This is a genomic window from Cellulosimicrobium sp. JZ28, from assembly GCF_015327065.1.
Lineage (GTDB): Bacteria > Actinomycetota > Actinomycetes > Actinomycetales > Cellulomonadaceae > Cellulosimicrobium > Cellulosimicrobium funkei.
The window spans coordinates 2,509,763-2,625,105 of sequence record NZ_CP017660.1; the positions used below are offsets into that span (position 1 = coordinate 2,509,763).

Here is a 115,343-nt window from a genome sequence, read left to right on the forward strand (position 1 = left end):
GCGCCCGGGGGCGCTGCCTCCGCTTCGGCTCGACGGTGGCACACTCCCCGCCCTGCGACCCGCCGGGCGGACGCCGGCGGCAGCACCGACGCCGACGAGGGGGCAGCCACGACGGGTTCGTCCGTCGCGTGGTGTGGGGGTATGCGGATATGCCGAAGGCCCACCCCGTGTGGGGTGGGCCTTCGGTGAAGGGTTGTCCGGCGGCGTCCTACTCTCCCACCCCGTCTCCAGGGCAGTACCATCGGCGCTGAAGGGCTTAGCTTCCGGGTTCGGTATGGGACCGGGCGTTTCCCCTTCGCTGTGACCGCCGTAACTCTGTTGAACCGTGTCAACACCTGGGGCACCCCGTGCGGGGGTGTGGTGTTGGTGGTTCGGGAACCGCACAGTGGACGCGTAGCAAAGTGTTTGGTGTTGAAGTTGTCGGCTGATTAGTACCGGTCAGCTGCACGGGTCTTTCGTCCCCGCTTCCACGTCCGGCCTATCGACCCAGTGTTCTGCTGGGTGCCTCTCACCCCGTAGGGTATGGAAACCTCATCTTGAAGCAGGCTTCCCGCTTAGATGCTTTCAGCGGTTATCCCTTCCGAACGTAGCCAACCAGCGGTGCTCCTGGCGGAACAACTGGCACACCAGAGGTTCGTCCGTCCCGGTCCTCTCGTACTAGGGACAGCCCTTCTCAAGTTTCCTGCGCGCGCAGCGGATAGGGACCGAACTGTCTCACGACGTTCTAAACCCAGCTCGCGTACCGCTTTAATGGGCGAACAGCCCAACCCTTGGGACCTACTCCAGCCCCAGGATGCGACGAGCCGACATCGAGGTGCCAAACCATGCCGTCGATATGGACTCTTGGGCAAGATCAGCCTGTTATCCCCGGGGTACCTTTTATCCGTTGAGCGACGGCGCTTCCACAAGCCACCGCCGGATCACTAGTTCCGACTTTCGTCCCTGCTCGACCTGTCAGTCTCACAGTCAAGCTCCCTTGTGCACTTGCACTCGACACCTGATTGCCAACCAGGCTGAGGGAACCTTTGAGCGCCTCCGTTACATTTTAGGAGGCAACCGCCCCAGTTAAACTACCCACCAGGCACTGTCCCTGGTCCGGATCACGGACCGAGGTTAGACATCCGAAGCGGCCAGAGTGGTATTTCAACGTTGACTCCACCCGCACTGGCGTACGGGCTTCACGGTCTCCCACCTATCCTACACAAGCCGCACCGAACACCAATACCAAGCTATAGTAAAGGTCCCGGGGTCTTTCCGTCCTGCTGCGCGTAACGAGCATCTTTACTCGTAGTGCAATTTCGCCGAGTTCGCGGTTGAGACAGCGGAGAAGTCGTTACGCCATTCGTGCAGGTCGGAACTTACCCGACAAGGAATTTCGCTACCTTAGGATGGTTATAGTTACCACCGCCGTTTACTGGGGCTTAAATTCTGAGCTTCACCCCGAAGGGTTGACCCGTCCTCTTAACCTTCCAGCACCGGGCAGGCGTCAGTCCGTATACATCGTCTTGCGACTTCGCACGGACCTGTGTTTTTAGTAAACAGTCGCTTCTCCCTGGTCTCTGCGGCCGTCCACGCTCCCACCGCGAGGGTGTTCACGCTTCGGGCCCCCCTTCTCCCGAAGTTACGGGGGCATTTTGCCGAGTTCCTTAACCACGATTCTCTCGATCGCCTTAGTATTCTCTACCTGACCACCTGAGTCGGTTTGGGGTACGGGCGGCTAGAACCTCGCGCCGAGGCTTTTCTTGGCAGCATAGGATCACCCAGTTCGCGCTTGTGCGCTCACCGTCAGCTCTCAACCTGTGTGTCGGGCGGATTTGCCTACCCGACGGCCTACAGCCTTGGACGTGGTCTACCATCGCCACGCCGGGCTACCTTCCTGCGTCACCCCTGTTAATACGCTTACCTACTACCGGATTGGGTCCCGCGCGCCCCTGCCCGGTGACCCCGAAGGGTCGATGGGCAGGTTTGGGCGGTCAGCATCACCGGGCTCGGTATGGGCGGTTCTTCGCCGGTAGGAGAATATCAACTCCTTGTCCATCGACTACGCCTGTCGGCCTCGCCTTAGGTCCCGACTTACCCAGGGCGGATTAACCTGGCCCTGGAACCCTTGGTCATTCGGCGGACGGGTTTCTCACCCGTCTTTCGCTACTCATGCCTGCATTCTCACTCGTGTGGGCTCCACCGCTGGGTTCCCCCGCGGCTTCACCGCCCACACGACGCTCCCCTACCCACCTGCGCCTCTGGACCACGAAGGCCTGAGTTGAGCGCAGATGCCACGGCTTCGGCGGTGTACTTGAGCCCCGCTACATTGTCGGCGCGGAATCACTTGACCAGTGAGCTATTACGCACTCTTTCAAGGGTGGCTGCTTCTAAGCCAACCTCCTGGTTGTCTGTGCAACTCCACATCCTTTCCCACTTAGCACACGCTTAGGGGCCTTAGCCGGTGGTCTGGGCTGTTTCCCTCTCGACTACGGAGCTTATCCCCCGCAGTCTCACTGCCACGCTTTCACTTACCGGCATTCGGAGTTTGGCTGACGTCAGTAACCTTGTAGGGCCCATCGGCCATCCAGTAGCTCTACCTCCGGCAAGAAACACGTGACGCTGCACCTAAATGCATTTCGGGGAGAACCAGCTATCACGAAGTTTGATTGGCCTTTCACCCCTAACCACAGGTCATCCCCCAGGTTTTCAACCCTGGTGGGTTCGGTCCTCCACGCGGTCTTACCCGCGCTTCAACCTGCCCATGGCTAGATCACTTCGCTTCGGGTCTAGACCCAGCGACTATGGGCGCCCTGTTCGGACTCGCTTTCGCTACGGCTTCCCCACACGGGTTAACCTCGCCACTGAGCACTAACTCGCAGGCTCATTCTTCAAAAGGCACGCTGTCACCCCAGCCAAGGAGGCTCCAACGGATTGTAGGCACACGGTTTCAGGTACTATTTCACTCCCCTCCCGGGGTACTTTTCACCTTTCCCTCACGGTACTGGTCCGCTATCGGTCACTAGGTAGTATTTAGGCTTAGCAAGTGGTCTTGCCAGATTCACACGAGATTTCTCGGGCCCCGTGCTACTTGGGATCCCCTTCGGGAGGCCGCACCATTTCGTCTACCGGACTCGCACCGTCTGTGGTCCGCCTTTCAATGCGGTTCGACTATGACACGGCTTTCTTACTCCCCGGTGGACTGTCAGATCCACCAGAAGGGTCCCACAACCCCGAACACGCAACGCCTGACAGCTTGAACACGCGCCCGGTTTGGCCTCATCCGCTTTCGCTCGCCACTACTCACGGAATATCTCTTCCTGTCGGTACTGAGATGTTTCACTTCCCGACGTTCCCTCCACACACCCTATATATTCAGGTGCGGGTCACACGACATGACTCGTGCGGGGTTCCCCCATTCGGAAACCCTCGGATCACAGCTCGTTTGCCAGCTCCCCGAGGCTTATCGCAGGCTACCACGTCCTTCTTCGGCTCCTAGTGCCAAGGCATCCACCCTGTGCCCTTAAAAACTTCAACAAAAACAACAAAACTGCAGAGAACCAAGAACCACACCCCAAAGGGTGCGTCTTGATCTTTACAAAGATGCTCGCGTCCACTGTGCAGTTCTCAAACAACCAACGACCCCGACCCCACCAGACCCGCCTACCCCACCCACACCCTCAGACAAGAGCGCAGACGAAGCGGTTCGTGGTCCAAGGACCGGCCCGTACCAGGCACCCCACCAACCGGTGGCCGGTGACCTGAGGACCCAACAGTGTGCTCGACAAGCCCCCCAGGTCCCACCCGCGATGTTCCACCACCACCCACACCAACCCCCGAAGAGGCACGTGCGAGCCGGCAGGTACTGACACCAGCAAGACCAAGAAAGCTCTTTCGTCAATGTTCCACCCATGAGCAACCACCCACCACACGGACGGCGATGGCGTGGCACCTGAACCACCCACCCACCAGCAAACACCAGCGGACGAGGGTTGGTAGCTCCTTAGAAAGGAGGTGATCCAGCCGCACCTTCCGGTACGGCTACCTTGTTACGACTTAGTCCCAATCGCCAGTCCCACCTTCGACCACTCCCCCGCGAACGGTTGGGCCATGGGCTTCGGGTGTTACCGACTTTCGTGACTTGACGGGCGGTGTGTACAAGGCCCGGGAACGTATTCACCGCAGCGTTGCTGATCTGCGATTACTAGCGACTCCGACTTCATGGGGTCGAGTTGCAGACCCCAATCCGAACTGAGACCGGCTTTTTGGGATTCGCTCCACCTTACGGTATCGCAGCCCTTTGTACCGGCCATTGTAGCATGCGTGAAGCCCAAGACATAAGGGGCATGATGATTTGACGTCATCCCCACCTTCCTCCGAGTTGACCCCGGCAGTCTCCCATGAGTCCCCGGCATAACCCGCTGGCAACATGGGACGAGGGTTGCGCTCGTTGCGGGACTTAACCCAACATCTCACGACACGAGCTGACGACAACCATGCACCACCTGTGCACGAGTGTCCAAAGAGACCACCATCTCTGGTGGCTTCTCGTGCATGTCAAGCCTTGGTAAGGTTCTTCGCGTTGCATCGAATTAATCCGCATGCTCCGCCGCTTGTGCGGGCCCCCGTCAATTCCTTTGAGTTTTAGCCTTGCGGCCGTACTCCCCAGGCGGGGCACTTAATGCGTTTGCTGCGGCACGGAACTCGTGGAATGAGCCCCACACCTAGTGCCCAACGTTTACGGCATGGACTACCAGGGTATCTAATCCTGTTCGCTCCCCATGCTTTCGCTCCTCAGCGTCAGTTGCGGCCCAGAGACCTGCCTTCGCCATCGGTGTTCCTCCTGATATCTGCGCATTCCACCGCTACACCAGGAATTCCAGTCTCCCCTACCGCACTCTAGTCTGCCCGTACCCGATGCAAGCTCGAGGTTGAGCCTCGAGTTTTCACACCAGACGCGACAAACCGCCTACGAGCTCTTTACGCCCAATAATTCCGGACAACGCTTGCGCCCTACGTATTACCGCGGCTGCTGGCACGTAGTTAGCCGGCGCTTCTTCTGCAGGTACCGTCACTTGCGCTTCTTCCCTGCTGAAAGAGGTTTACAACCCGAAGGCCTTCATCCCTCACGCGGCGTCGCTGCATCAGGCTTTCGCCCATTGTGCAATATTCCCCACTGCTGCCTCCCGTAGGAGTCTGGGCCGTGTCTCAGTCCCAGTGTGGCCGGTCGCCCTCTCAGGCCGGCTACCCGTCGTCGCCTTGGTAGGCCATCACCCCACCAACAAGCTGATAGGCCGCGAGCCCATCCCTGACCGAAAAACTTTCCAACCACCCCCATGCGAAGGCGGCTCATATCCGGTATTAGCCCCGGTTTCCCGGAGTTATCCCGAAGTCAAGGGCAGGTTACTCACGTGTTACTCACCCGTTCGCCACTAATCCGCCCAGCAAGCTGGGCATCATCGTTCGACTTGCATGTGTTAAGCACGCCGCCAGCGTTCGTCCTGAGCCAGGATCAAACTCTCCGTAAATGAACAACGCCCACCACCAGGACAAACCCGGCAGTGAACAATCCATACGAAGCGAACCCCAACAGGGTTCACAAAACTGGCATCAACACGAAAGATGACATCATCTTCCGAAATCAACCAAAGGAATCCCAGACACAACCAACCCAACCACCCGACGGGCAACCAGGCCAGCCATGCCACAGGGACAAAAAATTTGGCATTGACTAACAAGCACACTGTTGAGTTCTCAAACAACCGGCACACACCAACTCAGCACCACCCGACCGGGTAGAACCTCGCTTGGGGCAACCCTTCAACCTTACCAGGTCTTCCCCGGCTCCTCAACCCCGGCTGTTCGCCGTGGTCCAGTCACCGTGGTCTTCCTCGTCGCGGGCAGAGAACACTCTACGCCATGCGGTGGAAGGGTTTCGACCCCGGGACCAGCCACCCTCGATCGTTCGAGGCGGTGTCTGTTCCTCCCTGTCGGGCCGACATCCAGAACATTACGCGGCCTCGCGCGACATGGTCAAGCCGCTCCCCGGTGACCCGGCCCACAGGGACGCTGCCGCTCCCCGCCCGGTACGACGTGCGGCCGTCGGCCCCGCTCTCCCGCGCTCCCCCGGCGCCGCGCTCAGACCGTCGTCGCGAGCCGCAGGATCACGCGGTCCCCCGGTCGGAGCTGGGCCGCGCGGTCGACGTCCCGCTCGCGGAGCACCCCGATGACGGGGTATCCCCCGGTGACCGGGCGGTCCGCGAGGAAGACGACGGGACGCCCGTCGGGCGGGACCTGGACCGCGCCGCGGACGAGCCCCTCGGACGCCAGCTCCCCGGGCCTGCGGGGCACCGCCTGGCCGTCGAGCCGCAGGGCGACGCGGTCGCTGTCCGGCGTCACGGTCCGCAGCGCCCGCAGCGCGCGCCCCGCGCCGGGGAGGAACCACTCGGACCGCGGCCCGGGCAGCACCTCGAGCACCGCGCCCGTCGGCTCACCAGGACGCGGCTCGCCGGGCGGGAACCGCACGGGGACGACGTCGGGCCACGGCCACGTGCCCGACGGCGCGGCCCCCACCGCGACGACGTCGCCCGGCTGCAGGGGTCCCGGGCCGAGCCCGGCGAGCACGTCCCGCGAGCGCGACCCGAGGACCGCGGGCGGCCGGAGCCCGCCACGCACCGCGACGTAGGTCCGCAGACCGCGCGCCGCCACGCCGAGGCGGAGGGTCCCGCCGTCGGGCACCCGGACGGCCGCGTGCATGCCGACCGGGCTCCCGTCCACGCTGGCGGGGACCGCCGCCCCGGCCAGCGCGACGACCGCCCCGCCGGCGAACCGCACGGCGAGACCGCCGAGGGTGACCTCGATCGCCGCCGCACCGTCCGGGTTGCCCACGAGCCGGTTCGCGAGCGCGTACGACGCGCGGTCGGCCGCTCCCGACGGCCCGACGCCGACAGCGGCGAGCCCCGGACGTCCCGCGTCCTCGACGAGCGCGAGGGGACCTGTCGCGAGCACCTCCAGGGCGCGCGCGGCAGGCGGCGAGGGGCTGGTGGTCCGGTCCTGGACGGCCTGGACGCGCGCGGCCCCCGCACTCCCGTGCTGCCGCTCCCTCCCCGGCGGCACGAGCGGGCCGCCGCCCGCGGCCACGGCCGCGCGGAGCGGCACGAACCGCACGCGCGCGCCCGGCGCGACGAGCGCGGGCGGGTCGCGGTCGACGTCGAACATCTGCACGTCCGTGCTGCCGAGGAGGCGCCACCCGCCCGGGGACTCCCCCGGGTAGACGGCGGTGAGCCCGCCCGCGAGCGCCACCGAGCCGGCGGGGACGCGGGTGCGCGGGGTGGCGAGGCGCGGGGCGGCGATCGCGGGATCGACCCCGGAGAGGTACGTGAAGCCCGGCGCGAACCCGCCGAACGCGGCCTCGTACTCGCGGCCGTGGTGCCGCGCGACGACCTCCTCGACGCTCAGGCCCGCCCAGCGGGCGACGTCGTCCAGGTCGGGGCCGTCGTAGCGCACGGGGATCTCGACGAGCTCCCCGGCGCGGGCGGCGGGGCCGGTCGTCGACGCGCGCCGCACCGCCGCGCGCAGCCACGCCCGGGCGGCGGGGACGTCCCCCGGCGTCGCGCAGCGCACGAGCACCGTGCGGGCGGCCGGGACGACGTCGACCACGCCGGGCGGCGCGTCGCCCAGGGCCCGGTGCAGCGCGCGCACGGCGGCGAGGTCCGGCAGGTCGACGAGCAGCGCGTTCTCGCCGAACGCGTGCACCGCCACCTTGCCGTCGAGGCCGTCGGCCGCGTCGCGGACCGGCGACCCGGGAGCGGGCGACCCTCCGGTCGTCACGGCACGGCGTCCGCGCCCGCCGACCCGCCGTGCGGGGCGTCGACGAAGGGCTGCACGACGACCCCGGCCTCCTGGAGCGCGGTCCGCAGCGCCCCGAGCAGCCCGACTGCCCCGGGGGTGTCCGAGTGGACGCACACCGAGTCCGCCTCGACGCGCAGCGACGTGCCGTCCGCGGCCTCGACCGTGCCGGTCGTCACGAGCCGGACGACGCGCCGGGCGACCTCGTCGCCGTCGTGCACGACGGCGCCCGGCCGCCCGCGCGGGACCAGCTCGCCCGACGGCAGGTAGCCGCGGTCCGCGAAGGCCTCGCGGACGGTGGGCTGGCCCGCCGCGTCCGCGAGCCGCAGCACGGCCGAGCCGGGCAGCCCGACGACGGGCAGCGTGGGGTCGTAGGCGCGCACCGCGTCGACGACGGCCCGGGCCTGCGCCTCGTGGTGGACGATCGCGTTGTAGAGCGCGCCGTGCGGCTTGACGTACCGCACGCGGTCCCCCGCGAGCCGGGCGAACCCGTCGAGGGCGGCGAGCTGGTAGAGCACCTCGTCGGCGAGCTCGCCGGGGTCCACGTCCATGAACCGCCGTCCGAAGCCCGCCCGGTCCCGGTAGCTCACGTGCGCGCCCACCCGCACCCCGCGCGCAGCGGCGTCCCGCGTCACGGTCCGCATGGTCGTCGCGTCGCCCGCGTGGAACCCGCACGCGACGTTCGCGCTGGTCACGAGGCCGAGCAAGGCCTGGTCGTCGCCGAGGGTCCAGCGGCCGAAGCCCTCGCCGAGGTCGGCATTGAGGTCGATGCGCGTCACGCGTCCATCATGCCCGGGACGCGCGCTCGGCGGGCCCCACCGCTGCGCCACCGCGGGGCCCACACGGGGCCCACGGGGGCCGCGGGCGGGGACCACGGGCGTAGATTTCCTGGCATGCCGGACCACACCACCACCGCCACGACGGCCGTGCGCCGCGCGACGACCGCCGACGCCGTCGCGCTCGCGGACCTGGCCGCGCTCACGTTCCCGCTCGCGTGCCCGCCCGGCACGTCGCCGGACGCGATCGCGGAGCACGTCGCGACGCAGCTCTCGCCCGACCGGTTCCGCGCGTGGGCCGCGAGCGCCGCGCACGCGCTGCTGCTCGTCGAGGCGGCGTCGCCCGGCGCCTCAGCAGGAACGTCGGCGGGCGCGTCGGGAGACACGTCGCCAAGCACGTCGGCAGGCACCGTGGAGACGGACGCCGGGTCGCCCGAGGCCGCGAGCGGCCCGCTCGGGTACGCACTGCTGGCGAGAGGCGTCCCCGACGACCCGGACGTGGCGGCCGCCGTCGGGCCGGGCGAGGCGGTGGAGCTGTCGAAGATCTACGTGCACCCCGCCGCGCAGGGCACCGGCGTCGCGAGCGTGCTCATGACCGCGACGACGGGCGCCGCGGCGCTGCTCGGCCCCGGGCTCCCGCTCTGGCTCGGCACGAACGGGCACAACGCGCGCGCCCAGGCCTTCTACCGCAAGCACGGGTTCGCCGTGGTCGGGGGCCGGACGTACGTCGTCGGCGGGGAGACCCATGCGGACGTCGTCATGGCCCTGCCCCGCCGCTGACGGACGGGAGGTCCCGGTCGGGCTCGGCCTGCACCCCGGAGGGCGCCCGACCGGGAGGTCGGTGGGCGGCCCGTGCGGGCCGCGGTCGTCCGGTGGACGGTGGTCGGTCGGCTCAGTGGTCGTGCGCGTCGTCGCCGTCGGCGCCCTCGTGGCCGCCCTCGTCACCGCCCGTGTGGCCGAGGCCGAGGCCCCCGTCGAGCGAGTCGTCGGGGTGGACGGGCAGGAAGACGTGGACGTGGCCCTGGCCGCCGGCGGTCGAGCGCAGGTCGAGCTGGACGGCGGCGAGGCCCCACGTCTCGACGGCGCGCGTGCGCAGGTCGCCCGCGAGGGCGTACAGGTCGGGGGCTGCGGCGGGGTCGGCGCTCGCGGCGAGCCCGACGGCGTCGAGCGCGTCCCCGACGAGCTCGAGCGACGTGAGCATCCCGTTGCGGACGATGTTGTGCTCGGAGGAACCGCTCGCGAGCGCCTCCGTCTCGGCGACGAGGCCGTCGACGGTCGCGCGCCACGCGGCGACGTCCGCCGGGTCCGCGGGGACGGCGCTCGACCCGTCGACGGGGAGCACCGCGTGGAGGCCGTGCAGGACGGGGACGAGCTCGGTCTGCAGGTACCGGGCGTGGTCGATCGAGGCGACGAGGTTCTCGGCGTCGCGCGCCTCCTCGGCCGCTTCCAGCTCCGCGACGCGCGCCGGGTCGACGGTGAAGCCCTCCTCGTCAGGTGCTGCGCCGCCGCGCGTGAGCGCGACCACCGCCGCGACCACGACGGCCACGAGCGCGAGCGCGCCGACGACGAGCAGGACGCGGCGCCACGGGTCGAGGCCCACGAACCACCGGCGCGCGCGGACGCGCGCCGGTGGCCGGGGTTCGGGGCGGCCGGCACCGCCCCGGTCGGCAGGGCGGGAGCGTGCGGGCGTCGTCGGGCCGCCGGTGCGGCCGGAGCCCGCCCGCGCTCCTCCCGCCGGGGTCCGGGTCGTCGGCGTCCGTGCCGAGGTGCGCTGTGCCACCTGTCGCTCCTGTCCTGTGGTCGTCCCGCCGGGCGCGCCGGCCCGGCCCGCGGGCCGGGCCGGCGCAGGTGGTGGCCGGTGACGGGAGCGGGTCGCCCGTCACCGGCCTGCCGTCAGCCGCAGCTCACGGCGTCGTACGGCACCTCGATCTCGGTCGTGACGTCGCCGAGCGTCGCCGTGACCGTCGCCGTGCCCGCCTCGAACGCCGTCGCGCGCGACGCGAACGACTGGTAGGCGTTGGCGCCCACCTCGACCGCGCCGAACTCCTTGGAGCCGAACGGCGTGGTGAGGGTGACCGCGACGGGTGCCTCGTCGGCGTTCGTCGCGCGGAGGGCGAGGTACGCCTTGCCCGCGAGGCAGCGGGCCGAGGCGGTGACCTCGACGTCGACCGTGGGCTCGGGCTCGGAGTCCGTCGTGAGACGGAACCAGTCGAAGGCCACCGTGACCGGCGTCTCCTGCTCCGGGCCGATCGCCATGAGACCGACCTTCGTCAGCGCCGCGTCGTTGGTCACCGGGTCGCCCAGCGGCGTCCAGGTCACCCCGCCGTCGCTGACCCAGCCCTGGTACGTGCTGCCCACCTTCTCGAGCCGCAGGTACCAGTAGCCCGACTCGGTCGAGTCGGCGAGCTCGAGCTGGCGGTTGCCGCCGTTGCCGAACTGGCCGCCCTTCTCCGAGACGAGCTCGGCGCCGAGGTTCAGCGCTGCGCCCGGGGCGTTCTTCGCGAGCACGTCGGCCTTGACGTAGTTGTCGTCGTCGCCGTACGCGATGAGGCCCGCGAGCTGCCACCGGTGCACGAGCGGCGCCTTGAACCGCGTCTCGACGACCCAGTCGCCCTCCGGTGCCGTCTGGAGGACGAAGTTGCGCGGGTCGTCGTTGTTGCCGGCGTTGATGTCGCCCGGCTGGGTCGTGATGCGCAGCTCGCCGTCGGCGACGGCGACCTTCGACCCGTCGTAGCGCACGACCGCGTCCCAGCGGCAGCCGTCGAGGGCGTCGCCCTCGAACTCGTCGCTCGGCTCGCGCTCGCCGTCGTCCGACCCGTCGCCCGTGACGCGCACGTGGTCGACCCTGGCGACCGAGTCGGCGGCCGCGGTGTCGCCGCCGGCCATCACACCGAACGTCGCGCCCGGCTTCACGGGCGCCGAGCCCGCGAGCGCCGTCCACGTCTGGCCGTCCGCCGAGTACGCGGCCGTGATGGCGGAGCCGTCCGAGACGAGGCGCAGGTGGATCGCCGTCGGGAAGTCCCCGGCGACGTTCGTCTGGCCGTGCCACGTGCGGGCGCCGCCGGTCTCAGTCTGGAACTCGAGGAACCGGTTGCCGTTCTGGTTCTTCGTGAACGCGAGCTTGGTGTACTCGTCGTCGGTCACGTGGACCAGGAGGCCGGCGTGCTGCCAGTGCCGGGCGAGCGGGACGTCGAGCCTCGTCTCGAGCGTCCACGCGCCGGCGGGTGCGGGCTGACCGAGGTAGCTGATCGGCCCGGTCTGCGCCTCGTTGATGTCGCCCTGCACGACCGGCAGGACGGCGTGGCCGTCGGCGACGGTGATCGGCTTGCCGTCGGCCTGGCGGACGACCGTCCACCGCGGGTCGAGGGTGTCGCCGTCGAACTCGTCGGACGAGTCCGCGAGGCACTGCGGCGGGGTCTCCTCACCGGGTCCCCCGGTCTGCGGGTCGTCGTCGAACGCGAAGTCCTGGAACTCGACGGCGCTCGTGGCCGACGTGCTGTGCGCGGTGACGAAGAGCCCCACGTCCTGCACGGACGCCGCACCCGGGAGGGCCTGGGGCTCCCCGATCTGCGTGAAGTTCTCGCCGTCCTTGCTCCAGGAGGCCGTGTACAGGTCGCCGTCGCGCACGATCCGCACCCACGCGGGGTAGCTCGTCGAGCTCGCGGCGGACGACGTGACGAGCTGACCGGCCGCGTTGCCGCGCAGCCACTCGAAGCCGCCGCTCGGGCGCATGCCCAGTGCGGCGTAGCCCGGCGAGTTCGCCGTCTGCGTCACGTCGTTGCGGACGATGATCCCGGCCTTGGCGGAACCGTTCGAGTTGCCCTGGCTGGTGATCTTCACCGTCGCCGACCAGTTCTCGTCGGCGCCCTGCTCGCGGTAGATGGTCGAGTACTCGTTGGTGCCCTGCCACATGTTCGCGCCGCCCGACGTGATGAGGTACTTGCCCTCGGCGAGCTGCTCGAACGTCCCGTTCGTGTTGGTGAAGGTCTTCATGCCCCCGAAGAGGTCGCCGACCTGCGCCACGACGACGCGGGACCGCGTGTAGAGGCCCTTGTCGTTGGTCGCGACCGCGGTCAGCTCGTAGTTGTTGTCCGCCGTCACCTCCCACGTGGCCTCGTACGGCGCCTCGGTGTCGGTCCCGATCGACTCGCCGTCGACGAAGAACTCGACCTCGGTGACCGTGTTCTCCGTGTCGTCGGCCTCGGCCGTGACCGTGATCTCGCCCTGCTCCAGGCGCACGCCAGCCTCGGGCGCGGTGATGCGCACCTTCGGCCGCGTGGTGGCGGAGACGCCCTTGCCGTCGGCCTCGACGAAGTTCAGGCGACGCTCGCCCGCGCCGGGGAAGACGACGTAGAGCGTGAACGGCTCCCGGGGGTCGGTGACGTCCACGGTCACGTCGGTGAACGTGCCGAGACCCGTCTGCGGGACCTCCGCCGTACCGAGGAGCTCGCCGTCCGCGGCGTCGCGCCGCAGCTCGATCGTGCCCTCGGCCGCCGCGGCGACGCGCAACGTGAGCGCCTGCACGCCGTACAGGCTCACCGGGTCGTACGACGCCCAGGCCCCGTTCGACCCGGTGATGACCGAGCCGCCGCCCTCGACGTCCCGGCTCGGGATCGTCGTGGTCCCGTCGGAGTCGGCGTGGAACTCCGCCTCGCGCTTCTTCGGGAAGATGAGCGTGGTGTCCGAGCCGGTGAGGGCCGGGACGCCGTCCACGCCGCCGCGGTCGGTGTAGCGCGCGTCGATCACGTAGAAGACGTTCATGTCCTCGCCGTGGCCGCCGCCGAGGCTCGTCGCGACGGTTCCCGTCCGGCCGTGCAGCGGCTCGGAGGGGTGCGCGTGCGCGTCGTGGCCGAGCGCGGGCTGGATGATGACCTGCTCGTCGTCGATGGTCTCGCCGTCCGGCGAGTCCTCGGCGTCCGTCACGGCCACGTCCCACGTGATGTCGTCACCGAAGGTGAAGAACGAGCCGGTGGGCGGCAGGCCGAAGTCGACCTCGGGCCGCGTGTTGCCGACCGTGATCGGCACGGTCGCCGTGCCCACCTTCCCGGCCGGGTCGGTCACCGTGAGGCGGGCGTCGTAGACGCCGTTCTCCGTGTAGGTGTGGCTCGGGGCGGCGGACGTCGAGTCCGTCGTGCCGTCACCGTCGAAGTCCCACGCGTACGTGAGCGCCTCGCCCTCGGGGTCGGTGCTCCCGGTCCCGTCGAACGACACCTCGAGCGGCGCGATGCCGGAGTCGGGCGTCGCGACCGGCTTCGACACCGGCGAGCGAGAGCCCGACAGGTAGTCGATGCGGTGCAGGCCCGAGTTGGGGTTGTCGCGACCGAAGCCGCCGCCCCAGTCGAGCACGTACATCGCGCCGTCGGGGCCGAACTTCGAGTCGATAGGCGCCAGGAACTGCTCCTGCGGGAGGAACGGGTTGACCTTCTCGACGTCGGTCACGCCGGGAGCGGCCTCGGGGTCCTTGAGGTCGATCGTGTACATCTTGTTCCGGGCCCACTCGTAGAAGAAGGCCTTGCCGTCGTAGGACGACGGGAACTTCGTGTCGGAGTCGAGCTCCGGGTCGTACTCGTAGAACGGGCCGCCCATGGGCGCGAGGCCGCCGCCGGCGTTGATGACGCCGGGCACCGACGAGCGCTGGTAGCCGTACCAGAGGTCCGCCGGCTGCGCGGCGGGGAGCTCGGTGAGGCCGGTGTTCTTCACCGAGTCGTTGACCGGGGCGTCGCAGTCGAAGAAGTCACCGACCGTGACCGGGCTCGTGCGGTAGTCGACGTCGCGGAACGGCTCGTTGTTCCCCATGCACAGGGGCCAGCCGAAGAAGCCGGGCTCCTTGATGAGGTTCCACTCGGCGATGCCGGCCGGGCCGCGGTTCGCCGGGTTGTCCGACCCGTTGTCGGGCGAGTAGTCGGCGACGCCGAGGTTGCCCGTCTTCGGGTCGATGGTGAACCGGAACGGGTTGCGGAAGCCCATCGCGTAGATCTCGGGCAGCGTCTTCTCGGTGCCCGGCGCGAAGAGGTTGCCCTCGGGGATCGAGTACGTGCCGTCGTCCTCGGGGTGGACCCGCAGCACCTTGCCGCGCAGGTCGTTCGTGTTCGCCGACGTCGCGCGCGCGTCGTGGAACGTGCCGTCGCGCTCGGAGATCGGCGCGTAGCCGCCCGACGGCTCGGAGTGCGGGTTCACGTCGTCGCCCACGCCGATGTACAGGTCACCGGTCTCGTGGTCGACGAGCAGGCCGCCGCCCGTGTGGCCCGGCTCGTCGGGCAGGCGCCCGGCCGGGATCTCCAGGAGGACCTTCTCCGACGCCGGGTCGATCACGGTCGCGCCCGGGCCGTCCGACGACACCGTGAACCGCGAGACGCGGTTGAAGAAGTTCGCCGGGTCGGAGTCGTTCGCGCTCGCGGGCGAGTAGTACTGGTACAGGTACCCGTTCTCCGCGAAGTCCTTGTCGAGCGCGATCCCGAGCAGGCCGTCCTCGCCGCCCGAGTACACGGGGAGCGTGAGCGCCGTCGTCGTGTTCTGCGTCCGCGGGTCGTAGACGCGGACCTGGCCGCGCACGAGCTCGGTGTAGAACACGCGGCCGTCGGGCGCGACGTCCATGCCGAAGGGGGCGCTCGTGTTCGAGTCGAGCGCGACCTTCTCGAACGAGCCCCAGTCGGTGCCGCCGCAGTCGCCCTCGACGAGGCCCGCCGCCCACTGCACGCCGCCGACGACGTGCTGCACGAAGTCGGGCTCCTGCGTGTAGTGCGCCCCGAAGTGGCCCATGCCCGTCATCCAGGCACGACCGCCGTCGTACGGCTTGCACCAGGAGATCGGGTGGTCGTAGCCCATCTTGTTGCCGCCGGCGTCGTACGTCGTCTCGTCCATCGTGGCGAGGACGTGCGCGCTGCCGCGGACGTTGGCCGAGAAGTTGTACCACTCGTCCGCGCGCGTCCAGCGCTGGGACAGGTGCTCGGTCGACGGGTGCGTGCGGTCCTCGACGCGGACCGTGCCGGGCAGGCCGGGGCTGTTGCCCGTGGCGGCGTGACCGGGCATGAGCGCGCCGATCATGTCGTCCCACCACTGGTAGCTGCCGCGCATGTCGGTCGCGTTGTGGATGGCGACGATGCCGCCGCCCGCCTGCTGGTAGCGCTCGAGCGCGGCCTTCTCGTCCGCGTTCCACGGGTCGCCCGACGTCTGGAACATGACGAGGGCGTCGTACTGCGCGAGGTTCTCGTCGGTGAACACCGAGGAGTCCTCGGTGTGGTCGGACTCGATGCCGACCTCGGCGAACGCGGCCTCGAGCACGGGCGTGCCCTGCGTGATCGCCTCGGTGTGCCGGAACTGGGTCGTCTTGGTGAAGATGAGCACCTTGTGCTCGTCCTCCGCGGGGACGGGGTCGTCCGCGGCAACGGCCGTCGTGACGGGCGCAAGCGTGAACGCGAGCGCCCCGACGGTCAGTGCGGCGGCGACCGATCTCGCCCTGCGTGGGCGTCGTGCAGTCATCGTGGTGCCTCCAGGGGCATGACGTGCGGGCCCGGACGTCGTCGTCCGGGCAGGGTGGTCGTCATCCCGCGGCGTGCCGGCGCCGGCGGTCGTCTGCGACTACGGCTACGTGCTCTCCGGCTCGGGCATCAGTCCCTTCAGGTAGGCGAGGCCATCGACGGCGATGGCGTCCTGGGTCGGCGCCAGCGGGCGCCAGATCGAGGCGGCCGTGGCGATCGTCGCGTTCTCGGCGGTGAAGGACTCGATGACGAGCGGTCCGTCGTAGCCGGTCGCGTCGAGCGCGGCGAGCAGGCCGCGCCAGTCGAGGTGGTCGGTGCCCGGTGCGCCGCGGTCGTTGCCGCACACCTGGACGTGCGCGATGCGCTCGCCCGCGCGCGTCACCGCGGCGGGCAGGTCCGTCTCCTCGATGTTCATGTGGTAGACGTCGAGCATGAGGCCGATGCCGGCCGCGGGCAGGCGCCGCACGACCTCCAGCCCCTGGTCGACGGTGTTGACGAGGCTCGTCTCGTAGCGGTTGAGCGGCTCGAGCCCGACGACGACGCCCGCCGCCATGGCGTGCTCGACGACCGGGGCGAGGTGCTCGGCGAGCTCCTCGTAGGCAGCCTCGCGCTCGGCCGGGCCGAGCCGCCACGTGCGCCCGACCGACGCGTACGCCGGGCCGCCGATCACCGGGGCGCCGACGGTCCGCGCGACGTCGACGACGTGGCGCAGGTAGTCCTGCGTGGCGCGCACCGTCGCGGCGTCCGTGGCGACGAGCTCGCGCCCCTCGCCCATGACGAGCGAGACGCTCGCGGCGAGGCCGTGGTCGGCGAGGACGGCGGCCGCCGTCGCCGGGTCCCAGTCCCCCGGGTTCTCGGCGGGCAGCTCGAGCACGTCGAAGCCCCACCCCGCGACACGCGGGGCGATGTCACGCAGCGCGCCGTCGGTCAGGGGCGACGTCCACACCCACGTGTTGACGCCGAGCGCGCGCCGGCGCACCGGGACGGGCGCGCCGTCGGGCGCGAGCAGGTCGGTCGCGCGGTGCGCGGGGGTCGGGCCGGGAAGAGCCACGTCGCTCTCTCTCGTCGGGTCCGAGCACTCGGCCGTCCCGCCCGCGTGCCCGACGCCGCGGCGCACCCCCGTGCGGGAGGTACGCCGCGCCGTCGGGCGGGCGGGCGGGGCGCCCGGCCGGTCGGACGGCGACCGGGCGGCCCCAGGTGGTCCGGCCGCGCGGCCGGACCGGGGTGGTGCTGGCGTCAGCGGTCGGTCCAGGCCTCCGGGAACCCGGGCAGGTCCTCGCCGCCGAACTTCGCGTAGTGCAGGGACGGCATGTCCTTGTTCGCCTCGAGGTAGGCGTCGAGGTCCTCGGCGACGACCGGCGACTGCGGCAGGACCCACTCGGACGGCACCTGCTCGCCGGCCCAGATCATCTGCGCCGCGAGGATCGGCGTGCGCCACTGGAAGTTGGAGTACACGGCGCCGATGGCGGTCATGTCCGTGTCCTTCCACTTGCGCAGGAAGCTCATCTCGTCCTCGCCCATGAAGACGGGGTACGGCTTGCCCGCGTCCTCGAACGCCTCGACGGCCGCGACGGCGCCGTCGCCGGCGTCCATCCAGATGCCGTCCACGTCCCCGCGCTGGAGGTACTGCGTAACGATGTCCTTGATCTTCGCCCCGTCGCCGCCGGTGAACTCGGCGCCCACGACCTCGAGCTCCGACTCGGAGAAGATCTTGTCGGCCGCGGCCCAGCGGTTCTCGAGCACGTCGACGCCGGGCAGGATGCGCAGCGCGAGGACCTTCGAGCCGGGCTCGAGGTTCTCGACGAGGAACTCGGCGCCGTCGGCGCCGTACGCGTAGCCGCCGATCGGGTGGATGAACGTCACCATGCAGTCGGTGTTGACGCCGCGGTCGAACACGATGACGGGCTTGCCCGACTCGCACGCCGCCTCGACGGCGGGCGTGAGGGTCGCGGTGGTCGACGGCGAGATGATGATCGCGTCGCAGTCGCCCGCCGCGACGAACGCCTGGATGTCGGAGATCTGCTTGTTGTCGTCGTCGGCGGCGTCGGAGACGCGGAACTCGCCGATCACGCCCTCCTCGGTGAGGACGTCGACCTGCTGCTGCATGGTGATGAACCCGGTGACGCGCCACGGGTTGGACACCGACGCGTTCGAGAAGCACAGCGTGTTGCCGCCCTCGGCGCTTGCGAACTCGGCCGTGTCCACGTACTCGGGCTCGATGGCCTGGAGCCACGGCTGGTCGGCCGGGCCCTCGGGCACGACCTCGCGCTGGGCGAGCTGGCGGTCGTAGTCCGCCTGGACGAACCACTCGGAGTCGGCGCCGCCGGACTCCTCGCCCGCGGGGCTCTCCTCGGCCGAGGTCTCCCCGCCCGTGTCGGTGGGGGTGTCGGTCGTGCAGGCGGCCGCGAGGAACAGCGTGGCCACCGCCGTGCCGGCCAGGAGTGCTCGTGTACGTCGCATGTCCTTCTTCTCCTTGGTGAGACGTCGTCGTCCCGCAACGTGCGGGGAAGGGGGTACAGCTCGGGTGCTGCCGCACGGCCGTGCGCGGGGGTCCGGCAGGGGTCGTGCGCGGGGAGGGGCGCGGGCGTCGTCGCCGGGCGCGCGGGGCTCAGGCGTTCGCGGGGGCGGGCTCCTTCGGTGCGGGGGTCGGGCCCGCCGCCGGCGGGGCGTCGGGGGTGGACGCGCGGCGCCGCGACCGGCGCGGCAGCGCGGCGTAGGCGACGGCCGCGATGATGATCACGCCCTGCACGGCGGGGCGGATCGTCGACGGCAGGCTCAGCTGGTTGAAGAGGGTGAACAGCGCCTCGAGCGTGAGCGCGCCCGCCATCGCGGCGATCACGGTCCCCCGCCCGCCGCCGAGGACGACGCCCCCGAGCACGACGGCGGTGATCGCCATGAACTCCAGGCCCTGCCCGACCTGGGCGGTGACGCCGGCGTACCCGCCGATGAGGATCGCCGCGACGGTCGCCAGGAAGCCCGAGAGGAGGAAGGCGCGCGTGCGCACCCACCACACCGAGCCGCCCGCGTAGCCCGCCGCGACGTCGTTGTCGCCCGTGGCGACGAGCGTGCGGCCGAACGGGCGGCGCATGAGCAGGGCCGCGGCCACGCCGAGCACGACGACGACGAGCAGCGCGTACGGCACCTGGAACTGGCCCGGGGTGTCGGGGATGCCCCCGCGTCCCCACTGCCGGAACCCGTCGGTGAGGGCGCCCGTGGGGGCGCCGCCCGTCCAGAGCCGGATCGCGCCGTAGAGCACGAGCATCATGCCGAGCGTCGTGATGAACGACGGCACCTTGAGCAGCGTGGTCACGAGGCCGTTGACGAGCCCGACCGCGAGGCCGAAGACGATCATGAGGGCCATGACGGGCCAGGTCATGGAGTCCTCGCCGTCCATGAGCTTCGCGGCGATGACGACCTGGGCGCCCACGAGCGACCCGACCGACAGGTCGAACTCGCCCGAGACGATGACGAAGTACTGCCCGATCGCGAGGATGACCAGCGGCGCGGCCTTCTTGACGAACGCCATGAGCGACATGGGCTCGCCGAACGACGGGTTCATCACGAGGATGACCGCGAAGACGAGCACGAGCAGAGCGAACACGGTCCAGCTGCCGCCCGCGGTGAGGCGCTCGAGCCAGCCGGCCCGCGGCGCGCGCGCCGGGATGGTCCGGCGCGTGGTGTCGGTGGTCATGCGGACGCACCTCCGGTGCGGGTCGGGCGGAAGCGGGCCCGGCTGCTCGCCGGGTCGATCTGGCGCCGGGCGTACAGGGCGACGGCGGCGATGATGATGACGCCGCGCAGCACGTCCTTGAAGAACGGGTCGACGTCGAGCACGTTGAACACCGTGTCGAGCACGGCGAGGATGAGCACGCCGCCCACCGTCCCGACGACCGAGCCGCGCCCGCCCATGAGGAGCGTCCCGCCGAGCACGACGGCGGCGATCGAGTCGAGGTCGAGACCGTAGGAGTAGACGAGCGCGTTGCCGGTGCCGAAGCGCGCGGCGATGAGCAGACCGGCGACGCCCGCGCAGACCGAGCACAGCACGTGCGCGAGGACCAGCGTCCGGTCCGTCCGGATGCCCGAGAGCCGCGCGACGTCGGTGTTCCCCCCGACGGCGAACATGTGGTACCCGGGGCGGGTGCGCGTCAGGAGCACGACGCCCACGGCCGCGACGAGCAGCATGACGACCGTCGAGACCGGCACCGGGCCGACGCGCGTGTACCCGAACATCTGGAACGAGGCGGGCACCTCCCCCGCCGGGCCCTTGAACTGCGTGTCGAGGTAGCCCTTGATGATGAGCCCGACGCCGAGCGTCGCGATGAACGCGTTGACCCGCAGCTTCGCGATGACGAGCCCGTTGACGAGGCCGACGACCGCCGCGACGCCCACCGCCGCGAGGACGCCGAGCCAGACGCGTGACGGGTCGCCCGCCATGGTCGTCGCGCCGACGATCGAGCTGAGCGCGACCACGTAGCCGACGGACAGGTCGAGCGACTTGCACAGGACGGCGAACGTCTGCCCGATCGCGACGAAGCCGAGGAGGCTCGTCTGCGTGAGCATGTACGCCGTGTTCGCCGTGCTGAACAGGTTGCCGCCGCCCACGGCCACGAGGACGCCGGCGATCACGAGGATCCCGACGAGGGCGAGGTAGACGATCTCCGTCGAGCCCAGCCGGCGGCGGCGCGCGGGGGCGCGGCTCGCGGTGGGGGCGGCGGTCGCGACCGCGGTGCTCATCGGTGCTCCTTCGGGCCGTCGGGGGCGTGCGGGGCGCTGCGGGGCGTGGTGCCGGGGTCGGCGCCCGGGAGGTCGTCGGCGTCGGCGAGGGCGCCGAGGTCGACCTGGACGTGCTCGCCGGAGGTGTCCTCGCCCGCGCCCGTGGCGAGCGCCATGACGGTCTCCTCGTCGCTGCCCGCGGGGAGCTCGCCCGCGAGGCGGCCGTCCCGCATGACGAGCACGCGGTCGGCCATGGCGACCACCTCGGGGAGCTCGGACGAGATGAACAGGACGGCGACGCCGTTCGCGGTGAGCTCGCGCATGAGGTCGTAGACCGCGCGCTTGGCGCCCACGTCGATGCCGCGCGTCGGCTCGTCGAGCACGATGACCTGCGGGTCCGTGACGAGCCACTTCGCGAGGACGACCTTCTGCTGGTTGCCGCCCGACAGGTACTGGACCTCGGCCTCCTGCGAGCTCGCGACGAGCTCGAGCGAGGACAGGATGCCCGGGATGCGCTTCGCGCGCCGGTCGGCCTGGCCGGGCACGACGGCGTCGAGCACGAGGCGCGCGTTGGCGAGGATCGACTGGCCCAGCGCGAGCCCTTCGGCCTTGCGGTCCTCGGTGACGAGCGCGAGGCCGGCGCGGACCGCCTGGCGCGGCGAGCGCACGTCGACCGCCTTCCCGCCGACGAGGACGCGGCCGCGCGTGAAGCCCGCGATGCCGAAGACGCCGTGCGCGATCTCCGTGCGCCCCGAGCCCTGGAGCCCGGCGAGCGCGACGATCTCGCCCGCGCGGACCTCGAACGACACGTCGTCGACCTGCGTGTTGCCGACGCCCTCGAGCGCGAGCCGCACCTCGCCCGGGACGATCGCGGGGTCCTTGTCCGGGAAGTACCCCGCGAAGTCGCGGCCGACCATCGTGCGCACGAGCCGGTCCGCGTCGATGTCCGCCGTCGGCGTCGTCAGCACGTGGTTGCCGTCCTTGAGCACCGTGATGGTGTCGCAGAGGTCGAAGATCTCCTTGAGGCGGTGCGAGACGTAGAGGATCGCGACGCCGCGCTCCTTGAGCCGGTGCACGAGCTCGTAGAGGAGCTCGACCTCCTGGTCGGCGAGCGCCGCCGTCGGCTCGTCCATGGAGATGATCCGCGCGTCGTAGGAGACGGCCTTGACGATCTCGACGATCTGCTGCTGCGCCACGGACAGCGAGCCGACGCGCGTCCACGACGCGAGCCCCGTCAGGCCGAGCTCGGTGAGCAGGGCGGTCGTGTCCGCGTGCATGCGCCGCCGGTCGACGAGGCCCGCGCGGCGCGGCTCGCGGCCGAGGTAGACGTTCTCGGCGACGGACCGCTCGGGCAGGAGGTTGAACTCCTGGAACACCGTCGACACGCCCGCGTGCTGCGCGGCGAGCGGCGAGGCGAACGTCGTCGTCACGCCGTCGAGCTCGAGCGTGCCCGCGTCGGGGCGGTGCACGCCGGCGATGATCTTCATGAGCGTCGACTTGCCGGCGCCGTTCTCGCCGACGAGCGCGTGGACCTCGCCGGGCCGCACGTCCAGGTCGATCCCGCGCAGCACGGAGTTCCCGAAGAACTCCTTGCCGATGCCGCGCAGGCGCAGGAGCGGCCGGTCGTCGCCCTCCCCCGCGGCGGGACGCGGCTCGCGCGTCGTCGTCGCGGTCACGACGCGACCTCGACCCAGCCGCCCGTGCGCACCGACGTGGCCACGGCGTCGGCGAGCCGCGCTGCGCGCAGGCCGTCGTCGAACGTGGGCAGGCCGTCCGGGACGACGCCCCCGATGGCCGCGGCGGTGTCGGCGACGAGCGCGTCGAAGCAGTCCTGGTAGCCCTGCGCGTGCCCGGCGGGGAGGCGCGAGTACCGGGCCGCCGCCGGGGAGAGCGTCTCGGGGTCGCGCACGAGGAGGCGCGACGTCGTGCGCCGGCCCTCCCAGAGCGTCTCGGGCTGCTCCTGGTCGAACGCGAGGGTGGACTCCGAGCCGGAGATCTCGAGGTAGAGCCGGTTCTTGCGGCCGGCCGACACCTGCGAGATCACGGCCGAGCCGAGCGCGCCGCCGTCCGTCGCGTACTGGAGCGTCACGGCGTCCTCGGTCGCGACCTCGTGCACGACACCGTCGGCGCCCCGGCGGTGCGGGTTCACCGTGGCCGACTGCGCGACGAGGCGCACGATGCGCTGGCCCGTCGTGAACTCCAGCAGGTCGCAGAAGTGGGAGCCGATGTCGCCGAACGCGCGGCTCGCGCCGCCCAGCGCGGGGTCGACGCGCCAGTTGTCGTCGGAGTCGCGCAGGAGCCAGTCCTGCAGGTACGAGCCGTGCACGAGCGAGACGGTGCCCACCTCGCCGCGGCGCACGCGCTCGCGCGCCTCGCGGACCATGGCGTGGAAGCGGTAGGTGAACGGCACGACGGCGACGCGCCCGTCCCGCTCGCGCGCCGCGGCCGCGAGGCCGGCGAGCTCGACCGCGCCCGCGACGTCGGTCGCGAGCGGCTTCTCGCACACCACGTGCTTGCCGGCGGCGAGCGCCGCGCGCGCCAGGGGGACGTGCAGGTGGTTGGGCGTGCACACGTGCACCACGTCGACCTCGGGGTCGGTGAGCAGCTCCTCGACCGTCGCGACGGCGCGCTCGGCGCCGAGGCCCGGCGCGGCGGCACGCGCGATGTCGAGGTCGGCGGCGGCGACGCTCACGACGCGGCCTCCGCCCGTGCGCACGGCCCGGGCGTGGACCCCGCCCATGAACCCGGTGCCGAGGATCCCGGCGCGGTACCCGGCGGCGGGCAGCCCGAGCTCGTCGGGGCTGCTGGCGGGGAAGGTGCTTCGGGCGGTCGAGGCCCCTGGCGTGGTCGCTCCCGGGAGGGGCGTCTCCGGCTCCAGCACCGGGGTACGCACGTCCTGCGCGACGTCGTCGGCTCGCATGGATGACAACGTAGGGGCACTTATGTCGAGCGTCAAGCAAAAGCCGAACATCGATCGTCACGTTTAGATAACCCTGTCCGCAAAACAAATGTGAAGGATCACATCGGCGTCGCCGGACGCGGGCACGCCACCGCCCCCGGCCGTCGGGACGGCCGGGGGCGGTGGCGTGTCGGACTGCCCCCACCCGCCGGCCGGCGACGCCGACCGACGGGGAGACTGCGGTGCTGCGTGGTGCTACTTGGTCGAGAACGCGGCGTCGAAGGCCGCGTCGGGCGCGTCGAACGCGTACTTCTTGACGAACTCCAGGGCCTCGGGGGCACCGACGAGACGGTCCATGCCGGCGTCCTCCCACTCGACCGAGATCGGGCCCTCGTAGCCGATCGTGTTGAGCATCCGGAACGCGTCCTCCCACGGCACGTCGCCGTGGCCTGTGGAGATGAAGTCCCAGCCGCGGCGCGGGTCCGCCCAGGCCAGGTGCGAGCCCATGCGGCCGTTGCGGCCGTTGTGCATCCGCTTCTTCGTGTCCTTGCAGTCCACGTGGTAGATGCGGTCCTTGAAGTCCCACAGGAAGCTCACCGGGTCGAGGTCCTGCCACACCATGTGGCTCGGGTCCCAGTTGAGCCCGAACGCCTCGCGGTGCCCGATCGCCTCGAGCGTGCGGACCGTCGTCCAGTAGTCGTACGCGATCTCGCTCGGGTGCACCTCGTGCGCGAACCGGACGCCGACCTCGTCGAACACGTCGAGGATCGGGTTCCAGCGGTCCGCGAAGTCCTGGTACCCGGCGTCGATCGCCTCCTGGGAGACCGGCGGGAACATCGCGACGTACTTCCAGATCGCCGAGCCCGTGAAGCCCACGACGGTCTTCACGCCCAGCTTCGCCGCGAGGCGCGCGGTGTGCTTCATCTCCTCCGCGGCGCGCTGGCGCACGCCCTCGGGGTCGCCGTCGCCCCACACGACGTCCGGCAGGATGTCGCGGTGGCGCTGGTCGATCGGGTCGTCGCACACCGCCTGGCCCTTGAGGTGGTTCGAGATCGCGTAGACCTTGAGGTCGTACTTGGCCAGCAGGTCGAGCTTGCCCTGGACGTACTCGTCGTCGTCCCAGCGCCAGGGGTCGAGGTGGTCGCCCCAGCACGCGATCTCCAGGCCGTCGTAGCCCCAGCCGGACGCGAGGCGTGCCACCTCCTCGAACGGCAGGTCGGCCCACTGCCCGGTGAAGAGGGTGATCGGTCGTGCCATGGTCGTGTCTCCTTCGGTCGTTCTCGGTTCGTGCCCGGGGTCACCGGGCGGACGTCTTGGTCAGGGGGCGAGGCGAGTCCCCCGCGGCCTCGTCGGTGCCCGACGCGCGCGAGCGGCGCCGCACGACGACGTAGCCCCCGGCGAGCAGCAGCGCGGCGACCACGGCGACGGCGACCCACACGAGCGCGCTCGTCGAGCCCTCGTCCGTGGCGGTGCCGTCGGCCGCGGCGCCCTCTCCGGCGGCGTCGTCGCCCGCGGCGGCGTCGTCGCCGGCCGCGTCGGCGCCTGCTGCGTCATCCTCCGCACCGGCGGCGTCGCCGCCCTCCTGCGCCGCCGCGTCGTCGCCCTCGCGCGGGGCGGGCTCCGGCAGCGGCACGACGTCGACCTGCGCCGACGCGGTGGCCTCGGCGGGGTGGGTGATCGTGGCGGTGAGCGTCCAGTTGCCGTCGGCGAGGACGCCGGGGTCGGACGTGTACCAGCCGACGCCCTCGGACGCCGACCGCAGCGTGAGGGGGCCGACGGTCTCGCCGGCCGCGGACTCCCCCGTCACCGAGACGTCGGCCGCCTCCTCGACGGGGTGGCCGTCGACCTTCCAGGTGAGGTTCGCGGACACGCCGCCCTGGCCGTCCGTGCCGAGCGAGATGACGACGTCGCCGCCGTGGGCGCCGGCCGGGGCCGCGCCGACGAGCGCGAGCACGCCGCCGAGCAGGAGGCCCAGCGCCGCGGTGAGGAGCGCGCGGGCGCGGTGCCGCACGGGGGCGGCCGTCCGGCGGAGCGGCAGGAGCCGCGTGCCGCCCGGAGGCCGGGGGCTGGTGCGCTGGCGGGGCGTACGGGACATCGGGTCATCACCTCGTCGTGGGTCCGTGTGCGGTGGGGGCGGCGGTCGTCGCCGGTCCCCCGGGGTGCCCCGGCGCCGGGCCGGAGCGCCCGTTCCCGGGCGCCGGGGCCGGAGACCCGGAGGTCCCCGTCGTGCTCGTCGTGCGGGCAGCGTACGGTCGGCCCGGCCGATGGGCCGCCCGGACGCCCGAGCGCCCGCGCGCCGAGCGCGGTGCCCGGCGGGCCGGTGCTCAGCGCACCGACCCGCCGGAGCTCGTCAGGAGCAGGACCGGGCCGCGTAGTCCGCCGTCCCGGAGAACGTCCTCCCCTCGGCGTCCGTGGCGGTCACGGTCACGGTGCCCGCGTCGACCGCGACGGCGCGCGACGCGAACGACTGGTACGCGTTCGCACCGGGCGCGACGTCCGCGACCTGCTTCGACCCGTACGGGGTCTCGAGCGTGATCGCGAGCGGGACCGTGTCGTCGTTCGCCGCGCGGACCGCGACGAACACCTTGCCGGCCATGCAGCGCGTCTCCGCGGTGATGGTGACGGCGATCGGCTCGGCCTCGTCCTCGACCACCCGGAAGTGGCCGAAGGACGCCGGAGCGCCCGTGTCGGCCGACGCCCCGAGGGCGAAGAGACCGACCTTGGCGTCCGCGGCGGGCGCGTTGGTCACGCTCTCGTCGAACGTGGTCCACGTCTCGCCGTCCGCGCTGTACGCGCCGGTGAAGGTGTCACCGGAGCGCGTGAGGCGCAGGTGCCACACCGACTCGGCGAGGCTCCCCGTCTGCGGCTGCGGGTTCTGCACCACGCCGCCGACCTCGCTGCGCAGCTCGATCCGGGCGTTGCGCGCCTGGCCGGCCTGGTTGTCGACCACGTAGTCGAGCTTCACGTAGTCGTCGTCGCCGCCGTAGACGATCAGACCGCCCTGCTGGTACTGACGGTCGAACGCGGAGCCGTCGACGACGGTCTCGATCGTCCACTCGTCACCCGGCTGGTCCTGCAGCACGATGTTCGGCACCGGGCGGTTGTCCGTCCCGTAGATGTCCGTGGGCGTCGTGTCGATCTGCAGGGAGCCGTCCGCCACGCGGTAGCCGGTCGGGTCCTCGCGGACGATCGACCAGCGGCACGTGTCGAGGGCGTCGCCGTCGAACTCGTCGTCCGGCCCGGGGGCCGCCGCCGTGTCGTCGGGCGTGATGTGGAACCAGTCGAACTCGGCGTCGACGACCGGGGTGGTCGTGTTGTTGCCCTTGAGGGCCACGAGCCCGATCTTCGCGTTCTCCAGGTCGGCGATCGACTTGGTCTGCGGCATCGTCGTGAAGTCGATGCCGTCGGCCGAGTACGCCGCCTGCAGGCTCGCGCCGTCGCTGACGAACCGCACGTAGACCGTGTCGGGGTAGTCGGCACCGAGCGCGGCCGAGTTGGACTCGTTGACCTCGTTCGGCTGGGCGTTCTCCTCACGGATGAACTGGAAGATCCGCGTCGCCGGGTCCGCCGTGGCCGACCGGCCCTGGAGCACCATCTTCGCGTAGTTGTCCTGGTCCTCCCAGATCAGCAGACCGGCCTGCTGGTACTGCTGGCGGGCCGGCAGGGTCACCTTCGCGGTGGCCGTGAACGGTCCGTCCGGGAGGTCCTGGAGCACCAGGTTCGGCACGACGGTGTTGTCCGTGCCGTAGAAGTCCCGCGTCGCCGTGGGGACCACCAGGCGCCCGTCGCGCACGACGAGGTTCTGGTCGCGGTTCGTCACGGTCCAGCGGTCCTCGTCGAGGTCGGTGCCGAGGAAGTCGTCCGAGCGGCCGGAGAAGCAGAGCCCCGGACCGGTCTCGGGCGCCTTGACGGTCACCGTCGTGTACTCGACCGAGTACGCGCCGCGCTCGTCGGTGGCCCGCACCTGGAGCCGGTAGGTGCCCGGCTGGTCGTACGTGACCGCGAACGAGTCGGTGCCGTCGACGAACCCGTCGCCGAGGCCCGCGTCCCACGCGAACGTGACGGCCTCGTCCTCGGGGTCGGTCGCCGTGACCGACGCCGTGACCTCCAGCGGAGCGGTGCCCTCCGTCGGCGTGACCTCGAACGTGTCGATGGTCGGGCGCACGTTGTCCGTGACGCCGCGGCCGTCGAACTCGAGCCAGTTGACGTTCATCTGGCCGGCCACGTTGACGAAGTAGAGCGTCCCCGTGCCCTCGGGCACGTCGGTGATCTCCGTCGTCGCCATCGTGTACGCCTGCCAGTCACCGGTGTTCGGCACGGTCACCCGGCCGATCTCCGGACCGTCGGGCGCGTCCCAGCGCACGGACACCGTGCCGCCCGAGGGCGACGCGACGCGCATGCCGAGACCCTCGACGTTGTAGAGCGACATGGGCTCGTAGGCCCACCAGTCGTCCACCTCGATGTAGCCGAGGTTCTGGCCGCCGCCCGCGGTGTCGCTGGTCTGCTCCGTCTGGACACCCGGGTCACCGGTGCTCGCCGAGCCGGGGAGCCGGCCCGTCGAGGTGTAGTACTCGGCCTGGAGCAGCTTCGGCTGCAGGATCTGGAGCGAGTTCGTCGTGAGCGGGACGCCCACCTCGCCACCGTCGTCGGTGTAGAACGCCTCGAGCACCCAGAAGATGTTGGCCTCGAGCCCGTGGCCCTCGTCGCGGGCCGTCTGCATGACGCCCTCGCAGCCGGTCAGCTCCTCCATCGGGTGCGCGTGGGCGTCGTGCCCGAGCGCGGTCATCATCTGGAGGTTGGAGCAGTCCACCTCGCCGTCGGGGTCCTCGACCTCGACGACGTAGCGCACCTGGTCGCCCCACTCGAACACGCCGCCGTTGTCCGGGAACGTGATCGTCACGCTCGGCGCCTGGTTCCCGACGACGATGCTGACGTTCGCGAAGCCCGTCTGGCCGTTCGCGTCGGTCGCCACGAGCTGCGCGGTGTAGCTGCCGTTCTCGGTGTAGGTGTGCACCGGGTTCGCCTCGGTCGACGGGTCGGACCCGTCGCCGAACGTCCACCGCAGCGAGATCGGGTCGCCCGCCGGGTGACGGGTGCCCTCCGAGGAGAACTGCACCGTGAGGGGCGCGGCGCCGCTGGTCACGTCCGCGCTGGCACGGGCGATCGGCGTCGGGTCACCCTGCACGTAGTTGACCTTGTAGATGCCCGACGTCGTGTTGTTGCCGCCGAAGCCCTGGCCCCAGTCGATGACGTAGAGCGAGCCGTCCGGACCGAAGTCGAAGTCCATCGCGCGGTAGAAGCCCGCCGCGGGGTCGAAGTGCTTCGGCAGGATCCGGTTGATGTCGACGAGCTCGTCGCGGTTCTCCCCGTCGAGCTGGAACGAGTACATCTTGCCCTGGTTCCACTCGCCGAAGATCGCCTTGCCGTCCCAGTACTCGGGCCACTTGACGTCCGAGTCGAGCTCCGGGTCGTAGTCGTAGACGGGGCCGCCCATGGGCGCACCGCCGCCGCCGATCTCCGGGAAGAGCGGGTTGCCGGCGTAGTTGTACCAGACGTCGGCCGCGACGGCCGGCGGGAGCTGGGTCAGGCCGGTGTTGTTCGGCGAGTCGTTCACGGGCCCGTTGGCGCAGTCGAACGCCTGGCCCGACTGGCCGGTCGCGAAGTTGTAGTCGATGTACGCCGCGTTGTCACCGGTGCAGTACGGCCACCCGTAGAAGCCCGGCTCCGCGACGATGTTCCACTCGACCGTGTTCCCCGGGCCGCGGCTCGGGTTGGCGTTCTGCGCGTCGGGGCCGTAGTCGCCGACGAGCACGTTGCCCGTCTTCTGGTCCACGCCGATGCGGAAGGGGTTGCGGAAGCCCATCGCGAAGATCTCGGGCTTCGTCTTGTCCGTCCCCGGGGCGAACATGTTCCCCTCGGGGATCGTGTACGTGCCGTCGTCCTCCGGGTGGATGCGCAGCACCTTGCCACGGAGGTCGTTGGTGTTCGCCGACGTGCGCTGCGCGTCGTACGACGTGCGGCCCGCGCGCTCGTCGAGCGGCGCGTAGCCGGCCGACTCGAACGGGTTCGTGTTGTCGCCCGTGACGATCACGAGGTTGTCGTCGCCGTCGAAGACCATGTCACCGCCAGCGTGGCAGCACGTCTCGCGCTGCGTCGGGATGACGAGGACCTTCTCCTCGCTCGCGGCCGAGATCGTCCGGGTCGCCTCGTCGTACGTGAAGCGCGAGACGCGGTTGTGCGGCCCGTCCGTCCCGACGTCCTGCGGCGACCAGAAGAGGTAGACCCAGCCGTTCTCCCCGAAGTCCGGGTCCAGGACGACGCCCGTGAGCCCGTCCTCGTTGGCCTGCGTGACCGCGAGGGTCATCGCCGTCGTGGTCTGGTTGCTCTCCGGGTCGATGAGGCGGACGCGCCCGTCGCGCTCGACGTAGAAGACCGTCCCGTCGGGGGCGACGTCGAGCATCATCGGGTTGGACGTCTCCTCGTCGAGCGAGACGACCTCGTAGCTGTCCGACTGCGACGCGGCGCAGTCCGACGGCACGACGCCCGCGGCGGTCTGGATGCCGCCGAGCAGGTGCTGGAGGAACTCCGGCTCCGCGTAGGACTCGTTCGTGTGGCCGCCACCGGTGTACCACGAGCGGCCGCCGTCGTACGCCTGGCACCAGGCGATCGGGTGGTCGGCGCCCATCGCGCCCGAGCCCGCCGTGTAGGACGTCTCGTCCAGGCTCGCGAGCACGTGCACGGTGTCGCGCGGGTTGGTGCGGTAGTTGTACCACTCGTCGTAGCGGTCCCAGCGCGACGGCAGGTGCGCCGTCGACTCGTGGGCGTGGTCCTCGACCTTGACGGTCGCGTCCTGGTTCTGCGGGTGGCTGCTGAAGTACGCGCCGACCAGCTCGCCGTACCACGGCCAGTCGTACTCGGTGTCGGACGCCGCGTGGATGCCCGCGTACCCGCCGCCGTTCTGGATGTAGCGCTCGAACGCGGCCTGCTGGTCGTCGTTGAGGACGTCACCCGTCGTGGACAGCCACACGACGGCGTCGTACTGCGCCAGATTCTCGTCCGTGAACGCTCCCGCGTCCTCGGTCGTGGTCACGTCGAAGTCGTTCTCCGCGCCGAGCTGCTGGATCGCCGCGATGCCCGCGGGGATCGACCCGTGCCGGAACCCGGCGGTCTTGCTGAAGACGAGCACGTCGAACGGTGCGGTGTCGGCGGCGGCTGCGACCGGAGCCGCCGGGGCGACGCTCCCGGCGGCGGGGGCCGCCGTGGCCGACACCGCCGTCGCGATGGTCAGGGGGAGAGCGATCGCCGCCGCGGCTGCTGCCGCGACCGTGCGCCTCATGGCGAGCGATCCTCCAAGCACGTTTCTCACAAGGTCTCCTCGTCGAGATGGGGAACTGTGCTGCGCTCCGCCGGGTCGGCGCCATCGGCCTGCCGTCCGTCCCGGGCTCGTCGGCGGACTGTCTCGGTGCTCCGCCGGGCACCTTCCTCGCCGCCAGCGCGGCGGTCGTACCTCCTCTCGTCGTCCCGGTCGTCGGCCGTGCACCTGCGCGCGGCCGACGACCGGTCTGCCGTCCGTGCGGCGGGTCGAGACCTAGGGCTCGACCCAGCCGCCCGACGCCGCGCTGCGCTCGACCGCGTCGAGCACGCGCTGGACCACCAGACCGTCCGCGAAGGTCGGCGCCGGGTGCGTCCCCGCGGCGATACCCTCGACCAGGTCGACGACCTGGTGCGTGAAGGCGTGCTCGTAGCCGAGGCCGTGGCCCGCGGGCCACCAGTGCCCGACGTACGCGTGCTGCGGCTCCGTCACGACGATGCGGCGGAAGCCCGCGACGGCCGGGTCGTCGGCGGCGTCGAAGTAGTGCAGGACGTTCATGTCCTCGAAGTCGAACGCGACCGAGCCCTTCGACCCGTTGATCTCCAGCCGGATCGCGTTCTTGCGGCCGTAAGCGAACCGGGTCGCCTCGAACGTGCCGATCGCGCCGCCGGACATCCGGGCGAGGAAGATCGCGGCGTCGTCCACGGTGACGGGGCCGCGCTCGGTGCCGCCCTGCCCCGAGAGACCGGCGAACTCCGTCGCGACGGGACGCTCCTTGACGAACGTCTCGAGCAGGCCGGAGACGCTCGTGATCCGCTCACCGGTGATGAACTGGGCGAGGTCGATCACGTGCGCGCCGATGTCGCCGAGCGCGCCGCTGCCGGCCTTGGTCTTGTCCAGACGCCACGACAGGGGCGCGTCCTCGTCCGCGATCCAGTCCTGGAGGTACTGCGCGCGCACGTGCCGCACCGTGCCGATGCGGCCGTCGGCCACGAGCTGGCGCGCGAGCTGGATCGCCGGCACGCGGCGGTAGGTGAAGCCCACCATCGCGACCTGCCCGCGCCGCGCGGCGGCCTCGGCGGCCGCGACCATCTTCTCGGCCTCGGCGACCGTGTTCGCGAGCGGCTTCTCGCAGAGCACGTGCTTGCCGGCCTCGAGCGCGGCGATCGCGATCTCGGCGTGGGTGTCGCCGGGCGTGCACACGTCGACGAGGTCGACGTCGTCCCGGCCGACGAGCGCCTGCCAGCTCGTCTCCGTGGACTCCCAGCCGAGCCGCTGCGCGGCGGCGGCGACCGCCTCCGGGTTGCGGCCGCCGAGGACCCGCATCCGCGGGTCGAGGGGGAGGTCGAAGAACCGGGGGGCGGTCCGCCAGGCCTGCGAGTGCGCTGCCCCCATGAACGAGTACCCGACCATGCCGACGCCGAGCTGCGCGCCGTCGTTTCCTGCCATGACGTTCCTTCCGTGCTTCTCACGGCGCACGCCCACGGTCCGGCCGGGCGGTACCCGGGCGGACCGTGGGCGTGGTCCGCGTGCTTCCTGCTGCGTGCTGACGGGTGCCAGCGGGTCCGTCAGGACTGGAACGCGGTGGGCAGGTACTGGTCGACGTTGTCCTTCGTCACGACGGGCGCGAAGAGCTGGACCGTGCGCGGCACGTCGGACGACGCGAGGTCGCTGAGGTTCTTCTCGTGCGCCACGAGGCGGGCGAGCTTGATGCCGTCCGCGGCCTGCGTCGACGGGTAGACGACCGTCGCCTGGAGGACGGAGTCACCGGCCTGGATGTGCTCCATGACCTGCTTCGAGCCGGCGCCGCCGACCATGAAGAACTCGTCGCGGCCCGCGTTCTCGATCGCGGAGAGCACGCCGACGCCCTGGTCGTCGTCGTGGTTCCAGATGGCGTCGATCTGCGGCGCGGCCTGGAGGAGGTTGGCCGTCGCGGCCTCGCCACCCTGGACCGTGAAGTCCGCGGCGACGCGGTTGTCGACGTCGAGGCCGCAGTCGGACAGCGCGTCCTCGAAGCCCTGGCTGCGGTCCTGCGTGAGCGGCAGCGAGTCGATGCCGGCGATCTCGGCGACCACGGCGTCCGGGTTGTCGCCCAGCTGCTCGCAGATGTACTGGCCGGCGCTCACGCCCATGCCGTAGTTGTCGCCGAGCACCGTCGTCCGGGCGGCGAACGGGCTGGAGAACTCGCGGTCGACGTTGATGACGGGGATCCCGGCGTCCATCGCCTTGGTCGCGACCTCGGTGAGCGCGGCGCCGTCGAACGGCAGCAGCACGATCGCGTCGACGCCGTCGTTGATGAAGCCCTCGATCTGGCTGATCTGGACGTTCACGTCGTTCGTGCCGTCGGCGACACGGAGCTCGACGTCCTCGTACTCCGCGGCCTCCGCCTCGGCGGCGGTCGTGATGGCGCCCATCCAGCCGTGGTCGGCGGCGGGGGCCGAGAAGCCGATGACGATCGGGTCGCCCGGGGCGTCGTTGTCGGAGACGGCCTGGTTGGCGCTGCCCCCGCCGTCGCCCTCGGCCGTGCCCTCGTCCTGCGGCGTGTTGGAGGTGCACGCCGTCGCGATCAGCGCGATCGAGGCGGCCGAGACCGTCGCGAGCGTGATGCGGCGGCGGAGGGTGGTGCGTGCGGACATGGGATCTCCTTCGATGCTGTCCTGCGGGTGGAACCTCAGGGGAACTGGCGGGGTGTGGGTGGTGCGGGGCTCGTCCGGCTGCGGCGTGGTGCGGGGGCGCCGCGGGGCTCGGGGTCGCTAGGTGGTGCGCCGGGAGAGGCGCTGCTGGAGCAGGACCGCGCCGACGATGATCGCGCCCTTGGCGATCTGCTGCACCGAGCTGTCGATGTTGTTGATGATGAAGACGTTCGTGAGCGTCGTGAAGATCAGGACACCGAGGACGGTGCCGACGATCGTGCCCCGGCCGCCCGCGAGGAGCGTGCCGCCGACGACGACCGCCGCGATGGTGTCGAGCTCCATGAGCAGGCCGTTGGTCGAGGAGCCGGCGCTCGTGCGGGCGAGGATCATGACGCCGGCGATGCCCGCGGTCAGGCCGGACAGCGCGTACACGTACAGCAGGTGGCGCTTGACCTTGATGCCTGCGAGCCGAGCGGCCTCGGCGTTGCCGCCGACGGCGACCGTCCGGCGGCCGAACGTCGTGCGGTTGAAGAGGAACCAGCCGAGCACGGCGACGACCGCGAAGATCCACACGATCTTCGGCACCCCGAGGAGGTTGCCGCGGAAGACGTCGTTGAACGCGTCGACCTGGACGATCTGCGTGCGCTTCTGCGCAATGAGCTCGGCGAGACCGCGGGCGGCGACGAGCATCGCGAGCGTCGCGATGAACGCCACGACCTTCCCGTAGGCGACGATCAGGCCGTTGAGGAGGCCGGCGCCGATGCCCACCGCGAGCGCGCAGATCACCATGACGACCCAGCCGTACGACTGCGTCGCGAGCGTCGTCGCCCAGACGGACGCGAGACCGAGCACCGAGCCGACGGAGAGGTCGATGCCGCCCGTCGTGATGACGAAGGTCATCCCGATGGCCACGACGCCCACGACCGACCCGAGGCTGAGGATGGTCATGAGGTTGCTGACGCTCAGGAACCGCTCGCCGCCCGTCGCGAAGCCCACGACGCACAGGAGGAGCAGCGCGACGACGAGGCCGATGTTCCGCCCCGCGGCGCCGGACATGAACCCGCTCTTGCGGCGTTCGCCCGCGGCCTTCTCGACCCGGGCCGACTCGTCGGCCTCCGGCTTCTTCGTCGGCATCGACGCCGACACCTGCTGCTCGCTCACGCGACACTTCCTTCCATGACCATGTCGAGCACCTGGTGCTCGTCGATGGAGCTCGAGGGCCCCTCGTGGACGACGCGACCCTCGGAGACGACGAGGACGCGGTCGGCGAGGCCGAGGACTTCGGGGATCTCGCTGGACACGACGACGACGGCGGCACCCTCGTCGGCGAGCCTGCGGATGAGGGCGTAGATCTCGGCGCGCGCGCCGACGTCGACGCCGCGCGTGGGCTCGTCGAGGAGCAGCACGCGGCAGCCGTGGACGAGCCAGCGGGCGAGCATCGCCTTCTGCTGGTTGCCGCCCGACAGCGTGCGGATGGCCCGGTCGACGCCGGTGGGGCGCAGCTCGAGCGAGTCGGCCTGCTCCTTGGCCGCCTTGCGCTCGGCGCTCTCGTCGAGCAGACCGAAGCGCGCGAAGCGCGAGAACGTCGAGAGCGTGACGTTGCGGTAGACGGGTTCGTCGAGGAGCAGGCCCTGGCTCTTGCGCTCCTCGGGCGCGAGCCCGATCCCGGCACCGACGGCGGAGGCCACGGACCCGGACCGCAGCCGCGTGGAGTCGACGGTCACGGTGCCCGCGGTCGCCTTGCGCGCCCCGTAGACCGTCTCGATGATCTCCGAGCGGCCCGCGCCCACGAGCCCGGCGAGGCCGACGATCTCCCCGGCGCGCACCTGGAACGACACGTCCGCGAACACGCCGCGCAGGCTCAGCCCCGCGACGTCGAGCACCACGGGAGCGGCGTCCACCGGGCCGTCGGAGTCCGGGAAGACGTACTCGACCGAGCGCCCGGTCATGAGCGTGATGAGCTTCGCCGTCGGGGTCTCGGACACCGGGAGGTTCTGCGCGACGGTCCGGCCGTCCTTGAGGACGGTGATGCGGTCGCCGATCTCGCGGATCTCCTCGAGCCGGTGGGAGATGTAGACGACGGCGACCCCCGCCTTGGTCAGCTCCTTGACGACACGGAAGAGGTTGCCCACCTCCTCGGAGTCGAGCACCGCCGAGGGCTCGTCCATGATGATGACGCGCGCGTCGTGGGACAGCGCCCGGGCCATGGAGACGATCTGCTTGCCGGCGGCCGACAGCCGTCCGACCTCCGTGCTCGGCGAGACCTCCGAGTGCCCGAGCCGCTGGAGCAGCTCGCGCGTCTTGCGCACCGCCTCGCGGCGCTGGGAGAACCCCATGGTGGCGAGCTCGTGCCCGAGGTAGACGTTCTCCGCGACGGTCAGGCCGTCGACGACGTCGAGCTCCTGGTACATCGTCGCGACGCCGTGCTTCAGCGCTGCCACGGGGTCGGAGATGGTGATGGGCTCGCCGTCGAGGAGGATCCTGCCCTCGGTGGGCTGGTGGGCACCGGCGAGCACCTTGATGAGCGTGGACTTGCCGGCCCCGTTCTGGCCGAGGAGACAGTGGACCTCGCCCGGGAGGATCTCGAGATCGACGCCGTCGAGCGCACGAGCCCCGGGGAAGACCTTGACGATGCCCTGCATCTGCAGGAGCGGCTGGGGAGGGTCTGCGGTGACCATGCGGTGAACCTAGCGAACCTTTTGACGAGCGTCAATCATAAGGTTGTCGTCTTTTGCCACTGTTACCACTCCGTGACCGACAAAAGTGTGCGCGCCCTGATCGCCGGATGGGAACGCTCCCGCCGCTCCCGCGGTGCCCCGGGGTGCTGCGGAGGCGATAGTGTCCGGCAAGCCCTGTACGAGCAGGGATGCCGACGATGCGACGTGCGATCGGGGACCAGGGGGAGCTCGTGGGGCGGTCGTCGCCCGGACCGGAGGCCCGCCGTCGGACCTCCACACCTTTCGACGACGTCCATGTCGCCTTGGGAGGGGACAGTAGGGTACCTTTTGGCGATCGTCAAGCAAAAGCCGATGACTCGTCCGCCTGGTACGGACGACCGACGAGAGGCTCCGTGATTCACTGTGCCCATGGAGGAACTGCTGAAGTTCGCGCCGCGCCCGACCGGTGCCGGCGACATGTTCCAGCTGCTCCGGGACGGTCAGCCGCGCACCCGTGCGGACCTCGCAGCGATCACGGGGCAGGCGCGGTCGACCATCGCCGCCCGGATCGACCTCCTCATGACGGCCGGCCTCATCGCCCCCGCGGGCGAGGCCAGCTCGACCGGCGGGCGCCCGCCCGTGACCTTCGCCTTCAGCCCTGAGGCGCGCATCGTGCTCGCCGTGGACCTCGGCGCGACCCACGCCCGCCTCGCCGTCACGGACCTCGCGTCCAACGTGCTCGCCGAGACCGACGCGGCCCTCGCGATCGCGGACGGTCCCGACGTCGTCCTGTCGTGGGTCGCGGACACCGGCGAGAAGCTCGTCGCGACCACGGGGCGCAGCATCGACGACCTGGTCAGCGTCGGCGTCGGCCTCCCCGGCCCCGTCGAGCACTCCTCCGGGCGGCCCATCAACCCGCCGATCATGCCCGCGTGGGACGACGTCGACGTCCCCGGGATCCTGCAGAAGCGGTTCGACGCCTCCGTGCTCGTCGACAACGACGTGAACATCATGGCGCTGGGCGAGCACCGCACCGCGTGGCCCGCGGTCACCGACATGCTCTTCGTCAAGGTCGCGACGGGCATCGGCTCGGGCATCATCGCCGACGGCGAGCTCCGGCGCGGCGCGCAGGGCGCCGCGGGCGACATCGGGCACGTCGCCGTCCCGAGCGCCGCCGACGTCCCGTGCCGCTGCGGGAACGTGGGCTGCCTCGAGGCCGTCGCGAGCGGCCAGGCCGTCGCCGCGGCCCTCGCCGCCGCGGGCCTCGACGCGACCACCAGCTCCGACGTCGTCGCGCTCGTGCGCGGCGGCGACCTCGCCGCGAGCCAGGCCGTGCGCCAGGCCGGGCGCGACATCGGCTCCGTGCTCGCGGCGTGCGTCAGCCTGCTCAACCCCTCGCTCATCGTCATCGGCGGCATCGTCGCCGAGGCGGGCGAGCACCTCATCGCGGGCATCCGCGAGATCGTCTACCAGCGCTCGCTGCCCCTCGCGACGCAGCACCTGCGCATCGTCACCTCGCAGGCACGAGGTCAGGCCGGCGTGCTCGGTGCGAGCGCCATGGCCGTCGATCACGTACTCTCGCCCGCAGCGATCGACGCGCTCATCGCCTGAGCGCGGTCGACGGGGGCCGCTGCCCGCGCGCGCGGGCGCGACGAGTGTGACGAAGCACGAGGAGGAGTCATGACCGAGCGGAACCGTCGAGCGCTCGTGGTCCGGGGCGGGTGGCCCGGGCACGCACCCGAGGAGGCCGCCGAGCTGTTCATCCCGTTCCTCGAGGCGTCCGGCTACGACGTGACGCTCGAGGGATCGCTCGAGGCGTACGCCGACGAGGAGTTCATGACGAGCCTCGACCTCGTCGTGCAGTGCTGGACGATGGGCGAGATCCTCCCGGACGAGATGCGCGGCCTGCGCACGGCCATCGCGAACGGCACCGGGTTCGCGGGCTGGCACGGCGGCATCGTCGACTCGTTCCGGCTCGCCACCGACTACCTGCAGATGGTGGGCGGGCAGTTCGCCGCCCACGCGCACGACCTCGTGGACCACACGATCGAGATCGTGCCCGAGCGCGGGGACCACCCGATCGTCGCGGGGATCGACTCGATCGCGCTGCACTCGGAGCAGTACTGGGTGCTCGCCGACTCGTACAACGACGTCCTCGCGACCACGACGATCCTCCCGCGCGACGGCGACCCGTGGCACGAGCCCGTCGTCTCCCCCGCCGTGTGGACGCGACGCTGGGGCGCCGGACGCATCTTCGTGTGTGCGGCGGGGCACCAGCTCGCCGACCTCGAGGTGCCTCCGATCCGCACGATCGTCGAGCGCGGCATCCTCTGGGCGAGCCGCTGAGCGCGCGCGCATGACCGCCTTCCGCGGCCTGCTCGCCTACCCGATCACCCCCCTCACCGACGACGACGCCCCCGACCTCGACGCTCTCGGCCGCCTGGTCCGGGACGCCGCGGGGGCCGGGGTCGACGGCGTCGTGGTGCTCGCGTCGTCGGGCGCCGGGGTCACGTTCGACCCGGACGAGCGCGACGCCGTCGTGCGGGCGGCCGTGGTCGCGGGGTCGACGGGCGCCATGGCCGTGCCCGTCCACGTCGCCGTGAGCGGCGCGTCGACGCGCGAGGTCCTCGCACGGGCCCGTGCCGCGCGCGACGCGGGCGCAGACGGGCTCGTGCTCGCGCCGTTCTCCTACCTCCCGCTCGACGAGCCGGAGGTCGTGGCGCTGTTCGAGGCGGTCGCGGCGGACGTCGACCTGCCGGTGTGCTTCTACAACCGCAGCGTCCAGACCGCGTACGACCTCACGCCGGGCGCCCTCGCCCACCTCGCCCGCACGACGACCGTCGTCGCGGTCAAGGACGCGGCGTCGACGCCCGCGCGACCCGGGGGGCGGGTCGCCGAGCTGCGGGCCGCGACCGACAGCCTCGGCGTGAGCGTCGGGCTGAGCGGCGACGTCCCCCTCGTGCGCGGCGCCGAGCCGGCCGACGCCTGGCACACCGGGCTCGCCGCGCTCGTCCCCGCGGAGTACGTCGCGCTCCGCCGCGCCCGCACCGCGGGCACGATGCCGGACGCGCGGGTCGCCCGCTGGCTGCACGACCTGACCGCCGTGCTCGCCGACCTGCGCCCGGTGAGCGGGTTCCACGCCCTCGCCACCCTGCTCGGCGTGCCGACCGCTCCCCCGGGCGGGCCGTCGCTCCCCGTCCCGCCCGACGGCGTCGCGCGGGTGCGCGAGGTCGTCGCCCGGCGGCCCCGGGGCTGAGCCGTCAGACCGCCGCGAGCACCGCGGCGTGCAGGTCGAGCAGGCCGGTGGTGCGCTCGCTCGGGCCGCGGCCGAAGCCGCACTCCGTCGCGACGCCGACCGGGCGGTCGCCGAGCACCGACGCCGCCGCGGCGAGCCGGCGGCGTGCGCCCTCGACACCGTCCTCGTGGTGCAGGAGCCCGAGGTAGAGCTCGGTCGCCGGGTCCAGGCGCAGGTCCGCCAGCGGCGCGACGTACGCGACGTCGTCGCGCGCGATCGGGACGGGCAGGTGGACCCACTGGACCGGCCGGTCGAGGTGCTCCACGAGGGCGTTCGCGACGCGGACGAGGTTCGCGGTGTCCTCCGGCTCGACGAAGTGCTTCTCCGCGACGTCGCCGTAGCAGAGGTGGAACCCCAGCTCGGCCCCGGCGGGCACGTGCCGCGCGAACGCCGCGGCCCGGCGCGCGCATCCCACGACGACGTCCTCGTCTCCCCCGGCCTCGGCGTCGAACCAGGCGCGCGCGGCCCCGCCGCCGAGGTTCGCGCCCTCGACGAACGCGAACTCGGTCGCGAGGTCGACCTGGACCGCGAGGTCCTCCGCCGGGACCGCGGCGGTGATCGCCGCGAGCTCGCGGACGAGAGCGGCCTCGTACGCCGGGTGCACCGCCGCGCGGTCCTGGGGCGCGACGAACGCCGTCACCGGCGCGAGCGGCGAGGGCAGGCACACCTGGAAGCGGGCCCCGGCCGGGAGGGCGCCCTCCTCGCGCAGCGCGACGAAGTCGGCGTACGAGGCGAGGGCCGCGTCGGCGTAGCCGAGCGGGCCGAACCGCAGGTCCGCCGCGTCGACGGAGCCGTCGAGGACGTGCGGGCGCACGTCGAACCCCGCGACGACGACCGGGTCCACCGGGACGCGCGCGAGGCCGTCGACGGCGGAGAACCGCTCGCCCTGGAAGAGGATCCAGTGGAACCGCTCGCCGACCTCCCCGTCGGGGACGCGGCGCACGTGGTCGCCGAGGTGCTCCCCCACCGCGCGGAAGGTCTCGCGCGCGGTCGGCAGGTTCACGGAGCCCACGAGGTGGGCGCCGCGCAGGGTCGGGAGGGTGCGGGTCGGGGCGGTGGTGGCGTCGAGCACCGGAGCATCGTAGGCGCCCGGCCCGACGCGCGGCTCAGCCGTCCGCGCCGGGCTCTCCCCCGCCTTCCGTGGCCGGGGCGTCGCCCGCGTCGTCCGACGCCGGGCCCGCACCGAGGCGGTCGGCCACCGCGTCGGGCCCTCCGGCGAGGAGCGCGACGAAGCCCTCCTCGTCGAGGATCGGCAGCCCGAGGTCGCGCGCCTTCGTCTCCTTGGAGCCGGCGCTCGCCCCGACGACGACGTAGTCCGTCTTCTTCGAGACCGACCCGGACGCCTTGCCGCCCGCTGCGATGACGGCCTCCTTGGCGCCGTCGCGGCTGAACCCCTCGAGCGACCCCGTCACGACGACCGTGAGCCCGGCGAGCGGACCGGTCGGCTCCTGGCGCGCGCCGGGGCCGGGGTGGTCGGGGATCTCGAAGCGCACCCCGGCCGCCCGCCAGCGGTCGACGATCTCGACGTGCCAGCCGACGGTGAACCACTCCACGACCTGGTCGGCGATGACGGGCCCGACGCCCTCGACCGCGGCGAGCTCGTCGCGCGTCGCCGCCCGGATCGCGTCGAGCGAGCCGAACCAGTCCGCGAGGGCACGCGCCGCGACCGGGCCCACGTGCCGGATGTTCAGGCTGACGAGGATGCGCCAGAGGTCCTTCGTCTTCGCGAGCTCGAGCTCCTCCACGAGCTTCGTCGCGTTGGTCGACGCTTCGAAGAGCGGCTCCCCCGCCTCGATCGCCTCGCGCTCCGCGGCCTTCGACAGCTTGCGCTTCTTCCGGAACGGCCACACGGACTTCACGGTGGCGGTCGAGCCGTCGGGCATCGTGATCTCGGCCGGCTCGCCCGTGCCGTCGTACTCGCGCGGCAGCCCGGTCTCGGAGTCGCGCACGACGACCCGGATCGGGACGAGCTGCTCGACGCTCAGCTCGAACAGCCCGGCCTCCGTGCGCAGCGGCGGCTCGGCGGGCTCGAGCGGCTGCGTGAGCGCGGCCGCCGTCACCTCGCCGAGCACCTCGACGTCGAGGCCCCCGCGCGAACCGATGTGCTCGACGCGGCCGCGCACCTGGGCGGGGCACGACTCGGCGTTGGGGCAGCGCAGGTCGACGTCGCCCTCCTTCATGGGGCGCAGCGGCGTGCCGCACTCCGGGCAGTCCGCGGGCATGACGAAGTCCTCGCGCGGGTAGCCGTCGTCCGCGAGCGCCGCGACCGGGCCCAGGATCTCGGGGATGACGTCGCCCGCCTTGCGCAGCACGACCATGTCGCCGATGCGCACGCCCTTCGCCCGGACGACGTCCTGGTTGTGCAGGGTCGCCTGGCGCACCGTGCTGCCCGCGACCTTGACCGGCTCCATGACGGCGTACGGGGTCGCGCGGCCCGTGCGGCCGACCCCGACCTGGATCGCGAGGAGGCGAGTGTTGACCTCCTCGGGCGGGTACTTGTAGGCGATGGCCCACCGGGGCGCGCGGCTCGTGGCGCCGAGCCGCCGCTGGAGCGCGAGCTCGTCGACCTTGACGACGATCCCGTCGAGCTCGTGCTCGATGTCGTGCCGGTGCTCACCGAAGTAGGCGATGCGCTCCATGACCTCGTCGAGCCCGTGCACGACCCGGTTGTGCGGCGACACCGGCACGCCCCACTGCTCGAACAGGGCGTAGGCGTCGGACTGCCGCGCGAGCTCGGCGTGCTCGCCGGCCTCCCACTGGAGCGCGCCGACGCCGTGCGCGTACATGCGCAGGTTGCGGCTCGCGGTGACGGCCGGGTCCTTCTGGCGCAGCGACCCGGCCGCGGTGTTGCGCGGGTTCGCGTACGGCGCCTGGCCCGCGGCGACGAGCTTCTCGTTGAGCGCGGCGAAGTCCGCGACGCCCATGAACACCTCGCCGCGGACCTCGATGACGTCGGGGTGCGTCGCGGGGTCGCCGGCGAGGCGCTGCGGGATGCTCGGGATCGTCCGCACGTTGGCGGACACGTCCTCGCCCGTGCGCCCGTCGCCGCGCGTGGCGGCCCGCACCAGACGGCCCTTCTCGTAGAGCAGCGCGATGGCGAGGCCGTCGATCTTGACCTCGCACAGGTAGTCCACCTCGGCGTCCGCGGCCACGCCCAGGTCGCGGTGCACGCGCGCCGCCCACGCGGCGAGGTCCTCGGCGCTGAAGGCGTTGTCGAGCGAGAGCATGGGCTCGAGGTGCTGGACGGTCGCGAAGCCGGCCGCGGCCCGGCCGCCCACGCGCTGCGTGGGCGACTCGGGCGTCTGGAGGGCGGGGTGCGCGGCCTCGAGCGCCTGCAGCTCGTGCATCCGCGCGTCGTACTCAGCGTCGGACGAGACCGGCTGGTCCTCCTCGTAGTAGGCCCGCTGGTCGGCCTCGACCTGGGCGACGAGCTCGGCCCAGCGCCGCTGCGCCGCGGCCTCGTCCAGCTCGGCGGCGGACGACGCCGCGGGGACGTCCTCGTCCGTCGGGGTCGGGGGGGTCGGCGCTGACGTCGCGGGGGTGCTCTCGCTCACCCGCACATCATCGCGCGGACCGCCCACATCCGCCGTCCCCGGACCGCAGCCCGGCGGGCCCTCACCCCCAGCCGTGCGAGGCGTCCTCGTGCATCGGCGGGCACGTCCCGCCCGGCTCCGTCGCGGCCTCGAAGTGCCACATCTCGTTCGCGTACGTGCGGCACAGGCCGAACCGGGGGCCGTGCTCGCCGAGCCACAGCGCGCCGTCCGTCGGCCCGACGTCGATCGCGAGGCCCGCGACGTGCTCGGAGGTCTCGGGCGGGAGCACCCACCGGTGGGCCTCCTCGGGCGACCCGTAGCGCTCGAGCGCCGCCTCGACGAGCTGCTCCTGCTCCGCCGCGGTGCGCCACCCCGAGGTGAGCGTCAGCTCGACCCCCTCGGCGTCGGCGGCGGCCCGCGCCTCGTCGAAGCGCCGCTCGAGCTCGGGGTCCAGCCCGGTCGCGGTCTGGGGGCGCAGGGTGGGCGACGGGTCGGCGACGGCGTCGCCGTCGTGCGTCGTCACGGTGAGGTACGTGAGCGCGCCCGCCGCGCCGAGCGCGCCGACGGCGAGGACGCCGAGCACGGTGCGGGCGACGCGCCGCGGGCCGCGAGAGCCCGGGACGTGGCGGGCGGGCGGGGTGGGGCGCAGGGGGGTCGTGGTCATGGGACGAGGCTCGCCCGCGGCGACCTCGCGCCACATCGACCCGACGGCGACTCCTCGGCCCCGCCGTGCGGTGCAGCCGGTCGGGGAGCGTCCGCCCCCGGCCCGACGTCGTTCCGCCCTGGGGCGGAGGCGGCACGGGCCGGGTTCCCTCCCGGGGCGGTGCCGCGCACGACCCGCCCCGGCTACCGTGGACGCGTGCCCCAGCCGACCCGCCTGCCCGTGTGGGCGCAGGACCTCGCGACCGCGCTCGTCGCGGGCGCCGTGTGGTTCACCGTGGTCATGGTCATGGAGCGCGGCGACTACTGGTACCCGCGCTTCCCCGACTCGTACCGGGTCGCCGGGCTGGGGATCGTGCTCGCGCTCGCGCTGCGGCGCGTCGCGCCCGGCCCGCTGTTCTGGGGCACCGTCACGCTGTACCCGCTCGCGATCCCCTGGATCATGCAGACCCCGTTCGAGCTCGTGCCGCTCATGATCGCGTCCTTCGCGGCGACGCGGTCCGGGGCGGTGCCGCCGGTCCTGGCGACGGTCGGCGCCGGCCTCGCGGCGTTCGCGATGCAGCTCGCGGGGCGCCCGGGCCTCGTCCTGCCGCCCCGGCCCTTCTTCGTCGAGGAGCTCTGGGTCGCGAACTCCCCCTCCGACGTCGTCCTCGCGCTCGCCCTCGTGCTGGTCGCGGTAGCCGCCGGGTACTTCTTCCGCCGCCTCGCCCTCACGTCCGAGAGCCTGCGCGAGCGCAACGCGGAGCTCCAGGCGCTCCAGGCCGAGCTCGCGGAGCGCGCCGTGCTCGCCGAGCGCACGCGGATCGCGCGCGAGCTGCACGACGTCGTCGCGCACCACATGTCGGCGATCGTCGTGCGCGCCCAGGCGGCGGACCGCGTCGCGGCGAACCGCCCGGACGCGCCGGCCGAGGCCGTGCGGTGGATCGCCGACGAGGGCAAGCAGGCGCTCACCGCGATGCGGTCCGTCGTGCAGGTGCTGCGCCGCGGCACCGAGGCCGACGGCGGCACCGCGGCCCTCGCCCCGACGCCCGACGGCGACCGGGCCGCGGACGAGCTGCGCGCGGCCGCCCGCCGCCTGCGCGACGCCGGGCGCGCCGTCGACCTCACGCTCCCCGACCCGTGGCCCGCGACGAGCGCCGAGTCCGGCCTCGCCGTCGTCCGCATCGCCCAGGAGGCCCTGACCAACGTGCTGCTGCACTCCCTCGCCCACGACGTGACCGTGACGCTGACCGACCGTGCGGGCGACCTGCGCCTGCGCGTCCACGACGCCGGACCGCCGCTGCCGAGCACCGACGGGCGGCAGGGCCACGGCCTGACCTCCATGCGCGAGCGGGCGCTCGCGGCCGGGGGCGCGCTGTCCGCCGGGCCGGACGGGCGCGGCGGCTGGACGGTCGAGGCGCGAGTCCCCCGGGCGGCGGCGTGAGCGCCCCCGGCACGGGCACGACGCCGGTCCGCGTCGTCGTCGTGGACGACCAGGCGACCATCCGGCTGGGCCTGCGCATGATCCTCGACAACGAGCCGGACGTCGCGGTCGTCGGCGAGGCCGGGGACGGGGAGACGGCGGTCGCCATGGCGCGCGCCCTGCGCCCCGACGTCCTGCTCATGGACGTGCGCATGCCCCGGCTGGACGGCATCGAGGCGACCGCGCGCATCGTGGCCGACCCCGAGCTCGCGGCGGTGCGGACGCTCGTCCTCACGACGTTCGACGACGACGAGTACGTCTACGGCGCGCTGCGCGCGGGCGCCGCCGGGTTCCTCCTCAAGGACGCGGACCCGCAGTCGCTCGTCGACGCCGTGCACCGCGTCCACGCCGGCGACTCCCTGCTCGACCCGGCGGTCACGGGCCGCATCATCTCGACCTACGTCGAGCTCGCCCGGCAGGCGCCGCTCGCGGCCTCCGACGCCGTCGAGACCGGGTCCGCGGTCACCGGGCTCGACGCGGCGACCCCGCGCGAGCGCGAGGTGCTCCTCGCGGTCGCGCGCGGCCTGTCGAACCGCGAGATCGGGGCGGAGCTGCACCTCACCGAGGCGACCGTGAAGAGCCACGTGCGGTCGCTGCTCACCAAGGTCGGGCTGACGAACCGGGTGCAGCTCGTGATCCTCGCGTACGAGGCCGGGTTCGTGCGGCCGGGCGGCACGGCCTGAGCCCGGCTCACGCCTCCGGGGGCAGGCCCTCGACCGCGTGCCCGAACGCCTCGACGATGCGCCACATGTCGCCGAGCAGCACCTCGACGCGCTGCTCGAACCCGTCGCCCACGTAGACCCACGTGTCGTGCGACCCGTCCCTGCGGTGGAGCGACACCACGAGCTCCGACGCCGACCGCTCGTCCCGGTGCACGCCGTCCGGCGACGCGTGCGCCGCGAGGGTCGTGGCGGGCACCGTGAGCTCCGGGCCGAGGTGCTTGCGGTCGTGCGGGTGGTCGCCCTCCTCGTGGACGGCCACGCACCACGGCGGGCAGTCGTCCACCTGCCAGGACGGCCTCCCGAGCGGCGAAGCCCACACTGCTGATCCCCCTGTCGTGCTGTCGAGCACGTCGGTCATGCCGATCACCTCCCCGGCGACGGGACCATGATGCCGGGGGCGTCCGACACGCCGGACCGCGCCGTTACGAAGGCGGTGGACGGAGGAGCGAGACGGGGTCGACGTCGAGCCGCTCGGCGAGCTTCTCGACCGAGCGGAGGGTCAGGTTGCGCTCCCCGCGCTCGACCCCGCCCATGTAGGTCCGGTGGACGCCGAGGAACTCGGCGAAGTCCTCCTGGCTCATCCCGCGGCCGACCCGGAGGGTCCGCAGGTTCTCACCCAGCGCGCGCTGCAGATCTCCTTGCACGCGTGCAACCGTCACCCAGCGCTACTCCTCGGTCTACAGACTTATCAGTATCACCCCGTTCCCGAACGACCCCTCCCCCCGCTCCGCGAGGGGCGCCCGCGCGACGCGTGCTACTCATAGATAGCACACTGCGGGCCCTCCCGTCACACGACGGAGCCCGACGGCGGAAGGGGACTCGCGCCGTCGGGCTCCGGGTTTCGTGGGGCCGGGAAGGGTCAGCCGGCCGCCACGCTCCCGGCAGGCGGGGTCGCCGCCTGCCCGTCCTCGGTGCTCGCGCCCTCGTGGGCCGCGAGACGCTCTGCCCGCACGACCTCGCGGCTGCTGCCGCGGTAGGCCGCGACGAGGATGTCGCGCATGTCCTCCAGGACCGGCATCCGCGGGTTCGCCGGGGCGCACTGGTCCTCGAACGACCGGAGCGCGAGGTCGTCCAGGCGGCTCATGAACGCGCGCTCGTCGACCCCCTGCGCGGCGAACGTCGCCTCGATGCCCACCTTGGCGCGCAGCTCCTCGACCGCCTTCGCGTACGACTCGACGCCCTCCTCCGGGGTGGAGGCCGGCAGCCCGAGGTGCTTCGCGATCTCCTGGAACCGCTCCGGGGCCACGTAGCGCTCGTACTTGGGCCAGCTCGTGAGCTTCGTGGGCACCTGGCCGTTGTAGCGGATCACGTGCGGCAGGAGCACCGCGTTGGTGCGCCCGTGCACGAGGTGGAAGGTCGAGCCCACGGTGTGCGCCATGGCGTGCACGATGCCGAGCATCGCCGAGCCGAACGCCATGCCCGCGATGGTCGCCGCGTTGTGCATCTTCTCGCGGGCCTTCGGGGCCGCCGCGCCCTGCGTGACCGAGTCCTCGATGTGCTCGAAGACCATCTTGATCGCCTGCAGGCACAGCCCGTCGGTGAAGTCGTTCGCGTAGACGGAGACGAACGCCTCGGTCGCGTGCGTGAGGGCGTCGAAGCCCGAGTCGGCCGCAAGCTTCGCCGGCATGGTGTCCGTGAGCACGGGGTCGACGATGGCGACGGTCGGCGTGAGCGCGTAGTCCGCGAGCGGGTACTTGAAGCCCGTCTCCGGGTCGGTGATGACCGCGAACGGCGTCACCTCCGCGCCGGTCCCCGACGACGTCGGGATGCACACGAGCTTCGCCCTCCCCCCGAGCTCCGGGAACTTGTAGGCGCGCTTGCGCACGTCGAAGAACTTCTCCCGCATGTCGGAGAACTCGATCTCCGGGTGCTCGTACCGCAGCCACATGACCTTGGCGGCGTCCATCGGCGACCCGCCGCCGATCGCGATGATCGTGTCGGGCTCGAAGTCGCGCATCGACTCGGCGCCGCGGTTCACGGTGCCGACGCTCGGCTCCGGCTCGACCGCGTCGATGATCTGGATCGCGACCTTCTCCTCGCGGCGGGCGAGGACGTCGAGCACGCGGTCGACGACGCCGATGCGGCTCATGACCTTGTCGGTGACGATCGTGACGCGGTGCACGTCGCGCATCTGCGCGAGGTACTGGATCGAGTTCGGCTCGAAGTACGTCTTGGCGGGCACCTTGAACCACTGCATGTTGTTGTTGCGCCGCCCGATCCGCTTGACGTTGATGAGGTTGACCGCCGACACGTTGTTCGACACCGAGTTCGCGCCGTAGCTGCCGCAGCCGAGCGTGAGCGACGGGAGCAGCGCGTTGTAGATGTCGCCGATGCCGCCGAGCGACGTCGGGCTGTTCCACAGCACGCGCACGGCCTTCACGCGCGACCCGTACCGCTCGACGAGCGCCTCGTCGGACGTGTGGATCGCGGCCGAGTGGCCCAGGCCGTCGAGCTCGACCATGCGCTCCGCGAGGCGGACGCCGTGCTCGGTGTCGCGCGCCCGCAGGACGGCCAGGACGGGCGTGAGCTTCTCGCGGCTCAGCGGCTCGTCCGGGCCGACGTCGTCGATCTCGGCGAGGATGATCGACGTGTCGTCGGGGACCTCGAACCCGGCCTCGCGCGCGATCCACACCGGCGACTTGCCCACGACCTTCGGGTTGAGCTTCGCCCCGGCGCAGTTCGTGCCGTTCGCCTCGACCCCGAAGATCAGGCGCTCGAGCATCGCCTTCTCGGCGGGCGTCACGCGGTAGGCGTGCAGGCGGGCGAGCTCGCGCATCGCGTCGTCGTAGATGACGTCGTCGAGGATGAGCGCCTGCTCCGAGGCGCACACCATGCCGTTGTCGAACGCCTTCGACATGACCACGTCGTTGATCGCACGGCCGAGGTCGGCGCTCTTCTCGACGTAGGCGGGGACGTTCCCCGCGCCGACGCCGAGCGCCGGCTTGCCGGCCGAGTAGGCCGCGCGGACCATGCCGTTGCCGCCCGTGGCGAGGATGAGCGCGACGCCCGGGTGGTGCATGAGCGTGTTGGTCGCCTCGATCGACGGGTGCTCGACCCACTGGATGCAGTCGTCGGGCGCGCCGGCCGCGACCGCGGCGTCGCGCACGATGCGGGCCGCCTCGACCGACGAGCGCTGCGCGCTCGGGTGGAACGCGAACACCACGGGGTTGCGCGTCTTGAGCGCGATGAGCGACTTGAAGATCGTGGTCGACGTCGGGTTCGTCACCGGCGTCACGGCGCACACGACGCCGACGGGCTCGGCGATCTCGACGACGCCCGTGAGCTCGTCGCGGCCGATGATGCCGACCGTCTTGAGGTTCGCCATCGAGTTGGGCACGTGCTCGCACGCGAAGATGTTCTTCGTCGCCTTGTCCTCGAAGACGCCGCGCCCGGTCTCGGCGACGGCCATCTGCGCGAGGTGGCCGTGCTGGTGCAGGCCGGCGACGGACGCCTTGAGGACGATCCGGTCGACGTCCTCCTGCGTGAGGCTCATGTACTGGTCGAGCGCCTTGCGGGCCCGCTCGACGAGGACGTCGATCTCGTGCGTCGTGCGGGTGTCCTCGGTGCGGTTCTCGACCTTCGTGCTGGCGCTCTTCGCGCTCATGCGTCCCCTCCGGTGCCCGACCTCGCCGGGCGTCGGCCGCGGGTGTGCCGGGGCCGGGATGCCCCGGCTCCTTCGGCGGTCTCTCTACTTGTGAAGGTTTTCACAAGCCGTGCGTCCCCACAAGGGTCCGGCCCCGATGCGGGCCGAAGGTCCCCGCCTCCTCGTGACCTCCGCACCACGGCCCGCGCGCCGTAGGGTGGGTGACCATGACCGCCGAGCAGACGACGAGCCCCTCGCCCGCGACCGAGAGCCGCGCCGCGACCGACCGACCGGACGGCACCCCCCACGACCCGTACCTCTGGCTCGAGGACGTCGAGGGCGACGAGGCGCTGGCCTGGGTCCGCGCCCGCAACGCCGAGGTCGCCGACACGCTCGAGACCGCCGGCGAGTTCGCCGCCACCGAGCGCGCGATCCGCGAGGTGCTCGACTCCGACGCGAAGATCCCCGAGGTGTCGAAGATCGGCGACCGGTACTACAACTTCTGGCGCGACGCGCAGCACGAGCGCGGCGTCTGGCGGCGCACGACGCTCGAGTCCTACCGCACCGACGACCCGGAGTGGGAGACCGTCCTCGACCTCGACGCGCTCGCCGCGGCCGAGGGCGAGTCGTGGGTCTGGCACGGCGCGAGCGTCCTGCGCCCGACGCCGGAGCAGCTCGCCGCGGGCGAGCCCTGGCGGCACGCGCTCGTCGAGCTCTCCCCCGGCGGCTCCGACGCCGACGTCACGCGCGAGTTCGACCTCGTGGAGAAGCGGTTCGTCGCGCCGGAGGACGGCGGCTTCCACCGCGCCGAGGCCAAGGGCTCGCTCGGCTGGATCGACGCCGACACCGTCTACGTCTTCACCGACTTCGGCGAGGGCACGCTCACGCCGTCCGGGTACCCGCGCGTGGTCAAGCGCTGGACGCGCGGCACCCTGCTCGACGCCGCGGTGACCGTCTACGAGGGCACCGACGAGGACATGTACATCTCCGCCTGGCGCTCGCACACGCCCGGGTTCGAGCGCGACTTCGTGCACCGCTCCAAGGCGTTCTACTCCGACGAGCTCTACCTCGCCGAGCGCGCCGGCACGCCCGAGCAGCGCCTGACGAAGATCGACGTCCCCGACTCCGCCGAGGTCGGCGTGCGGCGCGAGTGGCTGCTCGTCGAGCTGCGCGACGACTGGACCGTCGGCGGCACGACGTACCGCGCCGGGTCGCTCCTCGCGGCCCGGTTCGACGACTTCCTCGCGGGCGACCGCGGCTTCACCGTGCTCTTCGAGCCGACGGCGACGACCTCCCTCGCCGGCGCCACGTGGACGCGCCACCACCTCGTCGTCAACGTGCTCGACGACGTGAAGAACCGGCTGCACGTGCTGACGCCGCCGGACGCCGGTGGCGCCGTCGGGCAGGAGGCCGCGGACGCGCCGTGGGTGCGCTCGGAGATCCCGGGCCTGCCCGCGCTGGGCACGGTCGCCGTCGGGGCCGTCGACCCCGTCGACACCGACGACCTCTGGCTCGTCACGACCGACTACCTCACGCCGACGACCCTCTCGCTGCTGTCGCTCGGCGAGCACCCGGGCGACGCGTGCGCGCCCGAGGTCGTCAAGTCCAACCCCGCCTTCTTCGACGCCGACGGCATGACGGTCGCGCAGCACTTCGCCACGTCCGACGACGGCACGCGCGTGCCGTACTTCGTCGTGGGCCGCGCGGACCTCGTCGCGGGGGCGGGCGACGGCGGCAGCGGAACCGGTACCGCGCCCACGCTCCTGTACGGGTACGGCGGCTTCGAGATCTCGCTCACGCCCGCGTACTCCGGCGCGCTCGGCCGCGCGTGGCTGTCGCAGGGCGGCGTCTACGTCGTCGCGAACATCCGTGGCGGCGGCGAGTACGGGCCCGCCTGGCACCAGGCCGCGCTCAAGGCGAACCGGCACCGCGCCTACGAGGACTTCGCCGCCGTCGCGCGCGGCCTCGTGGCCCGCGGGATCACCACGCCCGAGCACCTCGGGATGGAGGGCCGCTCCAACGGCGGCCTGCTCGCCGGCAACATGCTGACGCAGTACCCCGAGCTCTTCGGCGCCGTGATCGTCGGCGTGCCCCTGCTCGACATGCGTCGCTACACGAAGCTCCTCGCGGGGGCGTCGTGGGCCGCGGAGTACGGCGACCCGGACGACCCCGAGCAGTGGGAGTTCATCCGCACGTTCTCGCCGTACCACCTGTTCGACGCCGAGCGCGAGTACCCGCCCGTGCTGTTCACGACGTCGACCAAGGACGACCGCGTCCACCCGGGCCACGCGCGCAAGCTCGCCGCGAAGATGCTCGGCGAGGGCAAGGACGTCACGTACTACGAGAACATCGAGGGCGGCCACGGCGGCGCCGCGAACAACGCCCAGGCCGCGCACATGGCCGCGGTGCACTACCGCTTCCTCGCCGAGCGCCTCGGCTGACCGGGCGCTCCCCCCGGGCCGAGCAGGTGGTCCTGGTGCGTCCGCGAGACCGGACGCGCCAGGACCACCTGGTCGGCGAGGTGCGGGCGGGCCTCAGGAGTGCGGCACCGTCGCGGTGATGAGGGTGCCGTCCTCGCGGCGGTTGCCGGAGAGGGCGCGCAGGCTCGGGCGGCCCGGCCTGACCGGGCCCTGGCCGTCGAGCGCGACGCGCGCGACCTCGCCCGGGACGACCTTCACCTGCTCGCCCCGCACGACGACCTGCGCGCCGTCGCCGGTCTCGGCGTCGAGCTCGATCGCGTCGGGCAGCACGGTGACGCGCAGCCGCGAGCCGCGCCACTGCACGCGGAACGTGAGCGACTCCCACTCCTGGGGCAGGCGCGGGTCGAACGTGAGGTCGCCCTCGGAGTCGCGCATGCCGCCGAACCCGTACGCGAGCGCGGACCACGTGCCGCCCGCGGACGCGACGTGCACGCCGTCGGACGCGTTGGCGTGCAGGTTCGCGAGGTCGACGAAGATCGACGACACGAAGTACTCGAGCGCGAGCTCGTGGTAGCCCACCTCGGCCGCGACGATGGACTGCACGACGCCCGAGAGCGTCGAGTCGCCCGTGGTCAACGGGTCGTAGTACTCGAAGTCGGCGAGCTTCTCCTCGGCGCTGAAGTGCTGCCCCTGGAGGAACAGCGCGAGCACGACGTCGGCCTGCTTGAGCACCTGGTAGCGGTAGATGACGAGCGGGTGGTAGTGCAGCAGGAGGGGCCGCTTGTCCTCGGGCGTGTGCGCGAGGTCCCAGATCTCGCGCTCGAGGAAGTGCGAGTCCTGCGGGTGGATGCCGATGCTCTCGGCGTACGGGATCGACATGTGGTCGGCCGCGCGGACCCACTCCGCGGCCTCGTACGCGCCGAGCGAGAGCCGGTCCACGAGACGCGCGTAGTCCTCGGGGTGGTCGGCCTTCATGCGCTCGACGACGTATGCCGCGGCGCGAAGGTTGAAGCGCGCCATGACGTTCGTGAAGAGGTTGTCGTTGACGACGGTCGTGTACTCGTCCGGCCCGGTGACGCCGTGGATGTGGAAGTTGTCGTCGCCGTTGGCGCGCCAGAAGCCGAGGTCCTCCCACATGCGCGCGGTCTCGACGAGGATGTCGGCGGCCTCGCGGCGCAGGAAGTCCTCGTCGCCCGTCGCGCGCACGTACTGCACGAGCGCGTAGCTCACGTCGGCGTCGATGTGGTACTGCGCCGTCCCGGCCGCGTAGTAGGCGGACGCCTCCTCGCCGTTGATCGTGCGCCAGGGGAAGAGCGCGCCCTTCTGCGACAGCTCCGCGGCGCGGCGCCGGGCGGCGTCGAGCATCTGGTAGCGGAAGCGCAGCGCGTTGCGCGCGTACCGCGGGCTCGTGTACGTGAGGAACGGCAGGACGTAGATCTCGGTGTCCCAGAAGTAGTGCCCGCTGTACCCGGAGCCGGTGAGGCCCTTCGCGGGGACGCCGTTGCCCTCGGCGCGCGCCGTGGCCTGCGCGAGCTGGAACAGGTTCCAGCGCACGGCCTGCTGGACGCCCGGCTGGCCGGGGATCTCGACGTCGGAGCGGGCCCAGAAGTCGTCGAGCCACTCGCGCTGGAGCGCGAGCTGGGCCTCGACGCCGGTCTCGCGCGCCCGGTCGAGCGTGCGCCGGCAGCGGTCGACGAGCTCGCGCGACGGCACGCCGCGCGACGTGTGGTACGCGACGAGCTTGGTGAGCCGGATGGGCCGCCCGGGCTCGGCGTGCACGCGGAACACGTGCTTCGCGAGGTCGTCCTCGGCGAGCGTGCGCACGTCCCACTCGTTCTCGGTCTCGAGCAGGTCGTCGGCCGCGACGGCGAGCGTCATGCCGGAGTTGGTGCAGCGGTAGGACAGCACGAGGCGCTCGTCGTCGCCGAACTGCGTCTGCGGCTGCAGCACCCGGCCGGTGAACTGGTTCGTCTTGCGCGGGTCGAAACCCTCCCCCAGCGACGCGGACCGGACGTGGTACTCGTCCTGGCCGTCCTGGCGGTTGAGGATCTGGGACGAGATCGCGACGGGCGCGGCCGCGTCGAGCAGCGTGACCTCGAACGTCATGACGGCGAGGTGGCGCTCGACGAACGACACCATGCGCTGCGAGCGGATCTGCACACGCTTGCCCGACGGCGTGCGCCACAGCAGCTCGCGGCGCAGGACGCCGTCCTGGAGGTCGAGCGAGCGCTCGTAGTCGATGAGGTCCGCGACGGGCAGCAGGAGGGGCTCGTCGTCCACGTAGAGGCGGATGACCTTGGCGTCCGGGACGTTGACGATCGTCTGCCCGACGCGCGCGAAGCCGTACGCCTCCTCCGCGTGCCGGATGGGCCACGTCTCGTGGAAGCCGTTGACGAACGTGCCGTGCGAGTGGGACTCGCGGCCCTCCTCGACGTTGCCGCGCATGCCGAGGTAGCCGTTCGCGACGGCGAACAGCGTCTCGGTGACCCCCAGGTCCTCCGCGGAGAACTGCGACTCGACGAGCCGCCACGGGTCGGCCGGGAAGCGCAGGCGGTCGACGGTGCCGCGCTCGTCGGCGGTCCGGCGGATCACGCGCCCGCCTCCTCGTCGGCGGGGGCGGTCACGGCGGGACGGACGGCGTCGGCGGTCGCCTCGCGAGGACGGTCGAGGACCGTCGCGTCGAGCTCGCCGAGGTCGGCCACGACGACGTCGGCCCCGTGCGCGAGCAGCGCGTCCGCGCCCACCCCGCGGTCGACGCCGAGCACGAGCCCGAACCCGCCGGCCGCACCGGCCTGCACGCCCGAGAGCGCGTCCTCCACGACGACGGCCTCCGCGGCGGGGACGTCGAGCAGCTGCGCCGCGTACAGGTACGTGTCCGGTGCGGGCTTGCCGGCGACGTGCTCGCGCGCCGCGACGTTCCCGTCCACGACGACCGCGAACCGGTGCGTGAGCCCGGCCGCCGCGAGGACGGCGGGCGTGTTGCGCGACGACGACACGACGGCGACCGCCGCGCCCGCCGCGGTCACGGCGTCGAGGAACCGGACCGAGCCCGGGTACGGCGCGATGCCCTCCTCGGCGAACATGCGGTTGACGATCTCGTCCTTGCGGTTGCCGAGCGCGCACACGGTGGACTCCCCCGGCGCGTCCGTGACCTCGCCGCGCGGCAGCGTGACGCCCCGCGACGCGAGGAACGTCGCGACGCCGTCGTACCGCGGCTTCCCGTCGATCGACGCGAAGTAGTCCGCGGCGGTGTACGGGGCGAGGCCGTGCGCGGCGCAGTAGGGCGCGAACAGCCGTTCCCAGGCGCGCATGTGGAGCTCGGCGGTCGGCGTGAGGACGCCGTCGAGGTCGAACAGCACGGCTCGCAGGACGGGCATGGAGATCCTTCGCGGTGGGGGGACGAGGGTCTGCGCCCGGCCGTTCCCGCGCCGTCCGGAGGCCGCGGGACGGCCGTCCGCACGTCGCCGTCGTGACCGTCGCGCGAGGTCAAGCGTACGCACCCGGAGCCGTGCGCGGAAAGCGCTCCGGGCGTGTCCGGGCGACGCTCAGGCGTGGGCGCGCTCGGCCAGGACGTCGGCGACGCGGCCGAGGTTCGCGAGCAGCGCGCGGTGCTCGTCGGGCGTGCCGGCGACCCCGCCACCGAGGTCACCCCCGACGCCGGACCGCGGCGCGCCGAGGAGCGTCACGTCGTCGAGCGCGGGCAGCCCGAGCCCGATGCGGCGCCACGGCACGCTGACGAGGTCGGCGAGCTCGCCCAGCGCCGGCCCCGCGCACTGCGAGACCTTCGCGGGCGGCAGCGCGGCCCAGAGGCGCACGCCGCGCTCGACCGCGCGCGCGACCGTCTCCCAGGACCGCTCGTCCCACGCGCCGAGCGTCAGACCGACCGCGTCGGCGCCCGCGAGGACGACCGGCGCGACGCCCACCCAGGCGGGGCCCACGTGGACGACCGTCGACGCGGACGCGGCGCGCGCGGCGTCGAGCACCGGGCGCAGCCCGTCCACGAGGTCCGGGCCGGGGACGGCGCGCAGGCGCGAGTAGCCCGAGAACGTGGGCAGCACGCCCGCGCCCACCTGCGCGAGCAGCGGCTCGTCCACCTGCACGACGACGTCCGCCCCCGGGACCTGACGGCGCACCTGCGCGACATGCTCGGCCACGCCCGCGGCGAGCGCCTCGACGACCTCGCGCACCGCGCCACGGTCGGACAGCACGCGGTCGCCGCGCGCGAGGTACACCTCGGCGGCGAGCGTCCACGGCCCGATGACCGTGACGGCGAGCGGCCCCGCGTACCCGGCGCCCGCGATGGTGAGCGCCTCCACGTCCTCGCGCAGGTACGCCTCCGCGCGGCGCAGGTCCGCGCCGCCGTGGTCCGCGAGCTTCCAGCCGTGGGGGCCGAGCTCGACGGGCAGCCCGGGCAGCAGCGCCGCCGTCCGCCCCGTCGCGTCGGCGCCGGGCCCGCGGCCCGGGAGCTGGACGAGGAACGGCACCCCCCGCACGCCCGTCGGCACGGCGGCGAGGTCGCCGAGCACCGTGAGCTGTGCTTCCAGGACGTCCGCGCCCTCGCCCCCGGGCCACGGCCCGAGGCCGCTCACCGCCGTCACGCCACGCCCTCGCGTGCACACGTGCCACGCACCTCGTCACGAACCACGAGCCGTCCACCTCTCTCCAGGAGCACACCGGAACACCGAGCCGTGCCGTGACCCCGCCGGGGTCCGGGGGCCGCACGGCCGTCCCGCGGAAGGACCCCGCCATGGGCACGCACGAGAACAAGGCCGCCGCCGTCGCCGTGCACACGCACGCGATCCCGGGCAACCACGCCGACGCCGTCGCGGCGCTGCTCGCGCCGGGCTTCCGCAACCACGACGCGGCACCGGGCGGCGACGGCGGCGACGAGGGCCTCGTCGCGACCATGCACTGGTACGCGGACGCGTTCGAGGACCAGCACGTCGAGGTGCTGCACGCGGTCGCGGAGGGCGACCTCGTGGCGCTGCACGTCGAGCTCAGCGCACGGCACACCGGCTACTTCCGCGGCGTCGCGCCGACGGGCCGCCGCTTCCGCGTGCGCGAGATGCACGTGCTGCGCTTCACCGAGGGGCGCGCGGCCGAGCACTGGTGCGTGCGCGACGAGTCGGCGCTCGTGCGGGCGCTCGCTCACCCGACGGCCGTCGGCGTCGGCTGAGCCCCCGGCTCGCGCGGGGCGCCGGAGCCTCGGCCGGCCCGGTACGCCCGGTCGACCGTGCCCTGCCCGAGCACGCGCGGGCCGGCGTAGACGACGAGCGACTGACCGGCCGCGACGCCCCGGAGCGGCGTGCCCGTGAGCTCGACCTCGATCGACCCGCCCGGGACGGCGCGCACGCGCGCGGGGACGGGCGCACCGTGCGCACGCACCTGCACCTCGACGTCGGCCGCCTCGCCCGCGGGCGGGCATGCGTCGTCGAACCACACGGCGGCACCCGCCTCGATCCGGTCGACGCTCAGCAGCTCGGCCGGGCCGACGACCACCCGGTTGCTCGCGGGCTGGACGTCGAGCACGTAGCGCGGGCGGCCGTCGGGCGCGGGGCGGTCGATCCCGAGCCCCTTGCGCTGCCCGACCGTGTACGCGTAGGCGCCGTCGTGCTCGCCGAGCACCGTGCCCTCCGCGTCGACGATCTCCCCCGGCCGTGCGCCGAGGCGCGCGCGCAGGAAGCCCTGGGTGTCGCCGTCGGCGACGAAGCAGATGTCGTAGGAGTCGGGCTTCGCGGAGACCGACAGACCCCGCCGCGCCGCCTCGGCGCGCACCTCGTCCTTGGACGCGAAGCCGCCGAGCGGGAAGATCGCCCGCGCGAGCCGCTCGGGACCCATGACCGCGAGGACGTACGACTGGTCCTTCGCCGTGTTCGGGGAGCGGTGCAGCTCGCGCACCGTGCGCACCCCGTCCGGCGCTGACACGTCGGGGACCTCCCGCGTCTCGACGCGCGCGTAGTGGCCCGTCGCGACGGCGTCGAACCCGAGCGCGGTCGCCTTGTCGAGCAGCGCCTCGAACTTGATGTGCTCGTTGCAGCGCACGCACGGGTTGGGGGTGCGCCCGGCCTCGTACTCCGCGAGGAAGTCGGCGACCACCGTGTCCTCGAACCGCTCGGAGAGGTCCCACACGTAGTACGGGATGCCGAGCACGTCGGCCGCGCGCCGCGCGTCCCCCGCGTCCTCGATCGAGCAGCACCCGCGCGAGCCGGTGCGGAACTGGTCGCGATCGCGCGAGAGCGCCATGTGCACGCCGACCACCTCGTGCCCGGCCTCGACCGCGAGCGCCGCGGCGACGGCCGAGTCGACGCCGCCCGACATGGCGGCCAGGACCCTCACGCGGCACCTCCCGTGGGGCTCGTGACGCGCGTGCGCGCCGGGCTCGACGCGAGGCCCGCGGCCCGGGCGCGCTCGACGGCTCGGGGCAGGGCGTCGAGGAGGCGCGCGACGTCGTCGCGCGTCGACGTCACGCCGAGCGAGAAGCGGAGCGCACCCCGCGCGTCCGCCTCGGGGACGCCCATGGCGAGCAGGACGTGCGACGGCTGCGGCACGCCGGCCTGGCACGCCGAGCCGGTCGAGGCCTGCACGCCCGCGGAGTCGAGCAGGTAGAGCAGGGAGTCGCCCTCGGCCCCGGGGAAGGTGAAGTGCGCGTTGCCGGGAAGGCGGTCGACGTCGTCGTGCGCGCCGGGCTCGGGTCCGCTGAGCACGGCGTCCGGGACGCGCTCGCGCACGCCCGCGACGAGCTCGTCGCGCAGCGCGGCGAGGTGCGCGGCCCGCTCGGCCCGGTGCGCGACCGCCTCGGTGACCGCGACGCCGAACGCGCGGATCGCGGGGGCGTCGAGCGTCCCCGAGCGCACGCCGCGCTCCTGGCCGCCGCCGTGCAGCACGGGCGTGAGCGGGGCGTCGCGCCGGGCGACGAGCGCGCCGACGCCGACCGGGCCGCCGAGCTTGTGCCCGGAGACGGTCATCGCGTCGAGACCGCTCGCGGCGAAGTCGACCGGCACCTGCCCGACGGCCTGCACGGCGTCGGAGTGCACCGGGATGCCGTGCGGGCGCGCGAGCTGCACGACCTCCGGCACGGGCTGCAACGTCCCCACCTCGTTGTTGGCCCACATGACGGAGATCAGGGCGATCTCGTCCGCGTGCTCCGCGATCTCGGCGCGCAGGGCGGCGAGGTCCACGCGCCCCTCGGCGTCCACGGGCAGCAGGACGATCTCGGCGCCCGCGTGCTCCGCCATCCAGAACGCGGGGTCGAGCACCGCGTGGTGCTCGACGGCGGACACGACGATGCGCCGCCGGCCCGGGTCGGTCGTGCGGCGGCCCCAGAACAGGCCCTTGACCGCGAGGTTGTCGGCCTCCGTGCCGCCCGCCGTGAAGACGACCTCGCTCGGTCGCGCGCCGAGCGCGGCGGCGACCGACTCGCGCGCCTCCTCGACCGTGCGCCGCGCGGCGCGCCCCGCGGCGTGCAGCGACGACGGGTTGCCCGTGCGGGTCAGCTCGTCGACGAACGCGTCGCGCGCCGCCGGGGACAGCGGCGTCGTGGCGGCGTGGTCGAGGTACGCCGTCACGGGGACGGGGGTCGGCCCACCGTGCGCGCCGGGGCGGGCGCCGGTCACGGGGCCGGGAGCAGGGGTCACGGTCACCCAGTCTACGAACCGCGGGGCGACACTCGCGGTCCGAGGGGTGGGCGGCGCTGGACATCCCGGCGGAAACCGCTAGGTTGTGGGCATCTACGCCCGGCCGTCGCCGGGTGCTCGCCCTGGTCGCAGGACCGCCGTCGCGCGCCACACGTCGCCGCGGGACGGGAACGTGCCGCGGGCGGGACCGTCCAGCCACCGACAGGGGAAGTGGCCTCTCGATGCCCGACGACGTCGCGCCGCCCGCCGTCGAGGCCGCCGGGGACGTCCCGGTCGCCTCGGGCGGCCGACGCCTGCGCTGGGCCGACCTGCCGCTCGCGCTGCGCGACGAGCTGGAGGCGGTCGCCGGGGGCAGGGTCGTGCACGAGCGGTCGGTCCCGGCGGGGTTCAGCCCGGGGCTCGCGTCCGTCCTCACGCTCGACGACGGCAGCCGCCTCTTCGTCAAGGCCGCTCGGACCGCCGACGAGCCCGTGGCCGCCGACCTGCACCGCGCCGAGGCGAAGGTCGCGACGCGACTGCCCCGCGCGGTCCCGGCGCCGCGCTTCGCGTGGGGCCACGGCGACGGCGACTGGGTCGCCCTCGCGTACGAGGCGGTCGACGGGCGCTCGCCCGGCACGCCGTGGGACCCGGACGAGCTCGACCGCGTGCTCGCGGCGCTCGTCCACGTCGCGTCCGTGCCCGGCGCCCGGGCGATGCGCCTGCCGCCGACCGGCCCCGACTTCGCCGACATGGCGACCGGCTGGCGGGCCCTGCGCGCGCACCCCGACCCCGGCCTCGCCACGCTCGCGCCCTGGGCCGCGACGCACCTCGACGCGCTCGCCGAGGCCGAGCGCGGGGCGCTCGTCGCGTGCGAGGGCGAGTCGTTCGTGCACGGCGACCTGCGCGCCGACAACGTGCTGCTGACCCCGGAGAAGGTGTACCTCGTCGACTGGCCGTACGCGTCGCGCGGCGCCGCGTGGCTCGACCTCGCGATGCTCCTGCCGAGCGTCGTCATGCAGGGCGTCCGGGACGTGTGCGAGCCCGTCACCGTGAGCGCCGACCCGGCGCGACGCGCACGCGGGGGCGCCTGGGCGGCTGCGACGTTCGCCGCGCACCCGCTCGGCCAGGACGTGCACCCCACGGACCTGCGCGCCGTCGTCGCGGGGATCGCCGGGTACTTTCTGCACTCCGCGCGGCAGCCCGCGATCCCGACCATCCCTCGCCTGCGACCGTTCCAGCGTGCCCAGGGCGTCGCGGCCGTCGCGTGGCTGGAGCAGCTCGGGCTCTGAGCGCGTGACGGCCCCGGCGCCGTCGTGGCGCCGGGGCCGTCGTGGCGTGGGGCCCGGGCGTCAGTCCTGCCAGACCTGCACGACCGCGGGCCGCGGCCCGGCGAAGGCTCCCGGCGGCACCGGGGCGCCCGGCGTGAGGTAGTCCGGGAAGTGCGAAACCTGCGCGTCGAACGTCCCGTCCTCGCCGGGGTGCTGCACCGCGACGTAGACCATGCGGTCCGCCGAGTCCACGACGGGCCCGCACGTCTCGGCGCCGCGCGGCACCGAGAGGAACTGCTCGACCCGCCCGCGCTCGCGGCCGTCGAGCGTGACCTTGAACAGCCCGTCGCACTTCTGGATCGTGCTCGGCTGGCCGTCGGTCGAGATCCACAGGTTGCCCTCGGCGTCGAACGCGAGGTTGTCCGGGCAGGAGATCGGGGAGACCTTCTCCTTCGGGTAGCCCGAGAAGTAGGTGGAGGTGTTCGTCGCGGGGTCGCCCGCGACGAGCAGCAGGTTCCAGCGGAACGTCAGCGACGCGGCGTCGTCGCGGTCCTCGACGATCTCCACGACGTGCCCGTCGCGGTTGGTGTTGCGCGGGTTCGGCTCGGTCGCGGCCTCGGCCGCCGCCGGCCCGCGCGCGGTGTTGTTGGTGCACGCGACGTAGACGCGACCCGTGACCGGGTTGGGCTCGACGTCCTCGGGGCGGTCCATCTTCGTCGCCCCGACCTTGTCGGCCGCGACGCGCGTGTAGACGAGCACCTCCTCGACGGTCATGCCCTCGACCTCGCTGCGCCCGTCGACGACGAGCGGGACCCACTCGCCCCGGCCGTCGAACGCGCCGTCGGACGGCACCGCGCCCGAGCCGTCGATCTCGGACGCCGGCGAGTCGCCGCGGAACCGCGCGACGTACAGCGAGCCCTCGGTGAGCAGCGTCTTGTTGTGGCGGCGCGCGCCCTCGCTGTTCCCCGGGCGCATCGTGCGCGACGAGACGAACTTGTACACGTAGTCGAAGCGCTCGTCGTCGCCCATGTACGCGACCGCGTTCCCCCGGCGCGAGAGGATCACGTTGGCGCCCTCGTGCTTGAACCGGCCGAGCGCGGTGTGCTTCACCGGCGGCTCGTCGGGCGCGTACGGGTCGATCTCGACGATCCAGCCGAACCGGTTCGGCTCGTTCTCGTACCCGGGGTTGCGGGCGTCGAACCGCGGGTCGTCGAGCTCCCACCCGTACCCGGTCGCGGCGTCGCGCAGGCCGTAGCGCGCGTCGTGGCCCGTGCCCGACGTGCGGAAGTACCCGTTGTAGTTCTCCTCGCCCGAGAGCACGGTGCCCCACGGGGTCGTGCCGCCCGCGCAGTTGTTGAGCGTGCCGAGCACGCGCGTCCCCGACGGGTCGGCGACCGTCCTGACGAGGTCCGACCCCGCGACGGGCCCGGTGAGGCGGAACTCGGTCCCGAGGTGCACCCGGCGGTTGTACCGGCTGTCGGCCACGTAGTCCCACGGCGTCCCGGTCCGACGACGGCGCACCTCGACGACGGACATGCCGTGCGCCGCGCGCTCGATCGCGCGGCGGGTCGGGGCGTCGTACGAGGCGTCGAACATGATCGCCGGGTTCGTGTACTCGTGGTTCGCGACGAGCAGCCCGCGCGTCCCCCGGCCCGGCCCCTTGCCCGCGCCACGGCCGCCGGCGAGGGCGTGCTGGCGCTCGAACGGCAGGATGTCGAGGTAGTCGTTGTTGTAGCCGAACTGCCGCGCCTGCTGCTCCGGGGTCTGGCGCGAGACGTCGAACGGCGCACCGCCGCGCAGGATCGGGTCGCCCCAGCGGATCACCGGGCGCCACCGGTAGCCCTCGGGGACGACGAGCGCGTCGCGCGTCGCGGGCTGGGGCGAGATCGCGCCGAACGCGAGACCCTTCTGCGGGCGGCCACCACCGTGGCCGCCGTGCGCCACGACGCCCTGGGCGGCGGCGGGCGGCGCGGCGACGGTCTGCGCGCCGAGCACGACGGCCGCGGCTCCCACCGCGAGCCCGCCGAGCAGCGCGCGGCGCGACAGCGCGCCCGCGACCACGTCGCGGAACGTCTCGTTCGCGCTCTCGTTGGGGACCGGGTGCGAGCACGCGTCCGCGCACTTCAGCCGGCAGGTGACGGGGCTGCGCTTGCCGCGCGCGTGCGGCGCGACGGAGAGCAGGGGGCGATGCTCAGGGGCAGGCGTGATCGTCATCGGTCGTCTCCACGGGTCGGGGGGCCTCCCCGTCACCGGGGAGTCGGCCCGACGCTAGGAACGATCGATGACCGGCCGGCCACCGCCCGGAGGACACCGGGTGAACTCTCGGCGCCGGCCGGGTGCTCAGCCCTGCGACGCCCGGTGCTCGCGCAGCACCTCGGCCGCCTGCGGCAGCACGTCCGCGAGGTCGCCGACGACCGCGAAGTCCGAGATCTCGAACAGCGGGCACTCCGGGTCGTTGTTCACCGCGACGATCACCTGCGAGGCCTGCATGCCGCCGCGGTGGTGCGGAGCGCCCGAGATGCCCGCGCCGATGTACAGGCGCGGCGCCACGGTGACGCCCGTCTGCCCGACGAACTGGTCGTGCCAGCCCTCGTACACGGCGTCGCGCGTCGCGCCCACGGCGGCGCCGAGCGCGTCGGCGAGCTCGACGACGGGGCCGAAGTCGCCGTTCGTGCCGCGGCCCCCGGCCACGACGATCGCGGCCTCCCCGAGCGCGGGGCGCCCCGCGCCCGCGGACGCGTCGACCGTGCGGGACACGACGCGCGCCGCGGTCGCCGCCGGGGTCAGCTCGACGCGCAGCGCCTCGACCTCGGTCGCGACGGCGGCGTCCGCCGGCTGCGGCACGACCGAGTTCGCGCGGAGCGTCAGCACCGCCGGGTCGGTGAGGATCTCGCTGCGCACGTCCCACGAGCCCGCGAAGACGCGCTTGTCGGCCACGAGGTGGGTGCCGTCGTCGTGCAGCGCGGAGGCGTCGACGACGAGGCCGGCGCCCGCGAGGAACGCGAGGCGCGCCGCGGCCTCCTTGTTCGGGAACGACGACGTCAGCAGGACGGCGTCGGCGTGCGACGCGCGCGTGGCGGCGGCGAGGACCTCGGCGACGACGGGCGTCAGGTGCAGCGCGTCGCCGGTGACGACCTCCCCGCCCGACGACGGCTCGGCCTGGCGCACGAGCGCGACGCCGTGCGCGCCGAGCTGGGCGAGGACGCCGACGCTCGGCGCCTCGAGCGCGACGGCCTCCACGCGCCCGAGCGCGCGGCCGAGGGTGATCAGCTCCAGCACGGGCGTCCGCAGCTCGGTGGCCGCGGAGTCGAGGAGGACGAGGACGGTACGGGCCCCGGGGGTGCTCATGTGCGGACGCCTCTCAGACCAGGTCGTTGCGGATGAGGAACTCGGCGAGGGCGCGGCCGCCCTCGCCCTTGTCGACGACGATCTCGGCGTCGGGGCGCGGCGGCCGCGGCGACGCGTCGAGCACGCGCGTGCGGGCTCCGGCGTCGCCGACGAGCGCGGCGTCGACGCCGAGGTCGGCGAGGCTCCACGCCTCCACGGGGCGCGTGCGCGCCGCCATGATGAGCTTGAAGTTGGGCATGCGCGGGTCGTTCGCGTGGTCGGTGACCGACACGACGGCGGGCAGCGGCGCCTCGAGGACCTCCTCGACGCCGTCGAGCTCGCGCGTGACGCGCGCGGTGCGCGCGCCCGGCTCGCCCTCGACCTCGAGCTTCCCGGCCAGCGTGAGCTGCGGCAGGCCGAGCTCGGCCGACAGGAGCGCCGGGACGACGGAGCCCAGGCCGTCGAGCGCGGCCATGCCCGTCACGACGACGTCCACCGGGGCCTCGTCCGCGAGGCGGCGCACGGCGGCGGCGAGCACCCGCGCGGTGCCGAAGTAGTCGGAGCCCGCGATCGCGTCGTCGCTCACGCGCACGCCGCGGTCCGCGCCGAGCTGGAAGGAGCGGCGCACGGCGCCGTCGGCGTCCGGCCCCGCGACGGTGAGCACGACCACCTCGCTGGTCTCGCGCTCCGCCTCCGGCAGCGCCTCCTTGAGGCGCAGCGCGGCCTCGACCGCGTTCTCGTCGAGCTCGTTGAGCGTGCCCTCGTCGGCCCGGCGCACCACGCGGCCGTCCTCGAAGCCCCGGTCGGCGTGGATGTCCGGGACGTACTTCACGGCGACGACGATCCGCATCGGCTGCTCTCCCTGTGCGCTGGGCGGTCGGCCGGAGAGGTACCCGGCCCGCTCCGCCGAAGCCTACCGGCGGGCGACCGGAGGAGCCGGTGACACCCGCCACAATGGACGGGTGCACGAGCCGTCGCCCGACCCGAGACCCGCCCCGCCGACCGCGCCGAGGAGCGTCGACCGGCACGCCCTCGTCCCGCCGCTCGGGGTGCGCCCCGCCGGGGACGGCGTCGACGTCGCCGTGCTCGCGTCGCATGCGACCGCCGTCGAGCTGTGCCTCGTGGACGTCGTCGACCCGGCGCTGCCCGCGCACGACCCGGCGCGCTACCGCGAGCGCCGGGTCCCGCTCGCCGGGCCGGCCTACGGCGTCTGGCACGCGCACGTCCCGGGCGTCCGCCCCGGCCAGCGCTACGGCTTCCGCGTCCACGGCCCGTGGGAGCCCGCGGCCGGGCTGCGCCACAACCCGGCGAAGCTGCTCGTCGACCCGTACGCGCGGGGCCTCGTGGGCGAGCTCGTCGCCGACCCGGCGATCCGCGGCCAGGTCGGCGACGACCCGTACGGCGCGCCCGACCCGCGCGACTCGCTGCCGTTCGTCCCGCACGCGGTCGTGGTCGCCGAGCCGGCCGGGACGCTCGCTCCCCGCCCCCGCGTCCCGTGGCGCGACACGGTGGTCTACGAGGCGCACGTGCGCGGCCTCACGCAGCGCCTGGAGGCGCTGCCCGAGCACCTGCGCGGGACGTACGCGGGCGTCGCGCACCCGGTGACGATCGAGCACCTGCGGAGCCTCGGCGTGACCACCGTCGAGCTGCTCCCCGTGCACGCGAACGTGCCGGAGCCGCACCTGCTCGCGAGCGGCCGCACGAACTACTGGGGCTACTCGACGCTCGGGTTCTTCGCGCCCCACGCCGCGTACGCGACGCGCGCCGCGCAGGACGCCGGGCCGGCCGCCGTGCTCGACGAGGTGCGCGGCATGGTGCACCTGCTGCACGAGGCGGGGATCGAGGTCCTGCTCGACGTCGTGCACAACCACACGTGCGAGGGCGGGGCTGACGGGTACCACCTGTCGTGGCGCGGCCTCGACAACGCCGGGTACTACCTGCACGACGGCGGCACGCCCGCGCGCCTCGCGGACGTCACCGGGACGGGCAACTCGCTCGACTTCCGCCGCCCCGCGGTCGTGCGGGCCGCGCTCGACTCGCTGCGGTACTGGGCCGAGGTCGTCGGGGTCGACGGCTTCCGGTTCGACCTCGCCGTGACGCTGGGCCGCGGCGCGACCGGGTTCGACCCGGACCACCCGTTCCTCGTCGCGCTCCAGACCGACCCGGTGCTGTGCGGGCTCAAGCTCGTCGCCGAGCCGTGGGACGTGGGCCCCGGCGGCTGGCGCACCGGCCAGTTCCCGCCGCCGCTCGCCGAGTGGAACGACCGGTTCCGCGACGCGGCCCGCCAGTTCTGGCTCGCGGACGCGCGCGAGGCGTCGCACGGGCGCCCGGGGCACGGCGTGCGCGACCTCGCGACGCGCCTCGCGGGGTCGGCCGACCTGTTCGGCCACTCGGACCCGCCGCTCGTGCGCGGGCCGGTCGCGTCGGTGAGCTACGTGACCGCGCACGACGGCTTCACGCTCGCCGACCTCGTGGCCTACGACCACAAGCACAACCTCGCGAACGGCGAGAACAACCGCGACGGCACGGACGACAACCGGTCCTGGAACCACGGGCTCGAGGGCCCCGTCACCCCGGACGCCACCGCGGGCGGCGTGCTCGACGGGCTCGGCGTCGAGATCGCCCCGCTGCGGCGCCGCTCGATCCGCAACCTCCTCGCGACGCTCGTGCTCGCCGCGGGCACCCCGATGATCACCGCGGGCGACGAGATGGGCCGCACCCAGCGCGGCAACAACAACGCCTACGTGCAGGACGACGAGACGTCGTGGGTGTCGTGGGACCTGTCCCCGTGGCGCAAGGACCTGCTCGCCACCGCGCGCCACCTCCTCGCGCTGCGGCGCGAGCACCCCGCGCTGCGCCCCGACGCGTTCTTCACCGGCCGCCCGCGCCCGGCGGCGCCGGACGGCCCCGGCGGTGCGGTGTCCGGTGCGGGGGCGGGTGCGGCAGCCGGCACGGGGGCCGGTGGGGAAGGCGGCACCGGGGCGGGTGCGGCAGCCGGCACGGCGGCCGGTGGAGAGGGCGGCACCGGGGCGGGCACGGCGGCCGGCAGCGGCCAGGGCCCCCGCCCGACGGCGGTGCCCGACCTGGCGTGGTTCGACGCCGACGGCGAACCGCTCGACCACGGGGCGTGGCACGACCCGGGCGTCCGGACGCTCCAGATGCTGCGCACCGCCCCGGAACCGGGCGACGCCGACGTGCTCGTCGTGCTCACCGGGGCGCTCGACCCGGTCGACGTGACGCTCCCGGGTCTGCGGGCCGCCGCGGGCGGCGAGCCCGAGCGCTGGGAGCTCGTGTGGGATTCCGACTGGGAGCACCCGGACGACCCGGACCGCTCCCCGGGCGAGAGCGCCGCCCGCCCGGGCGACGTCGTCGGGCTCGAGGCGCTGAGCCTGCGCGTGTACGTCTCCCCCACCCCGCCGAGGTAGAGCCGAGGTCACGCGAGGTAGAGGCGTGGTCGCCCGGGGTAGAGCCGTGGTCACGCGAGGTAGAGCCGAGGTCCCCGAGGTAGAGCCGTGGTCGCCCGCGCCCGCCGGGGTCTGGACACGTGCTCTACTCTTCCCGCATGAGTGACAGCGCGGTCGACTCCTCCCCCACCCCGCCCACGATCGAGGACCCCGAGGTCGTCCTCGTGGGGGCCGGGCTCTCCGGTCTCGTCGCGGCGACCGAGCTCACGGCCGCGGGTCGCCGGGTGGTCCTGCTCGACCAGGAACCGGCGGCGAGCCTGGGCGGTCAGGCGTGGTGGTCGTTCGGCGGGCTCTTCCTCGTGGGCTCGCCCGAGCAGCGGCGCATGGGCGTCACGGACTCCGCCGAGCTCGCGTTCGACGACTGGCTCGGGTCCGCGCAGTTCGCGCCCGGCGCGGACCGCGGCGAGGGCCCCGACCGCCACGGCTACGCGTGGGCGCAGGGCTTCGTCGACTTCGCCGCCGGGGAGATGCGCGGCTGGCTGCACGACAAGGGCGTGCGGTGGTTCCCGCTCGTGCAGTGGGCGGAGCGCGGCGGGTACCCGGTGCGCTCCGGCGCCGACGGGTCCGCCGCCGGCGCGCACGGCAACTCCGTGCCCCGCTTCCACGTCACGTGGGGCACCGGCCCGGGCATCCTCGAGCCGTTCGTCCGCGCCGCCCTGGACGCGCGCGCCGCGGGCCTGCTCGACGTCCGGTTCCGGCACCGGGTCACGTCGCTCGTCGTGACCGACGGCGCGGTGACGGGCGTGCGCGCGCAGGTGCTCGCGCCGTCGGACGCCGGGCGCGGGGTGCCGTCCTCGCGCGACGTCGTCGGGGAGGTCGAGATCGCGGCGAGCGCCGTCGTCGTGACCTCGGGCGGCATCGGCGCGAACCACGAGCTCGTGCGCTCCCGCTGGCCGCAGACGGCGGGCCGGCTCCCCGCCCGCATGCTGTCCGGCGTCCCCGACTCGACCGACGGGCTCATGATCGGCGTCGCCGCCGACGCGGGCGCGGCCCTCGTGCACGAGGACCGCATGTGGCACTACCCGGAGGGGATCGCGAACCACTCGCCGGTGTGGACGGACCACGGGATCCGCATCCTGCCGGGACCGAGCTCGCTGTGGCTCGACGCCGACGGCAACCGGCTGCCCGCCCCGCTGTTCCCCGGCTTCGACGCCCTCGGCGCGCTCCAGCACGTCACCGAGCGCGGCGACGACCACTCCTGGTTCGTGCTCAACAAGGCGATCATGGAGTCGGAGTTCGCGCTGTCCGGCTCGGAGCAGAACCCCGACCTCACGGGCAAGGACGTGCGGCTCCTCGCCCAGCGGGTGCTGCCCGGCGCCGTCGGGCCGGTCGCACGGTTCGCCGAGCAGTCGCCGGAGTTCGTGTGGGCCGACACCCCCGAGGAGCTCGCCGCCCGGATGAACGCGCTCGTCGAGGCGACGCCGGGCTCGCGCGGGCACGTCGACCCGGCGGCCCTGGCGCGCGTCGTCCGCCTGCGCGACGAGCAGGTCCGCACGGGGCTGGGCAAGGACCCGCAGGTCGTCGCGACGGCGATGGCGCGCCGCTACCGCGTCGACCGGCTCATCCGCGTGTCGCCGCCACGGCCCCTGACGACGCCGAAGGACGGGCCGCTGCTCGCCGTCCGCCTCTCCTTGCTGACGCGCAAGACGCTCGGCGGCCTGTGGACGGACACCTCCGCGCGGGTCCTGCGCGCGGACGGGTCCGTGCTGCCCGGGCTCTGGGCCGCGGGCGAGGCGGCCGGGTTCGGCGGGGGCGGCGTGCACGGCCACCGCGCGCTCGAGGGGACGTTCCTCGGCGGGTGCCTCTACTCCGGCCGTGTCGCGGGCCGCGCGGTCGCCGCCGACCTGGGCTGACCCGGGTAGGGTCGGCGACCATGACCGTGCCCGACGACGCGTCCCCGGCCCCCGCGCCCGGCGCCCCCGCGGCGGTCGACCACCTCGACGCCCCCGCGTGCGAGCGCCTGTTCCGCCGCAACGGTCTCCCGCTGCTCGTCGAGGGGCACTCGCTCGACCGCGACGTGTTCGGGCGGTCGGCGCCGTTCCTGCTCGTCGTGCTGCTCGCCGAGCTCTCCGGCGCGGTGCGCTCGGTCTGGCCCGCGTGGGCGAACGCGCTCGCGCTCCTCGGCGCAGCGGCCCTCGTCGCGGCCGCGTACGCGGGGCTCAACGTGGTGCGCGGCCGGCCGTGGTCCACGCTCCCTCAGTCGGTCGGCGTCCCCGAGCTCGCGTTCTTCGTGCTCGTGCCTGCCCTCCTGCCGGTCGTGTTCGGCGGGCAGTGGGGCGACGCCCTGCTCACCGTCGTCGGCAACCTCGTGCTGCTCGGGGTCGTGCGGGTCGTCGTCGGGTACGGCGTGCTGTCGTCGCTGTGGTGGGGGCTCGCGCGCGTCACCGACGAGCTCGGCGCCGCCCTGCTGCGGCTCGTGCGCCTGCTGCCGCTGCTGCTCGTGTTCTCCCTCGTGCTCTTCTACAACGCCGAGGTGTGGCAGGTGTTCGACCGCACGCACGGCGTCGCCGACCTCGTGCTCGGCGCGTTCTTCGCGCTGCTCGTCGTGCTGTTCGTCGGGCTGCGCTCGCCCGCGGAGGCGCGCGAGGCGCTCGCGGAGACCGCCGCCCGCCACCCCGGGCACGAGCGCGCGGCGCGCTTCAGCCGCGGCCAGACGGCGAACCTCGCGACGATGATCGCGACGAGCCAGCTCCTCCAGGTCCTCGTCGTGAGCCTCGGCATGGGCGTGTTCTTCATGGCGCTCGGCACGCTCACGGTGACCCCCGAGGTCATGGCGCTGTGGGACGTCGACGGCGGCACCTGGCAGCGCACGCTCTCGCTCGTCGGCGGGGGTGGCGTCGGCGGCGCGGACCTCGTCGTGACGCAGACGCTGCTGCGCGTCTCCGTCGCGATCGCGACCTTCACCGGCCTCTACTACGCGATCTCCGTGCAGGTCGACGCCGTGTACCGGGAGGAGTTCGTGGACGGCATCGAGACCCAGCTCGCCGACGTGCTGCGCGCGCGCTCGCGCTACCTCGACCTCCTCGCTCCACCCCCACCCGCGAGATAGAGGCCAGGTAGGCCGAGATAGAGGCAAGGTACGCCGGAGTAGAGGCCAGGTTCACGACCACTCCTCTACCACGACGGACCAGGGCTCTACCTCGGCGAGGAAGGTCGCGAGCTGTCTGCGCGGCGTCGGAGCGCGAGGCGACGCGACTCCGCGAGACGACAGCCGACCGCCACCGGGTCGCCCAGGTCCTCCCAGGTGAAGCGCACGACCGTCCATCCCGCCGCCACGAGTGCCGCCTCGCGGGCTTCCTGCGCGCGCCGGACGTCTGCCGGGTCCCCGTACGCCCCGCCGGAGTACTTCACCGCCCCGTCGAACTCGATCACCAGCCGGGCGTCGAGCCAGGCCAGGTCGACGACGTACCTCCCACGTGACGTCACCACCGGTACCTGCGGGCGAGGCACGGGCAGACCGCCGAGCACGGCCGCGAGCCGCACGAGCGTCTCCCCCGGGGACTCCGACCTCGGGTCCGCGAGCTCGAGAGCACGCCGCGCCCGCACGACGCCGCGCTTGCCGCGCGACTCCTCGACGATCGAGTCGACCACGTCCCGGTCCGCACCCAGGCGCAACGCGGAGTCCACCACGACGAGGCTGCGCTCGAGCGGCAGCGACCGCGCACAGTCGACCAAGGTGCGCTCGAGGCTGGTGACAGGGACGCCGTCGAGGACCGCGCGGTCACGGACCGGTAGATCGGTCCAGTGCCGACGTACGGCCGCGTCCCGTTCTCTCGTCACGTTCGGATGGCCGAGCTGAGTCAGGTGCGCGAACGGCGGGAGCCGCCAGGTCCAGCAGCCCCAGAGCAGAGCCGCGGTGTCGTGGCTCACCCAGAACGGCGTCACGAGCCGGTCGACCAGTCCGCGCACCTCGCCGAGCAGCCACTCCTCGCGCTCCGACGGCGCGGAGTGCGCCGAGGGGAGGTAGACGCCGCGCCGTACCCGCACGAGCTCACCGGCGCGTGCTCGCGCTGCCAGCTCCGCGCGGCGTCGACGCACATAGGGCACAGCAGGCGGAACCCTCCGAGGCCCGTTGCTGTCCGCGGTGTAGCGACCGGAGGGGCGGGTCGGGACCAGACCGGCCCCGAGCCTGCGCCGTGCTGCTGGGTCGTGGCTGGTCGGAAAGCTGCCCGTCGTCTCGTCCATCGGCCCAGCGTGCCGGTCGTCACCCCGTCGCGGGGCGCGTACGGCAGATCTGTGGATGACGAAGGCTCCGCCCCTGCACGACGGTCCGCCGCCGTCGACCTCCGTCCATGGACGGACGAGCCGAGAGGGCCTGGCCGACGCCGGCCAGGCCCTCTCGCCATCGCATGACGCATCCGCCTCACGCGACCACGCCTCTACCTCGCGTGACCGCACCTCTACCTCACGCGACCAGGGCGCTACCTCGTGCGACCTCGGCTCTACCTCACGCGACCATGCCTCTACTTCGCGTGACCTCGGCTCTACCTCGCGCGACCAGGGCTCTACCTCGCAGCCGGAGGTTGTATCTCGGCGGCGGGGGTCAGGCGTTGGTGACGAGGCCCAGCTCGGCGACGCTCGGGAGGCCGTCGTGGGTCGGGACGACGCGGACGGTGTAGCCGAACGGTCCGGACGCGTCGAGCACGACCTCGCCCGCGAACGCGTAGCGGCCGGCCTCGTACGTCTCGGCCAGCGCGAGCGGCTCGGCCGTGAACTCCTCGATGACGTCGGCCTCGCTGACGCGACCGTGCACGACCTGCACCTGGACGTCCTCGGGGCGCAGGTCGCCGAGCGACACGTACGCGCGGACCGTGAGGCGGTCGCCGACCTGCGGCACCTCGCCGATGCCGGCCGAGTCGACGTGGTCGACGCGCACGCGTGACCAGCCGTCGCGCACGGCGTGCTTCCACTGCGCGAGCTCCCGGGCGGGCGCGAGCCCGTCGGCGGCCAGCGCGCGCCCCGCCGCGGCGGCCGGGGCGTACAGGCGCGTGACGTACTCGCCGACCATGCGCGTCGCCTGGACCTTGGGGCCGAGCGTCGCGAGCGTGTGCCGCACCATCTCGAGCCACCGGCCGGGCACGCCGTCGGCGTCGCGGTCGTAGAAGCGGGGCGCGACCTGCTGCTCGACGAGGTCGTAGAGCGCGGCCGCCTCGAGGTCGTCGCGACGGTCCGCATCCTCGACGCCGTCGGCGGTCGGGATGGCCCAGCCGTTCTCGCCGTCGTACCACTCGTCCCACCACCCGTCGAGGATCGACAGGTTGAGGCCGCCGTTGAGGGCCGACTTCATGCCCGACGTCCCGGACGCCTCGAGCGGGCGCAGCGGGTTGTTGAGCCAGACGTCGCAGCCCGGGTAGAGCGACTGCGCCATGGCGATGTCGTAGTTGGGCAGGAAGACGATGCGGTGCCGCACCTCGGGGTCGTCCGTGAAGCGCACGAGCTGCTGGATGAGCCGCTTGCCCTGGTCGTCCGCGGGGTGCGACTTGCCCGCGACGACGAGCTGGACCGGGCGCTCGGGGTGCAGCAGCAGCGCCTTGAGCCGCTCCGGGTCGCGGAGCATGAGCGTGAGCCGCTTGTACGTGGGGACGCGGCGCGCGAACCCGATGGTGAGGACGTCGGGCGAGAGGACGTCGTCGACCCAGCCGAGCTCCGCCGGGGTCGCGCCGCGCTCGCGCCAGGACTTCCGCACGCGGCGGCGCGCCTCGTCGACGAGCCGGCCGCGCATCTCGCGGCGGATAGCCCAGAGCTCGCCGTCGCCGACGGCGCCCTCCCCGTCGCCGCGCAGCCAGCGCGACGACGCGTGCTCGGCCGTGAGCTCGTCGAGCCCGAGCCGCTCGGCCTCGAGGGCCGCGAGCGCCGGGTCGACCCACGTGGGCGAGTGGACGCCGTTCGTCACCGAGGTGATCGGGACCTCGCGGGCGTCGAAGCCCGGCCACAGGCCCTCGAACATGCCGCGCGACACCTCGCCGTGCAGGAGGGAGACGCCGTTCGCCCGCCCGCCGAGGCGCAGGCCCATGACGGCCATGTTGAACACGGTCGGGTCGCCGCCGTCGTAGTCCTCGGCCCCGAGGGCGAGGACGCGCTCGACGGGCAGGCCGTCGACGGCCATGTCGCCGCCGAAGTACTGCGTGACGAGGTCGCGGCCGAACCGGTCGATGCCGGCGGGCACGGGCGTGTGCGTCGTGAAGACCGTCGCGGCGCGGACGGCCTCGAGCGCCGCGTCGAACGTGAGGCCCTGCTCGACGAGCTCGCGGATGCGCTCGACGCCGAGGAACCCCGCGTGGCCCTCGTTGGTGTGGTAGACCTCCGGCTCGGGCGCGCCGGTGAGGCGCGACCACAGGCGCAGCGCGCGCACGCCGCCCACGCCGAGCAGCAGCTCCTGCTGGAGGCGGTGCTCGCCGCCGCCGCCGTAGAGGCGGTCGGTCACCTTGCGCGCGGCCTCGTCGTTGCCGGGCACGTTCGAGTCGAGCAGGAGCAGCGGCACGCGGCCGACGGCCGCGACCCACACGTGCGCGTGGAGCGTGCGACCCCCGGGCAGGGCGAGCGAGACGCGCGCGGGCGTGCCGTCGTCGTCGCGCAGGAGGGTGAGCGGCAGGCCGTCCGGGTCGAGGAGCGGGTACGTCTCGACCTGCCAGCCGTCGCGCGTGAGCGACTGCTTGAAGTAGCCGGCGCCGTAGAGGAGCCCGACGCCGACGATCGGCACGCCGAGGTCGCTCGCGCTCTTCAGGTGGTCGCCCGCGAGGATGCCGAGGCCGCCGGAGTACTGGGGCAGCACCGACGTGATGCCGAACTCGGGCGAGAAGTACGCGATCGCGGCCGGCAGGGAGCCACCGCTCTTCGACGCCTCCGCGGCACGCTGCTGGTACCACAGCGCGTCGTCGAGGTAGTGGCGCAGGTCGGCCGCCGCGGCCCGCACGCGCTCGACGAACGCGCCGTCGGCGGCGAGCTCCGCCAGGCGCTCGGGACCGAGCGCACCGAGCAGCGCGACGGGGTCGCCGTGGACCGCCGCCCACGTCTCGGGGTCGATACCGGCGAACAGGTCGCGCGTGGGCGCGTGCCAGGACCAGCGCAGGTTGTGCGCGAGCTCGTCCAGGTCGCGCAGCTCGGCGGGCAGCAGGGTGCGGACGGTGAACCGTCGGATGGCTCTCACGGGGACGAGACTACGCAGCCTGGCGCCGGTGCACACCCCCGCGCCGCAACCTGTGTGTAACGCTTGCATGAAATTTCACCCGGGTATCGTGCGCGACCCGTGCGCGACGCGCCGACCCCTCCCCCAGGTGCCTGGCCCCCGTGCCCCTCGATACGTTGTGCGTGTGACGTCGACCCCTCCGGCCCTCGCGCCGCACCGCCCCCGCGCCACCGGTGCCCCTCGCCCCCGAGGCGGCGCCCCCGCCCCCGCCCCCGCCGCACCCGTCGGACGCATCCCCGTGCTCGAGGTGTCGCCCGTCGTCGAGGGCGGCCGGTGGCCCGCCAAGGCCGTCGTCGGCGAGATGGTACCGATCGAGGCGACCGTCTTCCGGGAGGGCCACGACGCCGTCGCCGCGACCGCCGTCCTCGTCGCGCCCGACGGCTCCGAGCGCACGGCGCCCATGGTCGACGTCGCCCCCGGCCTGGACCGGTTCCGCGCCACGCTCCACCCGGACGCGGTCGGCGACTGGTCGCTGCGCGTCGAGGCGTGGAGCGACCCGTACGGCACGTGGGCGCACGACGCGACGGTCAAGGTCGCGGCGGGCGTCGACGTCGAGCTCATGCTCGCCGAGGGCGTGCGGCTCTTCGAGCGCGTCCTCGCCGACGCCGTCCCCCTCCCCGGGCGCGACGGCACGCCCGGCCGCCGGACCCCCGCGGACGAGCGCACGCTCGCCGACGCGCTCGCCGCGCTCGCCGACGCGACCCGCCCCGCCGAGGCCCGGCTCGTCGCCGCGACGTCGCCCGAGGTGCGCGACGTCCTGGAGCGCGCCCCGCTGCGCGACCACGTCACGGCGTCGGCCACGCACCCGCTGCGCGTCGAGCGCCCGCTCGCGCTCGCGGGCGCGTGGTACGAGATGTTCCCGCGCTCCGAGGGCGCCCGACGGCTCAAGGACGGGCGCTGGCGCTCGGGCACGTTCACCGCGGCCGCGCGCCGTCTGCCCGCGATCGCGGAGATGGGCTTCGACGTCGTCTACCTGACCCCCGTCCACCCCATCGGCACGACGCACCGCAAGGGCCGCAACAACTCCCTCACCGCGCTCCCCGGCGACCCGGGCAGCCCGTACGCCATCGGGTCGAAGGACGGCGGCCACGACGCGATCCACCCCGAGCTCGGCAGCGAGCGCACGTTCCGCGCGTTCGTCAAGGAGGCCCGGCGGCACGGGCTGGAGGTCGCGATCGACCTCGCGCTGCAGTGCTCGCCCGACCACCCGTGGGTCACCGAGCACCCCGAGTGGTTCACGACGCGCGCCGACGGCTCCATCGCCTACGCGGAGAACCCGCCGAAGAAGTACCAGGACATCTACCCGCTCAACTTCGACAACGACCCCGAGGGCATCTACGCCGAGGTGCTGCGCGTCGTGCGCGTGTGGATCGACCGCGGCGTCACCGCGTTCCGCGTCGACAACCCCCACACCAAGCCGCTCGACTTCTGGGAGTGGCTGCTCGCCGAGGTGCGCGCGACGAACCCCGAGGTCGTGTTCCTCTCCGAGGCGTTCACCAAGCCCGCGATGATGCACACCCTCGCGCGCATCGGGTTCCACCAGTCGTACACGTACTTCACGTGGCGCAACACGCGCGACGAGCTCGCGGAGTACCTCACCGAGGTCTCGGGCGAGGCCGGCGCCTACATGCGCCCGAGCTTCTGGCCAACGACCCACGACATCCTCCCGCCGTACCTCCAGCACGGCGGCGTGGCGGGCTTCGCCGTGCGCGCGGTGCTCGCCGCCCTCGGTGCCCCCACCTGGGGGATCTACTCCGGGTACGAGCTCGTCGAGAACGTGCCGCGCCCGGGCGTCGAGGAGCAGATCGACAACGAGAAGTACGAGTACAAGCCGCGCGACTGGGCGCTCGCCGACGAGATCGGGATCTCGACGCTGCTCGCGCGGCTCAACGAGATCCGCCGCGACCACCCCGCGCTGCGCCAGCTCCGCAACCTCACGGTGCACCCGACGACGAACGACCAGGTGCTCGCGTTCTCGCGCCACCTGCCGGCCGAGCACTCGCCGACCGGCGAGGCGGACACGGTCGTCGTCGTGGTGAACCTCGACCCCCACTCCCCGCAGGAGTCGAACGTGCACCTGGACCTCGCGGCCCTCGGCCTCCCCCCGCTCGCGGACGGCCAGGACCCCTGGGCGCCGTCGTTCGTCGCGCACGACGAGCTGACCGGCGAGAGCTACGGCTGGGGGCAGGACGTGTACGTGCGGCTCGAGCCGCTGCGCCAGGTCGCGCACGTCATCCACGTGAGGGCCTCGTGACGCTCCCCCGGGACGCGGCCCCGGTCCCCGTGCGGGGACCCGCCGCCGGTCCCGCTCCCGTGCCCCCGCTCACCGCGCCCGTCCCCGTCGCGGCCCTCCCTCCGCGCCGCCAGCCGGCACCGCCCGTCGAGACGCGCCCCGGGCTGTCCGACGACCCGGACTGGTACCGCACGGCGGTGTTCTACGAGGTGATCGTCCGCGCGTTCTCCGACTCCGACGGCAGCGGGACGGGCGACCTGCGCGGGCTCATCGACCGCCTCGACTACCTCCAGTGGCTCGGCATCGACGCGCTGTGGCTGCCGCCGTTCTACCCGTCGCCCCTGCGCGACGGCGGCTACGACGTGTCCGACTACACCGCGATCGCGCCGCAGTACGGCTCGACGTCGGACTTCGCCGAGCTCGTGAGCGAGGCGCACGCGCGCGGGATGCGCGTCGTCATCGACCTCGTCATGAACCACACGAGCGACCAGCACCCGTGGTTCCAGGCGTCGCGCGCCGACCCGGAGGGCCCGTACGGCGACTTCTACGTGTGGAGCGACGACGACACGCGCTACCAGGACGCGCGCATCATCTTCGTCGACACGGAGACGTCCAACTGGACGTTCGACCCGGTGCGGCGCCAGTTCTTCTGGCACCGCTTCTTCTCCCACCAGCCCGACCTCAACTTCGAGAACCCGCGCGTCGCCGACGCGATGCTCGACGTCGCGCGGTTCTGGCTGCAGATGGGGGTCGACGGGTTCCGCCTCGACGCGGTGCCGTACCTCTACGAGGCCGAGGGCACCAACTGCGAGAACCTCCCGCAGACGCACGAGTTCCTGCGCCGCGTGCGGCGCATGGTGGACACCGAGTTCCCGGGTCGCATCCTCCTCGCCGAGGCGAACCAGTGGCCGCGCGACGTCGTGGACTACTTCGGCACCGAGGAGGAGCCGGAGTGCCACATGTGCTTCCACTTCCCCGTCATGCCGCGCATCTTCTACGCGATCCGCGACCAGCGCGCGAACCAGGTCCTGGAGATCCTCGCCGACACGCCCGACATCCCCGCGGGCGCGCAGTGGAGCACGTTCCTGCGCAACCACGACGAGCTCACGCTCGAGATGGTCTCGACGGAGGAGCGCGCGTCCATGTACGGGTGGTACGCGCCCGACCCGCGCATGCGCGCCAACGTCGGGATCCGCCGCCGGCTGGCGCCCCTGCTCGACAACTCGCGCAAGGAGGTCGAGCTCGCGCACGCGCTCCTGCTCTCGCTCCCGGGCAGCCCGTGCCTGTACTACGGCGACGAGATCGGCATGGGCGACAACATCTGGCTGCCCGACCGCGACGCCGTGCGCACCCCCATGCAGTGGACGCCCGACCGCAACGCCGGGTTCTCCACCGCGGACCCGGGCAAGGTGTACCTGCCGCTCGTGCAGTCGCTCGTGCACCACTACGGCTACGTCAACGTCGAGGCGCAGCTCGAGCAGTCGACGTCGCTGCTGCACTGGGTGCACGGCATGCTCAAGGTCCGGCGCCGCCACAAGGCGTTCGGCACGGGCGACTTCGTGGCGCTCGAGTGCGACAACGAGTCGATCCTCGCGTTCCTGCGGCGCACGCCCACGGAGACGATCCTGTGCGTGGCGAACCTCTCCGCGACCGCCCGGTCCGCGGCGGTGCACCTGCCGGGGCACGCGGGCGCGACGCTCACCGACGTGTTCGGCGGCGCGCACTTCCCGGCGGTCGGGGACGACGGGCGCGTCGTCATGACGTGGGGGTCGCGCGACTTCTACTGGCTCGTCGTCGGGGGTCCCGAGGGCACGACCCCCTGACGCCCGGCGAGATCGGGCGCGTCGTGGTCGGATGGAGCCTGCCGCCGTCGTGACCCGACGGCGGGCCCCGGGCACCCCCGGGGCCACGACCTGCCGACGACCCGACGACCCAGCCACAGGGAGGCGCGCATGACGCTCCGACGGACGGACCTTCCCTCCTCGGAGCTCATGACGCTCCTCGACGCGTGGCTGCCGGAGCGCCGGTGGTACCCCGTCAAGGGCGTCGCGGTGCGGCACGTGCCGTGGCTGTCGTTCGCGCTCGACGTCCCGGCGACGGCCGGGCAGGACCCGGCGCGGGCCCCGCGCGTCGTCCTCCACCTGCTGCGGCTGCTCGGGGACGGCGTCGACCTCGTCGTGCAGGTGCCGCTCGTCCTCGAGCCGGTCGACGCGGCGCCCGCGGCCCCGGGCGACGTGCACACCCCTGGTGGCGCCGCCCCGTCCGCCGGTCCGGGGCGCGCGCCCGCCGCGCCGCTCGGGACGGTGCACGACGCGGGGGGCGGCGCGACCACCGGGACGGCGTGGCTCGTGCACGACGGCGCCGCGCACCCCGCGTGCTGGGCGGCGCTCCTGGCGGTCGCCCACTGGGAGACGACCCCCGCGGCCGGGGGCGCGGGCACCGACCCGCTCGACCTCGCGGGCGGGCGCGCCCTGAGCGTCGAGCAGTCGAACAGCTCGGTGCTGCTGCCCGGCGTCGCCGGCGGCACGATGCTCAAGGTCCTGCGGGCCATCGCGATCGGCCCCAACCCGGACGTGACGATCCCGCGCGCGCTCGCGGCCCAGGGGTGGGCGGGCGTCCCGCGACCGCTCGCCTGGCTCGAGGTGGGGTGGGACGCGACCGACGACCCGGCCGCTCCCGGGCACGCGCCCGACCCGGCGTCGCCCCGGTCGGCGCACCTCGCGATCCTCAGCGAGTTCGTCGACGGCGCGCGCGACGGCTTCGACCTCGCGTGCGCCTACGCCGGGCAGGGGTCGTCGTTCGCCGACCTCGCCGCCGACCTCGGCCGGGTCCTCGCCGACCTGCACGCCGCGCTCCGACGCGCGTTCGACGTGGGCTCCCCCGTCGACGCGCGCTGGCTCGTCGCCGACCTGCGGCGCCGCTCGGACGACGCTGTCGCGTCCTCGAGCGCGCTCGGCCGGCGCGCGACCGAGATCGCCGCGTTCTGGGACCGCACGGCGGCGCGCCTCGCGTCCGTCACGCGCGTCCCCGACGTCCTCCCGCGGCTCCAGACCGTCCACGGCGACCTGCATCTCGGGCAGGTGCTGCACGCCCGCCGGTTCGGCTGGAAGGTGCTCGACTTCGAGGGCGAGCCGCTGCGGCCGGTCGCGGAGCGCACCCGCCCCGACCTCGCCCTGCGCGACGTCGCCGGGATCGTGCGCTCGTTCGACTACGCGGCCGCCGTCGGGCGCGCTCCCGACGCCGCGTGGGCCGTCCAGGCGCGCGCCGCGTTCCTCGACGCGTACGAGCGCGCGGACACCGCGGGCGTCGACCACGCGACATCGGAGGCGCTCGTCCGCGCGCTCACGCTCGACAAGGCGCTCTACGAGGTCGTCTACGAGTCGCGCAACCGTCCCGACTGGGAGCCCATCCCCCTCGCCGCCGTGGACCGCCTCCTCGCGGGCAACGCCTGACGTGCGCGGTCGCCCGACCGCACGCACCGGACCGTCCGGCGAGCCCGTCCTGTGAGGGTGCGCGGGACGTGGAAAGGTTGCCCCATGACCGGGCCCGCCGCTTCCGCCACCCCGCCCCCCGTCGTCGTGCCGCAGGACGCCCTCGCCGCGGCCGCGGGCGGGCGCACGTTCGACCCGCACGCCGTGCTCGGCCCGCACCTCGCGGACGACGCCGCGGACGCGCGGGCCGTCGTCCGCGTCCTGCGCGCGCTCGCGGACGAGGTCGTCGTCGTCACCGCCGACGGCGAGCACCCGGCGGTGCACGAGCAGGACGGGGTGTGGGCCGCCGTCGTGCCGGTGCACCAGGACGCCGACGGCACCCGGCACGCCCCCGACTACCGCGTCCGCGCCCGCTACGGGCACGAGTCCACGACCGTGGACGACCCCTACCGGTTCCTGCCCACGCTCGGCGACGTCGACCTGCACCTGATCCGCGAGGGCCGGCACGAAGAGCTGTGGCGCGCGCTCGGCGCGAACGTCCGCACCTACCCGAGCGCGCTCGGCGACACGACCGGCACGGCGTTCGCCGTCTGGGCGCCCAACGCGCGCGCTGTCCGCGTCATCGGCGACTTCAACGGCTGGGGCCCCACGCACCCGATGCGCTCCCTCGGTTCCACCGGGGTCTGGGAGCTCTTCGTCCCCGGCGTCGTCGCGGGCGCGCGCTACAAGTACGAGATCCTCGGGCCCGACGGCTCGTGGCGCCAGAAGGCCGACCCCCTCGCCAAGGCGGCCGAGGTACCCCCGGCGACGGCGAGCGTCGTCGTCGAGTCCCGGTACGAGTGGTCCGACGACGCGTGGCTCGCCGAGCGTGCGGCGCACGACCCGCACACGCAGCCGCTCAGCATCTACGAGGTGCACCTCGGCTCGTGGCGCCAGGGCCTGTCCTACCGCGACCTCGCGGAGCAGCTCACGGCGTACGTCGTCGAGCAGGGGTTCACGCACGTCGAGCTCCTGCCCGTCGCCGAGCACCCGTTCGGCGGGTCGTGGGGCTACCAGGTCACGGGCTACTACGCCCCGACGTCCCGGTTCGGCCACCCCGACGACTTCCGCTACCTCGTCGACCGCCTGCACGCCGCCGGGATCGGCGTCGTCGTCGACTGGGTCCCCGCGCACTTCCCGCGCGACGAGTGGGCCCTCGCCCGCTTCGACGGCACGCCCTGCTACGAGCACGCCGACCCGCTGCGCGGCGAGCAGCCCGACTGGGGCACGTACGTCTTCGACTTCGGCCGCAACGAGGTCCGCAACTTCCTCGTCGCCAACGCCACCTACTGGCTCGAGGAGTTCCACGTCGACGCGCTGCGCGTCGACGCCGTCGCGTCCATGCTCTACCTCGACTACTCGCGCGGCCCCGGCCAGTGGCACCCCAACGTGCACGGGGGCCGCGAGAACCTCGAGGCCATCGCGTTCCTCCAGGAGGCCAACGCCACCGCGTACCGGCGCACGCCCGGCGTCATGATGATCGCCGAGGAGTCGACCGCGTGGCCTGGCGTCACCCGGCCCACCTCCGCGGGCGGCCTCGGGTTCGGGCTCAAGTGGAACATGGGCTGGATGAACGACTCCCTGCGCTACGTCGCCGAGGAGCCGATCAACCGCCGGTACCACCACCACGAGATCACGTTCTCCATGGTCTACGCGTACTCCGAGCAGTTCGTGCTCCCCATCAGCCACGACGAGGTCGTGCACGGCAAGGGCTCGCTCTACGGGAAGATGCCCGGCGACGACTGGCAGAAGCGCGCCGGCGTGCGCGCGTTCCTCGCCTACCAGTGGTCGCACCCCGGCAAGCAGCTCCTCTTCATGGGCAGCGAGATCGGCCAGCACTCCGAGTGGAACGAGGGCCGGTCGCTCGACTGGGACGGCCTCGCCGCCGACCCGGGCCGGCAGGGCGTGCAGCGCGTCGTGCGCGACCTCAACGCGCTGTACCGCGCGACCCCCGCCCTGTGGGAGCTCGACCACGACCCCGCGGGGTTCGAGTGGCTCGACGCCGACGACGCCGACCACAACGTCCTCGCCTACGTACGCCGCGGGCGGGACGGCAGCGAGGTCGCCGTCGTCGTGAACTTCGCCGGGACGCCGCACGAGGGCTACCGCGTCGCCCTGCCGTCGGGCGGCGCGTGGCGCGAGGTCCTCAACACCGACGCGGAGGTCTACGGCGGGTCCGGGGTCGGCAACCTCGGCGAGGTCGAGGCGGAGCCCGTCCCGTGGAAGGGGCGCGCGTACTCCGCGGTCCTGCGCGTCCCTCCGCTCGGCGCGCTGTACCTCGTCCCGTCGCCGAGGTAGAGGTCTGGTCCGCCGAGGTAGAGGCCTGGTCCGCCGAGGTAGAGGCCTGGTTCGCCGAGGTCGTGGTCTGGTCGCCCTGGGTGGTGGGTGGGGCGGTGGCGCCGGGTCTACCATCCGCCGCTCGTTCCTCGCGGCTCCCGCCAGGCCCGCCACGACCCGGCGCCACCACCCCGCCCACCGGCTTCGCCTCACCCCCGGCGCTGCCTCCTCAGCGGGACGGCAGCCGGTCACCTCGCGGTGACCTCCATGCACGACGGCAGCAGCCGGTCACCTCGCGGTGACCGCCATGAACGACGGCGGCGGTCACCTCACGGTGACCGGCCTCCGTCGTTCGTGCGCGGGTGCGTCGGTAGAGCGCGGGTGCGTCAGTACAGGCTGATCGCGAGGCGCTGGCGGGCCTTGCCGACGCGGGGGTCGGTGGGGCCCACGACCTCGAAGTAGTCGAGGAGGCGCACGCGGAGCTTCTCCTTGCCGTCCGCGTCGGCCCCGGGCAGCAGGTCGAGGAGCCGGTCGAGGGCGTCGTCCACGTGCCCGCCGAGGAGGTCGAGGTCGGCGATGGCGAGCTGGGCGTCGACGTCCTGCGGTGCGGCGGCGGCCGCGGCGCGGACCGTCGCGAGGTCGGCGTCGCGGGTGCGCTGGAGGAGGCGGACCTGCGCGAGCCCCGCGACGGCGAGCGCGTCGCGCGGGTCCTGCTTGATCGCCTTCTCGTAGGCCGCGACCGCGGCGTCGAGGTCGTCGCGCTCGATCGCGTCGTACGCCTCCTGGTGCAGCGGCGGGAGCTCGGGCTCCGGCTCCGCGGCGGGCTCCGCGGGGCGCTCGGGCTCGCCGTCGGCGCCCTGGGCGGGCGCACGACCGGTCACGCCGTTCGCCTCGGCCGCCTGGAGCACCTGGTCGAGCACGGCGCGCACCTGCTCGACGGGCGCGGCACCCTGGAACAGCGGCACCGGCTGACCCTGCAGGATCGCGACGACCGTCGGCACGCCCTGGACCTGGAACGCGGCCGTGATCTGCGGGTACGCCTGGGCGTCGACGCGGGCCAGGAGGAAGCGGCCGGCGTACTCGTCGGCCAGCGCGCCGAGGTCGGTGCCGAGCTGCACGTTCGCCTGGTCCGTCGGGATCCACAGGAGCACGACGACCGGGTACTGCGCCGAGTCCTGGACGAGCTGCCCGAACGTCTCGTCCGTGACGTCGACGACGTACCCGCCCGCGGCGGGCGCGCCGCCCTCCTCGCCGGGCGGGGGTGACTGCGGCCTGGTCAGCGCGGACAGGTCGACCGCGCCGCGCACGTCGAACGTGGGCTGGGTGGGTTCGCTCATGGACGCAATCCTACGGAGCGTCAGGAGTTCGCGACCGACGTCGCGACGTGCTCGTTGCCCACCACGCGGATCTTCTCCTCCGAGCCCGCGGGCGGCACGTAGAGCGCGACGACGTCGACGTAGCCGACCTTCAGCACGTTCGTCGGGGCCGCGTCCCCGTACAGCGCCTTGATCGACTCCGTGTCCGGCGGCACCTGCGCGCCCTCCTCGGCCGTCATCGACTCCTGCGAGGTCATCGCACCGACCACGAGCGCGCCGCCGTCCGCGGTGCGGACCGCGCGCACGGGCTCGTCCGGGTTGGGCGTGAAGGTCAGCGAGTAGGCGCCCGCGGCGGGCTGGAGCGCCGTCGTCCAGTCCTGCGCGCGCTTCGCGAGCAGGGCGCGGAACGAGTCCTCCTCGAAGGAGCCGGCGAACCCGGAGCCACCACCCAGGTTGAGCACGTCGGCGTACTGCGCGACGGCGTCCGTCGGCGTGACGAGCAGGCTCGAGTCGTCGGGAGCGACGTCCTCGCTGCCGATGCTCGGGTCCGCGAAGCTCGGCATGGTGACGCCCGGCAGGAGGCGGACCCAGGCCCAGAGCTGGTAGTCGCCGCGCGCGGTGTCCTGCTCCAGGACGGACAGGCGGGGCGTCTGCAGGTTCTCGGGCTGCACGCTCACGGCGAACGACGTGCGCGGCCAGGTCTGCGTCGTCGGGATGACAACCTGCTGCGCCTCCGTCGGGAGCTCGGTCACGAGGTCGGCGTTGCCGCGCGCGGCGGCGACGGCGAGCTGGCTCGTGCGGATCGCGAGCGCCGGGCCCGTGACACGGCCCTCGAGCTGGGCCGCGTCGTTGGTCTCGCTCGCCGCCGCGAGCGCGGCGGCGACCGCGTCGAGGACGGCGGTCTCCTGCGCCTCGGTGAGGACGGGCGCGGGCGGGTCCTGCGTAGGGTCGGGCTCGGGCGTCGGGAGGGGTGCGGAGCAGGCGGCGAGCAGGAGCGCGCCGACCAGTCCCCCGGCCACCCCGCCGAGGTGACGACGGGCGCGGCGGGCGCGGGCCGTGTCGCGGGCGGTGCTGGTCATCGGGTGCTGTCCTTCGTCTCGTCCGGGTCGCTCTCGGGTGCGGGCGCCGGGGCGCTCTCGTCGCTGCCGGGCGTGAAGCCCCACGCCCGGCGCCAGGCGTCGGCGCGCGTGCTCGCGCTGTCCTCCGTGGTCGGGTGCGCGCTCGCGTCGACGGTCGGCTGGGCCGCGGTCCGCGGGCGGCGCTCGCCGCGCGCGACGATCGGGATCTGGCCGGTGAGCCACGCGCGGCGCGGCTTCTGGGCGCGAGCCTGCTGCTGCGCGAGGCGGTCGGCCTCCTCGCGCTCGCGCAGCTCACGTCGCGTGAGCATGCGCACCTGGGCCGTGTCGGTCGGCACCTCGCCGTCGGGCGCGTCGCCGGCGTCCGACGACGTCCCCGCCGTCGTGCCGGCCGGCGCGACCGCCGGGGTCGCGGAGGTCGTGGTGCCGCCAGAGGGCCCGCGGCGGCGCGGGCGCAGGCTCGCCGCCCCGATGCCGAGACCGAGGAGGATGAGCACGGCACCGCCGATGACGCCGGGCCACAGGAACGGCGTCTCGACCTGGCGCGGCCACGAGAGCTCGACGGTGGGGGCGACGGCGTCCTCGCCCACGCCGGCGGCGAGGAGCTGCCAGCGGCCGGGCTGGTCGGACCAGCGCAGGCTCGCCGAGCCGGCGCCCGTCGCCTCCTCCAGCCACATGTCGGAGCCGGCGGGGTCGACACCGACGACGGGGGCCTCCGCGGCCGCGTCGCCCTCGGCGGGTGACTCCCCGTCCGCGGGCGCCTCGCCCTCGGCGGGCTCGTCCTCCGCGGCCGGTGCGTCGACGGCGCGCGTCGCGAGCGCGTCCCAGTCGGACAGGCCGGTGACCAGGCCGTGCGGGTCCTCGCCGACCCACCCGGTCACGTCGGCCTCGCGGCCGATCGCGAGGGTGACCTGCTGCTCACCGGGTGCTGTCGCGCGGATCGTCACGTCCTCGGCGACGAGGTCGAGGACCCCGGGCGCGGTGACGAGCACCGTGCCGTCGCCGGTGTACGCCGTGGTCGCCACGACCGTGTCGCTGTCCCGCCAGACGGTGGCGGACGCGACACCGAGGCCGACGGCGACCAGCCCTCCCACGAGCAGGAGGGCGGCGATGATTCGTTGCAGCACCGAGGTTCCCTTCGTCGATCGACGTTCAAGGATAGGTGCGAAACCCCTCGTGGATCGACCGAGACGCCTCGCCTGTGGATCCTCACGAACCGTTCACGTGCCCCTCCCGGGACGGTCTCACCGCTCCCAGGGAACGTCGTGCCCGGCGGCCGAGAGGGCCGCCGTTCCCGCGAGGGAGGACCGCGCGCGCAGCACTGCGACCATCGTCTCACCCCCACCAATCCGGGTATTCAGGACAGCGTGATCCCCGTATCCTGGTCGGAGCACGGCGGGGCCGTGGCACGACCGCCGCGCCCTCCCTCCCCGGGAGGGGACGCCGACCGGCGGCGGAAGCCGCGACGACTCAGCACCGGAGGTCATCGACGTGTCCGACGAGCGCACGCTCTTCCCCATCACGATGCGCGGGTACGACCGCGTCCAGGTCGAGGCCCAGCTCGCGAGGCTGGAGAAGGCCGTGGAGGACGCGCGGGCGCGCGTCGAGGCGGCGGACGCCCGCGCCATGCAGCTCACGAGCGAGCTCAACGACGCCCAGCGCCAGCTCCGCGAGGCGGACCGGCCGTCGTACGCGGGGCTCGGGTCCCGCATCGAGCAGCTCCTGCGCTCGGCGGAGGAGCAGTCGGCGGACATCCTGTCCCAGGCCAACGCCCAGGCGGCCGACATCATGGCCCGCGCGAAGCTCTCGGCGGGCCAGGTCCGGTCCCGCGCCGAGAACGAGGTCGCCGAGCTGCTCAACAGCGCACGCCTGGAGTCGGAGGAGATCCGCTCCACGAGCGCGTCCGAGGCCGAGGGCACGCTGCTCAGCGCCCAGCGCCGCGCGGAGGAGCTGGTCGGCTCCGCAGAGCGCGAGGCCGCGCGCATCCACAGCGCGCTCGCGACGGAGGAGAGCGAGCGCCGCGCGTCGCTCGAGCGCGAGCTCGGCACGCTGCGCGCGACGGCGGAGCGCGAGACCACGGAGCTGCGCGTCACGACCGAGCGCGAGGCCGCGGAGCTCCGCGCGCGCGTCGCGGCGGAGACGGCGGCGCAGCGCGAGGCCGCGGAGCGCGAGTCGGCCGAGCTGCTGGAGAACGCGCGTCGCGAGGCGCAGCGCCAGGTGGACGAGGCGCAGCGCAAGGCGACCGAGGCGGCGAACGCCGTCACGTCCGAGATGGAGACGCTGCGCGACCAGGCCCGCACCGCCCTCGCGGACGCCGAGCTCGAGGTCGTGCGTCGCCGCGAGGAGGCGGAGCGCGAGAACGCCGAGCGCCACGCCGCCGCCAAGGCGGAGACGGAGAAGCTCGTCGCGACGGCCGAGGAGCACGCCGCGGAGGCGGAGAAGCGTGTCGCCCACGCGCTCCAGCAGGCGGAGAAGGTCCGCAGCGAGTCCGACGCGTACGTGAAGGACCTCCTGTCGACGGCGCGCCGGAACGCCGACCAGGTCGTCGCCGAGGCCCGGGCGTTCGCCGACCAGACGGTGAGCGACGCGAAGGCCGAGGCCGAGCAGCAGCGCAACGTCGCCCAGCGCCAGCTCGAGGACCTCACGCGCCAGCACGACTCGATCAACACCTACCTCGACGAGCTCCGTGGTCTCCTCGGCAGCGAGAACGAGGCCACCAAGGCCCCCGCGAAGAAGGCGGTGCCCGCGGGGACGCCCGCCCAGCAGGCGCGCGCCGCGACGCTCATGACGGCCGAGTTCCCGGTCGTCCCGGAGGAGTCCGGGCAGCGGGTCGGGACGGTCGAGGCACCGGCGAAGGGCGGCTCCGCGGCGTCCGCCGACGCCCGGCCCGCCGACACGAAGCCGACCGACACCAAGCAGGCCGGCCCGAAGTCGGGCGGCACGAAGACGGCCGACGCGAAGCCCGACGCCCCCGCCTCGGCCTGACGCCGTGCCGGCCACCGCGGGCGAGTCGGGTCCCTCGGGGTCCGCTGCGGACGACTGGCGTCGGCAGCGGACCGAGGCCGCCGCGCACCAGCAGCGCGAGCTCGACCGGCAGCGCGCCCGCGAGAGCGACGCGGCCCGGGCCCTGCTCGCCGACTTCGTCGCGCGGGCGCGCGACCGGGGTCTCGCTCCCGAGCCGCTCCGCGCCCGCGCGTTCGACGGCACCGCGACGTTCCGCACCCCGCTCCGCGGGTGGTACCTGCGCCGCAACCAGAGCGTCGCCGTCGGCGAGGACGGCGAGTTCTACGTGCTCTCGGTGCCCGGCGGCGTGCGCGCGCGCCTGCGAGGGGTCGCGGTCGAACCGTCCGACCCGCCGCTCGTGCTGGGCAAGGGCGGCCGGGACGGCGAGTCCATCGACCTCGCCGACGCGCTCGCGCTCGTGCTCGACGGGCGCTGACCCGCGGTCAGCGGTTCAGACGGTCGCCCGCGCCAGGAGGTCCGCGAGCGCGTCGGCCACCGCGGCGGGGTCCTCGACCGCGCTCATGTGGCCCGCGCCCGTCACCTGCACGAGCTGCGCGGTCGGCGCCGCGGCGACCATGTGCTCCGCCTCCGCCACCGGCGTGACCTGGTCCTCCTCGCCCACGACCACCGCGACCGGCCCCGCGAAGCCCGCGAGGACGGACGTGCGGTCGGGGCGGGCCGCCATCGCCCGCTGCGACCACGCGACGCCGTCGGGCCGCTGCGCGCGGATCCACTCCTCGAGCCGCGCGGTCAGGTGCGGGCGGGCAGCCTTGCTCGTCTCGCCGAGGAGCACCCCCGGCATGCCGAGGACCGGCTCCACGGTCTGCGTGCTCTCCGCCTCGTCGGCGATGCGCAGGCGGTTCGCGCGCGCGTCGTCGGAGTCCGCGGTGGACTTGGTGTCCACCAGCCCGAGCCCCGCGACCAGCTCCGGCCGGCGCTCTGCGAGCGCGAGGGCCACATAGCCGCCCATCGACATGCCCGCGACGACCGCGCGCGTGATCCCCGCCGCGACGAGCGCGTCCGCGGTCGCGTCGGCCGCCGCCTCGATCGACGGCGGCTCGCCCCCCAGCGGGCTCGCGCCCAGTCCGGGGAAATCGACCGCGACGACGGTGGGCTCGCCCGGCAGGGCCTCCGCGACGTCCGCCCACATCCGGTGGTCGAGCGGGAAGCCGTGCAGCAGCACGAGCGGTGTCCCGTACCCCTCGCGCAGCGTGAAGGTCTCGAGCGGTGCCGTCGTCACGTGGTCCTCCTGGGGTCGGTCGGGTGCGCGCGGCCGCGCGCCGCGGCGGTGGGTCAGTCGACGACGCCGTCGGACCGGCTCGCGTCGTAGCTCGCCTGGTCCGAGTCGGCCGTGTCGCGGTCCGCGGTCGCGCCGGCCTCGCCGTCCCACGTGGTCGGCAGCGGGAGCGGGAAACCGGGACGCACGTGCCCCACGATCTCGTCGAGCACGCGCCGCACGGACGACTCCCCCACCCACAGGTGCTTCGCGCCCTCGACGCCGATCACCTCGGCGTTCCGCACGCGCGCGAAGCGTCGGCGCGCCTCGTCGGGGCGCAGGTAGTCGTCGAGCTCGGGCACGAGGACCACCAGCGGCTTGCCGAACGCGTCCCAGCGGTCGAGGTCGTCGTCCGTCGCGCGGTGCAGCGGGGGCGAGAGCAGGATCGCGCCCTCCACCGCCGGGTCCGCGCCGTGCTTGAGGGCGAGCTCCGTGCCGAACGACCACCCGACGAGCCACCGGTTCGGGAGGTCGTGGAACTCGGCGAACTCGATCGCCGCCGCGACGTCGAAGCGCTCGGCCTCGCCGCCGTCGAACGCGCCCTCGCTCGTCCCGCGCGGGGACGACGTGCCGCGCGTGTTGAACCGCAGCACGGCGAGGTCCGCGAGCGCCGGCAGACGCCACGCCGCCTTCCGGTAGACGTGGGAGTCCATGTACCCGCCGTGCGTCGGCAGGGGGTGCAGCGTGACGAGGGTCGCGACCGGGTCCCGGTCCGCGGGGAGCGCCAGCTCGCCGACGAGCGTGAGGCCGTCCGCGGTGTGCAGCTCGACGTCCTCGCGCCGCGCGGGCAGGACGCTGAGCGACCGGATGGGGGTCGGCTCCGTCGAGGCTCGGGCGGGATCGGGCGCGGTCTCGGGTGCGGTGCTCATCGTCCCGAGCCTAGTGCGTCTACCGCGGCCGACGGCGGTCGCGCGCCTCCCAGCACGACCTGTGCCAGTGGCGACGGTGGTCGAGCGCGGTCTCGGCCCCGAAGAAGGAGTCGTCCTGCCACGCCACGACGTGCCCGGTGCCGGGCGGGATCTCCTGCTGGCAGCCCGGGCAGAGGTAGGTCTTCGCACCGCCGCGCACCGTGCGGACCTGCCACTCGCCGTCGGCTCCCGACTCCCGGCGCGCACCGCCGAGGGCGCGGTCCAGGTCGAGGGGCGCGGGCTCCGCGCCCCAGGGTCGCTTGCGGGACGGTCGACGGGACGGCATGGGCCCATTCTCCCCCGCGGCACCGCCGGGGACCTCCTCGCGGGGCGCTCGCCGGACCACGGAGCGTCGGGCGGCACCGGCCCGCGGAGCGGCAGAGCACCGGGCCCACGACTCCCAGCGGGCGTCCAGCCGCGACCGCTAGAGTGTCCGGGCCGGTGCTGCACCCGGCGTCCGACCGCGAGGTGGCCCGTCCCCGGGCGCCGACGACCGCCGTCGTGCGGGTGCGGCCCAGACCCGACGGCCCCGCCGTCCCCCCGACCGAAGGACCCTCCTCGTGAAGCACCGCACCCTGCGCGGCGTCGCCGCGCTCACCCTGGGCGCCGCCCTCGTCCTCTCCGGCTGTTCGTCGGAGGGCGGCGGTTCCGACGACGAGACGTCGGCGAGCCCGTCCGCCTCCGACGGCGCGACGTCGTCGCCCGAGGACGTCGCGGCGCTCGAGGCCGTGACGGTCACGGGCGACCCCGGCAGCGAGCCGACCGTCGAGTTCGAGGCCCCGCTCGAGGTCTCGGGCCCGGTCGCGCTCTCGCTCGGGGACGGCGACGGCGACGAGATCGCGAAGGGCCAGGAGGTGACGCTGCACCAGGCCGCGTACTCCGGCACGGACGCGTCCAAGCTCGGCTCCACGTGGGAGGACGACTCGGCGCAGCAGATCGTCCTCGACGACCAGGTGTACCCGCAGCTGCTCGAGGCGCTGGTCGGCAAGAAGGTCGGCACGCGCTTCCTGTTCGCCGCACCGGGGCAGGACGGAAGCGCCGTCCTCACCGTCGCCGAGGTCACCGAGGTCCGGGACGCCCCGGTCGCGCCGGACCCCGCCGACGTGCCGGACCGCGCCGAGGGCGAGGCCGTGACCCCGGCCGAGGGGCTGCCCGTCGTCACGCTCGACGACACGGGCAAGCCGTCCGTCGAGATCCCCGAGGGCTACACCGCGCCGACCGAGCTCGTCGTGCAGCCGCTCATCAAGGGCAGCGGCCCCGAGGTCACCGAGGACCAGACGGTCATCGCGCACTACACGGGCTGGAAGCTCGACGGCGAGCAGTTCGACTCGTCGTGGGACCGTGGTGAGCCCTCCACCTTCCCGCTGAGCGGCGTCGTCGCCGGCTGGACCCAGGGCCTCTCCGGCCAGACCGTCGGGAGCCAGGTGCTCCTCGTCATCCCGCCGTCGCTCGGCTACGGCGAGAAGAGCGACACGAACACGAACGAGCTCGCGGGCGAGACGCTCGTCTTCGTCGTGGACATCCTCGCGGCCTACTGAGCCGACGCCGCGTCACGGAGGGCCGCACCCCGCTCGGGGTGCGGCCCTCCGTGCGTCCGGGGGCGTGTCGGGCGGGGCGTGGGCGGGTCGTAGGCTCGACGCATGACGGACGCCTCCACGACCTCGGTCCCACCCGTGCCCGACGACGCCCCCACGCCCCCCGCGGCCGCCCCGCCCGAGCGCGAGGTCCTCACGTGGGAGACCTTCGGCGTCGCCGCGCGCGAGCTCGCCGAGCAGGTCGTCGCGAGCGGGTTCCGCCCCGAGGTCGTCGTCGCGGTCGCCCGCGGCGGTCTGCTGCCCGGCGGCGCGGTCGCGTACGCGCTCGGGACCAAGGGCGTCGGGACGCTCAACGTCGAGTTCTACACCGACATCGGCCAGACCCTGACCGACCCGCGCGTGCTGCCGCCCCTCATGGACACGTCCGACCTGCCGGGCGCGCACGTGCTCGTGGTCGACGACGTCGCCGACTCGGGCCGGACGCTCGCCCTGGTCATGGACATGCTGAGCACCCACGGGGCCGAGGCCCGCTCCGCGGTGCTCTACACGAAGCCGCGCACGATCATCCAGCCGGACTACTCGTGGAAGGACACCGACCTCTGGATCACGTTCCCGTGGTCGGCCGACCCGCCCGTCGAGGGCGCACAGTCCCGGCCGAACGACTGACCCGGCCCGGCGCAGGGCCGTCACCCAGCGGGCGGCGGCCGGGGACGAGATCAGGGGACTTGCTCAAGGCAAGCCGAGGCTCGAACCTAGAAGAGGGCGCCGTCATCAGTCGGCAAGTCACGCGCGGCACTCCGAACTCTTCCCACAAAGGTCCTGATGTCGGTGCCGCGGGCGAACAACGGGACTACAGCTCGAACCAGACGGTCGAGAGGGTGCAGAGAACTTGTCGGAGCAGTCGCGATCTGATGAAGCATGTCGACGTTGATCGATCCAGATCCCGGAACCCGAAGACCGACGGAGCGGACGCGGTCAGAGCCGAACGCGGACACCGCATCGGTGAGCCGTTCATCGCTCAACAGATCTCCCGATTCGCCCACCTCAAACTTTGCCGAAGCTTTGTCACGACGCACGAGATCCACCTGCTCGGCAACCGCATCTGCCCTTTCTAGCCTCTCGCGCAGATCCGACAGCGCAACCGGTTCACCCTGCTCTCTAGTGATCAGCTCGTCGCGCCTCAGGGCCGCGAAAACGAAAACATGACCGTCCACGCTCAATGTAAGCTGCCCGTCGGCAAGACCCCACTGCGGCACCTCAAGGTCGAGTCCGCCTGAGACGAGCACTCCGAGCGCCTTCGCCGTAAGGCGATCCAAGTTGCTGCCGACCAAGAGCTGGAAGGATGGGCGCGTGGTGTCGACCGAAAGTGACGCGAGTTGAGAGGTGGTTAACTGACGCCCTACGCTCCGCCAGAATTCTCCATCCGCGCGATCAATTGTGTCCACGAGATACTGGAGGTCTTCGGCCGTCAGTGGCCCGAGTGAGCGGGCGGACGGAAACTGGATTCCGTCGCCACCATTACCTTCCCAAATCGCTCGCAAGACACGAGAAAATCGACCCGCCTGTTCGATGTTGAGATTCGCGTCAAGAGTTGCGAGGCCCTCACGGGTTTCTTCGCGATCGAGGGCCGAGGCATGGTAGAAGGTGGAGCCCGCCCGGTTTATGAGCGCGTTGACATCATCCGATCCAGCAACGCCCCGGCCGCCTTTTAGCAATGCCGACGACACCAATTTTGCCGGGGCGGAGAAATCAGGGCCTGTCGCGAGTGCGTCGAGCGTACCCAGCCCGCTGGCATTCGTAATCCAGGTGTCCGCCTCACGCGACGACCGACGCGCCTGTGCTACGTCGGCTAGCAAGCCGCCGATGCCCGCATCGTCGACGGCTACCATCATTGCCTGGCGGCGTTCGAGGTCGCGAAGGTCCTCCCTCCACCAGGTCAGCAAGGGCGCGCTACGCAGATAGACGAATCGCGCGCGCTTTTCGCGCGGCCACTCTAGAACGATATCGGGAATCCATGTGTGATTGAAATGCTCAGTAAAGCGCGGCTCCGCGGTGCGGTCGATTCTGGCGATCGATTCAGCGACGGCACGTTTTATTGCGGCAGCTCGCTCGTCAGAACGTGACACCTGGGCCGCACGTTGGATTGCGTCGTCAAGAAGCGTTCTCATCGGCGGCCCTCCTCGAGAGCGATCATCCCGATGATCTCCTTGTAGTGCGCATCTAGGAGGTTAAGGTCGTCTTGACGATCTGAGAGTGTGAGTAGCCAAATGCGGCTCGCTACAATTTGTGCGGCCTCGTGATCAATCGCCTCAGAAACGTCCTCACCAGGCTGGACTCCGAGCCCTCGGACGATGTTTGATGGGTGACACAGCGACGCGATGACTCGTTCATAGGTGCAGTGCTTGTCCCACGTCTGCGCTTGGAACGGGGCCCAGGAGATCCAGAGAAAATGATCACAGCGACTGGGCGCTTCCTTGTACGCAACGTAGGACTTCACCATAAAGTCGCGAAAATGGGCAGGTAGGTCTGATTCATTCTTATATTTCTTGACTTCGCCAAGGAAAGTCTGGTTGTCGATGCCTCCACCAATGAAGTTGCCACCGATATCGTAGGAGAAGGTTCGGCCGCCATGCGGCCATCGAAACGCCAGCAGATCCCTGAACGGCTTATCCTGGCTTGTGTAGGTCGTGGCGCGAGTCGTTCGGTCCAACCAGCGCTTCGCAGCACGCAGACCGACAAGCCCAGAGTCTTGGGAGTCTTCGCCCACGCGGTGAGCCTCCACCGGTTGCGGTTCAGGTAACAGCGACTCGGGGCTGTCCATCAATCTCCCTGCAGATCGAGCATCCGAACCAGGTGAATCTACGCAGATGGACCGGCCAGATTCCAGTGACTCATCGGGTGAAGTTTGTTCGCGGGTTACGTCCGTCGCGCTGCCGACGGCGGACTACTCATCCCTACCGGCCACGACGCTACCTCGAGCTTAGCGATCCGAGGTTTAGGTCGCCTGCAGTCCGCGCGTGCCTGGATCTCAGGGCAACCGCCGCCACGGCACGGGAGGCGAGCGCACGGGTCGATCTCGGAAGGTAGGGGCAGAGGCTGCACGCCGAGAGGCCCGAAACCGCAGGGCTTGCGGTTCCAGGCCTCTCGTCAACTCGCTGGGGCTGCCGCCGCCTGCGGGAACCTCAGAAGTCCCAGTCGTCGTCCTCGGTGTTCACGGCCTTGCCGATGACGTACGACGAGCCGGACCCGGAGAAGAAGTCGTGGTTCTCGTCGGCGTTCGGCGAGAGCGCCGAGAGGATCGCCGGGTTGACGTCGGTCTCGTCCTTGGGGAAGAGCGCCTCGTAGCCGAGGTTCATGAGCGCCTTGTTGGCGTTGTACCGCAGGAACTTCTTGACGTCCTCGGTGAGCCCGACGCCGTCGTAGAGGTCCTCCGTGTACTGCACCTCGTTCTCGTACAGCTCGAAGAGCAGCTCGAACGTGTACGCCTTGAGCTCGTCGCGCTCCTCCGGGGAGAGCTTCTCGAGGCCCTTCTGGAACTTGTAGCCGATGTAGTACCCGTGCACGGCCTCGTCGCGGATGATGAGGCGGATGAGGTCGGCCGTGTTCGTCAGCTTGGCGCGCGACGACCAGTACATCGGCAGGTAGAAGCCGGAGTAGAAGAGGAACGACTCGAGCAGCGTGCTCGCGACCTTGCGCTTGAGCGGCGAGTCGCCCTTGTAGTACTCCATGACGATCTCGGCCTTGCGCTGGAGGTTCGGGTTCTCCTCCGACCAGCGGAACGCGTCGTCGATCTCACGCGTGGAGCACAGCGTCGAGAAGATCGACGAGTAGCTCTTGGCGTGCACCGACTCCATGAACGCGATGTTGGTGTACACCGCCTCCTCGTGCGGCGTGATCGCGTCGGGGATGAGCGACACCGCGCCGACCGTGCCCTGGATCGTGTCCAGCAGCGTCAGGCCGGTGAACACGCGCATCGTGAGCTCCTGCTCCTGCGCGGTGAGCGTGTTCCACGACTGGATGTCGTTCGACACCGGCACCTTCTCGGGCAGCCAGAAGTTCCCGACGAGGCGGTCCCACACCTCGAGGTCCTTCTCGTCCTCGAGACGGTTCCAGTTGATCGCGCTCACGCGATCGATGAGCTTGAGCTTCCCCGTGGGCGACATCTGCCTTCTTCTCTCCTGCTGACCCCGGACCGACCGGGACGACTTCGTGGGACCGAACCCCGCGCCGTCGGCCACGCCTCTCCGAGAGGGTGGCCGACGGCACCGGGCATCGAGGCAACCGGTGGCTGCCTCAGGCGACTACAGCATGCAGCTGACGCAACCCTCGACCTCCGTGCCCTCCAGGGCCATCTGACGGAGGCGGATGTAGTAGAGCGTCTTGATGCCCTTGCGCCACGCGTAGATCTGCGCGCGGTTGACGTCGCGCGTCGTGACCGTGTCCTTGAAGAACAGCGTGAGGCTCAGACCCTGGTCGACGTGCTGCGTCGCGGCGGCGTACGTGTCGATGATCTTCTCGTAGCCGATCTCGTACGCGTCCTCGTAGTACTCGAGGTTGTCGTTCGTCAGGTAGGGCGCCGGGTAGTAGACGCGCCCGATCTTGCCCTCCTTGCGGATCTCGATCTTCGACGGCACCGGGTGGATCGAGGACGTCGAGTTGTTGATGTAGGAGATCGAGCCCGTCGGCGGGACGGCCTGGAGGTTCTGGTTGTAGATCCCGTGCTCCATGACCGAGGCCTTGAGCGCCGCCCAGTCGTCCTGGGTCGGGATGTGCACGCCGGCGTCGGCGAAGAGCCGGCGCACGCGCTCGGTCGCGGGCTCCCACACGCGGTCGGTGTACTTGTCGAAGTACTCCCCCGTCGCGTACTTCGAGTCCTCAAAGCCGCCGAACGCCCGCCCGCGCTCGATCGCGAGGCGGTTCGACGCCGCGATCGCGTGGTAGGCGACCGTGTAGAAGTAGATGTTCGTGAAGTCGATGCCCTCCTCGGACCCGTAGTGGATCCGCTCGCGCGCGAGGTAGCCGTGGAGGTTCATCTGGCCGAGGCCGATCGCGTGGCCGGACTCGTTGGCCCGCTTGACCGACGGCACCGACTCGATGCTCGTCTGGTCGGAGACCGCGGTGAGCGCGCGGATCGCGGTGTCGATCGTCTTCGCGAAGTCGGGCGAGTCCATCGTCTTGGCGATGTTCAGCGAGCCGAGGTTGCAGGAGATGTCGCGGCCGACGTGGTCGTACGAGAGGTCCTCGTTGAACGTCGACGGCGTCGAGACCTGGAGGATCTCCGAGCACAGGTTCGAGTGGGTGATGCGGCCCTTGATCGGGTTCGCCTTGTTCACCGTGTCCTCGAACATGATGTACGGGTAGCCGGACTCGAACTGGAGCTCGGCGATCGTCTGGAAGAAGTCGCGCGCCTTGATCTTCGTCTTGCGGATGCGCGAGTCGTCGACCATCTCGTCGTACTTCTCGGTGATCGAGATGTCGGCGAACGGCTTGCCGTAGACACGCTCGACGTCGTACGGCGAGAAGAGGTACATGTCCTCGTTCTTCTTCGCGAGCTCGAACGTGATGTCCGGGATCACGACGCCGAGCGACAGCGTCTTGATGCGGATCTTCTCGTCCGCGTTCTCGCGCTTGGTGTCGAGGAACCGCATGATGTCGGGGTGGTGCGCGTGCAGGTACACGGCACCGGCGCCCTGGCGCGCGCCGAGCTGGTTCGCGTAGGAGAACGAGTCCTCGAGCAGCTTCATCACGGGGATGACGCCGGACGACTGGTTCTCGATGTGCTTGATGGGCGCGCCGTGCTCGCGGATGTTCGACAGGAGCAGCGCGACGCCGCCGCCGCGCTTGGAGAGCTGCAGCGCCGAGTTGATGCCGCGCGCGATGGACTCCATGTTGTCCTCGATGCGCAGCAGGAAGCAGGACACGGGCTCGCCGCGCTGCGCCTTGCCGACGTTGAGGAACGTGGGGGTCGCGGGCTGGAAGCGGCCCGAGATGACCTCCTCGACGATGTCCAGCGCGGCCCGCTCGTTGCCGTCGGCGAGGCCGAGCGCGACCATGCAGACGCGGTCCTCGAAGCGCTCGAGGTAGCGCTTCCCGTCGAACGTCTTGAGCGTGTACGACGTGTAGTACTTGAAGGCGCCGAGGAACGTCTCGAAGCGGAACTTCTTCGCGTAGGCGAACTCGAACAGCGACTTCACGAACTCGCGGTCGTACTTCGCGAGGACGGCCGGGTCGTAGTACTTGTTCTCGACGAGGTAGTCCAGCTTCTCCGCGAGGTCGTGGAAGAAGACGGTGTTCTGGTTGACGTGCTGCAGGAAGTACTGCCGCGCGGCCTCACGGTCCTTGTCGAACTGGATCTCGCCGTTCGGGCCGTAGAGGTTGAGCATCGCGTTGAGCGCGTGGAAGTCGAGCTGGGTGCTCGCGAGCGGCACCTCGGTGACGGTGCCACCACCTGCCACGCTCACGCCGGAATCCGTGACTGTCGTTGCCAAAATCGTCCCAATCCGTCGCGGACGCGCGCGGCGTCCTCGGCTGTTCCCAGGAGTTCGAAGGCGTACAGGTAGGGCACCTGGCACTTCGCGGAGATGATGTCGCCGGCGATGCAGTAGGCCTCGCCGAAGTTGGTGTTGCCGGCGGCGATGACGCCGCGGATCAACGACCGGTTGTGCACGTCGTTGAGGAACTTCACGACCTGGCGCGGGACGGCACCGCCCTCGTTGCCGCCCCCGTAGGTCGGGACCATGAGCACGTACGGTTCCTCGACGCGCAGGAAGCCCTCGGTCGGACGCAGCGGGATGCGCTGGACGTCCATGCCGAGGGCCGGCAGGTCGAGCCGCTGGACGAACCGGTGCGTGTTCTCGCTGACGCTGGAGAAGTACACGAGCGACCCCACGGGGACGCACCTCCGTCCTGCCCTGCTCCGCCTGCTTCCGTACGGGTTTCCGGGCGCCTCGCGGCGCCACGGGGAGGCCGGTCAGGCGACGACCGGCGAGACCTTCTGCGCGAGGGCGGTGATCTGGTCGGGGCGGAACCCGGACCAGTGCTCGTCCCCGGCGACGACCACGGGAGCCTGCAGGTAGCCGAGCCCGCGCACGAGCTCGAGCGCCTCGGCGTCCTGGGTGATGTCCACGACGGAGTACTCGATGCCCTTCTTGTCGAGAGCGCGGTACGTCGCGTCGCACTGGACGCAGGCCGGCTTGCTGTAGACCGTGACGCTCATGGGGGTGGCTCCTCGTCTCGCGCTCTCGTCCGGGACGGTCCTCGGGGAGGGAGAAACATCTCTGACCTCGAAGGACACCGGTGGAACTACGTCTGTGTGATTCGCCAGGAGGCCTCCGGCCCCCTGGGTGTGCAACCACTATACCTAGTGGTCGAGACCGTGCCACTGCACTAGATGTCGTGGTGGAACTTCACCCCGGCGGGTGTGCTAGGCGCCATGGATCCATGGTCCCAGCCCCCTCTGACACTCCCCCGCAGCGCTCGTCCACAGCCCGTCGTCCACCGATCCGACCGGCCCGGAACGGCGTCTTCCCGCGGACGGCGAGACGCCGTCCACAGGGTGGGGACGACGTCGGTCCACACCCTGTGCGGAGCCGTCGAGGCCCGTCCACCGGCCTGCACCCGCGCTCCTGAGGATGCGCCACCGCCCGCGCGAATCAGCCCAATCCGGACACGACGATCGGTGAACTCGTCGGCGTGTCGTGCTTCTTCGGCGTGTCGCACCACGCGCCGCACCCGTGCGACAAAGGTCACCCCTCGGTGACGGACCGCCTGCCGCCCGCGCGGACCGGAGCCGTGCTCAGGGACGAGCGCACGAAGGCCCGCCCGGAACGACCGGGCGGGCCTGTCGGGGCGAGACGGCTCAGGCGGTCTCGTCGACCGTGGGGAGCGCGTTCGACGTCGCGAGCCGGCGGTACCAGTGCGCGGAGTCCTTCCACGTGCGCTCGAGCGTGTCGTAGTCGACGCGGATGATCCCGAAGCGGCGCTCGTACCCGTAGCCCCACTCGAAGTTGTCGAGCAGGGACCACGCGAAGTACCCGCGCACGTCGGCGCCCGCGTCGATCGCGGCACCTACGGCGTCGACGTGGTCGTGCAGGTAGGCGACGCGGCGGTCGTCGTGCACGCGGGGGTCCCGTCGGCGTCGACCGTGACCTCGTCGGCGAACGCGGCGCCGTTCTCGGTGACCATCATCGGCTGGTGCGGGTACGTCGTCGCCACGGACACGAGCAGCTCGGTCATGCCGGCGGGCTCGATGTTCCAGCCCATCGCGGTGTACGGGCCGGGCTGCTGGACGAACTCCACGTCGTCGACGCCGATCCACGGGCTGTGGCTCGACGCGCCGTGGCCGTCGTTCTCGGACCGCTCGCCCTCGCCGGAGAAGTGGCGCACGCGCACGGTCGAGTAGTAGTTGACGCCGAGGATCGACAGCGGCTGGCGCACCGCCTCGAGGTCGCCCTCCCGCACGAACGACCAGTCGCTCACGTGCGCGGTGTCGGCGAGCAGGTCGGCGGGGTACTCGCCGTCGAGCATGGGCGCGAGGAACGCGCGGTTGGCGAGCGCGTCGATCTTGCGCACCGCGTCGAGGTCCGCCGCCGACGACGGGTCGTCGGGCCGGATGACGTGCAGGTTGAGCGTGACGGACGTCTTCGCGTCCTCGCCGAGCTCGTCGCGGATCGCCTGGACGGCGAGGCCGTGCGCGAGGTTGAGGTGGTGCACGGCCGCGAGCGCCGCGGCGGGCTCGGTGCGGCCGGGCGCGTGCACGCCGGAACCGTAGCCGAGGTAGGCGGAGCACCACGGCTCGTTGAGGGTCGTCCAGGTGTCGATCCGGTCCCCGAGCTCGCGCGCCATGTGGCGGGCGTACTCGGCGAAGGCGTACGCGGTGTCGCGGTTCGCCCAGCCCCCGGCGTCCTCCAGCTCCTGCGGGAGGTCCCAGTGGTAGAGCGTGACGACGGGCTTGACGCCCTTCTCGAGGAGCGCGTCGACGAGGCGCGAGTAGAACGCGACGCCCTCCGGGTTGAGCGGGCCGGTACCGCCCGGCTGGACGCGCGACCACGAGATGGAGAACCGGTACGCGCCGAGGCCGAGGTCGGCGATGTGCTGCACGTCCTCCTGCCACCGGTGGTAGTGGTCGTCCGCGACGTCGCCCGTGTCGCCGTTGAGCGTGCGGCCCGGGGTGTGGGAGTACGTGTCCCAGATGGACGGCGTGCGGCCGCCCTCGGCGGCGGCGCCCTCGATCTGGTAGGCGGCGGTCGCGGAGCCCCAGAGGAAGTCGGTCGGGAACGTGCGGCGGCCCGACGACGCGGGCGCGGCCTGCGCGTCGACGGCGACGGGGGCGGTGGTGTCGGTGGTCACGAGGGTCCTCGCTGGTCGGTCGTCGGACGACGTGGTCCGCGACGGTGGTCGGGTCGGTGGCCGGCGCGACGACGCCGGGCGGACGCGCCATGGGAGCGCTTCCATGGTGCGTCCGCCCAGGATACGTCCTCAGCCGAGGTCGAGAGTCACGCTCGTCGCGCCGTGCGCCTCGGCCGTCACCGCGCCGGCCCGCACGGACCAGGCCGCGGGGGCGTCGTCGGACGAGACCGTGAGGGTCGCGCCCGACCGGCGCACGCGGAACGTGGCCCCGGCCGCGCCGTCCGACGGCGGGACGACCACGAGCTCGTCGTACCCGTCGGGCAGCTCGAACGCGTGCAGCGTGACGCCGTCGGCCCAGGCGTAGTCCGGCCGGTCGGTGCGGGCGCCGACCGGCAGGACGGTGCCCGGGCGCACGAGCACCGGGAGCGAGTCGAACCCGTGGGTCTCGGTGACCCAGCGCGGGCCGGTCACCGTCTCGCTCAGGGCGGGGCCGTCGTCGGGCTGGACGAGACGGGTCCACGTGCCCTCCGGCACGTAGTACTCCACGCGGCCGTCCGCGCGGAACACCGGCGCGACGAGGAGCGCGTCGCCCAGCAGGTACTGCGTGTCCGCGGTGTACCCGGCGCGGTCGTGCGGGAGCTCGAGCACGAGCGGCCGCATCATCGGCACGCCGTCGGTGTGCGCCTCCTCGGCCACCCGCCCGAGGTACGGCATGAGCGAGAGCTTGAGGTGCGTGAACTTGCGCGTCACGTCGACGGCCTCGTCGTCGAACGCCCACGGGACCCGGACCGAGCCCGAGCCGTGCAGGCGCGAGTGCGACGACAGCAGGCCGAACGCCGTCCAGCGCTTGAACACGCCCGGGTCCGGCGTGCCCTCGAAGCCGCCCATGTCGTGGCTCCAGTAGCCGAAGCCCGACATCGACATCGACAGGCCGCCGCGCAGCGACTCGGCCATCGACGCGTACGTCGAGTCGCAGTCGCCGCCCCAGTGCACGGGGAACTGCTGGCCGCCCGCCGTCGCGGACCGCGCGAACAGGACCGCCTCGCCCTCGCCGCGCTTGCGCTCGAGCAGCCGGAAGACCGCCTCGTTGTAGAGCTGGGCGTAGTAGTTGTGCATCTTGCGCGGGTCGGAGCCGTCGTGCCACGCGATGCCGTCGACGGGGATCCGCTCGCCGAAGTCGGTCTTGAAGCAGTCGACGCCCTGGTCGAGCAGGCCCTCGAGCTTGTCGACGTACCACGCGGCCGCGTCGGGGTTGGTGAAGTCCACCAGCCCCATGCCCGCCTGCCACAGGTCCCACTGCCACACGGACCCGTCCTCGCGCTTCACGAGGAAGCCCTGCTCCGCCGCCTCCGCGAAGAGGGGCGAGCGCTGCGCGACGTACGGATTGATCCACACGCACACCTTGAGCCCGCGGTCGTGCAGGCGCCGGAGCATGCCCTCGGGGTCGGGGAACGTGCGCGGGTCCCACTCGAAGTCGACCCACTGGTACTCGCGCATCCAGAAGCAGTCGAAGTGGAACACCGACAGCGGCAGGTCGCGCTCGGCCATGCCGTCGATGAACCCGTTCACGGTCTGCTCGTCGTAGCTCGTCGTGAACGACGTCGTGAGCCACAGGCCGAACGACCACGCCGGCACGCGCGCGGGGCGGCCCGTCAGCGCCGTGTACCGGCGCAGCACGTCCTTGGGCGTCGGGCCCTGGATGACCAGGTACTCCAGCGACTGCCCCTCGACGGAGAACTGGACGCGCGTGTTCACCTCGGAGGCGACCTCGAACGAGACCTTCTCCGGGTGCTCGACGAACACCCCGTAGCCCTTGGTCGTGAGGTAGAGCGGCACGGACTTGTACGCCTGCTCGCTCGACGTCCCGCCGTCCTCGTTCCAGATGTCCACGACCTGGCCGTTCTTGACGAACGGGCCGAACCGCTCCCCCAGGCCGTACACGAGCTCGCCCGGCTCGAGCGCGAGCTGCTCGTGCGTCCACGTGCCGCCGTCGTCCGACGTGACGTGCCCGACCGACTTCGGCAGCGAGGAGGTCAGCACCTCGCCGTCCGCCTCGAAGTCCACGCGCCAGCGGTCGCCCCGGTGCACGCGCACGGCGAGGTCCTCGGACCGCAGGACGGCGACGTCGTCGTGCACCTCGACCTCGGGCCGGAACCCGGGCTCGCCGGTCACCTGGAACGCCGGGCCCCGGCGCACCGCGCCCTGGTGGTGCTCGACGCGCACGCGGATCACACCAGGTGCGGGCGAGGAGTACGTCGTCGTGAGCATCGGGCGGTTGAGCGTGTCGCCCCGGCCGCGGATCTTCGCCGTCGGCGCGTACACGGTGAGCGTGCCGGCCGCCTCGTCCGCGCGGACGTCGTCGACCTCGACCGCGTAGAGCGGGTGCATGCCGGGTCGGACCTGCCAGTACCCGTCGGTGAACTTCATGGGTGGTGCTTCCTTCGTCGGTGCGTATCGGTGTCTCGGGGCGTCAGGCCGGAGGCCTCACTTGACGGCGCCGGCCGTCACGCCGCGGGTGAGGGTGCGCTGGAAGATGAGGAAGAAGATCAGCGCGGGGATCAGCGAGACGAGCGCGCCCGCGTTGGTCGTCGGGGCGTCCATCATCCGGTCGCCCTGGAGCGACGCGAGCGCGATGGGGATCGTCTGGGTGTCGTTGGTCGTCAGCATGACCAGCGGGATGAAGAACTCGTTCCACGTCCAGATGAAGAAGAAGATCATGAGGACGCCGAGCGTCGGCCGGACGATCGGGTACACGACCTGCCACAGGATGCGCCAGCGGCCGGCGCCGTCGAGCTGCGCCGCCTCGAGGAGCGCGGGCGGGAACGTCCCGAGCACGGACGAGAGCAGGTACGTGCCGAACGCCGCCTGGATGACCGTGAAGATGATGATGATCGACCACTGCGAGTTCGACAGGCCGACCTTCTGCGCCATGTCGAACAGCGGGTAGATGAGCGCCTCCTGCGGCAGCATGTTCGCCACGAGGAACAGCGTGACGATCCACAGCCGGCCCTTGATGCGGCCGACGCCGATCGCGTACGCGCTGAGGAGCGACAGGAGCGTGCCGAACACGGCGACGAGCGCCGAGATGAAGACGGAGTTCCAGAGCTTCTGCGGGAAGTTCGTGCGCGTCCAGAAGTTCTGCACGCCGTCGAGGTAGAGCTCGCTCGGGAGGCTCAGCGGCCCGTCCTGGGAGTACTCGGCCGGGGACTTGAACGCGTTGAGCACCATGATGACGAACGGCGACAGCATGAGGAGCGCGACGAGCACCGCCGCGGCGAGCACGAACCAGCGGCCGATCCCGCGGCGGTAGCGCTCGTCCTGCCGCGTGGCGCGCAGGGCGCGGCGGGGGCGGGACGACGCGTCAGCGCCCGGCGCCACGGCGTCCGCGGGGGTGGTGGTGACGGTGGACATCAGCGGCCCTCCTGCTCACGACGCTCGGCGCGGCTCTGCAGCGCGAGGATCACGACGGCGACGACGATGATGACGAGGGTGAGCACGGTCGCCACCGCGGCGCCGTAGCCGACCTTCGACTTGTCGAAGAAGTTCAGGTACGAGTAGTAGCTCGGGACGAGCGTGGAGCTCTCGGGGCCGCCGCGCGTGAGCACGTAGATGGGCCCGAAGACCTTGAGCGCCGCGACGGTGCAGGTGAGCGTGACGACGAACGTCTCGGGACGGATCTGCGGGATCGTGATGGCCCCGAAGCGCCGCCACCAGCCGGCGCCGTCGAGCTCGGCGGCCTCGTAGAGCTCGGGGTCCACGCGCTGGAGCGCGGACATGAAGATGACCACCGGGTAGCCGATCTGGACCCAGATGAGCACGAGCATGACGCTCGGCAGCGCGGTCGAGGTGTCGCCCAGCCAGTTCGGCGGGTTCTCGACCCCGATCCCGCGCAGCATGACGTTGAGCGCGCCGGTCTGGGCGTTGAGGATCCAGTTCCACAGCACGCCGGCCACGGCGACGGGGAGGATCTGCGGCAGGTAGTACGTCGCGCGCAGGAACGCCGCGACACGGGGCCCGAACCGGCGGCCGAGGTAGTCGAACAGCACGGCGGCGAGCACGAGGCCGACGAGGGTCGGCACGACGACCATCGCGAGGATCATCGCGATGGAGTTCTGGAACGAGGTCCAGAACGCCGAGTCGTGCATCAGGTCGGCGTAGTTCCCCAGCCCGTACCAGCGCATCGGCGCCATGCCGCCGCGCCACTTGAACAGGCTGTAGTAGACGTTCATCGCGAACGGGTAGCCGATCACGACGACGAACGCCACCGCGCCGGGCAGGAGGTAGGGCAGGTACGGGAGCCAGGCGGGCCGGCGACGACGGCGGCGTGCCGCGGTCGCGCGCGACGCCTCGCGCGCGGGTCCGGGCCCGGCCTCGGGCACGGTGTCGGTGCGGGTGGTCATGACGGTCTCTTTCGCGGGAGGTCCTCGGGTGATGCTCGGGTGGTGCCCGGGCGGCCGGCCGACGCAGGTGCCGGCCGGCCGCCCGGGACGGGCGGTTCCGCTCAGCTGTCGAGCAGGTCCGCCTTGCCGTCCACGTAGGCGGACTCGAGGCCGTCGAGCACCTCGGTCGGCGACTTCGACTGGTTGATGAGGGACTGGAGTTCGCTGACGATCACGTCGTAGTAGCCGGGCACGGGCCAGTCGGGGTAGAACGCGAGGCCGTCGTCGTCGAGGATCGCCTGGAAGTTCTCGGTGAGCTGCTGCGTGCGCTCGTCCGTGATGACGGACGCGTCACCGGCGACGGGCAGACCGCCCTTCTCCGCGAGGATGTTCTGCACCTCGGGGCGCAGCGTGACGTCGATGAACTCCTCGGCGAGGTCGGGCGAGTCCGCGTTCGCGGGGACGACCCACAGGTTGCCGGACGAGCCGACCTGGAGCGTGTTGCCGGGGAAGTTGAACTGGCCCCAGTCGGCGTCCATCTCCTCGACGATGCGGCCGAACCACCACGAGCCGGAGACCATCATCGGGTAGGTGCCGTTGATGAACGAGACGCCCATGTCCTCGGCGGTGAGCGCCGCGGAGTCGGACGCGACGTAGCCGTCCTTGATCCAGGAGTCGAGCTTCTCGGTCGCCTGCGTCATCTCGGGACCGTGGAAGTCGGGGTCGCCGTCGAAGAGCTGGTACTGGTCGACGAAGTCGCGATCGGAGTTCGCGAGCACGAGCTCGTACCAGAGCTGGCCCATCGGGTACTCGGCGCCGGCCTCGGCGAGCGGCGTGATGCCCTGGGCCTTGAACGCCTGCATGACGGTCTCGAGCTCCTCGAGCGTCGTCGGCACCTCGAGCCCGTACTGGGCGAACATGTCCTTGTTGTAGTAGACCTGCACGAACTCGCCGTAGTTCGGGACGCCGTACCACTCGCCCGAGCCCATGAGGCCCTGGTCGTCGTAGGTCGCGGTCGTCTGGAGCGAGCCGCTGAGCTTCTCGTCCCAGCCGCGCTCGGTCGCCGCGTCGGTGAGCGGGGTCAGCAGGCCCTGCGCGGCGAGCTGGCCGGCGGTCGCGTTGCCCTTGTTGTACTCCATGACGTCCGGCACGTCGTCGCCGGTGAGGACGATCTTGGCGTTCTTCTGGATCTGCTCGAACGTCTGCTTCTCGACGACGACGTCGACGTCCGGGTTCTCCTCCTCGAAGATCTCGATCGCCTTGGCCCAGGCCTGGCCCATGGCCGAGTCCTCGTTCTCGTAGTGCCAGATCGTCAGGGTCTGGTCGTCGGACCCGCCGCTGCCGCCGGAGCTCCCGCACGCCCCGAGGGCGAGTGGGAGCGCTGCCACGGCAGCGACGAGCGAGATCTTCCGGGATCGCAGCATGTGCGTGTCCTCCTCATCGAGTTCCGGCGGGGGCCGGAGGGCGGCCGGGCGTCGCCCGGCCGGTCGGTGTTCAGCGAGCCGCGGGCTCGGGGTCGTCGTCCGGTGCCCGGCCGGCCGCGGGGGCGACGCTGCTGCCGGGCTCGAGGACGCACGGGATGAGCACGTTCGGTGTGCTCGGACGGGAGCCGTCCACGAGGGACAGCAGCTTCTGCACGCCCAGGCGGCCGAGCTCGGCGCCGGGGGCGTGCATGGTGGTGAGCGGCGGGTTGCTCATCTCCCCGACGCCGGGCGACGTGACGATCGACAGGATCGACATGTCGCCGGGGATCGCGACGCCGCGCTGCTGGAGCTCGGCCACGACGCCGAACGTCGCGATCTCGTTCATGGTGACGAACGCCGTGAGCCGGGGCTCGCGCGCGAGCAGCGTCGCGACGGCGTCACGGCCGGCGCTCGGCGACTCGTCGACGCGCAGTGCGACCGGCTCGAGCCCGCGACGGCGCATCGCCGCCTCGAAGCCTTCCTCGGCACGGAACGTCGGCGCGTAGCCGTCGTCCGCCGTCGCCTGCGAGTGGTTGACGAGCGCCACGTGCCGGTGGCCCAGGTCGACGAGGTGCTGGACCGCGTCGTCCGTCGTGCGCTCGAAGTCGATGTCGACCGACGGCCGGTCGGAGACGTCGCGCGTCCGGCCGATCATCGTGTACGGGACCCCGGCCTCGTGCAGCACGTCGACCCGCGCGTCGTCGAGCGCGACCTCCATGAGCAGGACGCCGTCCGCCATCCCCTGGCGCACGAGGTCGCGGACCTCGGGCGCCTGGGTCGTGCGGAAGGGCCACAGGACCAGGTGGTAGCCGTTCTCGCGCGCGGTCTCCGCCGCCGACGAGACGAACTCCGCGACCGTGCCGCCGAGGCCCTTCTCCATCGCGGGGTAGATGAGGGCCAGCACGTGGCTGCGTCGGGACGCGAGGCCGCGGGCCATCGCGTTGGGCTGGTAGCCGAGCTCGGCCATGGCGTCCTCGATGCGCCGACGCGTGGCGTCGGAGACCGGACGCGTGCCGGACAGCGCGTACGAGACCGTGCTCAGCGAGACCTGCGCGCGTCGCGCCACGTCCTGCATCGTCGCCATCCTCACCACTCCCCTGTGGTCCGGTCCCGCGCCTCGGCCGTCGAAGCGCTTCGTCGAAACGCATCGTCGAAGCGCTTCGATGTTACGAGTATTGGTTGAACAAATGGCTGGCGTCAAGCCCGTCGGGCAAGAGCACGCTCTCTCGTTCTTGCTGCGCGCCCCGACCTGCGACGACGTCCGGACGCGCACGAGCCGCCGGGCGGCAGGACCGCCCGGCGGCTCGATCGGTCCCCGGCGGGCCCGGGGTCAGGCGAAGAGGTCGACGCCCTCCCCGCCGCGCAGCACCTCGCGCACGCGCAGGTCGCCGTCCGTCACGACGACGTCGGCACGCAGCCCCGCGACCAGCCCGCCGCGGTCGTCGAGGCCGAGCACCCCGGCCGGGGTCCACGACGCCGCGCGGACCGCGTCGACGAGCGGCACCCCCGCCTCGACCGTCTCGCGCACGACGTCGAGCAGGTGGTACGTGCCACCGGCGATGGCCCCGCCGTCGGTGAGACGCGCGACGCCGTGCGCGACCGTGACGCGCATCGGGCCGAGCTCGTACGCGCCGTCGGCCATGCCCGCCGCGGCCATCGCGTCCGTGACGAGCGCGACGGCGTCCGGCCCGGCCACCGCGCCGTCCGCCCCCACGTGCGGGCCGACGAGCTCGACGACGCTCCGGATCGTGCCGTGCGCGAGGTGGGTGCCGTCGGCGACGAGCTCGACGACCATCTCGCCGCGCGCGGCCGCCGCGAGGCACGCGGCCACGGGCCCCGGCTCGCGGTGGTGCAGCGGGCGCATCCCGTTGAACAGGTGCGTCGCGGTCAGCCGCGCGCCCGGCCGGCCCGCCGCGGCGAACGCCGCGACGCCCGCGGCGATCGCCGCCTCGGTCTGCTCGGTCGTCGCGTCCGTGTGCCCGAACGAGGGCACGGCGCCGACCTCGACGAGCGTCTCGATCACTCCCCCGGGCCCGACGACGCCCGGCACCTCGGGCGCGACCGTCATGGTGCGCAGGTGCCCGCGCGCCGCGGCAGCGATCGCCCGGACGAGCTCCGGGTCGCCGTCGAGCATGTCGTGCGGGTTCTGGGCTCCGCACCGCACCTCCGAGAGGAACGGGCCCTCGAGGTGGATGCCGACGATCTCGCCCGCCTCCGCGAGGTCGGCGAGCGTCGCCGCGCGGGCGAGCAGAACGTCGCGCGGCGCGGTCACGAGCGACGCGACGAGGCTCGTGGTGCCGTGCCGCAGGTGCTCGCGCGCCCCGCCGAGCGCCTCGGCCGCGCTCGTCGCGTCGGGGAAGCTCGACCCGCCGCCGCCGTGGTCGTGCACGTCCACCAGGCCCGGGAGCAGGGTCACCCCGTCCCCGGCGGGCACGTCGGGGAACCCGGCGGCCGCCGCCTCCGAGCGCGGGCCGACCCACGCGACGAGTCCGTCACGGACGGCCACGACGCCGTCGTCGAGCACCCTGTCCGGGGTGACGACGCGACCCGCGAGGACGCGCGCGGTGCCGGGCTGTTGGTCGGGACGAGGGCTGCGGACGGCGTCGGTCATGGGGCCATTCTGGCGCACTTCGTACACCCGGCGTGCAAACCTCTCGGGTCAGCCGTCGGACGCCGCGAGGAGCCGTCGCGCGCCCCGTCCGAGGTGCAGCGCGAACAGCCGCTGGAACGTCGGCACGGCGAACGAGAACGGCCGCACCCACCACAGCACGGGGCGGCTGAAGACGTCGATGCGCCACCACAGGTCCCCGGCGTCGTCGCGCTCGACGGCGAACCGCTCCTCCCCCACGAACGCGTGGCCCGGGAGCGTCCCGTAGGCGAAGCCCACGCGTCGCTCGGTGCGCTCGACCCACACGACCTCGCACGGCTCGTGCAGCCGCAGGCGCCCGACGCCCAGCAGGGTCGTGACCCGCACGCCCGGGGCGGCGACCGGGGCGTCCGTCTCGAGCCGCACGCGCGCCGCGGCGTGCACCTGCCACCTGAGGAGCTGCTCGCCCAGCCGGGCGAGGTCCTCGGGCGGCCGGGCGCGGTCGGTGAGGCGGCGCCGCACGTGCAGGTGCCGGTACCCGCTGGGCCAGCGGTCCGTGCGCGTCGCCCCGACCTCGGGGTAGGTGAACGTCATGCCGTGCTCCTCTCGGCCCCCGGGCGGGGGCTCGTCGGGTCCGGGTCCCCTGCCGGGGACGGGGTCGTGCCGTCGCGCGCGAGCAGCCGGACGCCGAGCAGCGCGCACAGCACGAAGCTGAGCGCGTTCCCGACCCCGTGCGTCGCGGCCATGACGTCGAGGCTCGGGTGGGCGAGCCCGAAGGCCTCGCCCCCCGCCCACCACAGCGCGAGCACCATCGACGCGCTCACGACGACGGCCGCCGTGCCGAGCAGCGCCCGGGCCGCGGCCGGCCGTCCGCCGGGGCGCGCGAGCGACCGCACGACGGCGGCCGCCGTCGCCCACAGCGCGAGCGTGAGGACGACCGCCCCGACGAGCTCGGCGACGTCGCCCACGAAGTACCCGACGAGCACGAGCGCCGTCCCGGCCGGGACGCCCCAGGCGCCCGCGGTCGCGAGCCGGTCGCCCGGGGCGAGCCGCGCGACCGCGCCGGCGACGAGCGCCGCCCCGAAGCCCGCGTAGAGCATGTGCGGCACCGTGAGGGCGAGGTACGTGCCGGAGAACCCGAGCAGACCCCACTCCGCGCGCTCGGCGACGAGCGCGCTCGCCCCGACCGCGGGCAGCACGAGCGCGGTCACGGTCGCGGCCCGGCTCGCGAGGTCGACGCGCGGCGGCACGTCGCCCAGGCCGGCACGGGGCACGACGGCGTGCGCGCGCCCCGGGCGGGCGGGAGGCGCCACGTCGCGCAGCGTGCCCACGGCGAGGCGGACGCCCGCCCCGAGCAGCACGGCGGACGCGAGCACGAAGGGCAGCGTCAGCACGACGGCCAGCCTGCTGTGCGGCAGCAGGAGGCTCACGACGGCGGCGGCGCCGGCGAGCGGCCAGGCGGCGCTGCGCGGCGCCGGGACGACCTGCCGCCCGAGGAGCCGGAGGCCGAGCGGGAGCACGACCACCGCGCCGAGCGCCACGAGCAGCCCGACGACCGCCTCCCCCGCCGGGCTCACGACGGCACCCCGCGGGTCGGGGCCGGCGCCGAGACGTCCTGGACGAGGCGCAGGGCGTCGTCGACCACGCCGCGGGCGACCGGGAGGCGTGCCAGCCGGACGAGGTTGCCGACGAGCGTCGCGCCGCCGTCGACGAGGCGGCGCGTGCGCGCGAACTCCGGCGAGGAGTCGTAGACCCAGAAGAGCGTGATGCCGAGCTGCGCCAGCCAGAGCAGCTCCGGCAGGCGCGCCCGGAGGTGCGCCGGGACGCGCGACGACGTCCCCGCCACGACCTCCTCGAAGAGGTCGCGCGAGAGGTCGCGCGCGTCGGTCGACGCGGCCGAGAACGGGCTCGCGTCGGAGCCCGGACGGATCGCGACCGAGATGAACTCCGCGCCGAACGTGTGGAAGGGGGCGAACGCGTCGATCGCCGCGCCCCACACGCCGCGCAGCCGGTCGGCGAGCGACCCGCCCGCCGCGAGGACCGGGGCGGCGAGCGCGGCGTGCTCGCGCTGCACGTCGAGGTAGAGCTCCTGGACGAGCGCGTCCTTGGACGGGAAGTGGTAGTAAGCGTTCCCCGTGCTCACGCCCGCCTCCGCCGCGACGGCGCGCATCGTCGTGCGCTCGTAGCCGACGTCGCGCAGCATCCGGATCGCGACGTCGCGCAGGTGCGCGCGGGTCCGCTCGGACTTCGGCGTCGCGCTCATGCGTCAGGGCTCTTTTTGAACATGTTCAAAAACTACCACGGCACGGTCCCGTCCCGTGCGGTGACCCGGCGCGCGGTGCGGTGACGGCGCGCGCCGAGTGGCCAGCTCCTGCTGTCAGCCGCCGAGCAGGCGGTCCTGGCGGGACGAACAGGCGGTCGTGGCTCGTCCAGGGGTCAGGACGGACCACGACCGCCTGCTCGGCGGTGGGACGGGCGTCAGAAGAGACGCGAGTCGACGTCGTCGACGCCGCGCATCGCGTCGTAGTCGAGCACGAGGCAGCCGATGCCGCGGTCGGTCGCGAGCACGCGCGCCTGCGGCTTGATCTCCTGCGCGGCGAACACGCCGCGCACGGGCGCGAGCAACGGGTCGCGGTTGAGCAGCTCGAGGTAGCGCGTGAGCTGCTCGACGCCGTCGATGTCGCCCCGGCGCTTGATCTCGACCGCGACCGTCGCGCCGAGCGGGTCCTTGGCGAGGATGTCGACGGGACCGATCGCCGTCGGGTACTCGCGGCGCACGAGGGTGTGGCCCGAGCCGAGCAGCTCGATCTGCGCGGCCAGCATCTCCTGGAGGTGCGCCTCGACGCCGTCCTTGACGAGCCCCGGGTCGACCCCGAGCTCGTGCGAGCTGTCGTGCTGCACCTCGTGCAGCTCGATCTCCAGCCGGTCGTCGCTCTTCGCGTGCTGGACGGCCCAGACCTCCGTGACGCCGCGCTCGCGCGCCTCGTCGGAGGGCGCGCGCACCGCGAGCGAGCACGGCGGGCTCATCCAGTTCAGCGGCTTGTACGACCCGCCGTCCGAGTGCAGCAGCACGCTCCCGTCGGCCTTGACGATGAGCACGCGCGTCGCGAGCGGCAGGTGGGCGGACAGGCGGCCCGTGTAGCGGGCGGAGCAGCGGGCGACGACGAGGCGCATGAGGCGGGTCCTCCGGGTCGGTGGTGGGCGGTCCGGTCACGGCGTCTGCCCCCGGGCGACGCCTCAGACGACGACGTCGCGCCGCCCCGGGGGCGCGGCCTCCAGCCAGGAGGCGAGGCCCTCGTAGGCGGCCCGCGACATCGTGAGCTCGAAGTCCTGGCCGCGGTAGCGGCAGCGGACGAGGTAGGTGTCGGACTCCTCGCCGGCGAGCGGCTCGCGGCCCGCGATGACGAGGTCGTAGCGCGACCAGGTGCGGGCGGGCCGCAGCGACACGGACCACAGCCGCCACCAGTCGATGCGGCCGACGCCGTAGTGCGCGATGCCCGCGATCCAGGGGGCTCCGGGGGCGCCCGCGCGCCGCGCGCCGCACTCGAACGAGCCGACGCGGTGCGACAGGGCGCGCAGACGCCACACCCCCAGCCCGATCGCGACAAGGACGAGGACGAGCAGTCCGAGCGCGATCCAGGCCAGGGGCGTCATGGTCGGGCGGAGGTCAGCGGGCCGGTACGGACTCGACGGAGTCCGCCACGATCGTGACCTGGTTCGAGTCGACGGAGAGGAACCCGCCGGAGACGCGGACCTCGAGGGACTCCCCCTCGCCCGCGATGCGTACCGAGCCCTCCTGCAGCACGGAGAGCAGCGGCGAGTGGTCCGCGAGGATGCCGATCTCGCCGTCCGCCGCGGGGCCGTGACCCGCTGCGCGCGGCCCGACCAGATCTTGCGGTCCGCCGCCACGAGGTCGACGTTCAGCTGTGCCACGGGAACTCCTTCATGGGCGGTTCATGCCCGGTGTGCTGTCCGGACGACGCCCGGTCCGCGTGCGGCGGACCGGGTCGGGAGCGACGCCCACGGGGCCGGGCCGTCCGGCCCGGCCCCGTGCGAGCGTCGGGTCAGGCGCCGTACTCCTTCTGGATGCGGGCCCAGTTGCGCTCGAGGTCCTCGAGGCCACCGATGTTGTAGAAGGCCTGCTCGGAGATGTGGTCGAACTCGCCGTCGGCGATCTTCTTGAACGCCTCGATGGTCTCGCTCAGCGGGACCGTCGAGCCCACGACGCCGGTGAACTTCTCGGCCATGTAGGTGTTCTGGGAGAGGAACTGCTGGATGCGGCGCGCACGCGCGACGACCGTCTTGTCCTCCTCCGAGAGCTCGTCCACACCGAGGATCGCGATGATGTCCTGGAGCTCCTTGTTGCGCTGCAGGATCGACTTCACGCGCGTCGCGACGTCGTAGTGCTCCTGGCCCACGTAGCGCGGGTCGAGGATGCGGCTCGTCGAGGCGAGCGGGTCCACCGCGGGGTACAGACCGCGCGAGGCGATCTCACGGGAGAGCTCGGTCGTCGCGTCGAGGTGCGCGAACGTCGTCGCCGGCGCCGGGTCGGTGTAGTCGTCCGCCGGGACGTAGATCGCCTGGAGCGACGTGATCGAGTGACCACGCGTCGAGGTGATGCGCTCCTGGAGCAGACCCATCTCGTCGGCGAGGTTCGGCTGGTAGCCGACCGCGGACGGCATGCGCCCGAGCAGCGTCGACACCTCGGAACCCGCCTGCGTGAAGCGGAAGATGTTGTCGATGAACAGGAGGACGTCCTGCTTCTTCACGTCGCGGAAGTACTCCGCCATGGTCAGCGCGGAGAGCGCGACGCGAAGACGCGTGCCCGGGGGCTCGTCCATCTGGCCGAAGACGAGGGCGGTCTTGTCGAAGACGCCCGCGTCCTCCATCTCGTGGATGAGGTCGTTGCCCTCACGCGTGCGCTCGCCGACGCCGGCGAACACCGAGACACCGCCGTGGTCCTGCGCGACGCGCTGGATCATCTCCTGGATGAGGACCGTCTTGCCGACGCCCGCACCACCGAAGAGGCCGATCTTCCCACCCTGCACGTACGGGGTGAGGAGGTCGATGACCTTGATGCCCGTCTCGAACATCGTGGTCTTCGACTCGAGCTGGTCGAACGCCGGGGGCTTGCGGTGGATCGGCCAGCGCTCGGTGATCTCGATCGTCTCGCCGGGCTCGGCGTTGAGGACGTCGCCCGTGACGTTGAAGACCTTGCCCTTGGTGACGTCGCCGACGGGGACGCTGATCGGGGCGCCCGTGTCGGTGACCTGCGCGCCGCGGACGAGGCCGTCCGTCGGCTTGAGGGCGATCGCACGGATGAGCGAGTCGCCCAGGTGCTGGGCGACCTCGAGCGTGAGCGTGAACGACTTCTCGCCCTCGCCCTGCGACGACAGGTCGATGTCGACGGTCAGCGCGTTGTAGATGTCGGGGATGGCGTCCGCCGGGAACTCGATGTCCACGACGGGGCCGATCACACGAGCGACTCGGCCCACGCCGGGACCGCTGGAGTGCTCGACCTGTGCTTCCACGGTGGTGGCGGTCATTGCTGGCCTCGCTTCGCAGTGCCGGAGTGGTCCCCGGCGGGTTCGGTCAGGATGTCGGTGATGGTGCTGGCCGCGCGGGCCTCGCGGCCCGTCATGAC

At 72.7% G+C, this 115,343-nt stretch carries 79 protein-coding genes, 3 rRNA genes and 1 pseudogene (1 of these 83 cut by a window edge); 20 read left to right on the top strand and 63 right to left on the bottom strand.

The genetic code is table 11. The features are described 5' to 3' along the window. Positions 1-195 precede the first annotated feature (195 nt). The 5 genes from rrf to BJP59_RS11505 all read right to left on the bottom strand — a co-directional run bounded on the left by rrf (position 196) and on the right by BJP59_RS11505 (position 8,606). Positions 196-312: ribosomal RNA gene (gene rrf, locus BJP59_RS11485) — 5S ribosomal RNA — on the bottom strand. 96 nt (positions 313-408) lie between these two features. Next, positions 409-3,516, bottom strand: a 23S ribosomal RNA gene (locus BJP59_RS11490). 470 nt (positions 3,517-3,986) lie between these two features. Further along, positions 3,987-5,507, bottom strand: a 16S ribosomal RNA gene (locus BJP59_RS11495). The 16S, 23S and 5S rRNA genes sit together here, the layout of an rRNA operon. Before the next feature lie 610 nt (positions 5,508-6,117). Beyond that, positions 6,118-7,809 carry a 5-oxoprolinase/urea amidolyase family protein gene (locus BJP59_RS11500; RefSeq protein ID WP_228485018.1) on the bottom strand — a complete coding sequence of 564 codons (1,692 nt, stop codon included), beginning with the start codon at positions 7,807-7,809 and terminating at the stop codon, positions 6,118-6,120. Then, a complete protein-coding gene (locus BJP59_RS11505) occupies positions 7,806-8,606 on the bottom strand; it encodes a LamB/YcsF family protein (protein ID WP_194520982.1) in 801 nt (266 codons plus the stop codon). Before BJP59_RS11505 ends, BJP59_RS11500 begins: the two co-directional genes overlap by 4 nt. A 114-nt stretch (positions 8,607-8,720) precedes the next feature. Here BJP59_RS11505 and BJP59_RS11510 point away from each other — a divergent pair, with 114 nt between their 5' ends. Beyond that, the gene (locus tag BJP59_RS11510; RefSeq protein ID WP_194520983.1) at positions 8,721-9,383 is read left to right on the top strand and encodes a GNAT family N-acetyltransferase; all 663 of its coding nucleotides are present in this window, start codon (positions 8,721-8,723) and stop codon (positions 9,381-9,383) included. Positions 9,384-9,495: 112 nt separating this feature from the next. Here BJP59_RS11510 and BJP59_RS11515 read toward each other — a convergent pair whose 3' ends face one another. From BJP59_RS11515 to BJP59_RS11585, 15 genes are all read right to left on the bottom strand, one after another. Next, complete coding sequence (locus tag BJP59_RS11515) at positions 9,496-10,383, bottom strand: hypothetical protein (RefSeq protein ID WP_194520984.1); 888 nt, start codon at positions 10,381-10,383, stop codon at positions 9,496-9,498. 113 nt (positions 10,384-10,496) lie between these two features. Beyond that, positions 10,497-16,082: a ThuA domain-containing protein gene (locus BJP59_RS11520; RefSeq protein ID WP_194520985.1), complete on the bottom strand. Its 5,586-nt coding sequence runs from the start codon at positions 16,080-16,082 to the stop codon at positions 10,497-10,499. 105 nt (positions 16,083-16,187) lie between these two features. After that, entirely contained in the window at positions 16,188-17,132 is a 945-nt protein-coding gene (locus BJP59_RS11525) for a sugar phosphate isomerase/epimerase family protein (RefSeq protein WP_336244552.1), read from the bottom strand. Positions 17,133-17,317: 185 nt separating this feature from the next. Continuing rightward, positions 17,318-18,541 carry a substrate-binding domain-containing protein gene (locus BJP59_RS11530; protein ID WP_076406053.1) on the bottom strand — a complete coding sequence of 408 codons (1,224 nt, stop codon included), beginning with the start codon at positions 18,539-18,541 and terminating at the stop codon, positions 17,318-17,320. Positions 18,542-18,689: 148 nt separating this feature from the next. Then, positions 18,690-19,772: an ABC transporter permease gene (locus BJP59_RS11535; protein WP_051028488.1), complete on the bottom strand. Its 1,083-nt coding sequence runs from the start codon at positions 19,770-19,772 to the stop codon at positions 18,690-18,692. Beyond that, positions 19,769-20,815 (bottom strand): ABC transporter permease, encoded by a 1,047-nt coding sequence (locus BJP59_RS11540; RefSeq protein WP_021483021.1) that lies wholly within the window; start codon positions 20,813-20,815, stop codon positions 19,769-19,771. The genes BJP59_RS11535 and BJP59_RS11540 overlap by 4 nt, the downstream gene beginning before the upstream one ends. Continuing rightward, positions 20,812-22,470: a sugar ABC transporter ATP-binding protein gene (locus BJP59_RS11545; RefSeq protein ID WP_081600250.1), complete on the bottom strand. Its 1,659-nt coding sequence runs from the start codon at positions 22,468-22,470 to the stop codon at positions 20,812-20,814. Before BJP59_RS11545 ends, BJP59_RS11540 begins: the two co-directional genes overlap by 4 nt. After that, positions 22,467-23,714: a Gfo/Idh/MocA family protein gene (locus BJP59_RS11550; protein ID WP_194520986.1), complete on the bottom strand. Its 1,248-nt coding sequence runs from the start codon at positions 23,712-23,714 to the stop codon at positions 22,467-22,469. The genes BJP59_RS11545 and BJP59_RS11550 overlap by 4 nt, the downstream gene beginning before the upstream one ends. Positions 23,715-23,948: 234 nt before the next feature. Further along, on the bottom strand, positions 23,949-24,950 hold the full coding sequence (locus tag BJP59_RS11555; RefSeq protein ID WP_021483379.1) for a sugar phosphate isomerase/epimerase family protein: 1,002 nt from the start codon (positions 24,948-24,950) through the stop codon (positions 23,949-23,951). Between the two features lie 40 nt (positions 24,951-24,990). Continuing rightward, the gene (locus tag BJP59_RS11560; protein WP_194520987.1) at positions 24,991-25,788 is read right to left on the bottom strand and encodes a hypothetical protein; all 798 of its coding nucleotides are present in this window, start codon (positions 25,786-25,788) and stop codon (positions 24,991-24,993) included. A 255-nt stretch (positions 25,789-26,043) separates the two neighbouring features. Further along, a complete protein-coding gene (locus tag BJP59_RS11565) occupies positions 26,044-31,029 on the bottom strand; it encodes a ThuA domain-containing protein (RefSeq protein WP_194520988.1) in 4,986 nt (1,661 codons plus the stop codon). Positions 31,030-31,281: 252 nt separating this feature from the next. Next, positions 31,282-32,454, bottom strand: a complete 1,173-nt coding sequence (locus BJP59_RS11570) for a Gfo/Idh/MocA family protein (RefSeq protein WP_021479936.1) — start codon at positions 32,452-32,454, stop codon at positions 31,282-31,284. Positions 32,455-32,573: 119 nt separating this feature from the next. Then, positions 32,574-33,641, bottom strand: coding sequence for a substrate-binding domain-containing protein (locus BJP59_RS11575; protein ID WP_021479937.1), 1,068 nt, complete (start codon positions 33,639-33,641; stop codon positions 32,574-32,576). Positions 33,642-33,758: 117 nt separating this feature from the next. Further along, positions 33,759-34,799, bottom strand: a complete 1,041-nt coding sequence (locus BJP59_RS11580) for an ABC transporter permease (RefSeq protein ID WP_021479938.1) — start codon at positions 34,797-34,799, stop codon at positions 33,759-33,761. Further along, complete coding sequence (locus BJP59_RS11585) at positions 34,796-36,316, bottom strand: sugar ABC transporter ATP-binding protein (protein ID WP_086150719.1); 1,521 nt, start codon at positions 36,314-36,316, stop codon at positions 34,796-34,798. The genes BJP59_RS11580 and BJP59_RS11585 overlap by 4 nt, the downstream gene beginning before the upstream one ends. A 408-nt stretch (positions 36,317-36,724) precedes the next feature. Between BJP59_RS11585 and BJP59_RS11590 the strand changes: the two genes are divergently transcribed. From BJP59_RS11590 to BJP59_RS11600, 3 genes are all read left to right on the top strand, one after another. Then, positions 36,725-37,906 carry an ROK family transcriptional regulator gene (locus BJP59_RS11590; RefSeq protein ID WP_034655387.1) on the top strand — a complete coding sequence of 394 codons (1,182 nt, stop codon included), beginning with the start codon at positions 36,725-36,727 and terminating at the stop codon, positions 37,904-37,906. 69 nt (positions 37,907-37,975) lie between these two features. Beyond that, positions 37,976-38,641, top strand: a complete 666-nt coding sequence (locus tag BJP59_RS11595; protein WP_021483712.1) for a ThuA domain-containing protein — start codon at positions 37,976-37,978, stop codon at positions 38,639-38,641. 10 nt (positions 38,642-38,651) lie between these two features. Next, positions 38,652-39,551 carry a dihydrodipicolinate synthase family protein gene (locus BJP59_RS11600; RefSeq protein ID WP_194520989.1) on the top strand — a complete coding sequence of 300 codons (900 nt, stop codon included), beginning with the start codon at positions 38,652-38,654 and terminating at the stop codon, positions 39,549-39,551. Positions 39,552-39,555: 4 nt separating this feature from the next. Here the strand turns inward: BJP59_RS11600 and BJP59_RS11605 are convergent, their stop codons facing one another. The 3 genes from BJP59_RS11605 to BJP59_RS11615 form a co-directional block, all read right to left on the bottom strand. After that, entirely contained in the window at positions 39,556-40,662 is a 1,107-nt protein-coding gene (locus BJP59_RS11605) for a hypothetical protein (protein ID WP_194520990.1), read from the bottom strand. A 34-nt stretch (positions 40,663-40,696) separates the two neighbouring features. Further along, the gene (gene ligA, locus BJP59_RS11610) at positions 40,697-43,144 is read right to left on the bottom strand and encodes an NAD-dependent DNA ligase LigA (RefSeq protein WP_442861506.1); all 2,448 of its coding nucleotides are present in this window, start codon (positions 43,142-43,144) and stop codon (positions 40,697-40,699) included. Between the two features lie 61 nt (positions 43,145-43,205). Continuing rightward, positions 43,206-43,787, bottom strand: coding sequence for a M15 family metallopeptidase (locus tag BJP59_RS11615; protein ID WP_194520991.1), 582 nt, complete (start codon positions 43,785-43,787; stop codon positions 43,206-43,208). A 195-nt stretch (positions 43,788-43,982) separates the two neighbouring features. On the opposite strand from BJP59_RS11615, the gene BJP59_RS11620 reads away from it, so the two are divergent. After that, a complete protein-coding gene (locus BJP59_RS11620) occupies positions 43,983-45,206 on the top strand; it encodes a sensor histidine kinase (protein ID WP_194520992.1) in 1,224 nt (407 codons plus the stop codon). Beyond that, positions 45,203-45,928, top strand: a complete 726-nt coding sequence (locus BJP59_RS11625; RefSeq protein WP_228485019.1) for a response regulator — start codon at positions 45,203-45,205, stop codon at positions 45,926-45,928. The genes BJP59_RS11620 and BJP59_RS11625 overlap by 4 nt, the downstream gene beginning before the upstream one ends. Positions 45,929-45,935: 7 nt before the next feature. Here the strand turns inward: BJP59_RS11625 and BJP59_RS11630 are convergent, their stop codons facing one another. The 3 genes from BJP59_RS11630 to adhE all read right to left on the bottom strand — a co-directional run bounded on the left by BJP59_RS11630 (position 45,936) and on the right by adhE (position 49,571). After that, a complete protein-coding gene (locus BJP59_RS11630) occupies positions 45,936-46,325 on the bottom strand; it encodes a DUF6907 domain-containing protein (protein ID WP_021480880.1) in 390 nt (129 codons plus the stop codon). 64 nt (positions 46,326-46,389) lie between these two features. Further along, the gene (locus BJP59_RS11635; protein WP_031315411.1) at positions 46,390-46,611 is read right to left on the bottom strand and encodes a helix-turn-helix domain-containing protein; all 222 of its coding nucleotides are present in this window, start codon (positions 46,609-46,611) and stop codon (positions 46,390-46,392) included. A 215-nt stretch (positions 46,612-46,826) separates the two neighbouring features. Continuing rightward, positions 46,827-49,571, bottom strand: coding sequence for a bifunctional acetaldehyde-CoA/alcohol dehydrogenase (gene adhE, locus BJP59_RS11640; protein ID WP_021480878.1), 2,745 nt, complete (start codon positions 49,569-49,571; stop codon positions 46,827-46,829). Positions 49,572-49,777: 206 nt separating this feature from the next. Between adhE and BJP59_RS11645 the strand changes: the two genes are divergently transcribed. Beyond that, complete coding sequence (locus tag BJP59_RS11645; protein WP_194520993.1) at positions 49,778-51,991, top strand: prolyl oligopeptidase family serine peptidase; 2,214 nt, start codon at positions 49,778-49,780, stop codon at positions 51,989-51,991. A gap of 93 nt (positions 51,992-52,084) precedes the next feature. Here the strand turns inward: BJP59_RS11645 and BJP59_RS11650 are convergent, their stop codons facing one another. The 3 genes from BJP59_RS11650 to BJP59_RS11660 all read right to left on the bottom strand — a co-directional run bounded on the left by BJP59_RS11650 (position 52,085) and on the right by BJP59_RS11660 (position 56,568). Then, the gene (locus BJP59_RS11650; protein ID WP_043656207.1) at positions 52,085-54,562 is read right to left on the bottom strand and encodes a glycoside hydrolase family 65 protein; all 2,478 of its coding nucleotides are present in this window, start codon (positions 54,560-54,562) and stop codon (positions 52,085-52,087) included. Beyond that, entirely contained in the window at positions 54,559-55,347 is a 789-nt protein-coding gene (locus tag BJP59_RS11655) for an HAD family hydrolase (RefSeq protein WP_194520994.1), read from the bottom strand. Before BJP59_RS11655 ends, BJP59_RS11650 begins: the two co-directional genes overlap by 4 nt. Before the next feature lie 168 nt (positions 55,348-55,515). Continuing rightward, a complete protein-coding gene (locus BJP59_RS11660) occupies positions 55,516-56,568 on the bottom strand; it encodes a hypothetical protein (protein ID WP_194520995.1) in 1,053 nt (350 codons plus the stop codon). A 149-nt stretch (positions 56,569-56,717) separates the two neighbouring features. Here BJP59_RS11660 and BJP59_RS11665 point away from each other — a divergent pair, with 149 nt between their 5' ends. Continuing rightward, the gene (locus BJP59_RS11665) at positions 56,718-57,146 is read left to right on the top strand and encodes an ester cyclase (RefSeq protein ID WP_194520996.1); all 429 of its coding nucleotides are present in this window, start codon (positions 56,718-56,720) and stop codon (positions 57,144-57,146) included. Here BJP59_RS11665 and mnmA read toward each other — a convergent pair. Both mnmA and BJP59_RS11675 read right to left on the bottom strand, forming a co-directional pair. Beyond that, positions 57,119-58,306 (bottom strand): tRNA 2-thiouridine(34) synthase MnmA, encoded by a 1,188-nt coding sequence (gene mnmA, locus BJP59_RS11670; protein WP_194520997.1) that lies wholly within the window; start codon positions 58,304-58,306, stop codon positions 57,119-57,121. The genes BJP59_RS11665 and mnmA overlap by 28 nt on opposite strands. Beyond that, on the bottom strand, positions 58,303-59,535 hold the full coding sequence (locus tag BJP59_RS11675) for a cysteine desulfurase family protein (RefSeq protein ID WP_194523035.1): 1,233 nt from the start codon (positions 59,533-59,535) through the stop codon (positions 58,303-58,305). Before BJP59_RS11675 ends, mnmA begins: the two co-directional genes overlap by 4 nt. Positions 59,536-59,825: 290 nt before the next feature. Between BJP59_RS11675 and BJP59_RS11680 the strand changes: the two genes are divergently transcribed. Further along, entirely contained in the window at positions 59,826-60,872 is a 1,047-nt protein-coding gene (locus tag BJP59_RS11680; protein ID WP_194520998.1) for an aminoglycoside phosphotransferase family protein, read from the top strand. Between the two features lie 60 nt (positions 60,873-60,932). Here BJP59_RS11680 and BJP59_RS11685 read toward each other — a convergent pair whose 3' ends face one another. From BJP59_RS11685 to BJP59_RS11695, 3 genes are all read right to left on the bottom strand, one after another. Further along, a complete protein-coding gene (locus BJP59_RS11685) occupies positions 60,933-63,065 on the bottom strand; it encodes a PhoX family protein (protein ID WP_194520999.1) in 2,133 nt (710 codons plus the stop codon). A 126-nt stretch (positions 63,066-63,191) separates the two neighbouring features. Further along, positions 63,192-64,199, bottom strand: a complete 1,008-nt coding sequence (locus BJP59_RS11690; protein ID WP_194521000.1) for an electron transfer flavoprotein subunit alpha/FixB family protein — start codon at positions 64,197-64,199, stop codon at positions 63,192-63,194. Between the two features lie 13 nt (positions 64,200-64,212). After that, positions 64,213-65,028: an electron transfer flavoprotein subunit beta/FixA family protein gene (locus tag BJP59_RS11695; protein ID WP_034655378.1), complete on the bottom strand. Its 816-nt coding sequence runs from the start codon at positions 65,026-65,028 to the stop codon at positions 64,213-64,215. Between the two features lie 112 nt (positions 65,029-65,140). Between BJP59_RS11695 and glgX the strand changes: the two genes are divergently transcribed. The 3 genes from glgX (at position 65,141) to BJP59_RS11710 (ending at position 70,691) form a co-directional block, all read left to right on the top strand. Beyond that, positions 65,141-67,603: a glycogen debranching protein GlgX gene (gene glgX / locus BJP59_RS11700; RefSeq protein ID WP_442861507.1), complete on the top strand. Its 2,463-nt coding sequence runs from the start codon at positions 65,141-65,143 to the stop codon at positions 67,601-67,603. A gap of 137 nt (positions 67,604-67,740) precedes the next feature. Then, positions 67,741-69,495: an FAD-binding dehydrogenase gene (locus BJP59_RS11705; protein ID WP_194521001.1), complete on the top strand. Its 1,755-nt coding sequence runs from the start codon at positions 67,741-67,743 to the stop codon at positions 69,493-69,495. Between the two features lie 20 nt (positions 69,496-69,515). Next, entirely contained in the window at positions 69,516-70,691 is a 1,176-nt protein-coding gene (locus BJP59_RS11710) for a hypothetical protein (RefSeq protein WP_194521002.1), read from the top strand. Positions 70,692-70,777: 86 nt separating this feature from the next. On the opposite strand, the gene BJP59_RS11715 is transcribed toward BJP59_RS11710, so the two are convergent. Next, entirely contained in the window at positions 70,778-71,629 is an 852-nt protein-coding gene (locus tag BJP59_RS11715) for a DUF559 domain-containing protein (protein ID WP_194521003.1), read from the bottom strand. A gap of 556 nt (positions 71,630-72,185) precedes the next feature. Continuing rightward, positions 72,186-74,789, bottom strand: coding sequence for an alpha-glucan family phosphorylase (glgP, locus tag BJP59_RS11720; protein ID WP_194521004.1), 2,604 nt, complete (start codon positions 74,787-74,789; stop codon positions 72,186-72,188). A gap of 163 nt (positions 74,790-74,952) precedes the next feature. Between glgP and BJP59_RS11725 the strand changes: the two genes are divergently transcribed. The 4 genes from BJP59_RS11725 to glgB all read left to right on the top strand — a co-directional run bounded on the left by BJP59_RS11725 (position 74,953) and on the right by glgB (position 82,829). Next, positions 74,953-77,082 (top strand): maltotransferase domain-containing protein, encoded by a 2,130-nt coding sequence (locus tag BJP59_RS11725; protein WP_442861508.1) that lies wholly within the window; start codon positions 74,953-74,955, stop codon positions 77,080-77,082. A gap of 59 nt (positions 77,083-77,141) precedes the next feature. After that, a complete protein-coding gene (gene treS, locus BJP59_RS11730; protein WP_372490696.1) occupies positions 77,142-78,884 on the top strand; it encodes a maltose alpha-D-glucosyltransferase in 1,743 nt (580 codons plus the stop codon). Between the two features lie 129 nt (positions 78,885-79,013). Further along, positions 79,014-80,513, top strand: a complete 1,500-nt coding sequence (locus BJP59_RS11735; RefSeq protein WP_194521006.1) for a maltokinase N-terminal cap-like domain-containing protein — start codon at positions 79,014-79,016, stop codon at positions 80,511-80,513. An 84-nt stretch (positions 80,514-80,597) separates the two neighbouring features. Then, positions 80,598-82,829, top strand: a complete 2,232-nt coding sequence (gene glgB / locus BJP59_RS11740; RefSeq protein WP_194521007.1) for a 1,4-alpha-glucan branching protein GlgB — start codon at positions 80,598-80,600, stop codon at positions 82,827-82,829. Between the two features lie 365 nt (positions 82,830-83,194). Here the strand turns inward: glgB and BJP59_RS11745 are convergent, their stop codons facing one another. The 3 genes from BJP59_RS11745 to BJP59_RS11755 are packed head-to-tail and all read right to left on the bottom strand — an operon-like array spanning position 83,195 to position 86,327. Continuing rightward, entirely contained in the window at positions 83,195-84,145 is a 951-nt protein-coding gene (locus BJP59_RS11745; protein ID WP_194521008.1) for a tetratricopeptide repeat protein, read from the bottom strand. A gap of 20 nt (positions 84,146-84,165) precedes the next feature. Further along, entirely contained in the window at positions 84,166-85,203 is a 1,038-nt protein-coding gene (locus BJP59_RS11750; RefSeq protein ID WP_194521009.1) for a hypothetical protein, read from the bottom strand. Beyond that, entirely contained in the window at positions 85,200-86,327 is a 1,128-nt protein-coding gene (locus tag BJP59_RS11755; protein WP_194521010.1) for a hypothetical protein, read from the bottom strand. The genes BJP59_RS11750 and BJP59_RS11755 overlap by 4 nt, the downstream gene beginning before the upstream one ends. 364 nt (positions 86,328-86,691) lie before the next feature. Between BJP59_RS11755 and BJP59_RS11760 the strand changes: the two genes are divergently transcribed. Then, on the top strand, positions 86,692-88,185 hold the full coding sequence (locus BJP59_RS11760) for a hypothetical protein (RefSeq protein WP_228485020.1): 1,494 nt from the start codon (positions 86,692-86,694) through the stop codon (positions 88,183-88,185). Positions 88,186-88,189: 4 nt separating this feature from the next. Further along, positions 88,190-88,639 carry a hypothetical protein gene (locus BJP59_RS11765; protein WP_194521011.1) on the top strand — a complete coding sequence of 150 codons (450 nt, stop codon included), beginning with the start codon at positions 88,190-88,192 and terminating at the stop codon, positions 88,637-88,639. A gap of 15 nt (positions 88,640-88,654) precedes the next feature. On the opposite strand, the gene BJP59_RS11770 is transcribed toward BJP59_RS11765, so the two are convergent. The 3 genes from BJP59_RS11770 to BJP59_RS11780 are packed head-to-tail and all read right to left on the bottom strand — an operon-like array spanning position 88,655 to position 90,673. Further along, a complete protein-coding gene (locus BJP59_RS11770; RefSeq protein ID WP_194521012.1) occupies positions 88,655-89,443 on the bottom strand; it encodes an alpha/beta fold hydrolase in 789 nt (262 codons plus the stop codon). A 53-nt stretch (positions 89,444-89,496) separates the two neighbouring features. Further along, positions 89,497-90,348: an alpha/beta hydrolase gene (locus BJP59_RS11775; protein WP_228485021.1), complete on the bottom strand. Its 852-nt coding sequence runs from the start codon at positions 90,346-90,348 to the stop codon at positions 89,497-89,499. 19 nt (positions 90,349-90,367) lie between these two features. Beyond that, the gene (locus BJP59_RS11780) at positions 90,368-90,673 is read right to left on the bottom strand and encodes a hypothetical protein (protein ID WP_034653528.1); all 306 of its coding nucleotides are present in this window, start codon (positions 90,671-90,673) and stop codon (positions 90,368-90,370) included. Between the two features lie 274 nt (positions 90,674-90,947). Here BJP59_RS11780 and BJP59_RS11785 point away from each other — a divergent pair, with 274 nt between their 5' ends. After that, a complete protein-coding gene (locus BJP59_RS11785; protein ID WP_034653526.1) occupies positions 90,948-91,925 on the top strand; it encodes an FKBP-type peptidyl-prolyl cis-trans isomerase in 978 nt (325 codons plus the stop codon). Positions 91,926-92,027: 102 nt separating this feature from the next. Further along, positions 92,028-92,588, top strand: coding sequence for a phosphoribosyltransferase (locus tag BJP59_RS11790; RefSeq protein ID WP_082774712.1), 561 nt, complete (start codon positions 92,028-92,030; stop codon positions 92,586-92,588). A gap of 86 nt (positions 92,589-92,674) precedes the next feature. On the opposite strand, the gene BJP59_RS11795 is transcribed toward BJP59_RS11790, so the two are convergent. The 21 genes and pseudogenes from BJP59_RS11795 to BJP59_RS11895 form a co-directional block, all read right to left on the bottom strand. Beyond that, entirely contained in the window at positions 92,675-94,090 is a 1,416-nt protein-coding gene (locus tag BJP59_RS11795; protein ID WP_194521013.1) for a hypothetical protein, read from the bottom strand. Then, entirely contained in the window at positions 94,087-94,743 is a 657-nt protein-coding gene (locus BJP59_RS11800) for a hypothetical protein (RefSeq protein ID WP_194521014.1), read from the bottom strand. The genes BJP59_RS11795 and BJP59_RS11800 overlap by 4 nt, the downstream gene beginning before the upstream one ends. A gap of 361 nt (positions 94,744-95,104) precedes the next feature. Further along, complete coding sequence (gene nrdF, locus BJP59_RS11805) at positions 95,105-96,085, bottom strand: class 1b ribonucleoside-diphosphate reductase subunit beta (protein WP_021480852.1); 981 nt, start codon at positions 96,083-96,085, stop codon at positions 95,105-95,107. A gap of 138 nt (positions 96,086-96,223) precedes the next feature. Further along, positions 96,224-98,383 carry a class 1b ribonucleoside-diphosphate reductase subunit alpha gene (gene nrdE / locus BJP59_RS11810; protein WP_442861509.1) on the bottom strand — a complete coding sequence of 720 codons (2,160 nt, stop codon included), beginning with the start codon at positions 98,381-98,383 and terminating at the stop codon, positions 96,224-96,226. Further along, a complete protein-coding gene (nrdI, locus tag BJP59_RS11815; RefSeq protein ID WP_021480850.1) occupies positions 98,380-98,811 on the bottom strand; it encodes a class Ib ribonucleoside-diphosphate reductase assembly flavoprotein NrdI in 432 nt (143 codons plus the stop codon). The genes nrdE and nrdI overlap by 4 nt, the downstream gene beginning before the upstream one ends. A gap of 81 nt (positions 98,812-98,892) precedes the next feature. Beyond that, positions 98,893-99,138, bottom strand: a complete 246-nt coding sequence (gene nrdH, locus BJP59_RS11820) for a glutaredoxin-like protein NrdH (protein WP_021480849.1) — start codon at positions 99,136-99,138, stop codon at positions 98,893-98,895. A gap of 642 nt (positions 99,139-99,780) precedes the next feature. Then, positions 99,781-101,153 (bottom strand): annotated as a pseudogene (locus tag BJP59_RS11825) (GH1 family beta-glucosidase). 246 nt (positions 101,154-101,399) lie between these two features. Then, on the bottom strand, positions 101,400-103,697 hold the full coding sequence (gene yicI, locus BJP59_RS11830; protein ID WP_194521016.1) for an alpha-xylosidase: 2,298 nt from the start codon (positions 103,695-103,697) through the stop codon (positions 101,400-101,402). A 57-nt stretch (positions 103,698-103,754) separates the two neighbouring features. Further along, positions 103,755-104,681, bottom strand: a complete 927-nt coding sequence (locus BJP59_RS11835; RefSeq protein ID WP_194521017.1) for a carbohydrate ABC transporter permease — start codon at positions 104,679-104,681, stop codon at positions 103,755-103,757. Continuing rightward, the gene (locus tag BJP59_RS11840) at positions 104,681-105,670 is read right to left on the bottom strand and encodes a carbohydrate ABC transporter permease (protein WP_081599874.1); all 990 of its coding nucleotides are present in this window, start codon (positions 105,668-105,670) and stop codon (positions 104,681-104,683) included. The genes BJP59_RS11835 and BJP59_RS11840 overlap by 1 nt, the downstream gene beginning before the upstream one ends. Positions 105,671-105,771: 101 nt before the next feature. Further along, entirely contained in the window at positions 105,772-107,073 is a 1,302-nt protein-coding gene (locus tag BJP59_RS11845) for an ABC transporter substrate-binding protein (RefSeq protein ID WP_021483171.1), read from the bottom strand. Between the two features lie 70 nt (positions 107,074-107,143). After that, the gene (locus tag BJP59_RS11850; protein WP_051027855.1) at positions 107,144-108,196 is read right to left on the bottom strand and encodes a LacI family DNA-binding transcriptional regulator; all 1,053 of its coding nucleotides are present in this window, start codon (positions 108,194-108,196) and stop codon (positions 107,144-107,146) included. A 246-nt stretch (positions 108,197-108,442) separates the two neighbouring features. Then, positions 108,443-109,723, bottom strand: coding sequence for an N-acetylglucosamine-6-phosphate deacetylase (locus BJP59_RS11855; protein WP_194521018.1), 1,281 nt, complete (start codon positions 109,721-109,723; stop codon positions 108,443-108,445). A 48-nt stretch (positions 109,724-109,771) separates the two neighbouring features. Next, on the bottom strand, positions 109,772-110,293 hold the full coding sequence (locus BJP59_RS11860) for a DUF1990 family protein (protein ID WP_194521019.1): 522 nt from the start codon (positions 110,291-110,293) through the stop codon (positions 109,772-109,774). After that, the gene (locus BJP59_RS11865) at positions 110,290-111,276 is read right to left on the bottom strand and encodes a YndJ family transporter (RefSeq protein ID WP_194521020.1); all 987 of its coding nucleotides are present in this window, start codon (positions 111,274-111,276) and stop codon (positions 110,290-110,292) included. Before BJP59_RS11865 ends, BJP59_RS11860 begins: the two co-directional genes overlap by 4 nt. Then, a complete protein-coding gene (locus tag BJP59_RS11870) occupies positions 111,273-111,962 on the bottom strand; it encodes a TetR/AcrR family transcriptional regulator (protein ID WP_194521021.1) in 690 nt (229 codons plus the stop codon). The genes BJP59_RS11865 and BJP59_RS11870 overlap by 4 nt, the downstream gene beginning before the upstream one ends. Before the next feature lie 215 nt (positions 111,963-112,177). Continuing rightward, on the bottom strand, positions 112,178-112,873 hold the full coding sequence (gene nucS, locus BJP59_RS11875) for an endonuclease NucS (RefSeq protein WP_021480889.1): 696 nt from the start codon (positions 112,871-112,873) through the stop codon (positions 112,178-112,180). 63 nt (positions 112,874-112,936) lie between these two features. Continuing rightward, positions 112,937-113,353 (bottom strand): DUF2550 domain-containing protein, encoded by a 417-nt coding sequence (locus BJP59_RS11880; protein ID WP_194521022.1) that lies wholly within the window; start codon positions 113,351-113,353, stop codon positions 112,937-112,939. Between the two features lie 13 nt (positions 113,354-113,366). Then, complete coding sequence (locus BJP59_RS20325) at positions 113,367-113,504, bottom strand: hypothetical protein (protein WP_336244556.1); 138 nt, start codon at positions 113,502-113,504, stop codon at positions 113,367-113,369. 259 nt (positions 113,505-113,763) lie between these two features. Next, the gene (gene atpD, locus BJP59_RS11890; protein WP_021480886.1) at positions 113,764-115,245 is read right to left on the bottom strand and encodes a F0F1 ATP synthase subunit beta; all 1,482 of its coding nucleotides are present in this window, start codon (positions 115,243-115,245) and stop codon (positions 113,764-113,766) included. 91 nt (positions 115,246-115,336) lie between these two features. Further along, a protein-coding gene (locus tag BJP59_RS11895) for a F0F1 ATP synthase subunit gamma (protein WP_021480884.1) crosses the window boundary here: on the bottom strand, positions 115,337-115,343 show its 3' portion. 890 nt of this gene lie beyond the right edge of the window; only the last 7 of its 897 coding nucleotides appear in the window; the start codon falls outside the window, past its right edge — the gene reads right to left on this strand; the stop codon is at positions 115,337-115,339.

Bases quoted from the DNA above. Each gene is read 5' to 3' on its own strand.
- BJP59_RS11510 (WP_194520983.1), top strand. From the start codon at position 8,721: ATGCCGGACCACACCACCACCGCCACGACGGCCGTGCGCCGCGCGACG.
- BJP59_RS11520 (WP_194520985.1), bottom strand. From the start codon at position 16,082: ATGACTGCACGACGCCCACGCAGGGCGAGATCGGTCGCCGCCGCACTG.
- BJP59_RS11530 (WP_076406053.1), bottom strand. From the start codon at position 18,541: ATGCGACGTACACGAGCACTCCTGGCCGGCACGGCGGTGGCCACGCTG.
- BJP59_RS11535 (WP_051028488.1), bottom strand. From the start codon at position 19,772: ATGACCACCGACACCACGCGCCGGACCATCCCGGCGCGCGCGCCGCGG.
- BJP59_RS11540 (WP_021483021.1), bottom strand. From the start codon at position 20,815: ATGAGCACCGCGGTCGCGACCGCCGCCCCCACCGCGAGCCGCGCCCCC.
- BJP59_RS11550 (WP_194520986.1), bottom strand. From the start codon at position 23,714: ATGCGAGCCGACGACGTCGCGCAGGACGTGCGTACCCCGGTGCTGGAG.
- BJP59_RS11555 (WP_021483379.1), bottom strand. From the start codon at position 24,950: ATGGCACGACCGATCACCCTCTTCACCGGGCAGTGGGCCGACCTGCCG.
- BJP59_RS11560 (WP_194520987.1), bottom strand. From the start codon at position 25,788: ATGTCCCGTACGCCCCGCCAGCGCACCAGCCCCCGGCCTCCGGGCGGC.
- BJP59_RS11565 (WP_194520988.1), bottom strand. From the start codon at position 31,029: ATGAGGCGCACGGTCGCGGCAGCAGCCGCGGCGGCGATCGCTCTCCCC.
- BJP59_RS11570 (WP_021479936.1), bottom strand. From the start codon at position 32,454: ATGGCAGGAAACGACGGCGCGCAGCTCGGCGTCGGCATGGTCGGGTAC.
- BJP59_RS11575 (WP_021479937.1), bottom strand. From the start codon at position 33,641: ATGTCCGCACGCACCACCCTCCGCCGCCGCATCACGCTCGCGACGGTC.
- BJP59_RS11585 (WP_086150719.1), bottom strand. From the start codon at position 36,316: ATGGTCACCGCAGACCCTCCCCAGCCGCTCCTGCAGATGCAGGGCATC.
- BJP59_RS11590 (WP_034655387.1), top strand. From the start codon at position 36,725: ATGGAGGAACTGCTGAAGTTCGCGCCGCGCCCGACCGGTGCCGGCGAC.
- BJP59_RS11595 (WP_021483712.1), top strand. From the start codon at position 37,976: ATGACCGAGCGGAACCGTCGAGCGCTCGTGGTCCGGGGCGGGTGGCCC.
- BJP59_RS11600 (WP_194520989.1), top strand. From the start codon at position 38,652: ATGACCGCCTTCCGCGGCCTGCTCGCCTACCCGATCACCCCCCTCACC.
- BJP59_RS11615 (WP_194520991.1), bottom strand. From the start codon at position 43,787: ATGACCACGACCCCCCTGCGCCCCACCCCGCCCGCCCGCCACGTCCCG.
- BJP59_RS11630 (WP_021480880.1), bottom strand. From the start codon at position 46,325: ATGACCGACGTGCTCGACAGCACGACAGGGGGATCAGCAGTGTGGGCT.
- adhE (WP_021480878.1), bottom strand. From the start codon at position 49,571: ATGAGCGCGAAGAGCGCCAGCACGAAGGTCGAGAACCGCACCGAGGAC.
- BJP59_RS11645 (WP_194520993.1), top strand. From the start codon at position 49,778: ATGACCGCCGAGCAGACGACGAGCCCCTCGCCCGCGACCGAGAGCCGC.
- BJP59_RS11655 (WP_194520994.1), bottom strand. From the start codon at position 55,347: ATGCCCGTCCTGCGAGCCGTGCTGTTCGACCTCGACGGCGTCCTCACG.
- BJP59_RS11665 (WP_194520996.1), top strand. From the start codon at position 56,718: ATGGGCACGCACGAGAACAAGGCCGCCGCCGTCGCCGTGCACACGCAC.
- BJP59_RS11680 (WP_194520998.1), top strand. From the start codon at position 59,826: ATGCCCGACGACGTCGCGCCGCCCGCCGTCGAGGCCGCCGGGGACGTC.
- BJP59_RS11685 (WP_194520999.1), bottom strand. From the start codon at position 63,065: ATGACGATCACGCCTGCCCCTGAGCATCGCCCCCTGCTCTCCGTCGCG.
- BJP59_RS11690 (WP_194521000.1), bottom strand. From the start codon at position 64,199: ATGAGCACCCCCGGGGCCCGTACCGTCCTCGTCCTCCTCGACTCCGCG.
- BJP59_RS11695 (WP_034655378.1), bottom strand. From the start codon at position 65,028: ATGCGGATCGTCGTCGCCGTGAAGTACGTCCCGGACATCCACGCCGAC.
- BJP59_RS11705 (WP_194521001.1), top strand. From the start codon at position 67,741: ATGAGTGACAGCGCGGTCGACTCCTCCCCCACCCCGCCCACGATCGAG.
- BJP59_RS11710 (WP_194521002.1), top strand. From the start codon at position 69,516: ATGACCGTGCCCGACGACGCGTCCCCGGCCCCCGCGCCCGGCGCCCCC.
- BJP59_RS11735 (WP_194521006.1), top strand. From the start codon at position 79,014: ATGACGCTCCGACGGACGGACCTTCCCTCCTCGGAGCTCATGACGCTC.
- glgB (WP_194521007.1), top strand. From the start codon at position 80,598: ATGACCGGGCCCGCCGCTTCCGCCACCCCGCCCCCCGTCGTCGTGCCG.
- BJP59_RS11745 (WP_194521008.1), bottom strand. From the start codon at position 84,145: ATGAGCGAACCCACCCAGCCCACGTTCGACGTGCGCGGCGCGGTCGAC.
- BJP59_RS11750 (WP_194521009.1), bottom strand. From the start codon at position 85,203: ATGACCAGCACCGCCCGCGACACGGCCCGCGCCCGCCGCGCCCGTCGT.
- BJP59_RS11775 (WP_228485021.1), bottom strand. From the start codon at position 90,348: ATGAGCACCGCACCCGAGACCGCGCCCGATCCCGCCCGAGCCTCGACG.
- BJP59_RS11780 (WP_034653528.1), bottom strand. From the start codon at position 90,673: ATGCCGTCCCGTCGACCGTCCCGCAAGCGACCCTGGGGCGCGGAGCCC.
- BJP59_RS11790 (WP_082774712.1), top strand. From the start codon at position 92,028: ATGACGGACGCCTCCACGACCTCGGTCCCACCCGTGCCCGACGACGCC.
- BJP59_RS11795 (WP_194521013.1), bottom strand. From the start codon at position 94,090: ATGAGAACGCTTCTTGACGACGCAATCCAACGTGCGGCCCAGGTGTCA.
- BJP59_RS11800 (WP_194521014.1), bottom strand. From the start codon at position 94,743: ATGGACAGCCCCGAGTCGCTGTTACCTGAACCGCAACCGGTGGAGGCT.
- nrdF (WP_021480852.1), bottom strand. From the start codon at position 96,085: ATGTCGCCCACGGGGAAGCTCAAGCTCATCGATCGCGTGAGCGCGATC.
- nrdH (WP_021480849.1), bottom strand. From the start codon at position 99,138: ATGAGCGTCACGGTCTACAGCAAGCCGGCCTGCGTCCAGTGCGACGCG.
- yicI (WP_194521016.1), bottom strand. From the start codon at position 103,697: ATGAAGTTCACCGACGGGTACTGGCAGGTCCGACCCGGCATGCACCCG.
- BJP59_RS11835 (WP_194521017.1), bottom strand. From the start codon at position 104,681: ATGTCCACCGTCACCACCACCCCCGCGGACGCCGTGGCGCCGGGCGCT.
- BJP59_RS11840 (WP_081599874.1), bottom strand. From the start codon at position 105,670: ATGACCACCCGCACCGACACCGTGCCCGAGGCCGGGCCCGGACCCGCG.
- BJP59_RS11845 (WP_021483171.1), bottom strand. From the start codon at position 107,073: ATGCTGCGATCCCGGAAGATCTCGCTCGTCGCTGCCGTGGCAGCGCTC.
- BJP59_RS11850 (WP_051027855.1), bottom strand. From the start codon at position 108,196: ATGGCGACGATGCAGGACGTGGCGCGACGCGCGCAGGTCTCGCTGAGC.
- BJP59_RS11855 (WP_194521018.1), bottom strand. From the start codon at position 109,723: ATGACCGACGCCGTCCGCAGCCCTCGTCCCGACCAACAGCCCGGCACC.
- BJP59_RS11860 (WP_194521019.1), bottom strand. From the start codon at position 110,293: ATGACGTTCACCTACCCCGAGGTCGGGGCGACGCGCACGGACCGCTGG.
- BJP59_RS11870 (WP_194521021.1), bottom strand. From the start codon at position 111,962: ATGAGCGCGACGCCGAAGTCCGAGCGGACCCGCGCGCACCTGCGCGAC.
- nucS (WP_021480889.1), bottom strand. From the start codon at position 112,873: ATGCGCCTCGTCGTCGCCCGCTGCTCCGCCCGCTACACGGGCCGCCTG.
- BJP59_RS11880 (WP_194521022.1), bottom strand. From the start codon at position 113,353: ATGACGCCCCTGGCCTGGATCGCGCTCGGACTGCTCGTCCTCGTCCTT.
- atpD (WP_021480886.1), bottom strand. From the start codon at position 115,245: ATGACCGCCACCACCGTGGAAGCACAGGTCGAGCACTCCAGCGGTCCC.